This is a genomic window from Rhizobium sp. CNPSo 3670 (assembly GCF_057784555.1).
Genome location: NZ_JBXSOL010000003.1, coordinates 171486 through 285681, shown reverse-complemented (window position 1 = coordinate 285681; position 114196 = coordinate 171486). Strand labels below are relative to the sequence as shown.

The window sequence follows — 114196 nt, the reverse complement described above, 5'->3', positions numbered from 1 at the left end:
GTCGAGTTCAAGGAAACCAAGATCAAGTAATCACTTGGCCTGACGGATTTCAAAAAGCGCGCGCCTTCGGGTTGCGCGTTTTTTATTGTCCTGGGGCCGCCTTGGAAAATGATAGCGCAAACAGACAAACGCCGCCCTTCCATCTTCGGGAAGTGCGGCGCTTTCTTGAAAGGGGGTCGGCCAGCATGCAAAACGGCACGAGGAACCGTTATGACTTGCCTACTAGCCGACCGACCCCACGACCCAGGAGATGCGGCGGACCTGAGCATCATGGGGTATCGACAGCTCCTCTGCGGAGCGCTTCTTTTATGAGCCGATAATTTGCGCAGAAATGAAAGAAAATCAACAAATTCTTAATGATGAATTTTCTGAGCTTGATTCTATGGTTAAAAGTCCAGTTTTGGAACATACAAAGATTTGACGGCTCTGCTTGACGGCTAAGCCTAATGACGTAGGGCTCGAAGAAGTTCGACAATATAACTTAATAACTTAAGCAGCCCCTCCCCCTACGTGAGGTGATGCCGCCCCACTTTATTTGACCCTGTTGGAGGCGGGCGTTTTTTATAGTCTTCATTTCATTTTTGGCTGGGCCGCGGCATTCAGGAGACTGTCGCGCCGCACCATATCCACAGCAACGCCGGGAGTCCATTTTTGGGCTACCGGGCTGCTAGATTTGGGCCTGCGTCGCACAGGCGAAAGTTAAAAATCGGTAACAAATCGCTTACCGCTGTGGAAAACCGCAAATGGCGCGTATGGCGTCCGAAGTGATTCGTCAGGCAGCCGCTGCGACCACGCGATTGCGGCCGGTATTCTTGGCCTGGTAAAGAGCCAGATCGGCCTGCTTCATCAGTTGGTCCGGCGTCAGCACCGCGCCGAAGCGCGAGGCGATGCCGAAGGACGCAGTGACGGCCAGGGCTTCACTTGAGCGCTTCAGCATGAAGGGAGCGCTTTCGACAGCCGCGCGCAGGCGCTCGGCGACGGCTGCGGCAATTTCAGGCGAGGTGTCCGGCATCACCACGACGAATTCCTCCCCGCCGTAACGGCAGGCGAGGTCGGCGCCGCGGATGGTTGAACGGACGCGGTTTGCGAATTCGCGCAGCACTTCGTCGCCGCCGTCATGGCCGTATGTGTCGTTCACCTGCTTGAAACGGTCGATATCGGTGATCAGCACCGAAAGCGGCCGGCCCCGCGCCATCGACCGGTTGAAGAGCACGTTCAGGTGATTGTCGAGATAACGTCTGTTGTAAAGACCAGTCAGTGGATCGGTCACGGCAAGCTCGATCGTCTGCTTGACGCTGGCGCGCAGACGATCGTTATAACGCTTGCGACGGATCTGAGTCAGGCTGCGGGCGACGAGTTCGTTGGGATCGACGGGGCGGATGATGTAGTCGTTGACGCCGAGATCAAGCGCGCGGACGACCATGTCGTCGGTGCCCTGCTCGGTGATGATCAGGATCGGGAGGAAGCGTGTGCGCTCCAACGAGCGCAGTTGCGAGCAGAGCCGAAGCGGATCATAATCGTCGAAATTGGCATTGACGATGACGAGATCGAACGCGTTCTCGGCCGCCTCGAAGAGGGCGGCCTGCGGATCGGAGAGCGCAAGCACATCGGCGATGGGCTTCAGCGCCCTGACGATGCGCTCTTGAGAATTGGCGCGGCCGTCGACCAATAGCACCTGGCCGGCCTCGTCGCCACGGCCTTCGGCTGCCCGCATGAGGTCGCCCATGCCCATCGTATGAGCGGTGTCGGCGCGGATGCGCAGTTCGTCGCTCAACGTCTTCAGCCGCAGCAGGCTCTTCACCCGCGAGATCAACTGCAGATCATTGACCGGCTTGGTGAGAAAATCGTCGGCGCCGGCCTTCAGACCGCGTACCCGATCGGCCGGCTGGTCGAGTGCGGTGACCATGACGACTGGAATATGGGCGGTTTTCTGACTGGCCTTCAGCCGCTCGCAGACCTCGAAGCCATCAATACCGGGCATCATGATGTCGAGCAGGATCAGGTCGACCTGATTGCGCTCGCAGATCGCCAGCGCTTCGTGACCGTCGGCCGCGGTCATCACGTCGAAATACTCCGCGAGCAGCCGCGCTTCAAGCAGCTTCACGTTGGCTGGAATATCGTCAACCACCAGTATTCGCGCGGTCATAACGGTCTTTCCGATGCGTCAGGCATCGCCCAGATAGGTCTTGATCGTCTCGATGAATTTCGGAACCGAGATCGGTTTGGAAACATAGGCCTCGCAGCCACCCTGGCGGATCCGCTCCTCGTCGCCCTTCATCGCGAAAGCCGTGACGGCGATCACGGGAATCACATGCAGCTCGTCGTCTTCCTTCAGCCATTTGGTGACTTCGAGGCCGGAGACCTCAGGAAGCTGGATATCCATGAGGATGAGGTCGGGGCGATGCTTGCGCGCCAGATCGAGCGCCTCCATGCCGTTTCTCGTCTGAATCGTGGTATAGCCGGACGCCTCGATCAGGTCGCGAAAGAGCTTCATGTTGAGCTCGTTATCTTCTACAATCATTACCTGTTTGGGCATGACAAGCTGTCCCTACGTCCGTTCGCGCAGTCGTTCGTCCCATGAGAAATGCACATGCGGATGAATAGCTCCGTGAAACCGATAGCGCACGCTAGCGGTATTTGGTTGAAGAAAAGGTAACTTACCCCTCGAAATGCAAAGCAACTTCAAGACTTCGAAACAACAGGCGGCCGACCCGCACGAGACGGCGATCGCCGTGCTCGGCTGGCTTGCCGCCGATCCCGACATCTTCGGCCGCTTCCTCGCACTCACCGGCGTGGCGCCCGAGCAGGTGCGCAACGCAGTCAACGATCCGGGCTTCCTCTCAGGCATGATGGACTTCCTGATGAACCACGAACCGACGGCGATGGCCTTCTGCACGGCGAGTGGCCTCAGCCCGGAGACGGTGACGGCCGCCTGGCGGCATTTCTCCTCGCCGGGGCTCGATTCGGGAGAATACTGAGCGTGACAGAGTTCGATGTTTCGCACATCCGGCTCGGCGAGCGGCCGCTGATCGTCTGCGACGTCGACGATGTCGTCCTGCGGTTCATCGACCCCTTCCAGCTTTTTCTTCAGAGCCAGGGTCACGCGTTTCTGCCGCGCTCGTTCAAGCTTCACGGCAACATCGTCTCGAAAGTGGACGGCACGGAGATCGGGGACCAGCAGGTCAGCCGGTTGATCGAGGAATTCTTCGAGGCGCAGGAGCTGTGGCAGACGCCGCTCGACCGCGTAGTCGAAACGCTCGACCGGCTTTCGCGCGAGGCCGATGTCCTGTTTCTGACGGCCATGCAGCCGCGGTTCCAGGAGCAGCGCCGTCGCCTGCTCGACAGGATGGGCCTGCTCTTTCCGCTGCTTGCCAGCGAAGAGCCCAAGGGGCCGATCGTCCACGCCTTGCATGCCAGCCGCTCCCTTCCCGTTGTCTTTATCGACGATATGGCGCGCAATCTGCATTCCGTCAGGGATCACGTCCCCAATTGCCTGCTCATTCACCTGATGCCGGATTCGCCCGTCCATCGTTTCGCTCCGGCGGCAGCCGACGACATCACCCGCGCCACCGATTGGGCGCATGCGGCCGAGCTGATCGAGGCCCACTTCCTTTCCGGCACAATCAACCGCGCAGTTCCAGCCGCATGAGCGGACGGCCGTCCTTGCGTCTGGCAATCGTCTCGAAACCGGCTGCCTCGAAGATTGCCGTCGAGCCGATGCAGAGCGTCACCGATTTCGACTGCTTCGCATGATCGATCGGGCAGGCTTCGAGCAGCCGCGCGCCCTGGCGCCGGGCATGGTCGATCGCGCCGGCGAGCAGGCGATGACTTAATCCCCTGCCGCGCAGTTTCGGCAGCAGGAAGAAGCAGCTGACAGCCCAGATAGAGGGATCACGCGCATCATCCTCCTCCAGCGGCCGCGAGACGGTGCGCGGTGAATTGAACTGCGGCACGTCGTGGCGCGGCCCGACCTGCACCCAGGCGACCGGTCCGCCGTCGGCATAACAGATGATCCCCGGCGGCGGCCCGGCCCCGATCCGTTCGCGCATATGCGCCTTGCGCTCGTCGGCCGTCATCGTCGTCCTCACCCCATGCGGCAAGCGCAGCGCGACACACCAGCAATTATAAAAAGCGCCCTGTGGGCCGAACAGAGTCTCGAAGTCGCCCCACCGGTCTGCCGTCACCGGCTCGACACGAAGATCTTTATCCAAAGGCAAAGCTCCCGTCCTCTCTTGTGACTCATAAGCTTAAGGCGTAGTGTCGCGCCGTTCAACCTTTGTTCTCACCATGACGCCCGCGCCTGACAAGACACCCGGCTTCTGTCGCGACTGCCTTGCCGAGCAGAAGGGTGAGGCGCGTCGTTGCCTATCCTGCGGCAGCCCGCGTCTGGTGCGCCATCGGGAGCTCTATCGACTGACACTTGCGCATATCGATTGCGACGCCTTCTACGCGGCGGTCGAGAAGCGTGACAATCCCGAACTTGCCGACAAGCCGGTCATCATCGGCGGCGGCAAACGCGGTGTCGTCTCCACTGCCTGCTATATCGCCCGTATCCACGGCGTGCGTTCGGCGATGCCGATGTTCAAAGCGCTGGAGGCATGCCCTCAGGCCATCGTCATACGCCCGGACATGGAAAAATATGTCCGGGTCGGGCGCCAGGTGCGCGCACTGATGCAGGAGCTGACACCGCTGGTGCAGCCGCTGTCGATCGACGAAGCCTTCCTGGAGCTGGGCGGCACGGAGAGACTGCATCACGATCCACCGGCGCGTACGCTCGCCAAATTCGCTCGCCGCATCGAAAAGGAAATCGGCATTACCGTATCGGTCGGGCTTTCCTATTGCAAATTCCTCGCCAAGGTCGCTTCCGACCTGCAGAAGCCGCGCGGCTTTTCCGTCGTCGGCCGTGAAGAAGCGGTGGAATTTCTGGCGCCGCGTCCCGTCACCACCATCTGGGGCGTCGGCAAGGCCTTTGCTGCGACGCTGGAGGCGGACGGCATCCGCACCATCGGCCAGCTACAGCAGATGGAGGAGAACGATCTGATGCGCCGCTACGGCAGTATCGGCCAGCGCCTTGCGCGGCTCTCGCGCGGCATCGACGACCGCGAGGTGCATCTCAACGACGCCGCCAAGAGCGTTTCGGCCGAAACGACCTTCTTCGACGACATCTCGCGCCACGACGATCTGGTGCCGATCCTGCGCAACCTTTCCGAGAAGGTTTCCTGGCGGCTTAAGAAAAACGATATTGCCGGCCGGACGGTGGTGCTGAAGATGAAGAGCGCCGACTTCAAGACGCGCACCCGCAACCGCAAGCTCGAGGACCCGACCCAGCTTGCCGACAGGATCTTCCGCATCGGGCTCGAACTTCTCGAAAAGGAAACGGACGGTACGAAATTCCGCCTGATCGGCATAGGCGTCACCGACCTCGGCGATGCCACCTGCGCCGATCCGCCCGATCTGATCGACCGGCAGTCAGGCCGGCGGGCGGCGGCCGAAGCGGCGATGGACAAGCTGCGCGACAAGTTCGGCAAGAATACGGTCGAAACCGGCTACACCTTCGGCAGCGGCAAGCGCGATCACTAGAACATCTCGCGGTGCGCGCTTGTTAGAGACGCAAAATAAAAACAATACCTTAAACCAAACAGATCAAACTTTGATTCATCCGGCATGCTTGCCTTTTATGTATGCGTGTCGTCAGCGCGGAACGCTGCACCGTTCCGGGCAAGCCGATGAGTCCGGGGTTTAAAATCTTCCTTAAACTTCGTCTCATAATGTGCAGGGCCAGTATTGCGTATGGTTGGGTATCATGTTCTCGCGTCTTGTCTTCGGCCTCGGCTTGCTGTCGGCCACCGCACTCGTGCACCCTGCTCTTGCCGCGGATGCACGCACGCTGCAGATCTTCGTCTCGAAGAACAAGCAGTCGCTTGTGGTTTATGACGGCACCGACGTCGTCGCGACCTCGAAGGTCTCGACCGGCAAGGACGGCCATACGACTCCGAGCGGCATTTTCTCGGTGCTCGAAAAGCAGAAATACCACGAATCCAACCTCTATTCGGCCGCCCCGATGCCGTTCATGCAACGCCTGACATGGTCCGGAATCGCGCTGCACGAATCCAATTCCGTGCCGCGTTATCCCGCCTCGCACGGCTGCGTCCGCATGCCCGGCGCCTTCGCAAAAATGCTCTACCGAATGACCGAGCCCGGCATTCCCGTCATCATCAGCGACGACGAATTGGTGCCGCAGCCGATCGACCATCCGAACCTTTTCCGCCCCGATGCGCCGGCAGCGATGCCGCTCCTTTCGGATGTCGAGCTGCGGCCCTCCATCCCCGTCAGTCCCGGGACACCGGTGCAGGTGGCGATGAACGACACCGCCGCAATGCCGATGCCGGCGGCATCGCCGGTTACCGCGCCGGAGGTCCGGCCGCCGTCCGAGCCGATCAGCATGCTCGTCACGCGGCGAACGCTGCGCGAAACGGTGATCGACATTCAAACGATACTCAATCAGCTCGGCTTTTCCGCCGGCAGTCCGGACGGGCTGCTCGGTCCGTCGACCGTGCAGGCGATCAACGCCTTCAAGATGCTGCGGCCGACGGAATTTGCCGGCGACAGGAGCCTGGTCTCCGACAGACTTCTCACATCGGTCTATTCCGCAGCCGGCAAGGGCGAGCCTCCGAACGGCGTCATCATGGTGCGGCAGGCCTTCAAGCCGATTTTCGAAGCGCCGGTAACGATCGCCGATCCGGGATTGGCGCTCGGCACGCATTTTTTCACGCTGCATGCGGTCGATGAACAGGCCGGAACGGCGGACTGGTTCGGCGTCACACTTAGCAACAACCTCTCCCGCGAGACGATGAAACGACTCGGCATCACCAGCCAGGAAAGCTCCATTGTCATGGGCAAGCCGATTGCCCTTTCGCTGAGCCGCATCACGATCCCCGACGAGGCCCGCCGCAGGATCGACGCACTGATCGCGCCCGGCTCGACGCTGACGATCTCCGACACCGGCCTTGGCCGGGAAACCGGCGAAGGCACGGATTTCATCACGATCACCCGTGGGTGACGAGATCAACGGGGTCGATCATCAACTGTGTTGATCAGACAAGCTCGACGTCAACGACGCCGGGGGCGGCGCGAAGAGCGGCAGCAATCTCGGGGGTGATGCGGTATTTCTCCGGCAGCGCCACTTCCACCTCGCGTTTGCCCTCCTCCTTGATGACAATGAAGGAAACCAGACCGTCACCCTTAGCATTCAGATGGCCGGCAACCATCTTCAGCGGCCCGGAATCGCGGACATAAACGCGCAGCGCCTTCTGCATCTGCAGCGACTTTTCCTCAAGCGACTGGATCGTCTGGATGCGAAGACCGATACCCTCCGGCCGCTCCTCACCGGTCGCTGTCAGCAGGAAGGATTTTCCGGTCTCGAGCACGTCGCGATATTGGTTCAGCATCTCCGAAAACAGCACCGCCTCGAACTGGCCTGAAGAATCGGAAAAGACGATGATGCCCATCTTGTTGCCGGTGCGGGTCTTGCGCTCCTGCTTGGAGATGACGGTTCCGGCAAGGCGTGCATTGGCGGCGCCCTGTTTGATGGCCGCTGAAAACTCGGCGAAAGTCTGCACACGCATCTTCTGCAGGATGTTGTTGTAGGAATCGAGCGGGTGGGCCGTCAGATAGAAGCCCAGCACCTGGAACTCCTTGAGCAGCCGCTCCGATGCCAGCCAGGGTGAATAGGGCGGCAAGGAGATCTTCTCCGGGCCCGAGTTTAGTGCGCTGCCGAAAATGTCCGCTTGGCCGCTCAGCTTATTTTCCTGGGCGCGCTGGGCATAACCGAGGATGCGGTCGAGGCCGGCGGAAAGCTGGGCGCGGTCGGTGCCGAAACAATCGAAGGCGCCGGCATAGATCAGGCTTTCGAGCACGCGGCGATTCACCTGGCGCGGATCGATGCGCAGACAGAAATCCTCGATGCTGGCAAAAGGTTTGTCGCCACGCACCTCGACGATGTGGTCGACGGCGGATTCGCCGACGCCCTTCAAAGCGGCGAGCGCATAATAGATGCGGTTATCGCCGGTCTCGAAATGTCGGAAGGATGTCTGCACCGAGGGCGCAATCACCTCAATGCCCAAGCGCTTGGCGTCCTGCCGGAAATCATTGACCTTTTCCGTATTGGACATGTCGAGCGTCATCGAGGCGGCGAGGAACTCGACCGGATAATGCGCCTTCATATAGGCCGTCTGGTAGGAGACGATGGCGTAGGCGGCGGCGTGCGACTTGTTGAAGCCGTAGTTCGCAAACTTCGCCAAGAGTTCGAAGATGTTGTCGGCCTGCGGCTTCGAGACGCCGTTCTTGACCGCGCCGACGACGAAGCGTTCGCGCTGCTGGTCCATCTCCGCCTTGATCTTCTTACCCATGGCGCGGCGCAGAAGGTCGGCCTCGCCAAGCGAATAGCCCGACAGGACCTGGGCGATCTGCATCACCTGTTCCTGATAGACAATAACGCCCTGCGTTTCCTTGAGCAGGTGGTCGATCATCGGATGGATCGATTCCAGCTCTTCGTCGCCATGCTTGCGAGCATTGTAGGTCGGGATGTTCTCCATCGGGCCCGGGCGGTAGAGCGCCACCAGCGCGATGATGTCCTCGATGCAATCCGGTTTCATGCCGATCAGCGCCTTGCGCATGCCGGCACTTTCCACTTGGAACACGCCGACCGTCTCGCCGCGCGACAGCATCTCGTAGGTCGGTTTGTCGTCGAGAGGAATGGCCGCAAGATCGACTTTGATGCCGCGCTTGGCGACGAAATCGACGGCGACCTTCAGCACCGTCAGAGTCTTCAGGCCGAGAAAGTCAAACTTGACGAGGCCGGCCTGCTCCACCCACTTCATGTTGAACTGGGTGACCGGCATGTCGGAGCGCGGATCGCGATACATCGGCACCAGCTTGGATAACGGCCGATCGCCGATGACAATACCGGCAGCATGCGTCGAGGCGTGGCGATAAAGCCCTTCGATCTTCTGGGCAATGTCGAGCAGGCGCGCCACCACCGGTTCCTTCGCCGCCTCCTCCTGCAGCTTCGGCTCCTCTTCGATCGCTTTAGAGAGCGGCGTCGGATTGGCCGGATTGTTCGGCACGAGTTTGCAGATCTTGTCTACCTGACCGTAGGGCATTTCCAGCACGCGGCCGACGTCGCGAAGTGCGGCGCGCGCCTGCAGCGAACCGAAGGTGATGATCTGCGCCACCTGCTCGCGCCCATATTTCGCCTGAACGTAACGGATCACCTCTTCGCGACGGTCCTGGCAGAAGTCGATGTCGAAGTCAGGCATTGAGACGCGTTCCGGATTGAGGAAGCGCTCGAAGAGCAGCGAGAAGCGCAGCGGGTCGACGTCGGTGATGGTCAATGCATAGGCGACCAGCGAACCGGCGCCCGAACCGCGACCGGGACCGACGGGAATATCATGCTGCTTGGCCCACTTGATGAAGTCGGAAACGATCAGGAAGTAACCCGGGAAGCGCATGCGCTCGATAACGCTTAGCTCGAACTCCAACCGCTCACGATAATCCTTTTCCTCGTAACCCGGCGACATGCCGAGCGTGGCAAGCCGCATGTCCAGCCCTTCCACCGCCTGGCGGCGCAATTCGCCCGCCTCGGCGCGTTCGGCCTCCTCGGCATCGTCGGTGGCGCCAGTGAAGCGCGGCAGGATCGGCTTTCTTGTCTTCAACACGAAGGAGCAGCGCCTGGCGATCTCGATCGTGTTCTCAAGCGCTTCCGGCAGGTCGGCAAAGAGCTTGGCCATTTCGGCCCGGCTTTTCAGATAGTGATCCGGCGTCAGGCGAAAGCGGCTGTCGTCCGAGACGATGGCGTTATGCGCAACCGCCATCAGCGCATCATGGGCGTCGTAATCGTCGCGGGTCGGAAAGAAGGCCTCGTTCGTGGCGACGAGCGGCAGGTCATGCGTGTAGGCAAGCCTGACGATCTTCTGCTCGTGCCGCTTGTCGTAGGTGCCGTGCCGCTGCAGTTCGACATAGAGTCTGTCGCCGAAGAGACGCTTCAGCGTGAGCAGCCGGGCTTCCGCCTGGCCGGGATGACCTTCCCTGACAGCCGCGTCGACCGGTCCGGTCAGGGCGCCGGTCAAGGCGATCAGACCTTCCGTGCCTGCCTCTTCCAGCCAGGAGGCTCTGACATGTATGGCCTGGTTGCTATCGCCGCCGAGATAGGCGCGGCTGACGAGATCGACCAGCCTTTCATAACCGGCCTCCGTCGCGGCAAGTAGAACGATCGATGGCAGCTTGATCAGGGCCTGCTGACCGCCGCGCTTCTCACTTTCCAATCCGTCTTCCATGTCGATGGAGACCTGACAGCCGATGATCGGCTGCAGGCCCTCGTCCATTGCCTTCTGGGAGAATTCAAGGGCGACGAAGAGATTGTTGGTGTCGGTAATGGCGATCGCAGGCTGACTGTCGCTGGTCGCCTTGTAGAGGATCTTCTTCAGAGGCAGCGCACCCTCAAGAAGCGAATAGGCGGAGTGGACCCTCAGGTGGATGAAGCCCGGCGTGCCGCCGGTCGCCTCACCCATTGAACCCTTTTCCGTGTCCGCCATGATATGCCTTCCCAATTAACCGAAATGAATCGGATGCATTATCGGCATTGAGGGCAATGATGTCCAGAAGAAGACCCGCGTGCGAACCGCATGACTGCCATGCGATCCCCTGAAAACTTTAGATCGCGATGACGATCAGCGAGAAGCTGGCAACGAACATTGCGATGGAGGTGAATGCTGCAATATCACGGATCATGTCAGTCATCTGGCTCTCCTTTACTTGTTATGTTTTCAATTTGTTCCATCTATGTTCCGATGTCAACAGGAATCTTTTCCTTTGCGCTTGCGTTTGAAAATGCCGGCTCCGGACTGCGAATCGAACCTCGCCGTCGGCGCTGGCTTTGAACATGCTCCGCGACCGGCTCGACATCGCCTGCCGAACGGATCCGTACAGCGCAGTCGATGTCTGATGCACCTGCGCCAAGTCGATCGGGCGATGCCCACTCTTTTGTTCTTCTTATGTTCTCATCGTTCTGCTATATCCGTATCAGATGAGGCAGGAGGAAGATGATAATGCTCGACACCGTGATACTGAACGACTTCATCGTAGAGGCGAAGGCCGCGACCTATGTCGGCGGTGGTGTGTCTCGTCCGCCCTGCCGGCCGGGTGCTCACGATATCGGCTACGAGCGCGGCGACTGGTCCTATCTCGACAGCTACTTCGGCGGCACCGACTTCGCCGGACAGGAAGTGATTTGGTTTGCCGGCGAACCCGTCTGGGCGATGAATTATTTCGGCCGCGTCGTCGCGTCCGATCTGATCGACGGCAGAGCCGCCGGAACGGTGATCAAGGCGGCGCTGTCGGCAATGTATCGGGAGGGCCGCTTTCTCGGCGGAATCGAATTCGATCATCCGTTCGGCCGCTATGTCGACCGCAGCGAAGGCGGCTGCGAGGGATTCAGCGGCCAGGAATGCATCATGGTCGAGGAGCGGAAGGCCTATGTGCTCGATTATCGCGGTGGGCTGGTTATTCCTGATGTCCGACCAGGAGGTCGGCGAGATCAGCCCCTCATCCGCATGCCGGCACCCTTTCCCCGCTTGCGGGGCGAAGGAGATGGCCGCGCCCCCTCCGTTCCCCACCTACCTCTCGCTGGGCAAGTCCCCTCGCCCCGTTTACGGGGAGAGGGTTAGGGTGAGGTGGTCAACAAAACAGCCATGGATAGCCGTCTCAAAAGTCGACGATCTTGCCGTCCGAAATCGTGACGCGCCGATCCATGCGGCCGGCAAGTTCATGGTTGTGGGTGGCGATGAGGGCGGCAAGGCCGGATTGGCGCACCAGCGCCTCCAGCGCATCGAAGACGTAGCTTGCCGTTTCCGGATCCAGATTGCCGGTCGGCTCGTCGGCAAGAAGCAGCGTCGGCGCATTGGCGACGGCGCGGGCGATCGCGACGCGCTGCTGTTCGCCGCCGGAAAGTTCAGCCGGGCGATGCGAACCGCGATGGCCGATGCGCATATAATCGAGAAGCTGGCCGGCTCGCTCCCGGGCCTCCTTCCAGGACAGGCCGGCAATCAGCTGCGGCATCATGATGTTCTCAAGCGCGGAAAATTCCGGCAGGAGGTGATGGAACTGATAGACGAAGCCGATCTCGCGTCGGCGGATCGCGGTGCGCTTCTCATCGGAAAGGCCATCGCAGGCAAGGCCGTTAATGGTAACCTCGCCGCCATCGGGATGCTCGAGCAGGCCTGCGACATGCAGCAGGGTCGACTTGCCTGTGCCGGAGGGGGCGACAAGGGCGACGATTTCCCCTTTAGACAGCGAGAAATCCGCACCCTTCAGGATCGTGAGCAGCGTATCGCCCTGCCCGTAATGGCGCTCGACGCCGGTAAGGTTGAGGACGAGGTTGCGGTTCATGAATGCGGCATTCCTTATTCGTAGCGCAGTGCCTGCACCGGATCGAGCCTGGAGGCGCGCCATGCCGGGAAGATGGTGGCGATGAAGGAGAGGCTGAGCGCCATGATGACCACCGAGATCGTTTCGCTGATATCCATCTCGGCCGGCAGCTGGCTGAGGAAATAGACCTGCGGATTGAAGATCACGGTGCCGGAGATCCAGGAGAAGAACTGGCGGATGGATTCGATATTGACGCAGACGAGAACGCCGAGCAGCACACCGGCAAGGGTACCGACGATGCCGATCGCCGCCCCGGTCATGAAGAAGATGCGCATGATGGCGCCGGCGCTGGCGCCCATGGTGCGCAGGATGGCGATATCGCTGCCCTTGTCCTTCACCAGCATGATGAGGCCGGAGATGATGTTGAGCGCCGCCACGAGCACGATCAGCGTCAGGATCATGAACATGACGTTGCGCTCGACCTGGAGTGCGGAGAAGAATGTCTGGTTGCGCTGACGCCAGTCGGTAAGGTTGATCTGGCGGCCGGCCGCCTCTTCCACCTTCGGCCTCAGGGCGTCGATATCATCGGGATGATCGACGAAGAGTTCGATCGACTGCACCAGCCCGGCGGCATTGAAGTAGAGCTGCGCTTCCTCGAGCGGCATGAAGATGATTGAGGAATCGTATTCGGACATGCCGATCTCGAACAGGCCGGAAATCTTATAGGATTTGACGCGCGGATTGACGCCCATCGGCGTGATGTCGCCTTCCGGCGAGGTCAGGGTAATGAGGTCGCCGACGCGCAGACCCAGCTGATCGGCCATGCGGGTGCCGATCAGCACGCCCTCGCCAGAGGCATAGCCCACCATGTCGCCGGATTTGATGTTGTCGGAGATTGTCTTGAGTTTCGTCAGGTCTTCGGCGCGGGCGCCGCGCACCAAAGCGCCGGTGCTGCCGCCAGCCTGAGCGGAGGCAAGCACCTGCCCTTCGACCAGGGGCAGCGCCATCTTGACGCCCGGCACCGCCGCGAGTTTGGCGGTCAGGTCGGGGTAATCGGTAAAGGGGCCATCGATCGGCTGCACGATCATATGACCGTTGATGCCGAGGATGCGCGAGACGAGCTCGGTGCGAAAGCCGTTCATGACGGCCATGACGATGATCAGCGTCGCAACGCCGAGCATGATGCCGACGAAGGAGAAGCCGGCGATCACCGAAATGAAGGCCTCCTTGCGGCGGGCGCGCAGATAACGCCACGCCACGAGGCGCTCAAAGGTGGAAAATGGCTTGCCAGCCGGACCCAAGCCGGATTTTGAACTCCGGTCCATTGCTGCCTCTGCCATTTCGCCTCCGTTTCCTTAAGCCACGAACCTGTTGATCGCCGCTTCGATGGTCATCGTTTCACGGGCGCCGGTCTTGCGGTCCTTCACTTCGACCTCGCCGTTCGCGACCGCACGCGGGCCGGCGATGATCTGGACAGGTACGCCGATCAGGTCGGCGGTCGCGAACTTCGTGCCGGCCCGGTCGTCGGTGTCGTCATAGAGCACATCCTTGCCGGCCTTTTTCAGCGCGGCGTAGATCAGCTCACAAGTATCGTCGCAGGCCTCATCGCCCGCCTTCATGTTGATGACGACGACATCGAAGGGTGCGACCGATGCCGGCCAGATGATTCCGTTGTCATCATGCGATGCTTCGATGATGGCGGGAACAAGGCGTGTCGGACCGATACCGTAGGAACCCATGTGAACGAAATGTTCCTTACCATCTGGCCCCTGCACTTTCGCACCCATCGGCTCGGAATATTTCGTGCCGAAGTAGAAGATATGGCCGACCTCGATGCCGCGGGCGGAAAGCCGCTCGGCTTGGGGAACGGCGTCAAAGGCTGCCTCGTCGTGCATTTCCGAGGTGGCCGCGTAGAGCGAGGTCCACTTGTCGAAGATCGCCTTGAGGCCTTCGACACTGTCGAAATCGGTGTTTTCGCCGGGAATATCGAAGCCGACGAAGTCCTTGTGGCAGAAGACCTCGGATTCGCCGGTATCGGCGAGGATGATGAATTCATGGCTGAGATTGCCGCCGATCGGGCCGGTATCCGCGCGCATAGGGATGGCGCGAAGGCCAAGCCGATCGAATGTTCTGAGATAGGCGGCGAACATCTTATTATAGGAATGCTCCGCCCCTTCGCGCGTCAGATCGAAGGAATAAGCGTCTTTCATCATAAATTCGCGCGAGCGCATGGTGCCGAAGCGAGGCCGGATCTCGTCACGGAACTTCAGCTGGATGTGATAGAGATTGAGCGGCAGGTCCTTGTAGGATTTGACGGAGGAGCGGAAAATATCCGTCACCATCTCCTCGTTGGTGGGGCCGTAGAGCATCGGCCGGTCCTGGCGGTCCTTGATGCGCAGCATCTCCTTGCCATAGGCATCATAACGGCCGCTTTCCTGCCAGAGCTCGGCCGATTGCAGGGTCGGCATCGAAAGCTCGATGGCACCGGCGCGGTTCTGCTCCTCGCGGATAATGGCGTTGACCTTGTCGAGCACACGCTTGCCGAGCGGCAACCAGGAATAGATGCCCTGAGACTGCTGGCGGATCATGCCGGCGCGCAGCATCAACCGGTGGGAGACGATTTCCGCCTCCTTGGGGTTTTCCTTAAGAATGGGCAAGAAGTAGCGAGACAGACGCATGGCGATTCCGGAGCAGTTGAGATCCCGCCGGCGAGCGGAATCGAAGATACTTGTGAATGTGGGAGCGTTCATAGCCGCTTCGCGGCGGGAAGGAAACCCGCAACTGCTGTCGGCCGCCTCCCGGATACGCATGTTCGCACCCGCAAAACGAAAGGGCGTGAAAAAGCGCGTATTTATAAGGACTTGAACGAAATTCTTGTCAACAGAAAAATTTTGCTAGAGTGTAGCAAAAATGCAAAAAAAGCTAATGACAAAGCCCAATCTTTGAGCTAGCTTTAGCTCACAAAACAGGCAGGAAGCTAAATTCTTGCTGTACTCGCGGTCAAGTCTTGGGAGGATCAGATCTTAGGCGCGCTCGTCGCAGCCCCGGCAACGGTTACAGATCACGCGATACTTAAAACAAGGCTTCTGGCCTTGTTTTTTTTTGGCTTTTCGCCCTCTCCTCCCATTCAAGCTCCAGACAGCTTCCGTAAGGGAAGCATCTCATTCCGTTAGGCGAGCTCTCTGACGCGCCAGCATGACGCCAATATGCGAGCTCGATTTCCATGATAAGATTTGCATATGCTCAAACTTTGAGCAAAAGCTATCTCAATAGAAGCTAGGCCCGAGTTGTGGAAGGGCATCGAAGCCCCAGCCGAAATAGGTGTCGCAGACATACCAAGTGCCATAGATCAGCGCCGAGATCAGCGTCGTCAGCGAAAAGACGAAGGCGGCGCGAAAGCGGGTGGGCGCGCTTGGCACGGTGCCGAGCACGATATCGTCGTCTTCCGCCTGGGTGCGCAGCCCGATCGGCAGAACGGCGAACAGCGTCATCCACCAGATGATGAAGTAGACGGCGAATCCCTGAAGGAAGGTCTGGAGCATTATCTTTCCCGGTGGTGTCTTGCCGACAGAACGCGTGAAGCGCAGTGCCGCTTGGAGCTGGCGCACTTATACGGCGGAATAGCGTGCAACTCAAAGCGAAGGAAACATTTCGCCTTCTTTGGGTCATTCTGCCGCAGCGAAACCGTGTCCAATTGTATTTGATTTAGGCCTGTTCGAGTTCGATCAGCGTGCCGAAGAAATCCTTGGGATGCAGAAAGAGCACCGGCTTGCCATGCGCGCCGGTCTTCGGCTGGCCGTTGCCAAGCAGCCGCGCGCCGGCGGCGACCAGCCGGTCACGGGCGAGGATGATATCGTCCACCTCGTAACAGATATGATGCATGCCGCCGGACGGGTTCTTTTCGAGGAAGGTTGCGATCGGCGAGTCCTGCCCGAGCGGCTGCAGCAATTCCACCTTGGTGTTCGGCAACTCGACGAAGACGACGGTGACCCCGTGTTCCGGCAGAGGCTGCGGCTCAGATACCGCGGTCCCCAGCATGTCGCGATAAGCGGCCGTCGCCGCTGCGAGGTCGGGAACGGCGATGGCGATATGATTCACTCGGCCGAGCATGGTCAGACCTTGGTGACGAAGGCGGTGACAACGGGCTTTTTGCCCCAGGCGTGATTTGCGGCTGCGCGGATGGCACGGCGCACGGCCTCCTGCAGCATGTCGATATCCTTGCGGCGGGCACGCGGAATGCTTTCGATGGCGCTGATCGCCGCATCGTAGAGCGTATCCTCCATCTCCTCGCCTTCGTCATCATAAACCGGCAGGCCGATCGAGACGAGGTCGGGATCGCCGAGGATGTCATAACGCCCGTCGAGCACGATGCTGACCGCGACATGGCCGACATAGGAGAGTTTCTTGCGCTCGCCGATACCCATTTCGTCGAAATCGCCGATCAGCAGGCCATCCTTGTAGATGCGGCCATGCGGCGCTTCCGCGATCACCTCGACTGGGCCTGGCGCCAGCCGCAGGATATCGCCATTGCGCACCCGCGGCACGATCGCGATGCCGGACTGCTCGGCCAGCTCCTTATGCGCCGTCAGATGCGTCGCCTCGCCATGCACCGGCACGACGATTTTCGGCCGGGTCCACTCATACATCCGCTGTAACTCGTTGCGGCGCGGATGGCCGGAGACGTGGACGAGCGCCTCGGTATCGGTGATGATATGCACGCCCTGCTCGACGAGGCCGTTCTTGATGTCCTGAATCGCCTTCTCGTTGCCGGGAATGGCACGCGAAGAAAAGACGACGATATCACCTGCCGCAAAGGCCACATTGCGCATCTCGTCACGGGAGAGCTTGGCAAGGGCCGCCCGCGCCTCGCCCTGGCTACCGGTCAAGATGACGACGACCTTGTCGCGCGGGATATAGCCGTACTCCTCCTCGGAAATGAAAGGTTTGACCCCTTCCATCAGGCCGATGTCACTAGCGACATCGACGACGCGCTTCAGCGAACTGCCGAGCAACAGCACTTCGCGGCCGGCCGCCTCGGCAGCCTCGGCTACGGTGCGAATACGCCCGACATTGGACGAGAAGGTCGTGATCGCCACCCGGCCCTCGGCATCCTCGATGATCTTGCGCAGGCTTTCCGACACATCCTTCTCGGAGGGTGAAACGCCGTCGCGCAGGGCGTTGGTGGAATCGCACATCAGCGCCAGCACACCCTCGTCGCCAAGCTGGCGGAAGCGTGTCTCATCGGTCAGAGGCCCGAGCGAAGGCTCGTGGTCGATCTTCCAGTCCCCCGTATGGATGATGTTGCCGGCCGGCGTGCGGATCATCAGCGACATCGGCTCCGGGATCGAATGGTTGACGGCCACACCTTCGATGCTGAACGGGCCGACATTGATCGTGTCGCCTGCCTTGAACGGCGTCACCGGCACTTCGCCGATCGTTGCCTTCTCGAAGTTGCGTTTGGCTTCAAGCAGACCCGATGTAAAGGCCGAGGCGAAAACCGGAGCATTGAGGCCCGGCCAGAGATCGGCGAGTGCCCCGTAATGGTCTTCATGGGCATGGGTGATGATGATTGCCTTGAGATTCTTTCGTTCGCTGGCAAGGAAGCGGATATCGGGCAGCACGAGGTCGACACCCGGCAAGTCAGGTCCGGGAAAAGTAACGCCGCAATCGACCATGATCCACTGGCGATGCTCGGGCGGGCCGTAGCCGTAAAGGGCAAGATTCATCCCGATCTCGCCGACGCCGCCCAGAGGCAGGAATACCAATTCGTCCTGTTTCGCCATAATTTTCGTTTTTTCCGCTATCTAAAAAACACATCACCGGCGGCAATAGACATGATCGTGCCAGCGCCGGTATCGAGCATCAACAAGCCATTATCATCAATCCCGGCGAATTGTCCGGAAATCGACCGGTCCGGTAAATTGACCGTGATCTTTTCCCCGATGCCACAGGCAATGGCGCGCCAGCGCGCGGTGATTTCGGCAATGCCGCGGCCCTGATCCCATATTTCGAGCACATCCGCCATCGCCACGAAAAGGTGGGCGAAAAGTTCCTCCGGCGAAGCCGCGCTCGCATGCTGGCGCAGGCAGGTGACGGGATAGAGCGGATTGTCCGGCATGACCGAGACATTGATGCCGATGCCAACGATCAGCGCATAACGGCCATCCGGCAGCCCCTCGCCTTCGACCAGGATGCCGCAGGTCTTCTTTCTGCCGATGAGAATATCGTTCGGCCATTTGACCTCAAGCGGTTCGCCGCCAGGCGGCAGTACCCTGCGGATGGCCTGGTGAACGGCAACGGCAACCGCCAGCGGCAGCGAGCCGAGGCGCTCCATTGGCGCCGGGTCGATCAGCAGAAGAGACGCGTAGAGATTGCCGCGTTCGGAAACCCAGAGCCTGCCGCGACGGCCCCGGCCGCCGGTCTGCCTCTCGGCCGTCACCCAGAGATTGCCGGGATCCCCCGCCCGGGCTCGGGCGAGGCATTCGCTGTTGGTGGACGATGTTTCCGACAGAGCCTCATGCCTGATATCGCCGAGCGATATCCGGCGTCGTCCGTCGGAGGCCATCAGAAGAGCGTCGCGGCGGCAAGCTCTGCCGCGCCACCGATCGGGCCGCCGATAAGCACATAGGCGGTGACGAAGAGACCGGAGAGACCGAAGACCAGACGCAGGGCGCTGGAGACACGGGCGAATTCGCCGGTCGCTTCATCGAACCACATCAGCTTGATGACACGCAGATAATAATAGGCGCCGACGACCGAGGCGAGAACGCCGATGATAGCAAGCGCATAAAGCTTGGCTTCGATCGCAGCAACGAAGACGAAGTATTTGGCGAAGAATCCGGCGAGCGGCGGAATGCCGGCGAGCGAGAACATCAGCGCCGTCAGCACCACAGCCATGAACGGGTTGGTTGTGGAGAGGCCGGCGAGATCGTTGACGTTTTCGACGACGGTGCCGTCCTTGCGGCGCATCGACATGATGATCGCGAAGGTGCCGAGCGTCATGATCATGTAAATGACCATGTAAAGCATGACGCCGGAAACGCCGGTCTGGTTGCCGGCGGCAAGGCCGACCAGAGCATAACCCATGTGGCCGATCGAGGAATAGGCCATCAGTCGCTTGATGTTCTTTTGACCGATCGCGGCAAAGGAGCCGAGCAGCATCGAGGCGATCGAGATGAAGACGACGACCTGCTGCCAGTCGGCCAGGACTGGCTGGAAGGCGGTTATGACCATGCGTGTCATCATCGCCATGGCGGCAACCTTGGGGGCTGCGGCGAGGAAGGCGGTAACCGGCGTCGGCGCGCCTTCATAAACGTCCGGCGTCCACATGTGGAAGGGAACGGCCGAGATCTTGAAGGCGATTCCGGCGAGGATGAAGACCAGGCCGAAGATGAGGCCGAGCGAACGCGCGCCTTCAACCGAAAGCGCTTGGGCGATCTCGGCGAAATGGGTATGGCCGGTGAAGCCGTAGACCAGCGACATGCCGTAGAGCAGCATGCCGGAGGACAGCGCGCCGAGCACGAAATATTTGAGGCCGGCTTCGGTCGACTTCAGGCTGTCGCGGTTGATCGCGGCGACGACATAAAGCGCCAGCGACTGCAGTTCCAGCGCAAGATAGAGCGAGATCAGGTCGTTGGCCGAGATCATCAGCAGGATGCCGAGGGTCGCAAGCACCAGCAGAACCGGGAACTCGAACTTGTCGAGCTGATTTTCGCGGGCATGCCCCATTGTCATGAACAGGGCGACCAGCGAACCGATGAGCGCCACCAGCTTCATGAACCGGGAGAAGCCGTCAGCCATATAGACGCCGCCGAAGGCGAGGCCTTCCGCCGGCACAAAGAGCAGCCACAGGCCGGATGCGAGCAGCAGGACGATGGCAAGGCCGGTGACGGCAAGGCCCGACCGCTCGCCTGAGAAGACGCCGACCATCAACAGGACCAGGGCGCCGACCGCGAGGATGAGCTCCGGCGCGGAAAGATGCAGACTGAGGAGAATTGTTTCAGCGGTCATGTCCGATAAGTCCCGTCATCATTTCATAGACAGCGCAACATTCTGCGCTGCGTGCACGGCGGCCGTGTAGTTGTTGACCAGCAGATCCACCGAGGCGGCCGTCGCATCGAAGACCGGAGCCGGATAAACGCCGAAGAAAATGGTCAGCGCGACCAGCGGATAAAGAATCAGCTGTTCGCGTCTCGAAAGATCGAGCAGCGCCTTCAGCTTTTCCTTCTCCAGGGCGCCGAAGATCACCCGGCGATAGAGCCAGAGCGCATAAGCGGCCGAGAGAATGACGCCAGTGGCGGCAAAGAGCGCGACCCAGGTGTTGACCCGGAAGACGCCGATCAGCGTCAGGAATTCGCCGATGAAGCCAGACGTGCCGGGAAGCCCGACATTGGCCATGGTGAAGACCATCATCGCCACGGCATATTTCGGCATGTTGTTGACGAGGCCGCCATAGGCGTTGATCTCGCGGGTGTGGGTACGGTCGTAGACGACGCCGACGCAGAGGAAGAGCGCGCCGGAGACGATGCCGTGCGAGAGCATCTGGAAGATCGACCCCTGAACACCCTGCATGTTGGCGGCGAAGATGCCCATGGTCACGTAGCCCATATGAGCCACCGAGGAATAGGCGATCAGCTTCTTGATATCATCCTGCATCATTGCCACCAGCGAGGTGTAGATGATGGCGATGACCGACATGGCGAAGACGAGCGGCGCGAAATAGTCGGAGGCGACCGGGAACATGCCGAGCGAGAAGCGGATGAGACCGTAGCCGCCGAGCTTCAAGAGCACGCCGGCCAGGATCACCGAACCTGCCGTTGGCGCCTGGACGTGCGCATCGGGAAGCCAGGTGTGGACCGGCCACATCGGCATCTTCACCGCAAAGGAGGCGAAGAAGGCAAGCCAGAGCCAGGTCTGCAGCGCCGGCGGGAACTTGTAGGCGAGCAGCGCGGTGATGTCGGTCGTGCCGGCCTGCCAGTACATCGCCATGATGGCGAGCAGCATCAGCACCGAGCCGAGCAGCGTGTAGAGAAAGAACTTGTAGCTCGCATAGACACGGTCCTTGCCGCCCCAGACCCCGATGATCAGGAACATCGGAATGAGGCCCGCCTCGAAGAAGACGTAGAAGAGCACGATATCGAGCGAGACGAAGACGCCGACCATCATCGTTTCGAGGATGAGGAAGGCGATCATGTATTCCTTCAGACGCTTCTCGATCGAGAGCCAGCTCGCCAGCACGCAGAAGGGCATGAGGAAGGTCGACAGGATGACGAACAGCATGGAGATGCCGTCGACGCCGACGTGATAGCCGATGCCGGTGCCGAGCCAATCATGCTTTTCGAGCATCTGGAAGCCGGGATTGGCATTGTCGAAGCCGACCCAGATGAAGAGAGAGAGGACGAAGGTGAAGACGGTGGTGATCAGCGAGATCCACAGCACGTTCCTTCGACCGCTTTCGCTGTCGCCATTCATCAAGAGCAGGAGCACCACGCCGACGAGCGGCAGGAAGGTGACCGTTGAAAGAATAGGCCAATCGGTCATCAGAAGGAACTCCCGAGCATCATCCAGGTAACGAGCGCCGCAATGCCGAGCAGCATGGCGAATGCATAGTGATAGAGGTAACCGGTCTGCAGGCGGACGACGCGGTCGGTGACGGCTACAACGCGGGCTGCCACGCCGTTCGGGCCATAGGCATCGATGACGCCGACGTCACCCTTCTTCCACAGGAAGCGGCCAAGCGCCCTTGCCGTGCGGACGAAGAGGAAGTCGTAGAGTTCGTCGAAATACCACTTGTTGAGCAGGAAGTGGTAGAGCACGCGGTGCTGCTTGGCGAGGACGCGCGGCGTCTGCGGCGAGCGGATATACATGTACCAGGCAATGACGAAGCCGAGCACCATGGCGATGAAGGGGCTCAGGCCCACCAGCGCCGGAACATGGTGGAACTGTTCGACGAGTTCGTTCTCGGCGCCGGTAAAGAGTGCGCCCTTCCAGAACTCGGCATATTCCTCACCGTAGAACCGGCCTTCGAAGATCACGCCCGCAAACATGGCGCCGAGCGCAAGGATATAGAGCGGCACCAGCATGACCTGCGGCGACTCGTGGACGTGGTGCATGACCTCATGCGAAGCGCGCGGCTTGCCGAAGAAGGTCATGAAGATCAGGCGCCAGGAGTAGAAGCTGGTGAAGAGAGCCGCAATGACCAGCAGCGAGAAGGCGAAGCCCGAGACCGGCGAATGCGATGCATAGGTCGCCTCGATGATCACGTCCTTGGAGAAGAAGCCGGCAAGGCCGATCGGCGTGAAGGGAATGCCGACGCCGGTGATCGCCAGCGTGCCGATGATCATCAGGATGCCGGTCACTTTAATATGCGGCCACAGGCCACCCATGTAGCGCATGTCCTGCTCGCCATCGACGGCATGGATGACCGAGCCGGCGCAGAGGAAGAGCAGCGCCTTGAAGAAGGCGTGCGTAAAGAGATGGAAGATCGCGGCACCATAGGCCCCTACCCCGAGCGCCACGAACATGTAGCCGAGCTGCGAGCAGGTGGAATAGGCGATGACGCGCTTGATGTCGTTCTGGACCAGGCCGACAGTTGCCGCGAAGAAGGCGGTGATCGCGCCGATGACGGTAACGACGGTCAGTGCGTCGGGCGACAATTCGAAGAGCGGCGACATGCGGGCGACGAGGAAGACGCCGGCGGTGACCATGGTGGCGGCATGGATGAGGGCCGAGACCGGGGTCGGGCCTTCCATCGCGTCCGGCAGCCAGGTGTGCAGCAGGAACTGCGCCGACTTGCCCATCGCGCCCATGAATAGCAGCAGGCAGATGCCGGTCAGCGCATGCGCCTTGTCGAGCTGCATGCCGAAGAGGTTGAGGATCACTTCGCTCGCCTCGCCGCCGCCTTCATGCGGGGCGAAATTCGATGCATTAGCGAAGATCGTATCGAGGTTGATCGAGCCGAACAGCACGAAGACGCCGGCAATGCCGAGCACGAAACCGAAGTCGCCGACGCGGTTGACGATGAAAGCCTTCATCGCCGCGGCCGTCGCCGAAGGCTTCTTGAACCAGAAGCCGATCAGTAGATAGGAGGCGAGACCGACGCCTTCCCAGCCGAAGAACATCTGGGCAAGATTGTCGGCTGTCACCAGCATCAGCATGGCGAAGGTGAAGAGCGACAGATAGGCAAAGAAGCGCGGGCGATGCGGATCGGTATGCATGTAGCCGATCGAATAGATATGCACCAGCGTCGAGACCGTGTTGACCACGATCAGCATGACGGAGGTGAGCGTATCCACGCGCAGCGACCAGGAGACGTCGATGCCGCCGGACTGGATCCAGCGCAGCACCTCGACCTTGATCGGCCCGCCTTCAAGATGGCCCATGCCGACGTTAAAGAAGACGATCCAGGACAGGATGCCGGCAATGATCATCAGGCCGCTGGTGACATATTCCGAAGCCTTGGCGCCGATGGCGCGGCCGAAAAGGCCGGCGACGATCGCGCCGATCAAGGGAAGAAAGACAATAGCCTTATAGAGGAACATGAGCCACTCAGCCCTTCATCATATTGACGTCTTCGACCGCGATCGAGCCGCGGTTGCGGTAGAAGACAACGAGAATTGCAAGACCGATCGCCGCTTCGGCAGCCGCGACCGTCAGAATGAACAGCGCGAAGACCTGACCGACAATGTCGTTCAGGAAGTGAGAGAAGGCGACCATGTTGATGTTGACAGCAAGCAGGATCAGTTCGACCGACATAAGGATGACGATGACGTTCTTCCGGTTGAGGAAGATGCCGAAGACGCCGAGCGTGAAGAGGATGGCGCTGACCGTCAGGTAATGGGAAAGTCCGATGACCATGTTCTTTGTTCCTTGACCTGCCTTTAGACGCCCTGCCCGGGCTTGACCGACACCACCTCGACGGCGGTGGCGGGCGTGCGGGCAACCTGCCTTGAGATATTCTGCCGCTTGATGTTGGTGCGATGCCTCAGCGTCAGCACGATCGCGCCGATCATGGCGACCAGCAGCACCAAGCCGGCAATCTGGAAGAAATAGACGTAGTTGGTGTAAAGCACGTCGCCGAGAGCGGCCGTATTCGTACGCTCGCTGAGCGCCGGGATCGGCATGGCGACTGACTTGGCGATATCAGGCGAGATGACGCTGCCGCCGATCACGACGATCAACTCGGCCGCCAGGATGATCCCAATCAACCCGCCGATCGGCGCATATTCGAGCACGCCTGCCCTCAATTCGGTGAAGTCAATGTCGAGCATCATCACCACAAAGAGGAAGAGGACGGCGACGGCGCCGACATAAACGACGAGCAGGATCATCGCCAGGAACTCGGCGCCGAGCAGCAGGAACAGGCCGGCCGCGTTGAAGAACACCAGGATCAGGAACAGAACCGAGTGAACCGGGTTCTTCGCCCAGATGACCATGAACGCCGACGCCACAGCGACAAAGGCGAAAAGATAGAAAAATAGAGCCTGCAGACCCATGTTGGTGCCTTTTTCATCTTCCCCCGGGCAGCCGGGAGTTTCCCTGCCCGATGAAGCTTCGCGGCACTCGCCGGCAAAGCTCCTGTACATATTGACCGCGAAAGGAGCGAGCCGCTCCATCACAGCATTTCAGATATCAATCAGCGATACGGCGAGTCGATCGCGATGTTGCGGGCGATTTCACGCTCCCACCGGTCTCCGTTATCGAGAAGGCGCGCCTTGTCGAAATAGAGCTCTTCGCGGGTTTCCGTCGCAAATTCGAAATTCGGACCTTCGACGATCGCATCGACCGGGCAGGCTTCCTGGCAGAAGCCGCAATAGATGCACTTCACCATGTCGATGTCATAGCGCACCGTGCGGCGTGTGCCGTCGTTGCGGCGCGGACCGGCCTCGATGGTGATGGCCTGGGCAGGACAGATCGCCTCGCAGAGCTTGCAGGCGATGCAGCGTTCCTCGCCGTTCGGATAACGGCGCAGCGCGTGCTCGCCGCGGAATCGTGGGGAGACCGGGCCCTTTTCGAAGGGGTAATTGATCGTCGCCTTCTGGCGGAAGAAATAGCGCATCGACAGAAAGAACGCGCCGAAGAATTCCTTGAGGAACAGCGAGTTGATGGAGCTGGACAAGCTTGCCATCTTCAACCTCCAATTTTGCCGGAAACGAGAGCAGGCATCATTACGCCCATCCCATCAGTTTCAGCACGAATGCAACGATAATCACCATAGTGAGCGACAGCGGCAGGAAGACTTTCCAGCCGAGACGCATGAGCTGGTCGTAGCGGTAGCGCGGGACGAAGGCTTTGACCATCGCGAACATGAAGAACACGAAGCATGCCTTCAGCATGAACCAGATGATGCCAGGGACCCAGTTGAGGATCCAGATATCGACCGGAGGCAGCCAGCCGCCGAGGAAGAGGATCGTCGTCAGCGAGCACATCAGGCAGACGGCGGCATATTCGCCTAGCATGAACATCATGTATGGCGAGGAGCCGTATTCGACCATGAAGCCGGCGACAAGTTCCGACTCCGCTTCCGGAAGGTCGAAAGGCGGGCGGTTCGTCTCGGCGAGCGCCGAGATAAAGAAGACGATGAACATCGGGAACAGCGACAGCCAGTGCCAGTCGAGGAACGAGGCCGGCAGGCCGAGCATGGTGCCGAGGCCATTGTGCTGCGCATTGACGATGTCGGTCAGGTTGAGCGAGCCGACGCAGAGCAGAACGGTGACGATGACGAAGCCGATCGAGACTTCATAGGACACCATCTGTGCGGCCGAGCGCAGCGCGCCGAGGAACGGGTATTTCGAGTTCGAAGCCCAGCCGCCCATGATGATGCCGTAGACTTCGAGAGAGGAGATCGCGAAAATATAGAGGATGCCGACATTGATGTTGGCGATCACCCAGCCGTCGGCGAGCGGCACCACCGCCCAGGTCGACAGCGCCAGAAGCACCGTAACCAGCGGGGCCAGCAGGAACACCGCCTTGTTGGCGCCGGCCGGAATGATCGGCTCCTTGAAGACGAACTTCAGAAGGTCGGCGAAGGACTGGAACAGGCCGAAGGGACCGACGACGTTCGGACCGCGGCGCAGCTGCACCGCCGCCCAGATCTTGCGGTCGGCAAGCAGCACGTAAGCGATGAAGACGAGCAGGCAGACGAGAAGCAGCAGCGACTGACCGATCATGATGATCCCCGGCCAGACATAGGTTGAGAAGAAAGAATCCATGAGTTCCTGCCCTTACTCTGCCGCGACTTTGAAATTGTTGCGGGCCAATGCCGAGCACTCGGCCATGACAGCCGAGGCGCGCGCTATCGGGTTCGTCAAATAGAAGTCTTTGACCGGCGACGCAAACCCTGACTTGTTCATCTTGCCGGCTTTTTTCGCGACTGCGGCAATTTGGGCGCTATCGGTTTCGGCGATCTCGTCGATGGCGGCGAAATGCGGGAAAGCGGCATAGAGCCGGCCGCGCAGTTCGCTCAGCGAATCGAAGGGAAGCTTCTTGCCGAGCACGTCCGACAGGGCGCGAATGATCGCCCAGTCCTCGCGGGCATCACCCGGCGCAAAGCCTGCGCGGTTGCCCATCTGGACACGGCCTTCGGTATTGACCCAGGTGCCGGACTTTTCGGTATAGGCTGCGGCCGGCAGGATCACGTCGGCATGGTGGGCGCCGTTATCGCCGTGCGAGCCGATATAGACGGTGAGCTTGGCCTTCTTGGCGGTGAAGTCGAGTTCGTCGGCGCCAAGCAGGAAGAGCACGTCCATTGCCGTCAGCATCTCGGCGGCGCTGACGCCCTTGGCACCGGGTACGAAGCCGAGGTCGAGGCCGCCGACGCGCGAAGCGGCAGTGTGGAGGACGGCAAAGCCGTTCCAGCCGTCGACGACCGCACCGACCGAACCGGCAAGCTTGGCGGCACTTGCGAGTACGCCGGCGCCATCGCTGCGCGACAGCGCGCCCTGGCCGATGATGATCATCGGCTTGGCGGCGTTCTTCAGGACGTCGGCGAAGGCATGACCGCCGTCGACCAGATCCTTCAGTGTGTCAGGTCCGCCGCCGAGATAGTCGTAGCTGTAACGCAGTTCACTGGGCTCGCCGATCACGCCGATCGGGAACTTGCCGCGGCGCCAGCGCTTGCGGATGCGGGCATTGAGGATAGCCGCCTCGAAGCGCGGATTGGCGCCGATGATCAGCAGCGCGTCGGCCTGGTCGATACCAGCAATTGTCGGGTTGAAAAGGTAGCTGGCGCGGCCGAGCGACGGATCGAGTGCCGTCCCATCCTGGCGACAGTCGAGATTGGCCGATCCCAGCGACTTCACCAGTTCGGAGAGCGCATACATTTCTTCGACGGAAGCGAGGTCGCCCGCGATCGCACCAATCTTGTCACCCGAGGTGGCGCTGACAGCAGCCTTGATGGCGCCGAAGGCTTCGGCCCAGCTCGCCGGCTGCAGGCGGCCGTCGCGGCGGACGTAAGGCCGGTCGAGGCGCTGCGTCTTCAAACCGTCCCAGATGAAGCGGCTCTTGTCGGAAATCCACTCTTCGTTGATCGCCTCGTTGACACGCGGCAGGATGCGCATCACTTCACGGCCACGGGTGTCGACGCGGATCGCCGAACCGACGGCATCCATGACGTCGATCGACTCGGTCTTGTTCAATTCCCAGGGGCGCGCGGTGAAAGCAAAGGGCTTGGAGGTGAGCGCGCCGACCGGGCAGAGGTCGACGACGTTGCCCTGCAGTTCGGAGGTCATCGCCTGTTCGAGATAAGTAGTGATCTCGGCATCCTCGCCGCGGCCGATCAGGCCCAGCTCGGAAATGCCGGCAACCTCAGTGGTGAAGCGGACACAGCGCGTGCAATGGATGCAGCGGTTCATCACCGTCTTGACGAGCGGGCCGATATACTTGTCCTCGACGGCGCGCTTGTCTTCCTGGTAGCGCGAGGTGTCGATGCCGAAGGCCATCGCCTGATCCTGCAGGTCGCATTCGCCGCCTTGGTCGCAGATCGGGCAATCGAGGGGATGATTGATCAGCAGGAACTCCATCACGCCTTCGCGGGCCTTCTTGACCATTGGCGTGTTGGTGAAGACCTCGGGCAGTTCGCCATTCGGGCCGCCCCGGATGTCGCGCACGCTCATGGCGCAGGAAGCCTGCGGCTTCGGCGGGCCGCCCTTCACCTCGACAAGGCACATGCGGCAGTTGCCGGCAACCGACAAGCGCTCGTGGAAGCAGAAGCGCGGAACTTCGGCGCCGGCATCCTCACACGCCTGCAATAGCGTGAAATGATCCGGAACTTCGATCTCGTTGCCGTCAATCTTCAGTTTTGCCATCGTCGCTCAGTCCTGTTTCCCGTTTGCCTGAAGACGGCAAACAAACCTGTTTTGCAACATTCTCTTTGCCGAGCCGGATCTTTCGTCCTGCCGGCAGCCGATGTCGCCCAAATTGTCTGTCGCGCGTTCCAGACGCGGAACCCGCACCGGCATCTGCGGCGTGAGGCCCCCGCCCCTTCGCCGATCCGCCCTATTTCCGGCCGGTTTGCACGGCCGGACTGTTCATTTCCTTCTGCGGCCCCGCCCGGCCAGAACCTTCGCCTGCCCAATCCAGTCATCACGCGCGATGCGGCCGCTAAGGCCGAGCTCGGCGTCGAGCCGGGCGATATCCTCGTCGGTCCAGGCGGCAATATCGGCGAAGCCGCGAATGCCTTTGGTGTTCAGCACCTGCTCCAGCTTCGGGCCGATGCCGGCGATCAGCTTGAGATCGTCGGCCTTTGCAGTCCGCTGAGCGGCTTTTGCTTTCACAGCCGGCTTTGGCCGGCTCGCCGGAACCGGTTCGGCAGCCGGCTTGACGACTGTCAGCCTCGGCCCAGCCTTCCGCTCGACCGCAGGATTGTCGGCCGCGGGCTTGCGGAAAGCCTTGACGGCCGGGCGGATATTTTCCGGTCGTATGTCGACCGCCGGCGCCGGTTCGTCGGGCGGCGTGTCATCAAGGGCTGCGGCGAGTTTGCCCGTCGTTTCCAGAGCGCCCTGGAAGGCTCCGAAAAAGGCGCTCGCCATCTGCGTCGAGAGGCCGAAACCGATTGCCGTTGCGGCGGCAAAGGCTGCGGCAGGGTGCGCCATCAGCGGATGCACAGGCATTGCCTGCGCGTTTTCCAGCATCTCGGCGGCAAGACGGCCGAAGCCGGCCGCGAAATCGGCGGTCTCTTCCTTCTTCCCACTCTTGGATGCCTTGTCCGTCATGATTATTCAGCCGCCTCCAAAACCGCCCCGTGGTCGAGCGCACTTGCCGTATACTGGTCGATTCGCTTTTCGATCTCAGGGCGGAAGTTACGGATCAGACCCTGCACCGGCCATGCTGCGGCGTCGCCGAGCGCACAGATGGTGTGGCCTTCGATTTGCTTCGTCACCTGGAATAGCATGTCGATTTCGCGCTTCTGGGCATTGCCCTTGGCCATGCGCTCCATCACGCGCCACATCCAGCCAGTGCCTTCGCGGCAGGGCGTGCACTGGCCACAGCTCTCATGCTTGAAGAACGCGGAGATGCGGGCGATCGCCTTGATGACGTCGGTGGACTTGTCCATGACGATCGAGGCGGCCGTGCCGAAGGAGGAGCCGACACCGCGCAGGCCGTCGAAATCCATCGGGCAATCGATGATGTCCTTGGCCGGAACGATCGGGCAGGATGCGCCGCCCGGAATGACGGCGAGCAGATTGTCCCAGCCGCCGCGGATGCCGCCGGCGTGGCGGTCGACCAGTTCGCGGAAGGTGATACCCATTTCCTCTTCGACGGTGCACGGCTTGTTGACGTGGCCGGAGAGCATGAACAGCTTGGTGCCGACATTGTTCGGACGGCCGATAGAAGAGAACCAGCCGGCGCCGCGGCGCAGGATCGTCGGCGCGACAGCGATCGATTCGACGTTGTTGACGGTCGTCGGGCAGCCGTAGAGACCCATATTGGCGGGGAACGGCGGCTTGAGCCGCGGCTGGCCCTTCTTGCCCTCGAGGCTCTCGAGCAGCGCGGTTTCCTCGCCGCAGATATAGGCGCCGGCGCCGTGATGGACGAAGATGTCCATGTCCCAGCCGAGCTTGTTGTTCTTGCCGAGCAGACCGTAATCATAACATTCATCGATCGCCGCCTGCAGCGCTTCGCGCTCGCGGATATATTCGCCGCGCACATAGATATAAGCGGTATTGGCGCCCATGGCGAAGCTCGCGACGACGCAGCCTTCGATCAGCGTGTGCGGATCGTGGCGCATGATGTCGCGGTCCTTGCAGGTGCCGGGCTCCGACTCGTCGGCATTGACGACGAGGTAATGCGGGCGGCCGTCGCTTTCCTTCGGCATGAAGGACCATTTGAGACCCGTGGGGAAGCCGGCGCCGCCGCGGCCGCGAAGGCCAGAGGCCTTCATCTCGTTGATGATCCAATCGCGGCCCTTTTCGAGGATCTGCTTGGTGCCATCCCAGTGGCCGCGGCTCATCGCGCCCTTCAGGGACTTGTCCTTGAGGCCGTAGATGTTGGTAAAGATGCGGTCTTTATCTTGTAACATGCTTCACCTCTTACCGCGGCTTCTTGCCGAAGACCTTGATATATTCCGCTTCGCCGCCCTTGGCGAGCGCCTTGGCCTGCTTGACCCAGTCGTCACGCTCGATGCGGCCGCGGAAATTCAGGTAGCCATCGACCCATTCGCGCTCGGCCTTCTTCCAGCCAGCGACCTGCGAGAAGGTGAAGATGCCGATTTCATTCAATATCGCCTCGATCTTCGGACCGACGCCGGAGATCATCTTCAGGTCATCCGGTGCGGCGGGCTTTTCGATGCCGGCTGGACGGTTCTTGTCGGTCAGGCTGGGCTTGGACGCCGGAGCGGTTTCGGCCTTGGCCGCAGCAAGCGCCGGCTCGGCAGGCGCCGTGCCGGAAACCGGCTGCTGCGCGGCTGCCTTGGCATTCTTCGCTGCTGCCTTCGGCGCCGTTGCCGGCGTCTTCAAGGCGGCATTGGTCTCGGCATCGGTGCTCTTTGGGCGGCCGGCCTCGGAGGGCGGGACCGGCGCGCCGTCGACCGGCGCCGCCACGGTTTCGGTATCGGCCTTCTTGGCGCGTGTCCTTGCCTTCGGCTCTTCCGTCGTCAGCGAGGTCGGGCCGCCTTCAGGTGCTGAGAATATCCGGTCGATCTGGGTGCCCGGCTTGATGCTCGCGCCATTGCCGGCGGCAAAGGTGTCGATGATCTCTTCGAGGCGCTCCGGCGTCAGGTCTTCGTAAGTGTCCTTCCCGATCATCACCATCGGGGCGTTGACGCAGGCGCCAAGACATTCGACCTCTTCCCAGGAGAGCGTGCCTTCGGCATTGCGCTCGAAGGGATGGGCATGGATCTTGCTCTTGCAGACCGACATCAGCGCTTCCGAGCCGCGCAGCATGCAGGGCGTCGTGCCGCAGACCTGGACATGGGCGCGCGTGCCGATAGGATGCAACTGGAACTGCGTATAGAAGGTCGCGACCTCGAGCACTCTGATATAGGCCATGTCGAGCATGTCGGCGATCTTTTCGATCGCCGCGCGCGTGACCCAGCCGTCCTGTTCCTGCGCCCTCATCAGCAGCGGAATGACCGCCGACTGCTGGCGGCCGGCGGGGTATTTCTGGATCGTCTTGTCCGCCCAGACCGCATTTTCATCGCTGAAGGCGAATGCGGCAGGCTGAAATTGATCTTCGGCTAATCGACGAACGGACATTCTTCCTCACGCCTTGTCAGTTTAGGGTTCCACACCGCGAAGCGGTCAAAGACTGCATTTCGCAGGCATAGGCCGACTGGTCTTTCTGCATAAATACGACGAATTTGCTGCCATTCGGAATGGCGGCCTTGATCTGATAGCCCTTGGACAAAAGCTCGCCCATGGACGATTGCTGCCCCGGCGGCGTCACTTCCTTATGACCCAGCGGCGTGCCGAGGGTGTCGGCCTCCTGGGCCGAAACCCCGGATGCCGCAAGAAGAATTGCGACGGCCAGCGGCAGAAGCTGCATCAGCGGTCCACCTCGCCAAAGACGATATCGAGCGAGCCAAGGACAGCAGCGACGTCGGCGAGCTGATGGCCGCGGCACATGAAGTCCATCGCCTGCAGATGGGCGTAACCCGGAGCGCGGATCTTGCAGCGATACGGCTTGTTCGAGCCGTCGGAGACGAGATAGACGCCGAACTCGCCCTTCGGCGCCTCGACGGCGGCATAAACCTCGCCGGCAGGCACGTGGTAGCCTTCGGTGTAGAGCTTGAAATGGTGGATCAGCGCTTCCATCGAGCGCTTCATCTCGCCACGCTTCGGCGGCACGACCTTGCCGTCGATCGACGAGAAAGGACCGGTCTTCGCATCCGAGAGCAGGCGATTGACGCACTGCTTCATGATGCGGACCGATTGGCGCATCTCGATCATGCGGATCAGGTAGCGGTCGTAATTGTCGCCGTTCTTGCCGATCGGGATGTCGAATTCAAGATCGGAATAACATTCGTAAGGCTGGGCGCGACGCAGGTCCCAGGCAGCGCCCGAACCGCGCACCATGACGCCGGAGAAGCCCCAGGCCCAGCAATCTTCCAGAGAGACGACGCCGATGTCGACGTTGCGCTGCTTGAAGATACGGTTGCCGGTCAAAAGGTCGTCAATGTCGTCGAGCGCCTTCAGGAACGGATCGCACCAGTCGCCGATGTCCTGCACGAGCTTTTCCGGCAAATCCTGGTGGACGCCGCCCGGACGGAAATACGCTGCATGCATGCGCGAGCCGCTGGCGCGTTCATAGAACACCATCAGCTTTTCACGCTCTTCGAAGCCCCAGAGCGGGGGTGTCAGCGCACCGACGTCCATTGCCTGCGTCGTGACGTTCAAGAGATGCGAGAGGATGCGGCCGATCTCCGAATAGAGCACGCGGATCAGCTGGCCGCGGATCGGGATCTGGATGCCGAGCAGCTTTTCGACGGCCATCGCATAGGCATGCTCCTGGTTCATCGGCGCGACATAATCGAGCCGATCGAAATAGGGTACCGCCTGAAGATAGGTCTTGGTCTCGATAAGCTTCTCGGTGCCGCGATGAAGCAAGCCGATATGCGGATCGACCCGCTCCACAATTTCGCCGTCAAGCTCCAGGACAAGACGAAGAACGCCGTGCGCCGCCGGATGCTGCGGTCCGAAATTGATGTTGAAGTTGCGGACGTTATGTTCTGTCATGGCGATCGGGCTCGCGTTCTCAGATATTCGGTGAAAGGCGGGCGCAATCCCACCAGCCGCCTTGAATTATTGCTTCGCTTTTTCATCACCCGGCAGCACGTATTCGGTGCCTTCCCAGGGTGACATAAAGTCAAAGTTTCGGAATTCCTGCTTCAGCTCGACAGGTTCGTAGACCACACGCTTTGCGGCGTCGTCGTAGCGCACCTCGACGAAACCGGTCGTGGGGAAGTCCTTACGCAGCGGATGGCCTTCGAAACCGTAGTCAGTCAGGATGCGGCGTAGATCCGGGTGGCCGGTGAACAGGACACCGTACATGTCCCAGGTCTCACGCTCGAACCAGTCGGCGCCGGGATGGACGGCGCAGGCCGACGGCACCGGCGTATCCTCGTCGGTCGCCACCTTGACGCGGATGCGCAGGTTCTTCTTCGGCGACAGCAGATGATAGACGACGTCGAAACGCAGTTCGCGCTGCGGCCAGTCGACGCCGCAAATGTCGATCAGGTTGACGAAACCGCACTTGGCGTCGTCACGCAGGAAGGTCAGGAGCGGGATCAGGTTTTCACCCGTCGCCGTCAGCGTCAGCTCGCCGTACTTCATCTGCGAGGCGAGGATCAGGTTGCCGCGCGCTTCGCCAAGATAGGAGGCAAGCTCAGTCAGGGCTTCACTCATATGCCTTGTCCTTAACCCTTAGCGTTCGATCGTGCCGGTGCGCCGGATCTTCTTCTGCAGCAGAAGCACGCCGTAAAGCAGTGCCTCCGCCGTGGGGGGACAGCCCGGCACGTAAATATCGATCGGCACGACACGGTCGCAGCCGCGAACAACCGAATAGGAATAGTGATAGTAGCCGCCGCCATTAGCACAGGAGCCCATCGAGATGACATAGCGCGGCTCAGGCATCTGGTCGTAAACCTTGCGCAGAGCCGGCGCCATCTTGTTAGTCAGCGTGCCGGCGACGATCATGACGTCGGACTGGCGCGGCGAAGCGCGCGGCGCAAAACCAAAGCGCTCGACGTCATAACGCGGCATGGAGAGCTGCATCATTTCGACAGCGCAACAGGCAAGACCAAAGGTCATCCACATCAGCGAGCCGGTACGAGCCCAGTTGATCAACTCGTCCGTCGAGGTGACGAGGAAACCCTTGTCGGCGAGTTCGTTGTTGATCTCGCCGAAAAATGCGTCGTTGCTGCCGATCAGCTTGCCGGTCGACGGATCGATGATCCCCTTCGGCTGCGGCGCGACGAGCGGCTGATTGCTCACAGGGGTCACTCCCATTCCAGGGCTCCCTTCTTCCATTCATAGATAAAGCCGATGGTCAGCACGAGGAGGAAGACCATCATGGACCAGAAGCCGAACCAGCCGATGGCGCCGAAGGAAACGGCCCAGGGGAAGAGGAAGGCGACCTCGAGGTCGAAGATGATGAAGAGGATCGACACGAGGTAGAAGCGGATGTCGAACTTCATGCGGGCGTCGTCGAAAGCGTTGAAACCGCATTCGTAAGCCGAGAGCTTTTCCGAATCGGGCGCTTTGAAAGCCACGGCGAACGGCGCAATGAGCAGCGCCAGGCCGATAACGAGCGCAATGGCGATGAAGATAGCGATCGGAATATAGGAACTGAGCAGTTCAGTCATCATGTTCATCCTTGCTTGCCGGAGGCGCCAGGCGGCGCATTTGGGCAATTGCCCGACAAGCGAACGTGCGTTGCAACAAGCCGTGGTTAGCGCAGCCGACGCCGCGGCGCAAGACTTTTACAGAGGCAATTCGACGCGTCGCGGGCGGACATTATCAAGCAGATGCAACGATGTCGCGACAAATCCGCAGAAGTCGATTCAAGCTGCATGCCTGACCCCTGGAAACTGCATGGCTTTCGGAAGAGAATGGCGCGAGTGACGGGGCTCGAACCCGCGACCTCCGGCGTGACAGGCCGGCACTCTAACCGACTGAGCTACACCCGCGCATGACGGACGGAAGAGCCGGACGGCGGCGACTGAACGCCTGCTTTGAAATGGCGCGAGTGACGGGGCTCGAACCCGCGACCTCCGGCGTGACAGGCCGGCACTCTAACCGACTGAGCTACACCCGCACTTCATTTCAAGCAATCCGGATGCCTTCGCACCCTCACCAAAACGGCTGGCCGTTTCGATGAGCGGCTAACTACGGGGTTCGCCTTTTAGTGTCAAGCAGGTTTGGAGACAAAACCATGACAGTCGTTGAATTGTTTCGGCAAAGCCGCTGCAGGAAGAACGAAAGCCGGCAATTCCAACCTCCGCAGCCGTAGCGAGGCACGATCGGAGCCGACAGCGCAGGCAAAATGCATAAGCCCGCGGCTCCCCCTCCCCTTTATCCACAGGCCGACCGAGCCCGTTCGGCAGCGCAGACGAGCAGACCACCGCCAAAAAAATCAAAAATTCTTCACAAACACTCTTGCGGTTTTGCCGCGATCCGCATAGATCACGGCCACCAACGCAGCAGGCCGATCGGCTTCGCCAGCGATGGGCGATTAGCTCAGTTGGTAGAGCGCCTCGTTTACACCGAGGATGTCGGGAGTTCGAGTCTCTCATCGCCCACCATTTTTCCTCTTGAGTTTCGAAGAGTAATGTAGCCGCAGTGATCTGCCCCTGATTGGCTCAATGCAGCTATCTGCCTATGCAGAAGCCATCTCACATGAACGCGACCCGACATTCGGCAAGACATTCCGGCGCAGCATAGCTGTCCGGCAGGTCAAATGCGGCGCCGTCTGGGAAGCCAGGTTCCACCAAAACGGACTACTCCAGCCTCCGCGCACCTCCTATTAGGCGAATGGATGAGGGCGGGCAAAAATGAGACTATTCGTCGCCCGGAAGTCTCCGCGCTTGAAGGCTTACGGCGCCGGGGGGTACCATGAGAACTCTATGCTCCGCATTGACGCTGTGCATTGCGATTGCCCTTTGCACGCCAAGCTCCATCTATGTCAGCCTGCCCGGATACGCCTTCAAGACGAATCCGAAATGCCAGCGCCACGTACCGAAGACGAAGTTTGACAGAAGGTGCGACCAGCCGATACTGGGCTTCAAGGACTTTACGCCTCCGCTTGTGACCGTCCTCGGGATCTGAAGATCCTGCTCGGCTGCCGGCAAATCATCCCTTCGCCAACTCCTGATCCACCGCCGAAACCAGCCGCGAATCATCTGCCGTCACATCGGGCGCGAAGCGGGCGGCGACTTTGCCGTCGCGGCCGATCAGGAATTTTTCGAAATTCCAGAGAATGTCATCCTCGTCGCCGCCTGATATGCCGTGGGCATTCAGGCGTTCGCGCATCGGACCCTCGCCCGTCGTCTTCACGCCCGATTTGGTCAGCTGCCGGTAGAGCGGGTGCTGGGCCTCGCCCTTGACCGAGATCTTAGAAAAGATCGGGAAGGTGACGTCGTAGGTGGTGGTGCAGAAATCGAGGATCTCGGCGTCCGTGCCGGGTTCCTGGCCCTTGAAGTCGTTGGCGGGGAAAGCGGCGATGACGAAGCCGCGCTCGCGCTTTTCGCCATAGAGTCTTTCAAGCCCCTCATATTGCGGCGTCAGCCCGCATTTCGACGCGACGTTGACGATCAGAAGTACCCTGCCCTTGTATTCGTTCAGCGTAGTCTGTCGACCATCCACCGTCTTGACCGGAATATCCAGCACATTGCCCGTCATGGGAACCTCCAATTGGCACGGATCGTTCCGGGAGCTTAGCGATATCGCCGCTATTGTCATCAGGGTGAAGATCAACTCGACGTCAGCATCCCCGGCGTCGCCGTTTGGCGACACCGGGGGAGCCCGTCAGGCGGGCGAGGTTTCCCGTACGTCATCGAGTAGGAAATGGACGACGAGATAATCCGTCTTGTAGTGGCGGCCGCTGTCCGAGACGGATTCGACGCTGCCACCATCCTTTGGATGCCAGGGATGATAATGAGGGTTGGTGGTGATGAGCGTGATGGCCTTGCCGGCGAACGGTCCTTCGCCCAAGCGGAAGCGCATCTCGGCGAGCGGCCAGATTCGCTCGTAATCTTCCATGGCGATGCGTGCCTTCAGCGCTTTCCGGTGCAGCGGCTCGCCGGCGCCTGCTTCTGCGGATGATTCCAGCATCACTTCTTCGGCATGGGCAATGATGGCATTGAACTCTTCGGGCCACATCCGTCTCATGAAGTCGCTCCTCCCAGGGCTCTTTCGTCATTCACAGGCGAAACTTAACCTTTTGTCCGCAAGAAGCAAATTCTTGTCATGCCGTTGTCATCCGCCTCGGCTGCTCCTACGTTCCCCTCGAACCGCACAAGGGCCGTCAGCCGGCCCCAATCCCGAGATCAAAGATGAAGACACGTGAAGAAAGGCAGGCGCTGCGGGCGAGCATGCCGCGCACCCCGCTCAGCGCCCATCATATAGAAAACGCCCGGCTGCTGCCGGATCGGGGCGAACTGCTCTACCGGATCCCGAATGGCGGCATCGGCGTCGAGGTGGGAGCGGCCTTCGGCGAGTATACGGCGGAGATCCTGGAAAAGAATCGCCCGGCCCAGCTTTATCTCATCGATCCCTGGTCGATGGATCGCTACAGCTCCGGGCTCGACGCGATTCACACGAATTTCGCGGCCGAGATCGAGGCTGGCCGGCTGCACCTGATGCAAGGCACATCGCTCGACAAGCTCGCCGAATTCGAGGATGACTTCCTCGACTGGGCCTATATCGACACCGATCATTCTTTCGAGCTCACCTGGCAGGAGCTCCTGCTCTGCGAGAGGAAGGTGAAGCGCACAGGACGCATTGCCGGCCATGATTTCTGCACCGGCAACACCGTCAAACCGATCGTCTACGGTGTCGTCGAGGCGGTTACGAAATTCTGCAAGGATTATGGCTGGCAATTCGAATTCCTGACGGTCGAATCACACGCGCATTTTTCCTATTGCCTGAAGCGCCTTTGATCAGTTCACGCCTTGCCGGAATATTGTTCGTCGCTGACCTTTTCCATCCAGTCGACATGGCTGCCGTCCAATGCCTCGTGAATGGCAATATGCGTCATGGCCGTCTCCGGGCCGGCGCCGTGCCAGTGTTTTTCGCCCGGCGCAAACCAGACGGTGTCGCCGGCGCGAATCTCGCGAATCTCCCCGCCCCAGCTCTGGGCAAGGCCCTTGCCTGAGGTGACGATCAGCGTCTGGCCGAGCGGATGCGTGTGCCAGGCGGTGCGGGCTCCGGGTTCGAAAGTGACGGAGGTTGCCTTCACCCTTGCCGGCGTCGGCGGCTCGATCAGCGGATCCTGCCGAACGGCGCCGGTAAAATAGTCGGCCGGCGGCTTCATCGAGGGGCTGGAGCCAGCGGGCTTGATCTCCATGATCGTTCCTTTCCATCCATGCTGTTGAAGCTTTACGGTGCGACGATATTTGATCGAGGCGACCGATCAAGACCAGATCGGCAATTGCCGCGCAGTTGCCCGCCTGATAGGCCAAAGCGTTCATAACCTAGGGAGATGTTCATGAAACACCATGCGTTTGGCCGCATGCCGTTCACCGTTACCAATGTCGGCTTCGGCGCCTGGCAGATCGGCGGCTCCTGGGGCGATATCAGCGAGGCGGATGGGCGGGCGGCGCTGAACGCCGCGCTCGATGCCGGTATGACGTTCGTCGACACGGCGGATGTTTACGGCGACGGCCGCTCGGAAAAGATCATTGCCGATGTCCTGAGGACGCGCGGCGGCGAGCGCCCGATGGTCGCAACCAAGGCAGGCCGCCGCCTCAACCCACATGTCGCGGAAGGCTATACCAAGGCCAATCTCCAAGGCTTCATCGACCGCAGCCTCAAAAACCTCGCGGTCGACAGCCTCGATCTCGTGCAGTTGCACTGCCCGCCGCGCGAGGTGCTTTACCTGCCTGAGGTCTTCGAGGGCCTCGACGCGCTGCAGAAGGCTGGAAAGATCAAGGGTTATGGCGTTAGCGTCGAAAAAGTCGAGGACGGGCTGAAAGCGATCGAATATCCCGGCGTCGTCAGCGTCCAGATCATCTACAACCTTTTCCGTCAGCGCCCCGACCATCTGTTCTTCGAGGAAGCATGTCGCAGGAATGTGGCGATCATCGCGCGCGTGCCGCTGGCAAGTGGTCTTCTCTCCGGCAAGATCAGCCGCGAGACGCAGTTTGCCAGCGACGACCATCGCAATTTCAACCGCCACGGCGAAGCTTTCGATGTCGGCGAGACCTTTGCCGGCGTACCTTTCGAGGTCGGGCTGCAGGCGGTTGAGGAAGTGCGCAAGCTGGTGCCGGCCGGCGTCACTATGGCCGCCTTCGCGCTGCGTTGGATCCTGATGGCTGAAGCCGTTACTGTCGTCATCCCCGGCGCCCGCAATGCCGAACAGGCGAGAGCCAATGCGGCCGCAGCCGATCTCGCGCCGCTCTCGCCCGATGTGATAGTGGCGACGCGCGAGATATACAATCGGCTGATCGCGCCGCATGTGCATCAGCGCTGGTAAGGCTGGAGCGAGTCGCTTTTATTGAAGGCTGCAGCGAGCCGAGAGCGGCCCCTCACCGGCTGCCGCCATCGACCGGGGTCGCGGCACCGGTTTCGACCCGTCCTCCGGACCCCCGCGAGCGGGGCGAAGGGATATGCCGCACGTGCTTCCTTCACCTCGACGTTGCGCTTGGCACGTCCCCTCGCCCCGTTTTAACGGGGAGAGGGTTAGGATGAGGGGCAGCTTTCAGTTCGTGGCACTCAGTTCGACCGGAAAGAACAAGGTCTCGCCGGAAGAGTCGCTCACACGGTCATTATCGGTGACAGCGTAAGGCTTGCCGGAGGCGTCGAAGGTGAAGCCTTCGAGCTTGTCGAGCACATAGCCGTTCGTCACGGCCTTGAGTTCGTCGAGGAAGTCGTGTGCTTCGGTCTTCTTCACGACCGGCAGTTCGGTGCCGAGCTTGGCGGGCTTCAGTTCCGAGATCGCCACCTTGTAGAGCTTCTTCAGCCTGGCGGCGTCGCCGACGAGGTTGTCGCGCTCGATGATGTAAACGTTGTCGCCGTGGGCGGAGATCTCAGACAGGCCGACCCAGCCGCTTTCCGTCTTGTCGAGGGGATAGCGCACGGCGCCCCATTCCTTTTTCTTCGGATTGTAGGAGACGAGCTTGACGAAGCCCTTCTCGTCGTCACCCCACTCGCGCTGGACGGCCATCCAGAGCGTGGCATCGTCGCCGGTGCCGACAATGGTGACACCCTCGAAGCCGTAGCGAATTTCGTTGGCGGCGAGTTCCCTAGGCAGAGCAATCTCGGCCTTGATGTCGCCCTTGGCATTGACGTTGTAGAGCGCATGCGGGACGAGGCGCTCGCTGTTTCCCTCCGAGGCGAGCCAGAAGGAGCCGTCGGCTGCGACCGCAATGCCTTCGATATCGAGCTTCTGGGCCGGACCACCGTCGCGCTTGACGACGAGGGCGTCGGTGATCACGGCCGGTTTCTTGCTGGCGTCGATCGTGTAGATCGTCGGCTGCGAGCCCAGAACGCTGTCGCTGACGGCGTAGAGCATGCCCGGTTTTCCGGGAACGGCGGCGAGACCCGAAAGCGCTGCGAAACCGATCGGATTGCCGTCCTTCTCGGCGGAGACGATCTGTGGATAAGCTTTTTCGCCTTCCGAGCGCTCGTAGATCATCACGTGCGAGCGCACTCCGCCGTCCTTGCCGAGATCGAGTTCATTTGCGGTCGCAAAGAGATTACGCTGGGGGATAGCGACCCCGCCTTCCGGCGAAATGCCCGACGGCAGAAGCTGCACGAGTTCGGGGTCGGCGCCGGTATCCTTATAGACGCCGACGACCGAGGCGCGCTCGGCAAGCAGGAAGAAATACTGGTCATCGCCGAACTTGGCGGCTTCGAGACCTTCCGGCTCGACGCCCTTCGATCCCGAACGGCTTTCCGGATAATGGCCGATATGGGCGACGGCGCGTTCGAAGGATGCGCCCGATTCGTAGAGGACCTTGCCCGTCTTGTCGAAGATGGTGAAGCCGCGCGAGCCGCCCTGATAGTCGCCTTCATTGGCGACGACGAGGCGGTTGTCGTCCAGCCACTTCACGGCGTCCGGCTCGCGCAGCACGCCCTTCGATTCGCTCGAGAATTTCAGGGCGCGGTCGCGCTTCGTGTCGATGCCGGAGAGATCGACGCTGCCGGCGGTAAAGTGGGTCTTCACCTGAGCCGTGTTGGCGTCGATGATGACGATCTCGTTATTTTCCTGCAGCGTGAGCGCAATCTCGTTCTGCCCGTTGAAGGCCACGAATTCCGGCTCCGGATCTTCAGGGGCAACACCGGCGAGACCGTTCAGCGCCACATGCTTGATGGCGCCGCAGTCGACGGTGCCGTTGTTGACCTGGAAAACGGCGAGCTCGCCGGCCGGCATCTGCGGGATCTTGCCGTCATTGACCTCTTCGTCGCGTTCGTTTTCGATCGCGATGGCGCCGAGCGTCTTGTCCTTGTTGAGGGCAATCGAATCCGGCTGGCCACCGAGATCGCAGATGTTCTCGATCTTCTTCGTCGCCACGTCGACGATTGCGAGGCGGCCTGAGGGCTTGGCCTTGCTTTCGGAGGTGTTGACGGCAACCAGCGCCTTGCCGGCGCTCGAGGTAACCGATGTCGGCTCGCCATCCATCATCAGCGCGCCGGCGGCTTTCGGGGCCTTGGCGTCGGTAATGTCGATGAAGCCGATCGCGCCGAGCGGACTGTCGCTATAGATCAGTGTGTTGCCGTCGTCGGTCGCGGTGATGATTTCCGCGGATGTCGGCGACAGCTTGTCCTTGTCAGCAGGCAGGTTCTGGGCGACCGGGAAGGAGGCGATGCGGTTGAAAACCGGCTCGGCCGCGGCCGGGACGGCAACGGATGCGAGAAGCACGGCAGCGAGCGCTGCCTTGCGCGATAAAATTGTCATGAAATCCCCCAATGTCGAAAGATCGAACAGAGGGGTTTTGCGGGACTGCCATGACAGAGACATGACAGTCCGCGAGTTTTCAGAGGTCGGCGTCAGGCCGGCTGCCTTTCCCGGCGCATCTCGTTTTGCATGATGAAGAGCGACGCTGAAAGAATGAGCGCGGCGCCCAGCCAGAGATAACCGGCCGGCGCATAACCGAAAAACAGCCAGCCGGCGAGCACGTTCAGCGGCAGCTTCAGATCATCGAATGGCTGGACATAGGCGGCGTCAGCACTGGCATAGGCTAGGGTCAGCAGATATTGCGCCACGACCGTCAGGAGGCCCGCCACAAGGAAGAGCGCGAGTGTCGTGCCTGTCGGTACGGCGAAGCCCGCCGCAAGTGCCAGACCGCCGTTGATCGGCGTCAGCAGCACCAACAGCCAGACGGTGATGGTCTCTGGCCTCTCGATACCGGTCAGGCCCTTGGTGATGAGCGAGGAGGCACCCCAGAGCAGTGCCGAGAGCACCGGCAGGAGCGCTGCGCAGGTGAAACTATCAGACCATGGCTGGAGGATGATCATCACGCCGGCAAAGCCGACACCGGTCGCTGCCCAGCGGGCCGGGCCGACGCGCTCACCGAGGAACAGGCGGGCACCGAGAATGATGAAGAAGGGTGAGGTCATGACCAGCGCGATCGCCTGCCAGATCGGCACTGAGGCAAGACCGGAAACCCAGGCCTCGACACCAGGCGCGGCAAAGAGGACGCGCACGACGTGCCGCCGGGGATAGTCGGTACGCATCGCCGCAAGGCTTGCGCAGGAAGGGCAAGGAGAAGAGGAAGGCAAAGGCATATTGCCAGAAGGCTGCGGAGGCTGGCGGAAAGGCGAGTTTCATGGTTAGCCACTGGGTGAAGACGTTGAGCAGCGAGAAGGCCACGCCTCCAAGCACCATGAAAGCAGCGCCGGCAAAAGGCGCGAGAACGCGGCATTGTAAGGGAAATCTGATTCATGTCTTCCATCCAGAACTACAGCGCCGCGCGTCTTTCCAGACGCGCAAAGGACGCTGTAGCGCTTTTAATTGCTGCATAATTCATCCTTAAATCGATTCCGATTTAAGGAATTATGCAGGCGACCAACATAAATCAGGACGCATGAGGCGACGGCGCGCAGGGGCCGGCAGTCCCCTGCCCGCTCACGGCCATGCTCATTCTCTTTCTTCCGGACTATACCGTCGGCTCCGGAATCGCACCGGATCTGCTGACCCTTCCCCGGCCGAAGCTTGAGAAGGCGCTCGCGGGCTCGGGCCACAGCCCTTACCGCCGGTGGGGACTTTCACCCCGCCCTGAGAACAGCATTGTTGGTAAGACAAAGCGCTGCATACGGCAAGCGGCAAAACAAAAGGGGTCCGGCAGCGCCGAACCCCTCGAAAACCTGCTCAGCCGTTCTCGTTTACGGCCGGCGGATGATGAATCAGCCGTTGACGGCGTCCTTCAGGCCCTTGCCGGGCGTGAACTTCGGCACGTTGCGGGCTGGAATATCGACTTCAGCGCCGGTCGACGGGTTGCGGCCCTTCGTTGCAGCGCGATGAGAAACGGTGAAGCTGCCGAAACCAGCGAGGCGGATATCGCCCTTGTTCTTGAGTTCGGCCTGGACAACGTCGAAAACCGCGTCAACAGCGGAAGCCGCGTCAGACTTCGTCAGTCCTGCCTTTTCGGCCACTGCGGACACGAGTTCATTCTTGTTCATGTTTCCACCCCTTTCTAAATGGTATGAAACGACTCAAATGTAAGCTAGGCGCAGAATAGGTTTCATCAGGCCCGCCGGGAACCCAAAAGCCCTGCAAATCAAGGAAAAGCAAGCGTCTCCATGACGTTTTCACAAAAAAGGCTGGCGTTTCCGCCAGCCTTTTTGCGTCTTTTGCTTCAATCGGGCATAAATGTGGCAAACGCCACTCAATGCGCGATCGTTGCGCCCGTATCGTCGAGGCCTTCGACCGACGTGATGACGGGCGTTTCCACCGTGCCATCCCACTCGATCGGCTCCGGCCGACGGATCAGCGCATGCTTGATCACCTCGCCCATCCGCGAGACCGGGATGATCTCCATGCTGTTCTTCACGTTATCCGGAATCTCCGCCAGGTCCTTGGCGTTTTCTTCCGGAATCAGCACTTTCTTGATGCCGCCGCGAAGCGCCGCAAGCAGCTTTTCCTTGAGACCGCCGATCGGCAGCACCCGGCCGCGAAGGGTGATTTCACCGGTCATCGCCACATGCTTGTTGACCGGGATGCCGGTCATGATCGAAACGATGGCGGTTGCCATGGCGACACCGGCCGACGGGCCATCCTTCGGCGTCGCACCTTCCGGCACGTGCACGTGGATGTCGTTCTTTTCGAACATCGGCGGTTCGATGCCGAAATCGACAGCGCGCGAGCGGACGTAGGAAGCCGCCGCCGAGATCGATTCCTTCATGACGTCCTTCAGATTGCCGGTAACCGTCATGCGGCCCTTGCCCGGCATCATCACGCCTTCGATGGTCAGCAGCTCGCCGCCGACTTCCGTCCAGGCAAGGCCGGTCACGACGCCGACCTGATCCTCGCCCTCAGCTTCGCCATGGCGGAAGCGCGGGACGCCGAGATAGTCGGCGATGTTGGCGGCCGTCACGTGAACGGACTTCGTCTTGCCCTTGATGATCTCGGTGACCGCCTTGCGGGCGAGCTTCATCAATTCGCGTTCGAAACTGCGGACACCGGCTTCGCGGGTGTACTGCTGGCTGATCGCCATCAGGGCATCGTCGCTGACCGAGAATTCTTCCGGCTGCAACGCATGTTCCTTGATAGCCTTCGGCAGCAGGTGCCGCTTGGCGATCTCGCGCTTTTCATCTTCGGTGTAGCCGGCGATACGGATGATCTCCATGCGGTCCATAAGCGGTGCAGGGATGTTCAGCGTATTCGCGGTCGTGATGAACATCACATCCGACAGGTCGTATTCGACTTCCAGATAGTGGTCCATGAAGGTCGAGTTCTGCGCCGGATCGAGCACTTCGAGCAGGGCCGAAGACGGATCGCCACGGAAATCCATGCCCATCTTGTCGATTTCGTCGAGCAGGAAGAGCGGGTTGGACTTCTTCGCCTTCTTCATCGACTGGATGACCTTGCCGGGCATCGAGCCGATATAGGTGCGGCGGTGACCGCGGATTTCGGCTTCGTCGCGAACGCCGCCGAGCGCCATGCGGACATACTCACGGCCGGTCGCCTTGGCGATCGACTGGGCGAGCGAGGTCTTGCCGACGCCCGGAGGGCCGACGAGGCAGAGGATCGGGCCCTTGATCTTGGTGGCGCGAGCCTGCACGGCGAGATATTCGACAATGCGTTCCTTGACCTTGTCCAGACCGAAGTGATCGGCCTCGAGGATCTTCTCGGCATTGTTGAGGTCGGCCTTGATCTTCGACTTCTTGCCCCACGGAATGCCGAGCAGCCAATCCAGATAATTGCGCACGACCGTGGCCTCCGCCGACATCGGGCTCATCTGGCGCAGCTTCTTCAGCTCCGCCTCGGCCTTTTCACGGGCCTCCTTGGACAGCTTGGTCTTGGAGATGCGCTCTTCCAGTTCGCTCATCTCGTCACGGCCTTCCTCGCCGTCACCGAGCTCCTTCTGGATCGCCTTCATCTGCTCGTTGAGATAATATTCGCGCTGGGTCTTCTCCATCTGGCGCTTGACGCGCGAGCGGATGCGCTTTTCGACCTGCAGCACCGAGATCTCGCCTTCCATGAAGCCGAGAGCCTTTTCGAGACGCTGCTTGACGCTCGTCGTCTCCAGCATCTCCTGCTTCTCGGTGATCTTGATCGACAGATGCGAGGCGACCGTATCGGCGAGCTTGGAATAGTCGTCGATCTGGCTGGCGGCACCGACCACTTCCGGCGAAATCTTTTTGTTCAGCTTCACATAGCTTTCGAATTCGGAAACGACCGAGCGCGACAAGGCTTCCAGTTCGACCGGATCGTCATGGGGCTCCTCGAGCACATGGCCGAGCGCCTCATAGAAATCCTCACGGCTCGTATAAGTGTCGATCTCGGCGCGGGCGCGGCCTTCGACCAGAACCTTGACGGTGCCATCAGGCAGCTTCAGCAGCTGCAGCACGTTTGCCACGGTGCCGACATTGTGGATCGCCGAAGGGTCCGGATCATCGTCGCTGGCGTTGATCTGCGTCACCAACATGATCTGCTTGTCCGAGCCCATGACCTCCTCGAGCGCACGGATCGACTTTTCCCGTCCGACAAACAGCGGCACGATCATATGCGGGAAAACCACGATGTCACGCAAAGGCAGAACAGGGTAGGCAGTGCTGCTCGCTACAGACGTTTTCTTCGTCATTTTTTATCCTTTCCATCGTCCCGTTGCCGGGCTCTTTGCACGGCCGCTTGGGATCAGCCGGCACTCTCACTTGGCCTACAAGTGGAGGTTCTTACTATGCTTTTCAAGCCACGCTAACGCCCGCGTTCCCCGGATATGACAGCTTCGTTACAACGGAACACCAGCACTATGAAACGCGTGGCTGGACCGGCGCTTACCACTTCCGACCCGGCTATATACAACGCCAGCAATACACTCACGGAATCACTGCATCATTGCCAAGCATCGCCCCTTGCGCAACATCGGCAAAGGCAAGCTCCAGTTCCCACCGGCAAAATACTAACAGCGCCTCGCATGGTTTTTCAAATAGAAAGGGGCTCGCCTATGGCAAGCCCCTTAAAATAACGGTGCGAACCATAAGATTACGCGGAAGCGTTGGCTTTTTCTTCCTGACGATCGGCATAGATGTAGAGCGGACGAGCCGAGCCGCGCACCACCTCCTCCGAGATGACCACCTCGCGCACGCCTTCCAGCGTCGGCAGTTCGAACATCGTGTCGAGCAGGATCTTCTCCATGATCGAACGAAGGCCGCGGGCGCCGGTCTTGCGCACGATCGCCTTGCGGGCGATTTCGCGCAATGCATCCTCGTGGAAGGTGAGTTCCACATCTTCCATCTCGAACAGCCGCTGATACTGCTTGATCAGCGCGTTCTTCGGCTCGGATAGGATCTGGATCAGCGCGTCCTCGTCGAGATCCTCGAGCGTCGCCAAAACCGGCAGACGGCCGATGAACTCGGGAATGAGGCCGAACTTGACCAGATCTTCCGGCTCCAGTTCGCGCAGGACTTCGCCGACGCGGCGGTCGTCCTGAGCTTTCACAGTCGCGCCGAAGCCGATCGAAGTCTTCTCGCCGCGGGCGGAGATGATCTTGTCGAGGCCGGCGAAGGCGCCGCCGCAGATGAACAGGATGTTCGTCGTGTCGACCTGCAGGAATTCCTGCTGCGGGTGCTTGCGGCCGCCCTGCGGCGGAACGGAAGCGACCGTGCCTTCCATGATCTTCAAGAGCGCCTGCTGCACGCCCTCGCCCGAGACGTCGCGGGTGATCGACGGATTGTCGGACTTGCGCGAAATCTTGTCGACTTCGTCGATGTAGACGATGCCGCGCTGCGCGCGTTCGACATTGTAGTCGGCCGCCTGCAGGAGCTTCAGAATGATGTTTTCGACATCCTCGCCGACATAGCCCGCTTCCGTCAGCGTCGTCGCATCCGCCATGGTGAAGGGAACGTCGATGATGCGGGCGAGCGTCTGGGCCAGATAGGTCTTGCCGCAGCCTGTGGGTCCGACGAGCATGATGTTGGACTTCGCCAGCTCGACTTCGCCGTTCTTGGAGGCGTGCGCCAGGCGCTTGTAATGGTTGTGAACGGCGACCGACAGGATCTTCTTCGCCTGCCGCTGGCCGATGACGTATTCGTCGAGGACCTTGATGATGTCCTGAGGCGTCGGGACGCCGTCGCGGGACTTGACCATCGAGGACTTGTTCTCCTCGCGGATAATGTCCATGCACAATTCGACGCATTCATCGCAGATGAAGACGGTCGGTCCGGCAATCAGTTTCCGGACTTCGTGCTGGCTCTTTCCGCAGAACGAACAATAGAGGGTGTTCTTGGAGTCGCCGCCGTTGCTGCCGCTGACCTTGCTCATATCACTTTCCTTCCAGCACGCCGCATTTCAAGGCGAAATCGCGGTCCACTCTATCAGCTCCTGGCGGCACTCCGTTTCCGGAGCCTTTGCCGAGAAGGGCTTCAGGGGCTACAAACCGGTCCCAATCAACCATGTCAGGGTCCCGGCGGCAACGAATTCCCCTTCGAATGCCGAATGCTATGTCATAAAAATTCAACATAGCATTAATAGTTACTATTAGCGTCTTCGTCGCCAGTTGAAAGCCTTGTTCGATCACAAATGAGATAGAACTGTGGCGAGGAAAACACCATCCCAATTAATTACTAGGCCTGCTCGCCTTCCATCTCGAGGCGTGATGTCAGAACCTTGTCGATGACGCCCCAGCCCTGGGCCTCGTCCGCATCCATGAAATGGTCACGATCGAGCGTCTTTTCAACTTCCTCGTAGCTGCGGCCGGTGTGCTTGACATAGACCTCGTTCAGCCGGCGCTTCATCTTTAGGATGTCGCGGGCGTGGCGCTCGATGTCCGAGGCCTGGCCCTGGAAGCCGCCCGAGGGCTGGTGAACCATGATGCGGGAATTCGGCGTGGCGAAGCGCATGTCTTTATGGCCGGCCGCCAGCAGCAGCGAACCCATGGACGCGGCCTGGCCGATGCAGAGCGTCGAAACTGCCGGTTTGATAAACTGCATCGTGTCGTAGATCGCCATGCCCGCGGTGACGACGCCACCGGGAGAATTGATGTAGAGAGCGATTTCCTTCTTCGGGTTTTCCGCCTCGAGGAAGAGAAGCTGGGCGCAGACGAGCGTCGCCATGTGATCCTCGACGGCGCCGGTCAGGAAGATGATGCGTTCCTTCAACAGACGGGAATAGATGTCGTAGGAGCGTTCACCGCGGTTGGTCTGTTCGACGACCATGGGCACGAGGGCCATTGCGGTATCAACTGGGTTTCTCATGTGCGTCCTTTGTCAACGTCATGCCGGCACGCCGGGAATCAAAGAAAATGTCTTATCCCTACATAGAGTGTCCCTGCCCTCCTCTTCAAGACACGCATTGGGATAACGTTAAGAAGACGGGGCAAGGCCCCAGGGCTTGGGCGCCGAAAGCCTCTTTCTCGCAAACGCCTGTCGGCGGCGAGCCCTCGATGTCGTCTCCCCTCGCTTTTCTCCATGACAGAATGAAGAAAAGGTTACTCCATTCGACAGCGCTCAAGCACGTTTACCCAACGGAAAGCCTATCGCCAGATACCGGCCGAAAATCGTGCCGCAGTGCAACGACATTAAGGAAGTGGCGAGCTTCCTCCGCAAGGATGCGGGCCAACAGACAAGGTCGACGGGCAAGGGGTTGCTGCCGTGTTCAATATCGCTACAGGTCTCGCCATCTGGTGTTCGGAGGCCATGACGCTCGCTCTGGTGCTCTTCGTCGCTTGGCGCCACAATGTCAGAAATGAAGCCTATCTCTATTGGGGCCTGGGCTTCTTTCTGACCGCCATAGGCTTTGCGATGATCTCGCTGCGCAGCGAAATCCCCAGCCTGTTTTGCATTGAGGTGGGCAATGCCATCGCGCTGCTCGGCCAGAGCGCCTGGGTGGCGGGTTTTCTCGCACTCGACCGCAAGAAGATCGAATGGTGGGCTCTGCTGCCGCCGGCAATCTGGCTGGCCGGGGTCTTTCTGCCCTGGGTCAACACTGATTATTCCAACCGCGTCGTGCTCTATAACCTCGCTTCGGCGACGGGCGCCACGGCATTGGCCATGGCGGTCGCCGCCGGCGACATCCGCCGTGAGCGCACCCGCACTAAGCTTATGGGAGTGTTCGTCATCCAGGGCTGCCTGTGTTTCGGCTCGGCGCTGACGATGGCGGTTACGCTGCCGAGCGATATCGAGGCAACTAATCTCGGCGGCGTCTCGGCCATGGCAAGCGCCTTCCTGCTCACCATCGCCTTCGCGCTTACCTGTCGACTGGTGATGGAGCGCTCCGAACGGCATCTGCGCGCCATGACGCTGACCGATTCCCTGACCGGCGTGCTCAACCGCCGTGGCCTGCTCGGTTATTTCGAGTCAATTCAGGAGAGAGCCCATAGCGAGCAGCGGCAGGTCGCGGTGATCCTTTTCGACCTCGATCATTTCAAGCGCGTCAACGACCGTTTCGGCCATCAATCCGGCGACGCGGTGCTCACCGCCTTCGCGCGCATGGCCCGGCAATATATTCCAAACAACATCTTCGGCCGCATGGGCGGGGAAGAATTCGCCGCCTTCGCAGCTGTCGCGGATCAGACGGAAGCCGAGGCGATCGCCGAAGCGATCCGTACCGAATTCTGCCGCCTTCCCGTCAGCACTGGCGAAGCAATCGTTCCGGTCACGGTGAGCATCGGCATCGCGCTCGCCTCCTCGATCGAAGCCAATATCGACAAACTGATCTCAGCCGCCGACCGGGCTCTCTATGCGGCCAAGGCCGCCGGCCGCAATTGCACGGTCACCTTCGGCGAAGAGGAAGCGGCGGCTCCAGCGCCAGCCACGCCGAGCACCACCGCCGGCGAACTCGTGCCCACGGTCGACGACCAGGTCGAGGCGCTGCGACGCATGGGCACGCTGTCACGGGCCGGTTAGCCGCAAGTCTGAAAACAGATTCAATCCCCAGGCTTAGACAAAAATTCTCGATATGGTCAGCGCGTCTGATCGGGCGTGCCCGGCTTCCGCCGGCCTTTCTCTCCCGCATCTTTTACAGGCCGGACAAATCCGTTAAGCCTCAACGCATGACCATACCGCCCTTTCTCTCGATCGATCGCGCCAGCCGCCATGTCTCGCTGGATGCTCGCAACCCGGCCTTCTATGGCAATCCGAACGCCGTCTATGCGGCTCTTCACGCCCACTGCCCGACCTTTTATTGGGAGGAGCAGAAACAGTGGTTCTTCACCGGCTACGACCATGTGAACGGACTGTTGCGCGACCGCCGCTTCGGCCGGCAGATCCTCCATATCGCCAGCCGGGAGGAGCTGGGCCTCGCCGAGCCGATGCCGCATCTTGAAAGTTTCGATCTCTCGGAACGTTACTCCCTGCTCGAGCTGGAACCGCCGGAGCACACGCGTCTGCGCACGCTCGTCAACCGCGCCTTCGTCTCACGCCATGTCGAGAAGATGAAGCCGGAGCTTGTCGCGCTTGCCAATCGGCTGATCGACGGCTTTGCGGAGAAGCGCGAAGTCGAGCTGCTCTCGGCTTTTGCCGACATCATCCCGGTGACTATGATTGCCCGCATGATCGGCATCCCCGAGGAGATGGGGCCGCAGTTGCTCGCCTGGTCGCATGCCTATGTGCGCATGTACATGTTCGGCCGCACACGCCAGCAAGAAGAAGAGGCCGAACGGGCGGCCAGAGAATTTTCCGACTATGTCAGAGGGGTAATCGCCGAACGCCGGGCAGAGCCTCGCGATGACCTGCTGACCCACATGATCCGCACGGAGCACAAGGGCCAGTATCTCACTGAAGAAGAACTCATTTCAACGACGATCGTGTTGCTCAATGCCGGCCATGAAGCGACCGTGCACCAGATCGGCAACTCCGTGCACACCATCCTCAACAGCGGTCGAGATCCGGCAGAACTCTTCCGGGACGATGCGGCGACGGAGCGCACCATCGAGGAGACCCTGCGCATCTGCGCGCCCGTCCACATCTTCCAGCGCTGGGCGCTCGAGCCCGCGGAGATCGACGGCGTTTCGTTCAAGCGCGGCGAAAAGGTAAGCCTCATCCTCGCCGCCGCCAATCTTGACCCGGCGAAATTCACCGATCCCCTCGCCTTCCGGCCTGATCGCAACGAGGCTCCAAACCTCTCCTTCGGCGCCGGCATCCATTTCTGCATCGGCGCGCCATTGGCGCGGCTGGAACTCAACGTCGTGGTACCGATCCTGTTCGAACGGCTTCCCGGCCTCAGGCTGGCAAAGACGCCCGTCGTCAAGGACGTCTATCATTTCCACGGGCTCGACCGCCTGGATCTCCGGTGGTGATCGGCACAGTATCCCAGATCGGCCGAAGTTCCGCCCAGCCTGCTGCCGCGATCTCGCGGCATTACGCTGCCTGTTCTTGAAGCTTGCTGGATATGTCGAGCGCCGACATCGGTTTTCCGATCAAATAGCCTTGCAGTTGGTCACAGCCGGCCTCCCGCAAGATCGCCGCCTGACGGCTATTCTCGATGCCCTCCGCCGTAACGGGAATCTGCAGAGCGGTCGCCAAAGAGATGGTCGCCTTGAGAACATCGGCGCCATTCGAGGCCTGGTCAAGAGCGGAGACTAACGAGCGGTCGATCTTCATCCGATCAAAGCCGAACTGCCGCAATGCGCCGATGCTTGCATAGCCGCAGCCGAAGTCGTCTAGCGCGAATTTGATACCGACTTGCTTGAGGTGATCTATCGACCGACGCGCCTGATCCGGATTGGTCATGAGGACGCCTTCGGTGATTTCCAACGTCAGCCGCCTCGGATCGAAATCGAGTTCCTGTAGGAGGGAGATCACGTCGGCGGCAAATTCCGGATTGCAGAGCTGAACCGGCGAGACGTTGACGGACAGGGCCATACCTGGCCAATTTCTGGCGTGCTCGATCGATGTTTTCAGCATATGACTGCCGAGCGCATCGATGAGGCCGCATCTTTCGGCAAGCGGAATGAAAATTTCCGGACTGATATTTCCTGTCGCAGTGCGCCAGCGGGCCAGCGCTTCAAGACCGGTCACCGCGCCCGTCGTCGCAGAAACGAGAGGTTGGAATACGGCTTCGATCGCGCCATTGCTGAGCGCATTCTTCAACAGAGCTTCCAGTTCAGCGATCCTTTCGCGCTCCCGATCCAGCTCGGGGTCATATTCGATCGCCCGGCCTTTGCCATTTTCCTTGGCGCGGTAGAGGGCCATATCAGCCCTGCGCAAAAGCTCCAGCGGCTCAATGCCTGCATCACGCGCAGCAGCTCCGATACTCGCACCAACTTCGATCGTTCGTCCGTCGATTTTGAAGGGTTCGACAAACAGCGCCAGAATGGTTTCTTCTATCTCCTGACGCGGAGCAGTGCCGGCCTGGACCAGAGCGAATTCGTCGCCTCCCAACCGGGCCGCAGCAACGACTTCGGGATGACAGGCGATCAGCGCGTTCGAAACGATCCGGATAAGGTCGTCCCCCACCGCATGACCCCAGGCATCATTGACGGCCTTGAACCCATCAAGGTCGACCAGATAGAGGCGGGGCGGCGCACTATCCGAACCCTCCAGGTCTTCCAGCAGGGCGAGAAGCCCATGCCTGTTCAGCAGGCCGCTCAGACTATCGTGATTTGCTTCGAAAATCGCTGCCTGCGCCAGTTGACGCAGACGCCGCGCTTCGGCTGCGCCCACCAGCAGAACGCCCGCCAGGAATAGCACGAGGATGATGATGGCGGCTGCAACGAAAGGGTAGACCTGTCGGAACACGGCGCTTCCCGGCGCTTTGCTCGGCCAGACGAGATGGCCGATGACGCCACCCTTCATATCCGTAATCGGTGTGTTCAGCAGACCCGGCTCGGGCGCGGCGGCAAGGCGCAAGCCCTCGAGTTCGTGTTCGTTTGACAGCGTACTGAGGACGTCCGAGTTGAACTCTTTGTAAAAGCTCAGCACGCTGAGCTTCGGAAGCTCGCCTTCTTTCTCGAAAGGCTGGATTGGCTGTGATGCGATGACAGCGATTCCGGTTTCCGTCTTAATGAAATTGACTACCGGCGCCTGTGGGAAATCGATGGCCGTATTGATCTGCCGGTAGAAAGCTTCGCCGAAAAAGGCGCTTGGCTGGAAGGGCTCGCCTTTGGCATAGGCGGAGACGATCGACGAGCGATCGGGACCGGTCACGATGGCACCGTCATAGAGCGGGTAATCCTCGCTGGTCTTTCCCCAGTTCTCATAAGCCCAATCCGCGGCTCCGGGAGTTGCGATCGCCTTATAGGCATCATCCCATACGGCGTTGTCGGTTGTCGTCGCGCTCAGGCGGCTGACAAAGGCTGCGATCGCTGCGCGTGAGGCGCGACTGGCCCTGGCATCGTCGATTTCGTTCGCCGATCGGGTCATCGAGGCCACGACGTGGGCCATGAGGCCGGTCAGAACGAGCGCGACGACAAGGAAGAAAACGGTGGTCGCAATGATGGAAGACGTTTGGGTCCGAACGTGCCTACCCGCAAGATTCGACGACATGCCAATCCCGAAAAGATGAATTTCAAGGCCATGTCTATAGTGACGGCAGGAGACATCATGTCCGCAATGCGCTGCAGATAAGGTCTAGCACTTGACGATTTAGGTTCGATTAATAGGCAACATCAAATGCCTTTTATCGGCGGAGGGGAAGCGGTTATTGCAGGAGAAACGGGTCATAATCGCAGCAAAGCGGGACAGGCCCGCCAACGTGAGAGTCGGCTCTGAGCCGCTGTTCAGACCTTGATTACATAGTCCTTGCGAGTCGTTTCAACCACTTCCCAGGTTCCCTTGAAGCCCGGCCTCAAGATCATCCGGTCGCCCGGCTTCAGATGCACCGGCTCACCGCCGTCCTCCGTCACGATCGAATGGCCTGACAGCAGGCTGAAATATTCCCACTCTTCGTAGACGATCCGCCATTTGCCGGGTGTTGCCTCCCAGATTCCGGAATAAAGACCGCCGTCGGTCTCCTCCAGATTCCAGGTGCGAAATAGCGGATCGCCGGAGACGATCCGAGCGGCCTCCGGGGCGCCGAACTCGGGTTCGACGCCATTGATGTTGAAGGTGATGAAATTCGCCGCAACCATCATAAACCCTCCGCCGCCAGTGTCTTTCGCGGCAAACGTCTGCGCGCGAATGTTCGAAATCTTTGCAATTTGTCTCTCGTCGCACAGGGCATTTACCGCCTTGGGAACTGAGCCCTTTTCCCATCACCTTGAGCGACATTTGTGAAGATGGCGGTTAGGATTGACGGCAGTGCTTTCAGTTGTGAGAATTTTGCCAGCCTTGGCAGCGGTCGTATTTGACACAATGCTACCTGGTAGGAGCCGCTTGAAAGAGGGGCTATCTTGGCGCGGCCGAGCGCAGGTCCGGTCGCCGCTCTGTCACTCCGACGGGGACAATTGTCAGAGCAACGATACCCGCCTCATCGGCTGCAAGCAGAAGCGACTCGCGGAATCGTTCCGGGCTGATTTTGCCGGTAATTGCATCGACACAGGCTTTTACGGCAGCGACGTATTCCTCGCCGTCATCAGAGGGCCAATCGTTGATCAGGAGATGTGCCGCATCGCCGAGCGTCCGGACAATCTTGCGTGTTGCCGGACCGCGCAAAGCAAGCGCGACCGGCGTGAATGCCCCTGATGTATTCCAGCACATCGTCCCCGACCCTCAAGGCATGGTTACCGCAATCCTAACCGCGCAACATACGCTTGTTTTCTGAAATTTGGAATTGAAAACTGAGCAATAAAACCGCTTCACCGTGAAGTAGCGGGAACTAAAGAAAAGGGCTCAAGGACCTCCTATCCGAGCGCCCTGAGGCTCGGCAGCATTGTTCCGACCGATTTGCAATTGGTCGCCACCGAAGCGCAGCGCTCAGCGTTTGGCACGAAGCCCATAGCCGTCATGATGATCCAGTCAGTTCCTTTGGGTGCTGGTCACTCTGACATAATAGCCGTCGGGGTCGACAAGGCGAAAATCGCGCAGTCCCCAAGGCTGCATGGCGAGGGCGGAAAGCGGCCAGCCGCTCTCTTCCGCCTTGCGATAGGCATCCTCGACATCAGTGACCTTCAAGACGATCTCGACGCCGAGGCCGACCCTGTCGCCAATTTCGCCGCGTAGCGGATGATCGCTCGAAAGGACGCTTCGCGAATTAATCGCGATAACGGCGTCGCCGTTTCTCAGCGTTGTATATTCCGTGCTCGCCGAGCCCTCGACTTCAAAGCCCAGGACTCGCTGGTAGAAATCAATCGATGTCTGAGGCGTTTGGACAAACAACTCCAAAGTCAGGTGCAACTGGGCCTCCCTCTCTATGCTTTTAGCAGAACAAGCAGATGAACGCCGCACTGGAACGGTCAAACTTCAACTGCCTGGTCCGGATCAAACAGGCTGCCGCCGCAATTCGCAAAGGACTCGTTTCACTCCCTGTTCCAGCGACAGGTTCGATGTGTCGAGAATTTCGCAGCCGTATGCCGCTGCTTCATGCCGTAGGAAGGCGGCCCAGTTTATCATATCCGGATTTGCCAACTCAGGCTGGCCTCGATCAATCGAAAGGCGCCTGGCTCGGGTCTCGTCGTCGCAATCGATCAAGATACAGGAATGCGAACCGATCCCGGCACGTGCGGCCGCTTCGGCCAGAAAGGAAAAACGCGACTGGCCCTCGAATAGGAAGGTGCGCCCTTCTGCCAGGAGCGGCGACAGTCGCGCCATCCAGGCGAAAGTGGCCGCTCTCTGCCATCCTTCGACGGAGCCGAATTGACCAACCATCTCCTCGACGGGCGGAACCCCGATGCGGTCCTGGTAAAAGACGTCGATCTCTTGCCCATGAAGTCGCTCAATAGCTTCGGCGATTGTCGTTTTTCCGGCCCCCGATGCGCCAGTGAGAATGACGAGAGGCATGATTGCTCCATCCACCGCAGTCAGCAAAAGCTATCAGCAAGGCAGCGTCGGTCGTATTCCAAAGGTCGTCGGGCCGACATTGCGACGTCCGCCGCGAAGGCGAGCGAGGGCCGCCTCTTCAACGGGCACGGCACTTCAAAGGCGAAACGCCTTAGATCGCTCATCGAGCGCGCCGGCGTCTTCGGTCGCGAGGCTATTGCGCGAACTCTGGGGCTACCGCAGCACCATCGTCACGTGAGCAGGCGCTGGAGGCCCTCGGTCAAGAAGTGAGGCGACCCGCCGAAATACGAACAAGTCGCGTGACCTAACTCCGCCAATCAGAGAGGCACCATCTATCGCCTATTAGACTTTGTTACTGGCCTCGTATCGGATTTCGAGTGCGCTGAGATTCGCGATGTTCCCATGCCTCGGAGCGATTAATGGAGGGCTGCGGGCGCAGGCGCGATCAGGGGGAACCGCGCGATTAATATACTGGTGAGTTCCTCCTGGGTGCGATGGCCGCGATTGAAAAGGTCGATTGCCGCGCTGCAGATCATTTCCGATGTCTTGTCGTCCGGTTTGGCCTTGTAGTGCCTAAACCAAGATTGAACGGACAGCGAGAGCACGGCCCATTCTGTTTCTTGGACGCTCGTGATCAACATTCCTCATCTCCTCACAAGTTGAAACGCGGCAGCTTTGCAGGGCTTTACAAGTGAGCCTGCAATCCCATTTGTGCCGTGACGTTGAAGAATATCTCCTGCCATTCAGTGCGAGATGATCGCACGACCGCTGGAGGCCAGATGCTGTGTAATGGCGCGCCGGATTTCAGTAACCGTGTCGAAGAGCCTGTTGTCCAAGTCGATGACATTGAAGCGGACAGCGATGAATTTGAGGCGGTTTTCCACGGGGACCGCGATCCCGACTTCCTGACCATTGAATACGACAGCTTGCTTCAAACCTCGGGCGCGCCACACGGGAGCACCATCTTAGAAAAGTGGAACAAAGGGTTTACGACGCGTCAGACTGCCGTCGTAGGTCAGTATCGGATCGAGACGAGATCACGCATTCGCTGCACCACCGCGAAGAAACGAAGACGGACAAACAAAGTCATGATCCTCCCTCAAGCGAGGTCAAACGATCGCTGAGCAGCGCCGACAAGCGCCGATATTTCGGAACTTCTCGCTAAAAAACGTAGTCGAGAACTTTCAAGTAAGCAACTGATTTTTGTATTTATTTAGCGCTTTAAATCGTATGACAATTACCGCAGGTGCGAAGTTATAGATGATGTACGTTCATCCAACCTGTCGTCGAGGCCGGCTGGTGGGACCGACGTAAGCGACAGGGCCGTTATTGGGCAGGTCGAAGACCCAGTACGAACCATGGCTAGCGCCAATGTTTGCGGGGCTAACCGGCAAAAAGAGGCGATGTTCCGCTCCTGCGCTGCCTTCCAGAAGCTGTCGGGACCTACCTTCATGATGGCGGTACGCCTTCCGGCATGGCTTCTCGGACCTAAGTCCCTATCGCGAACCAAATTACCAGTTCGCTGTTTCCTTCGTATCACGAAGGAGGACTGCCATGAGCTTTGAGCCTGAAAGCCTAGCCAACGATCAGCTTGCGAGCGTGCAGGCCGCGGTGTCAGCGGAACCAGAGCTGGAAAGCTCGTCCATCTCTGTAAGCATGGTCGGCAGAAACGTCCTGTTGGAGGGCTATGTGGCCGGCTACGGTGATCGGGAGAAGGCGACGGCGATCGCCGCTTTGATCGCGGGCCCGGAGAACGTGCGTGATAGGATGCAGGACCGGGAGGAGATAAACGGGTAACGCGTCACCAAGCGGGAACTTTGGCGTAATCTCAACGCTTCCGCCCTTGTCGTTCGGCAAGGCATACTTGAATGCGTTTGTGACCACAATCAGACCGATTGACCAGGCCTTGTTGGAGGAAACGAGTAGTTGCGGGCTGCTGCCCTGAGGGCGATTGGTCTCACATCGCGCAGCAGATCGGCCACCCCCCTGCGCCAGCTATTCCAGGTTGTCGGCGATGTCGACTGACGCGCAAAAGCGAGGCCACGGCAGCCAGGACAATCAGATCTTCGAGAGCGCCTGCTCTAGATCGGCGATGATGTCGTTGACGTCTTCAATGCCGATGGAAAGCCGCACCACGTCGGGTCCGGCACCGGCGGCGATCTTCTGCTCGTCGCTCAGTTGCCGGTGCGTCGTCGAGGCCGGATGAATGACGAGCGAGCGGGTGTCGCCGATATTCGCAAGATGGGAGAAGAGCTCAACTCCTTCGACCAGCGTCTTACCAGCCTCATAACCGCCCCGGACGCCGAAGGTGAAGACAGAGCCTGCGCCCTTCGGCGAATAACGCTGCTGCATGGCATGGTTCGGATCGTCTTCGAGGCCGGCATAATTCACCCAGGCGATCTTGCTGTGCGCCTTCAGCCACCGGGCGACGGCGATGGCATTGTCGCTGTGGCGCTGCATCCTGAGCGGCAGTGTTTCGATGCCGGTGAGGATCAGGAAGGCATTGAAGGGCGAAATCGCTGGGCCGAGGTCGCGCAGGCCGAGCACGCGGGCAGCGATCGCGAAGGCGAAATTGCCGAAAGTCGCGTGTAGAACCATGCCGTTATATTCCGGCCGCGGGCTCGACAGCATCGGGTAATTGCCTGACTTCGACCAGTCGAAGGTACCGCCGTCGACGATAAGGCCGCCCATGGAATTGCCGTGGCCGCCGAGAAATTTGGTCAGCGAGTGCACGACGATATCGGCGCCGTGCTCGATCGGACGGATGAGATAGGGTGTTGCCATCGTGTTGTCGACGATCAGCGGCAGGCCGTGGCGATGCGCGACGTCGGCAATGGCGGCGATATCGACGAAGGTGCCGCCCGGATTGGCAAGGCTTTCGATAAAGATGCCGCGGGTCTTGTCGTCGATCTGGCTTTCGAAGCTCGCCGGATCGGCGGAATCGGCCCATCGCACCTGCCAGCCGAAATTCTCGAAAGCATGGCCGAACTGATTGATCGAGCCGCCATAGAGCTTGCGGGCGGCGATGAAATTTTCGCCCGGGCGCATGATGGTGTGGAAGACGATCATCTGCGCCGCGTGGCCGGAGGCGACGGCAAGGGCCGCCGTACCGCCCTCGAGCGCGGCGACGCGTTCCTCGAGCACGGCCTGCGTCGGGTTCATGATGCGGGTGTAGATATTGCCGAAGGCCTGTAGGCCGAAGAGGGCGGCGGCATGATCGGAATCGTTGAAGACGAAAGCGGTCGTCTGGTAGATCGGCGTCACCCGTGCGCCGGTAGCCGGATCGGGCTGTGCGCCTGCGTGGACCGCCAAGGTGTTGAATCCAGGATCGTTCTTGGCCATGTCGCCCTCCGAATTGTTGCTCACGGGGCAGGATCATAGCTTGTCGCCGACGAAAGTTAACCGCGATCCGTTTCAACCCTTGGGCGTTCGGTGGAAAATCCGTCTCAGGGCAGCCCCCATCAGGCAATGAGACGAGGATATTCGATCGCCGGGCAGCGGTTCATCACCACTTTAATGCCGGCAGCCTCCGCCTTTGCCGCCGCGGCATCGTTGCGGACGCCAAGCTGAGCCCAGATCACCTTCGGCAACGGCCTCAGCGCCAACGCCTCCTCAACGACCCCATCGAGATATTCGGCGGCGCGAAAGACATCAATCATATCGATCGGCACCGGAACGTCGGCAAGACGGGCGTAGACGGTGCGGCCCTGTATCTGTTTGCCCGCCTGCCCCGGATTGACCGGTATGACCTCATAGCCGCGCGACAGCAGATAGCCCATGACGCCGTTGCTCGGCCGGGCCGGATTGGGCGAGGCACCGGTCAGCGCGATGGTCTTTACCGACTGCAGGATTCCGGCGAGATAATCATCCGTGTAGGCGTCGTGATCCATTTCCGTTTCTCCATTCCGGCAGCGCCTGTGAGCCTGCCGACATTTTTTTGCATTTCGGCAGAACCGGCTGCACGTGTTTGCGTATATAAGAGTTGAATGGCTCTGAGGATGATTCAATGAGAAAAATTGCTCTTGCCCTCATGCTTGTGCTCGCCGCATCACCGGCAGCAGCGATCTCGCGCTACAATCCGCTCACCATGAGCTGCGCCGGCGTGCGGGCTGCCATCCACAATCAGGGCGCCGTGATCTTCCGCTACCAATCTCCCCGCGGGCTGCCGCTTTATGATCGCTACGTGCGCAACAGCAATTATTGTGACGCGACCGATTATGCGGAATGGACCCATATCCCGACAAAGGACGATCCACGCTGCCCGGTTCTGAACTGCCAAAGCCTAGACAACCTTGACGGGATGCTCTTCGTTCCGCATCATCAGCTCTGACCTCCCCGCCGCCGCAACCCCTGCAGGTGCCGATCGCCTTCCGCGCTTGCAAACAGGCTTCCAGTTCAATCGCGCGATGCGATTTCTCTGAGAACATACAATCTGAAGCTTCTTTTTTCGCGTATATCAAAGTTATAGAAGAATATCTGTATTTCAGCAGCATAGAAAGATCCGACATGTAATTCCCTCAGCTGCTTTCCCCTTCCATTCCCCATAAGGTCACCATATGTTCTCTCGTCCATTAGAAACATCTCATAGTTGAGAAGATCGCGTGGATTGAACGCATATCGCGCGCACGTAAAACTTGTCGTCATACCCCGCCATTGTTTGCATATTGAAAGGATGATATTGGAGCCGAGAACGCATCCGCGACCGCGGCAATGCATTTTCGTGCAAATATCAGTTGTCTTTCCAGAATTCTGCCCCGTCGGGGCGAGGCGCTTCGCCTTCTTCCGCAGCACCGGACCTATCCCTTGCCTCTCGACGTCATCCTGCTCGTTCTGTTCAGTGCGTTGCTGCATGCGACATGGAACGCGATTGTCAAAGCGGGCAGCGATAAATCCCTGGATGCGGCGTTGATTTCGGCCGGCGGCGCAGTGTCCGCGTTGCCGTTTCTGGCATTTCTGCCGTTGCCACAAAGCGCGGCCTGGCCGTTCATCGGCGCCTCGGCCATCCTGCAGTTCGCCTATTTCCAGCTGGTTGCCGCCGCTTACCGAGCCGGTGATATCGGCCTCGTCTATCCGCTGATGCGTGGTTGCGCACCGTTGCTGGTCGCCGCGACAAGCGGCATCGTCCTGCGCGAACATCTTTCCGGCGCCGCTCTTGCCGGCATCATGACGATTTCAGCCGGCGTCCTGACGCTCGCCCTGGAGACTCGGCGCAGCAGCGGCCATGCGGTCGCCTTCTCGATTGCCAATGCGTTCGTCATCGCCAGCTATACTTTTGTCGACGGCATCGGCGCACGCCTTTCAGGCAATGCGGTTTCCTATACGTTGTGGATGTCGCTGCTGCCGCCGATACTGCTGTTTGCCTGGGCGGCATCCCAGCGCGGCAGCTTGACGGTGTTGCATCACGTTCGCCGCAACTGGTGGCGCGGGATGATCGGCGGCGCGGGATCGATTGCATCCTATGGGCTGGCACTTTGGGCGATGACGAAGGCGCCGGTAGCGACCGTTGCCGCACTGCGGGAAACTTCGATCCTCTTTGCGCTGGTGCTCTCCGTTGCCGTCTTCAAGGAAAAAGCCGGCATCTGGCGTTACGTCGCCGGCGTCGTCATCGCGGTCGGCGTGCTGGTTCTGAAACTCGCCTAATCATTCGCCCTTCCATTCCGGCTTGCGCTTGCCGAGAAAGGCGCCGATCCCTTCCTGCGCGTCCTGCGTCAGCATGTTGTCCACCATCACCATAGCGGCATAATCATAGGCCGCCTCCACCGGCAGTTCGAGCTGCCGATAAAACGCTTGCTTGCCGATTTTCAGGACCAGTGGCGATTTGCCGGCAATCACGGCGGCATATTTGGAAACGACCTGCCCAAGATACTGCTTCGGCACGATGCGGTTGACGAGGCCGAAATCCTTGGCGGTCGAGGCGTCGATCGTCTCACCGGTCAAGAGCATCTCCATAGCCTGCTTACGATGCGCGGCACGGGAAACGGCCACCATCGGCGTCGAACAGAACAGGCCGATATTGACGCCCGGCGTGCAGAACGTCGAAGTGTCGGTGCAGATCGCCAGATCGCAGGATGCGACGAGCTGACAGCCCGCAGCCGTTGCAAGCCCATCGACCTCGGCGATGACAGGTTTTGGCAGATGCGCAATCTTCAGCATCAAATCGGCGCAGAGCCTGAAGCTTTTCTCGAAGAAAGCAGCGCCCTGATCTTCGTCGACGCGATGAGCCGTGAGTTCCTTAAGGTCGTGGCCGGCGGAAAAAACGGCGCCGGTCGAGGCGATGACGACGACGCGCACATCCAAATCCGCCTCCGCCTTTTCGAGCTCGGCCATCAGCGCTTGGAGAAGCGCGATCGACAGCGCATTAGTTGGCGGGTCGTTAAGCATGAGCCGCAGCACGCCGCCGCGCAACGAGCGGAGCAACAATCCGTCGGTCCTGTCCGCTTCCTTTCGGAAGGATACGATTTCAGCCATGATGCTGCTCCCTGCGCTCGATTTCCACACAGCCGTTCTGCCACACGGCGCCGCCCATTTCGAGCAGGATACGCCGTCGCAGTCAAAACCAGAACCATGATTTCGATCGCTCTGCCTTCGCCTGCGCAGGGGTCAGACCGATATCGCGAAGCTCGTCATCGGTGAGTTCTGACAGCTTGCGGCGGCTGCGACGCTTTTCGAGCCGACACTCTATGGCCGCCAGCAGCCGCCTGCCCCAGCGCGCCCTCTCGCGGCGTTTCAGCCGAAGGGCGCTGAGAGGTATCTCCAAGCTTTCGTCGAATTCCACGGTCATCCTTCATCCTTTCCTGACGGACGAAAGATGCGCTGGAAGACGCAGCGAAAGAAGCTTATGGATATTATCATACGCATAAGGATTTCTTTGGCATGCTCCTCAATCTCGATCAGCTTGCGACCTTCATCAATGTCGCCGACCTCGGCAGCTTTACGGCTGCGGCCGACAAGGAAGGCGTGACGCAGCCGGCCGTCAGCCTGCAGATCAAGGGGCTCGAACAGCGGCTCGGCGTCAGGCTGATCGAGCGCGTCGGGCGGCGGGCGCAACCGACGGCGGCGGGCATCGACCTGCTTTCACATGCAAGGCGTCTGCTTCAGCAGGCAGCCGCGGCGGAAGAAGCGATGATGCCCCACAGGGATGGCGCCAGCGGCCGGGTGCGCATCGGCAGCGGCGGCACGGCATCGATCCATCTGCTTCCCCGCGCCATCGCCGCCGCCCGGCAGTCCATGCCTGGCCTCGAAATCACCGTCTCGATCGGGAATGCCGACGATATCCTGCGCGATCTGGAAGCCAACAGCCTCGACATCGCCGTTGTGGCCCTGCCGGCATCGGGACGGAACTTCGAGATCGAACCCTTCTACGAAGAGGAATTGCTGGCTGTCGCCCCCGCGGGCAGCCCCGTGCCTAAGGGTGGACCGGACCCGGCCTTCATGCGCGACAGGACGCTGCTGCTTTACGAGGGCGGCAATACGAGGCGGGCAATCGACGCGTGGCTGGCCGCCCCGGATATCAGGATCCGACCGGCGATGGAGTTCGGCAGTATCGAAGCGATCAAGGAACTGGTGGCCGCCGGACTCGGCTGGTCGATCCTGCCGGGGTTAGCGGTAAAGCGCGACCGCGCCGGTCTCCTTACGACATCGTCGCTGCAGCCGAAGCTGACACGCCGCCTCGGCATGGTTCTTCGCCGGGACAAACATCTGACACGCGGCCTCCGGGAAATCATAAAAAGCCTGCGTTCCTTTGAGGATTAGCGATGGTTTTCGACCGACGGCGGGGCAACGCTGAAAACGTTAAACGGGCAAATATTCAGCCCGATTGTGGGGTATCACAACACCACACTGATAAGCTTTTGTTTTCACTTGTTCTTTTTTCCGACCATCGCGAAAGCCGATATTGACCCCGTGTCACATTGCCTCTATACACCGCGACAGAACGCAGCCTGTCCGGGCTGCTTTCTTTTTGGCAGGTTCGCGCTTGCCAATCCAAGCAACAAGAAACGCCCTTAAAGCCCTCGGGCCAAGGGTCCTAAAAGAGAGTATTGACATGGCAACCTTCTCACAGAAGCCTGCAGAGGTGGAGAAGAAGTGGGTGATCATCGACGCCGAAGGGCTGGTCGTTGGCCGTCTCGCTTCCATCATCGCTATGCGCCTGCGCGGCAAGCACAAGGCAACCTTCACGCCCCATGTTGACGACGGCGACAACGTCATCGTCATCAATGCCGACAAGGTGGTTTTCACCGGCAAGAAGTATTCCGACAAGGTCTACTACTGGCACACCGGTTATGCCGGCGGCATCAAGGAGCGCACCGCACGTCAGATCATTGAAGGCCGCTTCCCCGAGCGCGTCCTCGAAAAGGCCGTCGAACGCATGGTTCCGCGCGGCCCGCTCGGCCGTCGCCAGATGAAGAACCTTCGCGTTTACGCCGGTCCCAACCATCCCCATGAAGCCCAGCAGCCGGTCGCCCTCGACGTTGCCGCGCTCAACAAAAAGAACGTAAGGAGCGCCTGATCATGGCTGACCTCTCCTCCCTGAAGGATCTCGGCACGTCTTCCGAAGCTGCCGCTCCGGCCCACGTCCGCAAAGTCGATTCGCTCGGCCGCTCCTACGCGACCGGCAAGCGCAAGGACGCCGTCGCCCGCGTTTGGGTCAAGGCCGGCTCCGGCAAGATCATCGTCAACGGCAAGGACTTCACGGCTTACTTCGCCCGTCCGGTGCTGCAGATGATCCTGCGCCAGCCGATTGTCGCAGCTGCCCGTGACGGCCAGTTCGACATCATCGCAACCGTTGCCGGCGGCGGTCTTTCCGGCCAGGCCGGCGCTGTTCGCCACGGCCTGTCCAAGGCGCTGACCTACTTCGAACCGGGCCTGCGCTCGGTACTGAAGAAGGGCGGCTTCCTGACCCGTGACAGCCGCGTCGTCGAGCGCAAGAAGTACGGCAAGGCAAAGGCCCGCCGCTCCTTCCAGTTCTCCAAGCGTTAATCGTTTCGGACAGACGGAATTACGAAGGCCGGGGAAACCCGGCCTTTTTGTTTGGGCGTTTGAGGAATTCCGGCATCGCCTCGCCGGTCGCCATTGCCGCACTCCGGTTCTGCTGGTAGAAATCCGACAGAACGCTTCGCAAACGAGCGGAGCCGCAATCAAGGTCTCATCATGGGAACAACCAAGTCCGCAGACAACTAAGCCGCAACAACTTTGCGCTGTTGTTGCGGCATCTGTCCCAAAAAATCCGATACTGATGAAAGACAGATCGCCGCCGAATGAAATCATTTGAGCGGATCTTACCCATGTCTTATCCGAAAATTCCGTCGTGGAATTATTCCGTGCCGGCAAGCTTGTTGCTGATGGCTCCTTTCGACATCCTGGCGTCGCTTGCCATGGACATATATCTACCGGTTGTGCCGACGATGCCCCAGGCGCTCGGCACCTCGCCTGAAGTCGTCCAGTTGACCCTCAGCCTCTATATGCTTGTGCTCGGCGTCGGCCAGATTGTCTTTGGTCCGATCTCCGATATCGTCGGGCGGCGGCCCGTGCTGATCGGCGGGGCGGCACTATTTGCCCTTGCGTCCTGTCTGCTTGCCGGGGCCTCATCCGCACTTCTCTTCGTGGCCTTGCGATTGTTGCAGGCGATCGGCGCCTCGGCGGCTCTTGTCGCCACCTTCGCAACAGTGCGCGACGTCTACGCCGAGCGGCCGGAAAGCAGCGTGATCTATAGCCTGCTCGGTTCGCTGCTATCGCTTGTGCCTGCGTTCGGGCCGGTCGTCGGCGCGGTGATTGCCGACCACTATGGGTGGCGAGCCATCTTTCTCGTCATCGGCCTGCTGTCGATCATTGCAACTCTCAATGCCATCAGGCGCTGGCATGAAACCCGCCCTGTTACGTCGGCGACAACCATCGCAATAGGTCCGATCCTCGCGAGCTTTCCCTTCTGGATCTACACGACCGGCTTCAGCGCAGCGATGGGAGCCTTCTTCGTCTTCTTCTCGACCGCGCCCCGCATCCTGATCGATCGGGCCGGTTTTTCCGGCATCAGCTTCAGCTTCATCTTTGCTTCAGTGGCATTGGTGATGATTGTGACGGCGCGCCTTGCCAAACGCTTCATCACACGCTGGGGCATCGCAGGCAGCCTCGCAAGAGGCATGGCGCTGCTGCTTGTCGGCGCGGTGATGCTTGCCATGGGAGAGATGTTTTTGCAGGAACCGCTTGTCCGCCTCATTCTGCCGATGTGGATCATCGCCATCGGCATTGTCTTTGCGACAGCCGTTACGGCCAATGGTGCGCTTGCCGCATTCGGCAATAGCGCGGGAACGGCCGTGGCGCTCTACTTCTGCGTCGAAAGCCTGCTGGTCGGTGCTGCAGGCACATTGTTCGTGATTCTGCTCGACGGCGACACGGCCTGGCCGCTGGCGGCCTATACCGGGGCGGCAGCGCTGATAACCCTGGCTGGATTGCGCCAGCTTGCCCGGAAGGCCGTCTGAGGCCGCAGAATTGCGGCAGCGCCAACCGCAGAGCGACCGTCAAGCGGGGATCGCTTGAAATCTCGGCGCACCTCGCCTACCCCTTACCTGCCCCGAAAGGAAACATCCATTCCTTTCGGGATCGGTCAGTCGTGACCGGTGGCCAGGCGATATAAGGTCGACATCGAATGCGATTATGCTAGCGCGGCCAGAGAAGGAGCCCCCTTTGGCGAACAAGACCATCGATCATGCCTTCACAGCGACCAACCTCACTTCGGCCGCCAGCGATCCCACCTTTGCCGGCGCTCTGTCCTTCATGCGCCGCCGCTTCACCAAAGAACTTGCCGGCGTCGATGTCGCCGTCTGGGGCATCCCCTTCGACGCCGCCACATCGAATAGACCGGGCACGCGCTTCGGCCCGCAGGCGATTCGGCGCGCCTCGGCGATATTCGACAACGATGCGCAATATCCCTTCAACCGCGAACTGTTTGCCGACATGGCGGTGATCGACCATGGCGATTGCCTGCTCGACTACGGCAACCATCAGGACACGCCCGGCGCCATCGAACGCCAGGCCAATGCGATCCTCGACAGCGGCGCCTTTCTGCTGACGCTGGGCGGCGATCATTACGTCACTTGGCCGCTGCTGAAAGCCCATGCCGCAAAACACGGGCCTCTCGCGCTGGTGCAGTTCGACGCTCACCAGGACACCTGGTTCGACGAAGAGCGGCGCATCGACCATGGCTCCTTCGTGGCGCGGGCCGTGCGTGAAGGCATCATCGATCCCGACCGCTCGATTCAGATCGGCATCCGTACCCATGCGCCGGAGGATTGCGGCATCAATATTCTCTATGGTCATCAGGTCGAGGAGATGAGCGGCGGCGACATTGCCTCGGCGATCATCTCTCATACGCGCGGCGCCCCCGCCTATCTCACCTTCGATATCGATTGCCTGGATCCTGCCTTTGCCCCAGGGACCGGCACGCCGGTTGCCGGCGGTCCGTCGAGCGCCAAGATCCTCTCGGTGCTGCAGCGTCTGCACCAACTCGATATCCGCGGCGCCGACGTGGTCGAAGTGTCGCCGCCTTACGACCATGCCGATATCACCGCCATTGCGGGGGCAACGGTGGCAATGTATATGCTTGGCCTTCACGCCGAGCGACGCGCCATTGCGGCGTCACAAGGCTGATTTATCATCGTTCAAATTGAAGCCGGAAATCCTCAGAACCCATTGAAAGCGCAGGTCTAACATGGCACCGAAAATCTTCATCGATGGCGAACACGGTACAACGGGTCTGCAGATCCGTACGCGCATGGCCGGCCGCCGCGATGTCGAGCTTCTGTCCATTCCCGAGGACGAGCGGCGCAACGCCGCCATGCGCGAGGACATGCTGAACAGCGCCGATATCGCCATTCTGTGCCTGCCCGACGACGCGTCGAAGGAAGCGGTTCAGATGGTTTCGGGCAACAATAACGTCCGCGTTATCGACACCTCGACGGCCTTCCGCGTCAATTCCGGCTGGGCCTATGGCTTTGCCGAAATGGACGGTGCACAGGCCGACAAAATCAAGGCCGCCCGTTTCGTCTCCAATCCCGGCTGCTATCCGACAGGCGCGATCGGCCTCATTCGGCCGCTGCGCGCCGCCGGCATTCTGCCGGATGGCTATCCGGTGACGGTCAACGCGGTTTCCGGTTATACCGGCGGCGGCAAGCAGATGATCGCGCAGATGGAAAACCCGGATCATCCGGATGCGATCACCGCGCCGCATTTCCTCTATGGCCTGGCGCTCACTCACAAACATGTGCCGGAGATGACCGTGCACGGCCTACTCGACCGCGCACCGATTTTCTCGCCGTCGGTCGGCAAATTCGCACAGGGCATGATCGTGCAGGTGCCGCTGCATCTCGACGATCTCGCCGAGGGCGCGACGATGGAAAGCATCCACGCGGCACTGGTTGCCCATTATGCCGGACAGGGCATCGTCACCGTCGTGCCGCTCGCCGAAAGCAAGGCGCTCCCCCGCGTCAACGCCGTCGAGCTCGAGGGCAAGGACACGATGAAACTCTTCGTCTTCGGTACGCCGGGTGGTTCCCAGGTCAATCTGGTGGCGCTGCTCGACAACCTCGGCAAGGGTGCCTCGGGTGCTGCCGTGCAGAACATGGACCTGATGCTCGCCAGCTAAGGCCATGATGCTGGATAGGCTTGTCGCCGACATGCAGACGTGGTTTGCCGCCGCCCTGCCAGGTCACGGCATTTATGCGCTGATGGCGTTTGCCTTGATCGCGGGGCTAGCCCGCGGCTTTTCCGGTTTCGGCGCAGCGTTGATCTTAGTCCCGCTCGGCGGCGCCATCGTTGGCCCGAAGCTGGTCTCGCCGATCCTGCTCGTCATCGACGGCATCGCCACACTTGGGATGATCCCACCCGCCTGGCGCGACGCCAACCGGTCCGAAGTTTTCGTCATGGCGGCTGGTGCGGCACTCGGCGTCCCGGCCGGCACGGCGCTGCTGGCGCTGCTCGACCCGGCGCTGCTGCGCTGGAGCATCACGATCATCGCCATCAGCCTGCTCGCGCTTCTCGTATCGGGATGGCGCTACCAAGGCGCGCCGTCAACGCCGCTCAGCAGCGGCGTCGGCCTGATCGCCGGACTTTTCAGCGGCGCCGCGCAGCTCGGCGGACCGCCTGTCGTTGCCTACTGGCTCGGCGGCAAGAGCGACTTCGCGCGCGTCAGAGCGAATGTCGTGCTGTATTTTTCGATCTCGTCCGTCTTCAGCACCATCAGCTATTATATCGGCGGTCTGTTCGTGCCCGCTGTCTTCGCCCTCACCGTCGTTATCCTGCCGAGTTATGCGCTGGGTCTCTATGGCGGCTCGAAACTGTTCGGGCTTGCCGAGGAGCGGACCTTCCGCATCGCCTGCTACATGCTGATCGCAGCGGCAGCCATCATCGGCATGCCGCTGCTCGACGGCGTGCTGCGTTAGAACGAATGACAGCCTCCCGCTTTCAATCGCGTTCGGTGATCGTCGTCTCGTGCGGGTATTCGCCGTAAAAGCCACGCCAGTTGGCGACGGCGAAACCGAATACAACAAGCGCGCCAGCCTGATGCAGCAGGCCCCAGTGAAGCGGCACCTGCATCAGCAGCGTGGCAATGCCGATCGCCGCCTGAACGGTCACCAGCGCGAAAAGCACGACGGCGCGGCGGGCATGGGTGGTCCAGGGTGCGGCGCGAAGGGCGATTACCATGTTGATCAGCACCAGTGCGAAGAGCGTATAGGCGCCGATGCGGTGGATGAACTGCACTGTCTTCGGGTTCTCGAAGGCATTGATCCAGAAGGGCTGCTGAATGAGCAGATCGGAGGGAATGACGGCGCCATCCATCAATGGCCAGGTATTGTAGGAAAAACCGGCATCGAGTCCCGCCACCAGGGCACCGAGATAGATCTGGAACAGCGCGAAAATGGCGATCACGGCAGCGAAGCCGCGCGAGCTGCGTACCGGCGCCGGATCGTTGGAGTGCGGCGACAGCCCGCGCATGATCCACATGCAGCCGGCAAAGATTAGGCAGGCCATGACGAGATGCGTCGCCAGCCGGTACTGACTGACATCAGTGCGAACGGAAAGGCCTGAGGACACCATCCACCAGCCGATGAAACCCTGCAGGCCGCCGAGCGCCAGGATGCCGACGAGCGGCCAGCGCAGGCGTTTCTCGATCCGCCCCGTCAGCCAGAAAAAAAGAAGCGGCAGCGCGAAGATCACGCCGATGCCGCGGGCGATCAGCCGGTGCGCCCATTCCCACCAGAAGATGCTCTTGAACTCGTCGACGGTCATGGAACTGTTCAATTGCTGAAATTCGGGAATGCGCTGGTAGAGGCGGAACTCCTCTTCCCATTCCGCGGCCGACAGCGGCGGAACGACGCCATGGATCGGCTTCCACTCGGTGATCGAGAGGCCGGAATTGGTGAGCCGCGTTGCCCCTCCGACGAGCACGAGACAAAAGAGCGCCAAAAGCACAAAGCCGAGCCACAGCCGCAAGGCGCGGCGGTCGCGGTTCTGCTTGCGTACTTCGCTCAGGATCGCCTGTTCCGTGGTGAGGTTCGCGACGGCCATGATGTCTCCTTCTATCCGGCAGTTGATTTGCCCCACCGGCTCATGCAAAACAAGCCCCGAAGCTTTGCGGCATGCCGTCGCGCCGCTCCGCGCTACCCATACAAGAGATAAACAATGCCCGTCCGCCTTCGCAAATTCATCGGCACGATCCTTATCATCGTGCTTGTGCTCGTCTATGCGCTGGTGGCGAACACGATCGCGGTGGCGACGCTCGGCAACGCCCCCTGGTGGGGGCACCTGCTCTATTTCCTGCTGACCGGCCTGCTTTGGGTCTTGCCGGCAATGGTGATCATCAAGTGGATGGCCGGGCCGCGGCAACAGTAGGCCATTAACGGCCGAATAACCGTGATCGGCGGAAAACCCCGCGGATGGGCGGCGGTTAAACCAAATATATGTCCTGCACACCTACCTTCCCGGTCAGCATTTTGACCGGAGAGTCCCCGTGCAGACGCAAAAGTTCGATATTGATGAACAGTCGTCAGATGATGGCGCGCTCGCCGATATGGCGATCTCACGCCTACGCCAGGTGAGTATGAAACTTGCCATGGCAAAAATCGACATCTCGGTTTTCGACGCGATGCAGCCATTGGAGGATGATTGGCGGGCTCTGGAGGTCGATGATCTCCATTCGCTTCATCAAAGCTACGATTGGTGCGCCGCCTGGGTGAATGCCTTTCAGCGGCCGCTGGCAATTCTCAAGGGCACCTATGCCGGCGAGACAGCCTTCATTCTGCCGATCGAGATTGTCAAATCCCGTGGATTGACCGTCGCAAAGTTCATCGCTGCCGATCACAGCAATATCAATACCGGTCTGTTCTCCGGCAATTTTGCCGAAAGTGGCGGCAGCATCGACGCGCAGAAGTTCGCGGCGCAGCTTCGGCAGGCCTTGAAGGGCCATGCAGATCTGCTGCTGCTGCAAAACGTCCCGCTGGAATGGCGCGGGCGGCAGACCCCGCTCACCGGACTGCCGATGGTGCAGAACCAGAACCACGCCTATCAATTGCCGTTGCTCTCCCATTTCGAGGAGACGCTGAAGCAGCTCAACGCCAAGAGCCGACGTAAGAAATTCCGCGTTCAGTCGAGGCGTCTGGAAGCAGCCGGGGGCGTCGACTACGTCATTCCACAAACATCGCAAGAGCAACACCACCTGCTCGACATCTTCTTCCGCTTGAAGAGTGCCCGCTTCGCGAGCCTTGGCCTGCCCGACGTCTTCGCCGATCGCGAAACACAGGCCTTCCTGCACGGCCTCATCGGCAAGCAAGATGATGCGAGACAATATTTCGCCCTGCAGATGCATGCGCTGCGGCTGAAGGGTGAAAATAAAGACGGGATCGCCGCGATATCAGGGATTTCGCGCAAGGGCGACCATGTCATATGCCAGTTCGGGGCGATCGACGAAGACCTTGTACCGGATACAAGCCCCGGCGAGTTCCTATATTGGCAGGCGATCGCAGGGCTGCATGGCAGAGGTGTCGCGCTGTTCGATTTCGGCCTCGGCGACCAGACCTACAAGCGTTCCTGGGCACCAGTGGAGACCGAGCATTATGATGTGGTCCTGCCGGTCTCGCCGTTCGGAGTCGCCGCAGGCGCCGCGCACCGGATCGTCACCCGTAGCAAGGCGCATATCAAGGCGCGTCCCAAACTCTATAAATTGGCCCAAGGCATCCGCGCACGGATCGGCTGAAATCGCTGAACACTTTCGCGCGACATGCTCTAGGCAGCCTGCCCGAGCTCCTGCTCGTCCGCTTGGCCGCCCGACATCAGCACGACGCGCTGATAGCCCGCCGCCTGGAACTCCGTCATCAGGGTAACGAAGATCGTCTCCTCTAGCTGCGGCAGGGAGAGGATAATTTCAACATCCCGGCTGCGCGTCAGCCGCGAGACGCCGGCGACATCGGCCGCACCGCATTCGACCACCACGACGTCGTAGGCGGCGGCGAGCGCATCGAGCAGCAGCGACAGCCGGTCGACACCGCGCATGGCGCGGCGCACGTCGCTCTGGCCCTGCGGGATCAGATGGGCATCGGAAAGCCGATCGCCATGGATCGTGTCGCCGAAGGCGGCCTCGCCGCACAGCAGATCGGTGACACCAAGAGCTGTCTGGTCCTCGGCCATCAGTTCTGTGGGATAGCCGGAGCCGGTCATATCAATCAGAACGACGCGGCGGCCGGCATCGGCGAGCATGCGCGTCAACGCAACAGTCGCCGCCGAACCGTTGTCACCAGTTGGAGATATGGCGATTGCCAGCGGCGCGCGGCTGCCCGTGAGGTAGTCCGCAACGGAGGCAATGGAAAATTCGTTGTCGTCCTCCGGCGCCTCTTCGGCGGCCGCCGTTTCTTCGATCCCGTCCTTTCCGTCATCCTCCGTGACAACGGCGAGCATGCTCGGCTGGACGAGCCTTCTGGCGGCCGGGGCGGCCTGCGCCACTTCCCTGTCTTCCGCGGCCATTTCCGCCTTGACTGCGTTACGGGACATATCGACGGCACGAAGCGCCCGACCGCTGAAGAGTTCGGCGAGCATGGTGACGATGGCGCTCAGGATCAGCGTCGCGACGGCGGCGACGACAACGATCGGCACCACCTTCGGGAAATAGGGATCGACCGGCTCGATTGCCCGGGACACGATACGGGCGTCGGCCGGGCTGGAATTGCGGTCGGCGCGCGAGGCGGCCTCGCGGTAACGAACCAGATAGGTTTCGAGCAGCTGGCGCTGGGCGTTTGCCTCGCGCTCCAGCGCGTTGAGGCCAACCTCGTCTTCGCCGGCACGGGCGCTGTTGGCCTGAACCGCGTCCTTCTGGCGCTCGAGCTCGCTTGCGCGGAGGTCGGCAACCTTCGCCTCATTTTCGATGCTGGCCAGAATCTTCTGCGTCTCCTGGCGGATTTGGCCGCGAATATCGGAGAGCTGGGCACGCAGGCTCTTCAGCCGGGGGTGACTGTTGAGAAGGCTGGTTTGCAGATCCGATATTTGCGACTGCAGGCCCGATTCCGTCGCCTTCAGCCGCTGGATCGCCTGGGAAGACATGATGTCAGGCAGCGTATCGGAGGCTTCGCCCGATGACAGCGCATTGCGCACTGCCTGCGCCCTCGCCTCGGCATTGGCCTTGTCGCCCCGCACGCGGGTGAGTTCTGCGGAGATGTCATTAAGCTGCTGGGTGGGGAATGTGGTCGTGCCGTTCGTTTGCAGCAGACCGTGGTTGGTGCGATATTCGGCAACCTTCTTCTCGGCCTCGCTGACCTTCTGCCGCAGGTTTTCGATCTCCGGCTCGAGCCAGCGCGTCGCTTCCGAATTGGAGGCGAGCTTGGCGCCGCTCTGGGTGGAAAGGTAGACATTCGCCATGGCGTTCGGGATGGCGGCCGCGAGCTTCGGATCCTTCGACGTGAAATTGATGCCGATGACGCGCGAACCCGGCACTTGGTAGACCTGCAGCCGCTCGACGAAAGCGTCGATTACCCGTTCTTCCGGCGGGTTCTCGATCGGATTCTTCTTCAAATGCAGCTTCACCAGGATGCTGCTCATCGCCGAGCCGTTGGCGGCATCTTCGAATTCCGGCAGATTGTAGAGTTTCAGGTCGTTGATCACCTTCTTGAGGAGATCGGCCGATTGCAGGAGCTGCACCTGGCTGGCGATATTCAGCTCGTCCATCAGCGGCCCGCCGCCGGCGTCGCTCGCTTGCTGGGTACTCGCGAAGGCCGGTGCGCGGGGTTCGATAAGGATGCGTGTTTCGCTGCGATATTGCGGCGAGATGATCTTGGCGCCGGCAAAGGCGACGCCGGCCGCCGCGAGCGTTATCGTAAAAATCCTGAGCCGGCGCGCCCAAACGGCGCGAACCAGCTGGCCGAGGTCGATGTCCACATCCTGATCACGCACTACGCCGGACATGCTCTTACTCCACAACAAAATCGCCGCAAGCGTAAACGACCATGGTAACGCAACGGTTAATGGAGATCCTGCCAAGAATAGCGGCGATCGGCAAAGAACTGGCGAATTGTCATACGCCTTTTACCGGGCATTAACCCTAACGGATCGATAACGGCTGCACCGAGTTCATTTTCTGTGAGCACAAGCGGATGTCTGTCGCCCCGCCCAAGATCCTTTTGGCCCTGAGCCTTGCAGCCATCACGGCAGCATTGGGCGGATGCACTACGTATAAGCCGGCTCCGAAAGCCTTCAACGAGGCGACCATCCAGCCCTATACGCTTGATAGCGGCGACCGGCTGCGCATCACCGTCTTCGACCAGCAGAGCCTGACCAATACCTACACTGTGGATCAGGCCGGTTATATCGCCTTCCCCCTCATCGGCCAGGTCCCTGCCCGCGGCCGAACCCTGCAGCAACTTTCAGGACAGATCGCCCAGAAACTGCAGCAGGGCTATCTTCGCGATCCCGATGTCACCATCGACGTCGACCGCTACCGCTCGATCTTCATCATGGGCGAAGTCGGGCAGCCCGGCCAATATGCCTATGTTCCGGGCATGACCGTACAGAATGCCATCGCCGTTGCCGGCGGCTTCTCCAGCCGCGCCAACCAAAGCATGGTCGATGTCACCCGCAAGATAAACGGACAGGTCCTGACCGGCCGCATCAACATATCCGGCCCGATCATCGCCGGCGACACGATCTACGTTCGCGAACGGCTCTTCTGAGCAATGACAAGAGAGAGGCCGCTCCGCATTCTCCACTGCTTCAGGTCGCCGGTCGGCGGAATTTTCCGCCATGTCCGCGATCTGGTCGAGGAGCACAGCAAGGCGGGCCATCACATCGGCATCCTTTGCGACAGCTCGACCGGCGGCGAGCACGAGGACAGACTGTTCGACGATATCCGCCCATATCTCTCGCTCGGCCTGACGCGCGTGCCGATCCGCCGCTCGGTCAGCCCGTCCGATATCGCGACGATGTGGGATACGTACAAGAAGATTAAAAGTTTGCGGCCGGATGTGCTGCACGGGCACGGCGCCAAGGGCGGCGTGCTCGCGCGACTTGCCGGCTCAGCCCTGCGGGTGAACAGGTATCGCGTAGCCCGCCTCTATACCGCGCATGGCGGAAGCCTGCATTATTCGCGCTCCTCATTCACAGGACAGTTCGTCCTCAGGATGGAGCGCCTGCAGGAATATTTCACCGATGCGCTGGTCTTCATCTGCGAATACGAGCGCGACACCTATACCCGCAAGGTGGGCAAGCCGCGGACGAAGACGAAACTGATCTATAACGGCATCGGAGAGCGTGAATTCGAGCCGATCCACACCCGGTCGGATGCCGTGCATTTCATTTATGTCGGAATGCTTCGGGACCTCAAGGGTCCCGATCTGTTTGTCGATGCCTTCGCCAAGACCGAGCGGCTGCTCGGCAGGCCCCTTTCGGCGCTGATGATCGGCGACGGACCTGACCGGGACCGCTACCGCGAGATGATGATCGAGCGCGGCCTCGGCAAACGGATCGGCATGCTGCCGGCAATGCGTATCCACGAAGCCTTTGCCATGGCGCAAAATCTCGTCGTCCCCTCTCGCGCCGAAGCCATGCCCTATATCGTGCTCGAAGGGCTGGGAGCCGGCAAGACGATCATCGCCAGCCGCGTCGGCGGCATTCCCGAAGTGCTCGGCAAGGACAGTCCGGCTCTTGTCGAGCCAGGCAATTCCGACGATCTCGCCCGCGTCATGGCGGAAGCGCTCAGCACGCCCGGCTGGCACGCCAGAACAATGCCGTCGCATGAGGCGGTAAAGGCCGTGTTTTCCTCCACGGTGATGGCTCAGGATGTGCTGAAGCTGTACCATGAACTCGTCAATCCCGCCGGACAGGCAGTGTCCGTCGCCCTGTAAATATTTCTTAGGGGCTTTCTGGTATTCGCTTGCTGACAACGAGCGATAAAACCCCATGAACAAATTGGAAAAAAGCGATCAATTCGACGTGGAAGCGCTGCGCAAGCAAATTTCCGACATCGAGGCGCGCCGCAACGCAGGTCAGGCGCACTCCGCCGAACCGGTCGAAATCAATCATTATGCCCGGCAGATCGCCGAACAGTTCCGCGACGGTACCCGTTCGCCTGTCATTATTATCGGCCAATTGCGGCTGCTGGAATTCCTGGCGCTCTTTTTGATTGCCTTGATCGTCCACTACTTCTGGCCCGGCGACGGCAGCGATCCCCTGCTGGTGCGGGCAGGCATGGCCGCGATCGCTTCGGCCTCGACCGTCATCGCCCTGCAGCTTGCCGATACCTATACCATTCCCGCACTCCGGGCGAAGCTGCGGCTGATGCCACGCATTCTTGCTTCATGGACGATCGCGCTTGTGCTGACCATCGGCCTGTTTGCGCTCATTCGTGGCACGACATGGGCGATGGCCGATGCCTATGTTCCCTGGTTTGCCGCCGGGGTGCTGTTTCTCTCTGCCGAGCGTTTCCTTGTCGCCTACGGCATCCGCAATTGGGCGCGCAACGGCATCATGGAGCGGCGCGCCGTCATCGTCGGCGGCGGCGAACCGGCCAAGGAGCTGATCCGGATCCTCGAACAACAAGCCGACAACGACATCCGCATCTGCGGCATCTTCGACGACCGCGGCGAGAAGCGTTCGCCGATCATGGTCGCGGGTTACCCGAAGCTCGGCACAGTGGCGGAACTCGTCGAATTCGTGCGGCTGACGCGCATCGACATGCTGATCATCGCCCTGCCACTTTCGGCTGAGGCGCGTATCTTCGATCTCCTGAAGAAGCTCTGGGTCCTGCCGGTCGATATCCGGCTTGCGGCGCACGCCAACCGCCTGCGCTTCCGGCCACGCGCCTATTCGCATGTCGGCGCTGTTCCGATGCTCGACATTTTCAAGATGCCGATCCGCGACTGGGATTCCGTCGCCAAACGCGGCTTCGACATCTTTTTCACTCTGGTCGCGCTTGCGCTGCTCTGGCCGCTGATGGCCGCAACCGCGATCGCCATCAAGGCGACCTCGGAAGGCCCCGTCTTCTTCATGCAGAAGCGTCACGGCTTCAACAACGAAGTCATCAACGTCTTCAAGTTTCGCTCGATGTACACAAACATGGCCGATCCTACGGGCAAGGCCGCGGTGACCAAGGGCGACCCGCGTGTCACTCGCGTCGGAAGGTTCATCCGCAAAACCTCGATCGACGAGCTGCCGCAGCTTTTCAACGTGCTGCGGGGAGATCTCTCACTGATCGGTCCGCGTCCGCATGCGGTTCTTGCCCAGGCGCGCGACCGCGCCTTCGCCGATGTCGTCGAAGGCTATTTCGCCCGCCACCGCGTCAAGCCGGGCGTTACCGGTTGGGCGCAGATCAACGGCTGGCGCGGCGAGGTCGACAATGACGAGAAGATCAAGTTCCGCACGGCCTACGACCTCTATTACATCGAGAACTGGTCGCTCTGGTTCGATCTCAAAATCCTATTCCTGACGCCGATCCGGCTGCTCAACACGGAAAACGCCTATTGAGCGCGGTCGAGGCGACATATTCGCGTGTCGCCCAGCCGCAACGGGCGGCGCTGCGGCTCATCGGCTCGGCCTTCGTTGCCTTTGGCGTTTTCCTCTCCGGGTTTGTCATCGATGAGCCGGCGCCTTATGAACTGTGGATGGCGGGGCTGATTGGCCTCTGGTTCATCCTGGGCCTCAGAATTTCGCGCAGCGTTGCGCCGTTACTTGCCCTGCTGCTCACTTTCAATATCGGCGGCATGCTGTCGCTGACCCAGATGAAGGACCTCGCAACGGCACCGATGTATATTGCCGTCTCGACCTTCCTGGCGCTGACCGCGGTTTTCTACGCGGCGATCATCGAGGACAGCCATAAGCGGCTGCCGCTGATCTTCAACGCCTGGACCATGGCTGCCGTCGTCACGTCGGCGCTCGGCGTGCTCGGCTATTTCCACGCCTTTCCGGGCTCGGAAGTATTTACTCTTTATGATCGCGCCAAAGGCGCGTTCCAGGACCCGAACGTCTTCGGCCCGTTCCTGGTGCCCCCGTCGCTCCATCTCGTCCACGGCATTCTGGTCGGCGATCTGAAGAAATCGCCGTTGAAGGCGGCCGCCCTTCTCGTGATTGCCCTCGGCATATTTCTCTCCTTTTCCCGCGCCGCCTGGGGTCTCTTTGCGCTCGGCGTCATGCTGTTGATTTTCATCATGCTGCTGAAGGAGCGCAGCGGCGCCTTCCGCTTGCGAGTGCTGATCCTGTCGCTGGCCGCGATCATCTTGTTGGTCGCATCGCTGCTCGTGGCGCTGCAGATCCCAAAGGTCGCGGAGTTGTTTTCGACACGCGCCCAGCTTGTGCAGCAGTATGATGGTGAATATCTCGGCCGTTTCGAGCGCCACAGGATCGGTTTCACCATGATGATGGAGCGCCCGCTCGGCATCGGCCCGCTCGTGTTCGGCACGATGTTTCCCGAGGACGAGCATAACATCTGGCTGAAGTCGCTCACCTCCTATGGCTGGCTCGGCTTCGTCAGCTATGTCGGAATGCTCCTCTGGACGCTCATCCTGGGTTTCCGGAACCTGCTTCACGACCGACCCTGGCAACCCTTCCTGATGATTGCCTGGATATCCGTTCTCGGCCACGCGGCGATTGGCAACGTCATCGACATCGACCACTGGCGCCATGTCTATCTGCTCTTCGGCACGGTCTGGGGCTGCGCGGCGCTGGAAGTGCGCCACAGGCGAGGCCGAACTCCCAAAGGAACGGCTTAGTCTGCCGCCTGATCACGGGGCTATTTCGTCGCGCCTGCCGTCAAGCCGGCAATAAACCGCCGCTGGAAAACGAGATAGGTCAGTATTAGCGGGGCGATGACAATGACGGCACCAGCGGTCAGAACCGGCGTGTTGACGGTATAGCGCCCCTGGAAAAACAGCATGCCGAGGGGCAGCGTCCGATAGGCATCGTCATTCACCAGAATGAACGGAATCAGAAACTCATTCCAGGTCCAGATGAACAGGAACAGCGCCAGTGTCGACATCGCCGGCACCATCAGCGGAACGACGATCTTGCGTAAAATATAGAATCGCCCCGCGCCATCGAGGACGGCCGCTTCCAGAATTTCTTCCGGCAATTGCTGCATCGCGCTGGCAAGAAAGATCGTCGAGAATGGTATCGACATCGCGATCTGCGGCACGATGACGGCCGTATAGGTGTTGATCAACCCAAGATACCGCATTTCATAATAAAGCGGGATGATGAAGGCCTCCGCCGGCACCATCATGCCGAGTGTCAGGATAGCGAACAGGGTGCGCCTTAGCGGAAAGGACAGATAAGCGAAGGCAAAACCAGTCAGCAGGCCCAGAAGGACGCTTGCCGCAACGACAGGAATGACAACGATGATCGAATTCCAGAAGTAGATGTTGAAATGCCCGGCGTTCCAGGCATCAAGGTAATTTTCGAAATGCGGATAGGCCGGCAGCGCGAATGCGCCCTGCAGAACGTCGGCCTTGCTCTTGATCGAGGTCAGCAGCAGAAGCAGGAACGGCGTGATCGTTACAGCTGCAAGAAGCCAGAGGACAAGGCGAAGAAAGAGCGGGGCGGCGGGAATGTTGGACTTACGGCTCATCAAGCCATTCCTTTACTTTTTGAGCCCACCAGCCGGTGAATTACAAAATTGATTGCGAATGTCAGCAGCGCGCCGACAATGGCGATGGCCGCAGCCGCGCCGAACCGATTGAGCTCGAAACCGAGCTGATACATGTAGATGTTCGGTACGAGCGTGGCGTTGGCGGGTCCGCCGCGGGTCATTGTAAAAATCAGGTCGAAGCTTTTGATCGAGGCGATGACCGTCAGCAGCAAAACCACCCTGATCTCCGGCATGAGAAGCGGCAGGGTTATCCAGAAAAACGTCTTTCGCGCCGAAGCGCCATCGACTTTCGCAGCATCAAAGAGTGATGGATCGATGCGCTGAATTCCCGTGAGGAAAATGACCATGCAGAAACCGAAGAAATACCAGGTGGCAACGATCCCGACCGCGGGAAGCACGAAGTTGAAATCTCCCAGCCAAGGGAGTGCGAACATGCCTAAGCCCACTGCTCTCAGAAACTGGTTGAACGGGCCGAATGCAGGATTGTAGAGCCATGCCCAGATGATACCCAACACGGCAGTCGGCATGATATATGGGAGGAACAGGAATGTCCGCAGAGCGAGCTGTTCTTGTTGCTTCAGATTCCAGACGCAGGCGGCAAGACCTATGCCGAGCCCGAGCGGCAGGACGCAGTAGAATATCATCAGCTCGGCATTGTTGCGCAAGGCGATGTAAAAACGATCATCGGAAAAGAGATCGATGTAATTGCCGAGGCCAACCCATTTGGGCACGGTCAAGCCATCCCAACTGGTTAGGCTCAACCCCAGAGCCGCGACAATCGGACCGAAGACAAAGGCCGCGTAAAGCAGCAATCCGGGGAAGAGATAGATCCAATTGGTATGTTCGGAGCCATCAAGTGGGGAGCGCTTCATTCCGGTACTCCATGAAGCCAAAGCTATGGTCGTCGTGCAGCAAGTCTGAGATCGCGGCGCTGATTTCTTGAAATGATGTCGACGGGACGCAGGCCGCGGACGGTCGCGGCCTGCGTCCGCGCCATTTATTTCTGACCCTTCAGGTAAGCCTGATAATCCTTGTCCATGGCATCGACAAAGGCTTCAGGCGTGAGCTTGCCGGACAGGAGAAGCGGCGTGTTATCGTCGATTGTCTTCAACATCGTCGGGCTCGACCAATCGGGATAGTGGCCGAGAGCGTCATTGGCGTTGAGCGTCTTCCACATCTCGATGCCGGCGCTCAGCAGCGGCGTGAGCTTGGGCTTCGCATCCGCCGCAAGCGACGTTGCCGGAAGATAGCTGGCATTGGCCCAGGTTTCGGCAGCCTTTTCCGAAACCATGTAGTCGATATATTCACCGGCCAGGTCCTGCGTTTTCTGATCTTTGGCAAGGCTCGTTATCGCCCACGCAAGATCCACGCCGCCGACGCTCAGCGGCTTAGTAATGCCTTTCGGGGCAGGAATGGCCATGAAGCCGATATCCTGGTTGTGCTGCATATCGCCGAAATACCAGGTTCCCGAGATCAGGAAGGCGCCCTGCCCAGATATGAAGAGCTGGACGGCGTCGTCACCCGAAATGCCCTCGAAACCGGGATAGAAATAGCCGCCCTGCGCCCACTTCTGCACCAGTTTTGCGGATTCGATGTTGCCCTTGGTGTTCCAGGAGCCGCCTCTGCCATAGATCAGATCATCAAGCTCGGCTCGATTGCTTGCGTCGATATGGGCTTGATCGATGGCGCCAATCATGTGCAGGGCCAGATGCTGCTTTGCGCTGCCCATCATGAATGGCGCAACGCCCTTTTCCTTCAGCTTGTCGAGATCGGCCAGGAGTTCCTCGAAAGTCTTCGGCAGCGCTATGCCGGCATCGTCGAGGATCTTCTTGTTGTAGTAGAGGCCGACGATCTCGGCGAGGCCTGATATGCCGTAGGTCTTACCGACGCCAAACTTTGGCCCATCCCAGCGATCTCGCGCCAGCACGGAATCGGACTGCCGCTTATCCCAGCTGTATTTCTTGATGTAGTCGTCAACCGGCAGGAGCAGTCCTTCCTTGACCATCGCGCCCATATCGCCGGCGCCCTGGTTGACTTTCGTGACGACCGGGCCGTTGCCTGCCGAAACCGCAAGCTTCAGCGTCAACTTCATGTCATCGAATGTGCGGGCGGTACGCTTGATCGTAACGCCGGGATGCGCAACCTCGAAGTCCTTGTTCAGTTGCTCGATGACCGCACTCTGACCTTCATAGGTCTGGTCGTCCCATACAGCCAGATCGTCAGCGCGCGCCGCCGCCGAAAGGCTGAAGCTTACAAGCGCAGCGCCGGTCAGCGCGACAGCTGCCTTCCATTGGCTTGCCGACAGAATGTTGATCGATTTCACGCTACTTCTCCTCTGTTCCACCTTTATTCGGTTTATTCTCCACTCCCCGTTCAGGCCGGGCGCCACGCACCGGCCGAACGTTTTCTTCCCTCAGAGCTTTGCCGGGCTGGCGAATCTGAGGTAATCATCAATGCATCAGCCTTCTCGCGGCCTGAAATGACAAAGCCCCGCAGGAGGTGGCAATGTGATGGACACCAATTGCTTCATCCGTCCGGCGATTGATGCGGATATCGACGCCCTTTTCGACATCTGCCTGAAAACCGCGAATGGCGGAGACGATGCGAGCGCGCTTTACAGCGACCCGCATCTGCCCGGCTACATCTGGTCGGTACCCTATCTCAAATTCGCCAAAGACTTCGCCTTTGTTCTCGTCCAGAACGACCGCCCGGTCGGCTATGTCGTCGGCACGCCGGATACCAGCGCGTTCGACAGAGACTTGCAGGCGAACTGGTGGCCGTTCGTGCGCCGGGAGATCGCGGGACTGACGCCCGCCCGTCCGCGCGACGCCGACGTGATCGAGCGAATTCACAATCCCCGCAGCGGAACGGCGTGGCTTCAAGACATGTACCCCGCGCATCTCCACATCAATATTCTTCCCGGGCGTCAGGCAGCCGGCTGGGGACGCAGGATGATCAGCACCGAGCTTCAGGCGCTCAGGGATCATGGGGTCGGAGCCGTACATCTCGGCGTCGATCCGAACAACGAACGCGCCAGGGGCTTCTACCGCCACCTCGGCTTTTCGGAATTCGAACGGGATGGCGGCGTCGCCTTCGCAATGCGGATCGACTAGGGATTTGACTAGAGCCGACGACGCCGTAGAGTTCATGACATCGGCTCCGCATTCGCGGCGTCCAGCCCATATTTGAGAACCACCGCCGCCGGCATGGCGCTCCAGCCCTGAAGCAGCGAGCCGCGCCCGTAAGGCGGCGAGAAATACTCCACCGCGCCGATCCAGCCGTTGTCGAGGCAGGTTTCCCACCAGCGCGTCAATGCGTAGCGAGCGCCTCCAAGTCCGTGGCGAAGGCGTTCTTCGGCGTAGGCGCCGTCCCAATAAGGCCAGTCCGAGCCGTTATGGTAGCGGTAGGGAAAGGCGGTCTTGGATCGCAAATCGCTTTGCCGCTTGAATGGTGGATAGGCGCACATCACACCCCAACTGCCATAGGGCTGTTCCTGATTGTTGCGCGTTTCCAGTCTGGTTTCAAACGCTCTCAGGAGACCGACAGCCTTCTCCTCTGAAATAGCACTAAATCGCGACAAGGTCAGGCTGTCGAGAGCCAGATGATCCTCGACAAAAGAGCCAGGCGTTCCGTAGTCGATATATCCTCCCGTTGCCGGCACGAAGAGCCTGGCTTCGATTTCCCGGCGAGCAAGCATTGCGGTTTTGCGCGCATGTTCGGCAAGGCTCGGATCGTGCCCCTCGCCCAGTCTCGCCACCGCATCCATCGCGCCGACGAAGAGGCCGAGATCGTAGGAGACAAGGCCGTCACGGAAGACATTGTCGGCCCAATCTCGGTCGTTGCGCGGCTTCAGCGGCAGAACGCTGTCGGGACCGGCCAGACTGACATAGCGATCCATGATCGCCCTCACTGTCGGCCAATGAAACTGCACCTCGGCCACGTCTTTCGTAACGCCGAAATAATCATCCAGAAAAAGAATGAAGAAAAGCGGACTGTCGAAGTGGTCGCTCCACCAATCCTGCGGACGATTATGATACTCCGGAACTGCTCTTTTGTGGTTTCTGGGATTGGCCTTGCAGTCAGCGACGAAGCTCTGCCAGGCATCCGATTGCGCCGGTCCCGTCAGAATAACGCCGCTCGGGGCCTCTCCGTCGGGCTGGATTCCCTTGGCGAGCAGCCGGATCTCGTCGCGCACCGCCTCCGGAGCAAGCGTCAGAAGAGGCTGCATCGTCCAATAGCCATCGCGGTAATAGGTCCGCGCCGGAGCGCTATAGGCCTGCCCGGCGGCAAGGCCGGCGAAGGCGCCGTTTTCGTCGCGCCTTATGCTGGAAAGGGCCGCATGTATGCCCTGGCTGACCATGCTGCGCATCAGCGGGTCGGCCTCAGGCATCATGTCGCAACGCGCCACATATTCCGCGGCTTCGGTGATAATGGCTTCACTGGTGAGATCGAGCGCTCTCTCGGCTTCATTTCTCGAGGCACCGCCGGCAATCCGCAGATCGGACTCTTGAGCTTCCACGATAAGGGCGCCCCAGCCCATTTCGAAAATCTGCCGATGGCCGCTGCGGGACACCTTCGCTTTCGCGTCTCGCCCATCAGGCTCGTGCCACCAGGCGCAACGGCGCGCTGGATAGACGCCCTCCAGGCTCACTCCTTTGATCAGCATCACCGGCAGCGACTGCGCGACGAAAACACCGCCCTGTTTCGAGACGAGCCGGTTCGGAGCGTAACTATAGGGGCCGGCGATCGGAGAAAACCGCACGCGCCCCAAGCTGCCGGCACCCCAAAGGGCAAGATCGGCATATCCGTCCGGATGAACATCCGCCTGAAGGCGTGGCGCCATTATAGGCAGCAATACGCCGGCGTTCGCTGAAAGCTGTCCATCCGTCGAGGGCTTTATCATACACAGGTCCCCGACAGCCGTGTTGAGGAACCCGTAGAACGCGAAACGGAGAAACAGCCGAACCAGCCTGAGCCGATTCCCCTTCGGGCGATCTTGGCGCGTGCGCGCTGACCCAGACAATATGTATGGTGCATACTTGTCCACGACCCTCTTCAATCGCGCATGTGATTACGCGTTGATCCCCAGCCTACAGGCGGCTCCTCTTTTGTCAAGGACGTAGACAAATTGTCGACTTCCGTGTACTGAACTCGGCCAACGAGACGAGGGTTGAGGACTAAACCCGCCATTTCGCGATGGTTGAGAACCGGACCAACCTTACATTAGGGATACACCTCGAACTAATTGGAACGAGCAGCCGGATGGCAACGACCTCTTCTATCGTACAGACTCCCATCGCACGAAAAATCTCGACCAACGCGGTGATCCGGACCGTGTTAGCCAAGGGGAAGATCTCTCGCGCCGATATTGCCAAGCTGACCGGCTTATCGAAACAGACCATTTCCGATGTCGTGCGCGATCTTGAGGATGAGGGGTGGCTGAAAGCTGTCGGGCAGACCGATGGTCGTCCCGGCCGGAATGCGATCATCTATGAAATCAACGCAAGCGCGGGCCTGGCTGTCTCCATGGATCTCGGAGGCACCAAGATCGCTGCGGCTATCTGCGATCTGTTGGGTAACGTCGTTGCGGAAACCAAAATGCCCACCGATCCACGCGGTGGACCGCATCTCGTCAACCAGTTCAGCGACCTGATCACTCAACTCGCGCTTGCGGCAGGGACGACTGCCGACAAGCTGCGTCTCGTCGTTCTCGGCAGTCCCGGCGTTCTCGATCCGGCTACCGGACATATCAATGTGGCGCCGAATATTCCCGGCGTGGACGCGATGGATCTGCGGCAAGCGTTCAGCGACAAGATGGGCATACCGGTGATCATCGAAAATGACGTCAACCTCGCCGCGCAAGGGGAGAGATGGCGGGGACACGGCGTCGAGGTCGGCAATTTTGCTTTCGTGGCGCTTGGCACCGGCGTCGGCATGGGCATTATCGCCAATGGCGCGCTGTTGCGTGGTGCCCGTGGCGCGGCCGGCGAAATCGCCTATCTTCCACTCGGCGGCGATGCATTTGATCCCGGCGGTTTTACACTGGGAACCTTCGAGAGCGCGGTCGGCAGCGTTGCGATGCTGCGGCGCTATACCGGTTTCGGCGGCCGCAACGCTTCTACCGTGGCCGACCTCTTCGCGGCGTTCAATGCAGGCGAAACGAGCGCTATCGCCGCAATCGAAGAAACGGCGAGGCTGGTGGCCATCGCTATTGCCGCCATCGGAGCAACTCTCGACCCCGAGCTGGTGATCACCGGCGGCAGCATTGGTGCAAGGCCGGAACTCGTAAACGCCATCCGCGGTTTTCTGCCGCGTTGCACCCCCTACCCGCCGCGCATCGAGATCAGCCGCTTCGGCAACCGCGCCGCCCTCATGGGAGGCATGGGGATCGCCGTCGAGCGCATGCATGACGATCTGTTCGGTGTAAAATTGCGGGACGCTTGAAAATTACGACAGGTCGCAATCAGCCGCTGCGCCACTTGCGAAGCGCGGCAAATGCGCTAGATTTTGCGCCATGATCACTGCAACGCAGATACGCGGCGCGCGCGCCATGATCGGAATGAGCATCGAAGAGCTCGCCGCCGCAAGCGGCTTGCCGGTCGAGATCGTGACGGCGTTGGAAAAGGGCCAGTTTGAGGGTGAGCCGCATGCGCTGTTCGACGTGCGCAGTACCCTCGAGGCGCACGGCATCATCTTCCTGTCGAGCGGCAATCAAGATGAAGGCGGTCCCGGCATCCGGTTGCGGGCACGCACATCAACCGATGACGGCATCCGGCCGGAAAATCTCAATGCCGCCAATGATGACTGACCAGATCTATCCGTCAGGTTTCGCGGTCCCATCCTTTATTGCGGGAACCGGGTATCAGAGATAGGTCTTGGCAAGGTCGGCGAGTTTGCCGCCGTCTCTCACGCCCTGCCTGTAAAGCTGAATGATAACCGCACCGATCCTCTCGGCTTCCGGCGTCGTTCTGACCAGGCCGCGTTCGTCGCAGACCTTGTCGAGCACTTGCGAAAGCAGGTCGAGATCTTCCGAAAAGAGCGGTAAATCATGCGGATGAATTGATGACCTTAACATCACGCCGCACTTCCCTCCGAGGGCAAACGCCTACACGCTTGCATCGCCTGCCGCCCTCCGCAACCGGCAATGAGGTTATTATGCGTGAGGGTCCTAACTTTAGCAACTGCGCAAATTCCTGCGGAAGAAATTTTCCTCCCCGCGCGTGCAGCGTGTTTTGCAGGAGGGATCTGCGAATGCAACGTTGAGTAAAAAACACTTTCCCTCCCCGTCCAAGTCTTATCTCCAGCCACCGGCCTGATCGTTTCCACCGCCCGTGACGCCGTCGAATATCTGAACCGACGGCCGGGCAAGCGGGGGCGCGATTATCGCGCTGCGCTCCAATATTGTCCTGATGCGCTCGATCGGCTGCGCAGCCCGCACGCCACAGGAGTTTCCTTTGTCACAGCGGCGAAGGCCACAGGATTACCGGTGTGAGAGCGGCTCAGGCGTGTTGCGTTTTTTCAGATTCGCGGCTTGATCCTGATCCCGGCGTTGCCGTAACGTGCTTCAGGCCTTGCAGCGGCCGCCAGCGGCGATGAACGGCGGATCGATGAAGCCTTCGGTGATCACCTTAGCGGTCAGCTCGATCACTCGTTCCTCCGCAAGTTCGGCAAGCGCGAGGGCGACGTCGCCCTCCGACCAACCGGCCTTGACCGCCTCGTCCGACAGAGCTTGGAAAGCACCGGCAAGGGCCTGCCTGCAAGTTAGAGTCTGGTTCATATCCACCATGCGCTCGCACCAGGCAATCTCTGAGAGGAACAGTCCTAATCTACACATATTCGCAAAAGTGCGAAACGCCAAAAGGTTCTCTGAAATTCAAAACCAAGCCTGTCGGCCTAAAACTCTGTACAGTCTTAACAAAATAGACAGCTGTTCGTCCGTCTATTGATGGGTTTCAAAAATAACCAGAAAAGCTATTTTTTGACCACTCCCGTCAAGGGAGCATTTCATCACATGATTTACTTCACGTGGTCAAAATCAAACCAGATAGACTGACGATTTTCTCCACCTGATGACACGGATCCGAAGTCCGGCCGTTTTCAGCATCTTCGCGTTCAACTGTCAATCAGCTCCGGGATATTCCCGCCGCGAGCATGACTATCACTCGCATCGTGGTGAAGAGGAGCTTAAAGCGGTTCGGCCGATGGGCATCGGAGGATGCGGCGAATGCCGACCGGCGTTGATCACCTTATTACCATAACGGCACCACACTGCCGTCAAAGTCCGCCGTACCATTGCCTCGGCTCGTTCAATTTTTTCAGGAGGTAAAATGTCTATCGAACTGGACGCTACTACCTATGTTCACGCCAAGCCGACGACTGCTCATTCCTATATCCTGCCGACCGTTGTCGATGTTCTTGAAAACACTTTCCACGAGGCTAGCGAAACGGCGGTCTTTGATCTCGGCTGCGGCACCGGCGGCGCTGCCTCGGTGCTTGTGGAGAAAGGCTACGACGTCGTGGGCGTCGATCCGTCGGAGGACGGTATTGCGAAAGCGAAAGCGGTCCATCCCGATCTTCCGCTGGAAATCGGTTCCGGCTACGACGATCTTTCCAGCCGCTACGGGACCTTCGATGCGGTGATCAGCATAGAGGTGGTGGAGCATGTTTACGACCCGAAGGCTTTCTCGGCAACCATGTACGATCTGGTGAAACCGGGCGGCATTGCGGTCGTATCGACGCCTTTTCACGGTTACTGGAAAAATCTGGCTTTGGCGGTAAGCGGAAAGATGGATGACCATTTCATGCCGCTCAAAGAGCACGGCCACATCAAATTCTGGTCCCCGGGGACGCTCAGCACGCTGCTGCTCGACACAGGTTTCGAAGACGTCGACTTCGAATATGTCGGAAGAATTCCGCTTCTGGCAAAATCGATGATTGCAATCGCGCAGAAACCGCACTGACGGCCCGTTCTCTACCGCAGCCACGCACGCGCTGCACTCACATTTATCGTGATGTTCTGACTGGGATTTCAAGGGGATAAATGGTCGGGGCGACTGGACTCGAACCAGCGACCCCTTGACCCCCAGTCAAGTGCGCTACCGGGCTGCGCTACGCCCCGACCTGCCGAAACGGCTTGATTGCTTTATGAAATCGGCCTTCATAGCGCAAGGGGAAAATGAGGGTCGTGGAATAAAAATAGAACGGAAGCCGTCGAAAAGCACAGATCGGCGCAAACAGTCCCACGAAAGTCCCACGCGATGTTTCCGATGGCGAATTCGTTGACCATCCTTTCCATTTGAAACGCAAGGCGTGCTCAGCCTTCAATGACGGAGTCTCGTCGTCTGCGGTAGAAGCGAGCTCATTTGCAATCTGCGCCCGGCCTTTGGCGATTGCAGCTTTCTTTTCATCAGCGATGGCTTTGACTACCGCCAACCGGTGCTCGCGCTTGTGTCGTGCGACTGATGCGCCTACGGGAGTTACATTCACAAATCCAACGCGAGGTGTCGAGGTGGAAACCGGCGGTGCGGAGCATGATGTGCACGTGTTTCTCGCCGGTTCGCAAAACTTCGAATGCGAGTGGTATGCCAGGAAGAAGCTGTTTGCAGATAATGGCTCGGCTAAAGGCTATTGATCGCCAACAGACACTTGATGTTGGAAAACAATCGCGAGACCGAGACTGAAGTCCGATGTCACCACAAGCGGACATGGTGGGGTTGTTTGATTCACCGCAGTCAGACCACCATTTGCTTTTGGTCTCACCGCCCTACCTCAACCGACAGAGACAGTGGAGGAAGTCGCAGTGCGTAAGCCGATCATATTGTTTGCCTTTGCCGCGTTCGCCCTACCCGCTGATGCGATGGCGCAGTCGCCTGAGCTCGAGGATACCTGCAAATCCGTGGCAAAGAGCTTCTTCATGACCGATCAGCTCGCTATCGGCACCGTGCAATCCTTTCCCGAGTTGAAGCCGCCGGGTGTTCGCATGTCTTATTCGACGCGGCAGGGAACCGCGCCGGCCGAAATGACCGACATATTCGAATGCGAGTTCGACAAGGCGGACAAGCCGCACAACCTGGCGCGCTTCTGCGTGTCGAGCACGTGCTATTCACCGAACGCCGATGACGGTGACCGCAAGCGCCGCTTCGACGAAATGCGCATTCTCCTTAACCGCGCTGAGAAATAGGACGTCGGCGTGCTCGGCATGATTGGCAATCCCGCCGGCCGGATACTGCCCTTCGCTTCGAAGCGACGCCGGCAGCTGGGGTGCTGAGCGACTTTAACATGGAGCACAGCGCCGAGGGCCGAGCACGACCACCCTGGTCGGGCTTGCGACCGACTTTTTAAACCGAACTCAACGCACCGTTGCAAATCAATCAGCCGGAAGTCTCTTATGTCATTATGATTCCACTGACATCAGTTCGCCCGGTAACGTTCAGATTGCGACGACCTTCAGCCGGCCTTCGGCGGTCTGGCGAGGCTGCCACGCCCGATAATTGGCAACCGAAAAATGCGGAGTTTCGAAAGGGGTGGCGTGGGTTTCGGTGACGACGGTGACATCGGCGCCGGCGGCCTCGCCAGCGAGAATGCCGGCAACGGCATCTTCGAAGACCAGGCAGTTCGCCGGGTCGACCCCGAGTCGATGTGCACCGAGCAGATAACCCTCGGGGCTCGGCTTGCCCGATTTGACCATTTCGCCACTGACGATCACCCTCGGCATCGGAATGCCGGCTGCAGCCATGCGGCGCCTGGCGAGTTCGATCGGCGCCGAGGTGACGATCGCCCATCTGCCGTCGGGGATAGCGTTGAGGAAGCGGACGGCGTCGGGGATTTCGACGATGCCGTCGACGTCCTCCATCTCCTCGGCCAGCAGCAGATCCGCCTCGTGCGCCGGATCGACACCCGGCAAGCCGAGGCCGCGGATCACGTCGGAGGCACGGATGCCGTGAATCGTTTTCAGGAAAACCTCCGGCTCGAAACCATGGCGTCTTGCCCATTCACTCCAGACGCGCTCGACGACGGCAATGGAATTCAGCAGCGTTCCGTCCATATCGAAGAGGAAGGCGTCATAGGATCTATCGAGGACGTCGTGGTGACCGGGCACGGGTGTTTCCTTGCGAGCACGAGGCAGCCGGGGCCTCTCCGGCAGGCGAGTAGCCGAGAGCGGCGACGGCGTCAACGTCAGTCGTTGACATCGGGATGCGTGACGTTGCGAACATCGGCCAGACCACGTGCGGCGTCGCGATTGCCGGTCGCGGCGGCGGCTTCGAAGATCCGCATCGCGTCATCATACATTTTCAGATTGAGATAGCAGTAACCGCGCAGAACCATCAGATCGATGCGCTCCTGCTGCAACTGGGCGCGCTGATCGAGATAGATGAGGGTTTCACGGTAACGTCCCGCGTCGAAGGCTGACAAGGCGCGATCGGCGAGGATCGCCACCTGCAGTTCGGCAGCGCGCTGGTGGCTCTGCGGCGCCCTGGTTGCCGCAACGGCGGCATTGCTGGAAAGACCGGCGCGCAGATAGGCGAGACTCTGACCATAGGCTGCGTCTTCGCGGATCTTGCGGACCGGGCTCTGCAACGCCGTCTCGAAGGCCGAGACCGCCTCCATCGGCCGATTGATATCCATCAGGCACCAGCCGCGCGACAGCGCCTCGCCCGGCCCCAGTCGTCCCGCGTCGATAGTCGTCGAGCAGTCCCGCGCCTGGCGCGGACCGCGCTCGACAGTCACCGTCTGCATCGCCGGCCTTGCGGCGCGGATGGCGACCTCCGGTTGCGGCTGCCGCACAGTCGGCGCCGTGGAAGCGACCGGACGCTGCGGCTCTACCGGCTGGCCCGGCTGCTGCGCCGCGAGCGGCGCTTTTGCGGACAGCGTATCGGAGCTCGGCGCCAGCAAGGAAGTGTCCTGAAGACTGGCGATTCGCGCCGACCGGCCGGCCCAGCCGCGCTGGAGGTCGAGGACACCCTTGCGGTCGTTCAGCTGCTCACGCGTGACGGCAAGGCCATAGGCGGACGGTTCGTCGTCGGGTTTCCAGGCCAGCGCGGTCTCGAACCAGCGCGCGGCGGTCTGGAACTGGTTGAGAGAACGGGCATACCAGCCGAACTGCTGCGCCGTCGGCACATATTTCCGGGCGATGACTTCGGCTGCGATCCGATGAAGCACGTCCTCGGTCAGATCGGCCGGCGGTTGCAGCGCCATCAGGTTGGCAGTGGCGGCAAGATAGGTTGCGGTCGCGTCATCGGAATCGGCGCGCCAGCGGAACATCACGTCCTCGGCTTCCCGCGGCGCCTTGCGGGCGATCAGCGCCAGCGCCAACCCCTGCGAGGCGGCCGCCGTATCCTCCCTGTCGCGGGCGGCACGAAACCACTTTTCGGCATCGGCAGGGTTGTTGCGGCGAAGCTGGTGCCAGCCGAGCAGCAGCGCATCGGAGGCCAGCCCCTGGCTTTCGGCGAGCTTTTCGAGGTGAGCGATATAATTCGGCGCAATGGCGAGCTTCGGATCGTCGTTGCTTTCAGCGACGAAACGTCGGGCAAGGTTGTCGCGGATTGCATCGAATTCCCTGCTGCCGTCGACAGCGGGTTTTTCCAGCGCCAGCAGCGCCTGCATCGGCTGGTAGTCGAGCAGGGTCGAGGCTTTTTCGACCGTCGCCTGCCGTTCGGCAGCGTCGGTGCAGTTCTTCAGGATATAGGCATAAGCATCCTCCCCGCGCTGCGTCCTCTCCGTCCGGATGAAGGCTTCGGCGACACGCCAGAGCACGTCGACCTCGCTGCAGGTGAGCAGGCTCGGCGTCGCCGCGGCGATATCGACCACGGTCGCATATTGCCTGAGATCCGAAGCGTTGATGAGGCGGGAGCGGGCCTCGGCGACACCAAGCCGCTCGAGCAGATCGGCCGGCGGCTGCCATCCGGCGTCGGCGGCCTGACGGTCAGCGAGCGCTTTGCGCAACTCGGCATAGCGGCCATCGGAATAAAGCTTCCACATGGCCTCGAGCTGCTTGTCGCCGTTTTGCGGCACGGCGAGCGGATCGGCCGGCGGAACCCAGTTGGGATAAAGCGCCTGAAGCCGAGAGATTTCGGCCTGCAGGCGCACTTTGTCGCCCCGGCTGGCAAAATAGCGAAGCGCGCTTTCATCGACGGCAGGCGGCGCGGACGCCGCGGCCTTTTGAGGCGCCGGCGGTTCGGAAACGATCGGCGGCGCGACCGGGGCCGGCTCCGCAGCTGTCTGAGGCGCATCGGGTTGCGGTGCTGCCGGCTGCTCTGCAGCGACATTCGACTCACCGCTGCCCGGTGCCGGTGACGAAGTGATCGCTTCGATCCTGTCGGCGACGGTTTCGGCATTGAATTCGGAATTGCCCGCGGGAGCGTCGTCCGGCTTGATGCGGCCCATCATCAACAGCTCCGGCTCCGGCCTGTCTGCGGAGCCAAGGCCGAGCTTTTGCTGCAGGGCGCCACGATCCTTCAGTCCGGTGACGAGGGTCGCCACCACGACTGCCGCTGACATCGCCACGAGAGAAGCTTTCACAGACACTCCGGATGCTTCTCCCCGATAAAGGCCAGCCCCAGCAATTGAAGCGTGGACGGATAATAGAGCGTGGGTGCGAATTGCAGAGCCGAGACCGGCAGCCTGGTCCCGTCGACCACACAGGCCACAACATCGTTAACAATTCTATAACCCGGATCCAGCAACACGGTCTTCGGCCGGCCTGTGGTCAGATCGATCGTGGCCGGAATGCCATTCTGCGACATCCCCATTCGCAGGTGGTTCAACAGCGCCTTGTCTGTGATACCGCCGCGCGCGAGATAGAGCGGGATGCGAAGGGCATTATAGGCAAATTCGGCGTCGAAACCCTCTGCCGGTCGCGGTGGGCCACTGAGGCTGACCCATTCGGCAGGAAGCTTGCGCGGACCGAATTGCATCGTCTTCAACAGCGCCACGCCGTCGTCCGACAGCTCTTTCCAGGCATCGGAGGGAGCAAGCGCTGCCATGACAGGCATTGCCTCGTAAATCCAGTAGGAAGGATTGACGACGGGGCCGTCGTCACGATCGGCGGCGCCAAAACCTTCGCTGCCCGGCATCAGCAGCGTCCGGCCCGCCGAGTGGACGACGGCCTTCGCAAGCAGCGCCTGCGCCATGCGGGAGGCGGCGAGGATATAGTCGTTGCGCTTCCATGCGGTGCCGGCAAGCGCCAGGGCATAGGCGATCAGCATGTCGCCATCCGTGGCATTATTGGTGTCGGTCACGTGCGGCTTGACGTTGGGATCCCATTTCCATACGGCCAAGCCATCGTCGCGCAACAGCAGCTCGGTACGGGTAAAATACCAGATCTGCTCGAAATCCGCGGGGCTCGCCGAGAGATAAGCGAGCAGCATGCCATAGCCCTGTCCTTCGCTATGGCTGATATTGCCATTGCCGTTATCGATGATCCGGCCACTCGCATCGAGAAATTTCGCCTTATAGGCAGACCACGCATCGGCATTGATCATCGCCTGCTGTGCAGCGGCGGACGGGCTTACGGGGGCGAATGTAAGCGTCGCCGCAAGCAGAAGCACGCGCCACCACCTCATTTGGACCGGCCCAGCGTTTTGAGCATGCGCGAGGTAGCGACGCCGATCAGCAGCACGAAGACGACGAGCAGCGAAGCATAGGAGAGGATATTCGTCGACAACCAATTGGCGGCGATCAAGCGGTAATTGACGATCGACCAAGGCGTGGATGGGACGAAATCGAAGCGGGTGACGGGCACCGCATCGATCTTGCCCGTCTTGCTCGAATAGGTGGTGATATGGCCTGATATCTGCGGCCAGTTCAACTGACCGGTCAGCACTTCGAGCCCTTCGCGCAGATCCTTTGCCGAGGGTGCCGCCACCACGGTCCACGAACCCTCTCCCAGGGGGCTGGAGCCTTGCGCAACCACGAGCGTGTCGGCGTTGGAGGGGGTGAAGACCGTCTCGGCCCCGGGGATGAACTGCAGCGAACTGCGGGTGATGTCGAAATTGCGCCCCAGCCATTCACGGAAGGCAGTGATGCGGCTGCGCAAGATACCGCCGCTCACCTTGGAATTCCACTCCTCGAAGGCCGTGCCGGTATCGACGACGCCTGGCTGCGTGTCGGCCACCGGACGCCACGAGGCTTGGCTCGCCGTCGAGATGTTGGCCTGCGTCAACGCGGTTGCCGGCATCTGCGAAATCGAGCCGATGAAGATGGCGTCCCGATCGCCGATGGTATTCGGCGACGCCACGGTTTCGACGGCGATCGGATGACCGGCCATCACCGCCATCTGACCGAGCAGCGTAGCGGCGGCCGAAAGCGTATCTGCATCGACGCGATCCATGAAGAGCGGCGTCGGTTCCGTCGCCCGGCCATAGGGATAAGCTGTGCCGGACATTGCGGCCAGGTTCGGACGCTGCCCGACGCGGGCAAAATCCGGAATGTGCACTTCGGAGGTATCGAACAGCGCAAAACGGGGATTGGCACCGGCGGTAGCACCCGGAGCACAAGCGGCATCGTCCTTCGTCATCAGGATCGTCTCGATCGCAATCGTATTGAGGCCGGGTTTGAAGTGGCGCATCGTCACGCGGATCGGCAGATGACGGAGAATGCCGCCGGTGGTCGAAGTAAGCGGCACGGTGGAGGCGATGTTGTCGTTGACGTAGATATCGATATGGCTGCCGGGAAGCACATTGTCGGTATAGGCGGCGTCGAGCAGCACCTTGGCCTCGCCATAGGCATTGGCATAGAAGTCGGCCGGCACGGCGACATTGAAGCTGGTGCGGAACCGCCGGCCGGAAAATTCCGTGGTCTTCACGCCGAGTTGTGAGAGGGCGATGCTGGTGTCGGAAAAGACCAGCGGCGCATTCGGCGCGCTCCAGCGCTCGGTGGTCAGTGCATCGCGGCGGACGTCCGCGGACCTGTCAGTCGGCGAAACGATGGCATCCATCGCGGAGGAGACTGCTTGCCATGAGGGGCCGCTGATCAGAAGCACCGGCGAGCCGCTGCGCGGATCGGTCACGAAAGCGGCGAGCGGCGCGCTTTCGGCCCCGGGCGGTAGGCCGGGAAAGAACGGCCGCAGCTCCGCGGCGGTCCCGACGAGCACACCGAGCTTGCCAGGACCGGCGGCCGGAAGAGAGGCGGCGCTGAAGGCAAATATCTGGTTCGGCATGCTGCTCAGCACCGACAGGCCCTGTGCCAGCCGCAACAACGGCTTGGTCGTCCCCGGCTGCTCCAGCGCCGGGACGACGATATCGAACTCCGTCCTGCCCGCGCCATCGATGCCGATAGCGCGGATCGCGTCGGCGCTCGAAAGCTCCGCAGCATTCCCGCCGGCAAAGCTCAGATAGGTTCCGGCCGGATCGATATTCGACCATAATTCATAGGTGGACTGAATGCTGCAGTCGGTGCGGTGGCGCTGCTCTGCCTGGAAGGTCACGAGATTGGCGCCCGGCTGCAACAGGCCGGGGGGAACTTCGAAAGTGACGGCGGAAGAGCCGTCCGCCGAGCTGACCCGCTGCTGACCGATCGGACGATTGTTGAGATAGACGGTCAGCGCGGATGCTTCCGGCGCGACGACGATCGAATTCTGATAGGCGAAGGTGAAACTTGCCTTGGCGGCCGCCTGCTCGGGCGTCAGATAGACAGACCATGACCGGCGGTCATATTCGCCATTGAGGCTGAATTTCGAAAAGGGCACTAAGTAACGCCTGATATCGCGGTGGCGCGGCTGCGAAGCGGCATTCGCCGCGCCGGGCTGAAGCGCCGGCGCTGCCGGCTGCGGCACGACAGTGATCGGCGCAGGAGCGGGTGCGGGCGCAACGGAAATGGGTGGCGTGACAGGTACTGGCGCCGTCGCTGCGGGCGGAGCAGGCGGCGTCAATCTCGGGGCAGTAGACGCGCCGGGCGGACGCTCGCCGGACATGTCGAAGGGCGCCGTCTGCGCCTGGGTGACAGCGGGGGCATGCAACAGGAGGAGCGCGGCGGCGACGATCTTTCTCATCCGGCATTGACCTTTGCCGCCCGCTGCTGCGCCTCCCGCTCCGGCCGCATGCTGCGGAAGAGGTAAACCAGGCCGCGGCTGGTCTGATAGAGGGACAGGCCGAGAAACCAGATGGTGCCGCGAATGAGACCCGGATTGCGGCGCCGAGATTCCTGGAACTGGGTCCACTGATCGGAATTGGCAAACATCAGATCGGCGATCAGGCGATGATCAAGCGCGCTTTTCGGCACGTATTGGCAGCCGACATTGCTGATATCGCCTGATGGCTCGATGTTGCGGACGATCAGCGGCAGGGTTTCGAGATCTGCACCGCTATAGGGCCGGAAGCGCATCTCGCCGGGGGCGCCGACGAGCAGTTCATCGAGATGCTTGTTAAAGATATGCAGCCTTGCGCCATGGACGGAGACGTCCTCGATCGAGGCCGCATACCACTTGCCATTGGCATAGAACTCGCAGCGCCGGTTGACGCGGACGCGCCGGGACAACGCGCGCTCGCCACGTTCCGATACGACGCCGAGTGCGCAGCCGGCCATGATCAGATTGATCATGTTCCACCCGCCGACGACAAGTGTGACGTCGGCCTTATAGGGCTCGGCATAGATCCTGTAGAAGGTTATGACGAGCGCGATGATCTGCACCGCAAAGATCACGAAGAAGGGGCGGCTGATCTCCGACAGGCGGCTGACGGCGATCGATTCATCCTTGGCGGTAACCTTGAAGGTCGGCTTCCGCGGATTGAGCATGACCGAGACGACAGCTGGCAGCAGATGCACCGTCTGGACATATTCGTAAAGCTCGGAAATCCAGGGCCAGCGGAAGGATCCGTAGAGGTAATTCTGCATCATCAGATTCACGAGCATATAGGCAAGCGTATAGGCAAGGAATTCGCCGCCGGAGGCCGTGAAAATTTCCAGGTCGAAGAACAGGTAGAAGAGCGGCGCAAACAGGAAGATCGTGCGCGGGAACGGGAAGAGCCAGAACAGCGTGGATGACATGTAGCACAGGCGCTGCGGGATCGACAGGCCGCGCTTCAGAAGCGGGAAGCGGAAGCGCAGGATCTGCATCATACCCTGCGCCCAGCGGCTGCGCTGGCCGATGAAGCTCGCGAAGGTGGCCGGTTGCAGCCCGGCGATCAGCGGCTTGTCGACATAGATGCTGTTCCAGCCGCTGCCATGGAGAGCCAGCGCCGTCTCGCAATCCTCGGTAATGCTGATGCCCGAAAACCCGTTCTGGGATTCGAGCGCCTTGCGGCTCAAGACTGCAGCCGAGCCGCAGAAAAAGGCGGCATTCCATTTGTCGAGGCCGCGCTGGATGATGCCGTAGAACATCTCATTCTCGCTCGGCATTTTTTCGAAAGTGCGCAGATTGCGTTCGAGCGGGTCAGGATTGATGAAGAAATGCGGGGTTTGGACGAGAAAGAGCTTCGGGTCGTCTTCGAAGTAGCCGACCGTCTCGAGCAGGAAATCGCGAGCCGGCGCGTGGTCCGCGTCGAAAACGGCGATGAGTTCGCCGGTCGAATGTTTCATGCCGTTGTTGAGATTGCCGGCCTTGGCATGCTCGTTGCGGTCGCGCGTGAGATAGGTGACGTCAAGATCCTGGCAGAGCTGCTTCAGCTCGACATGGCGGGCCGCCGCCGCCTGGGCCTCGAGCAACTTGCCGGAATTGCGCTTCTGCATGGTGCCGCCGTCGTCGAGCAGCCAGACATGCAGCTTGTCGGCCGGATAGTCCATCGCCTTGGCGGCAGCCAGCGTGTTTCCGAGAAGGCCGGCATCCTCGTTATAAGAAGGCACGAACACATCGACATGGGGCAAGCGCCCGGGATTGGCGGCTCGCGATGGGCGCGACGGAAGCGGTGTGGCGACGATGAAAAGGCTGAGCGCCAGCATCGCGACGCTGTACATTTCGGCAAGGTAGAGCAGCAAGCCGGGAATGAAATTCTCAGGCTGGTTCAGCGGCGGCAGGGTGTTGGTGGTGCGCCAATAGACGTAGCGCAGCACGATCGACGTTCCGAAGGCAAGCGCCACCAAGCGCCATGTCCCCTCGCCCTTCAGAATCTTAATGAGCGCCATCACCGAGACGACCGTAATGCTGGTGATGAGCTGGGTCTGCAGATTAACCGGCAGAGTGATCAGCACGATCATGCAGAGCGAAACAACGGCCCATATGAAGACACTGCGGGCTTTGCGCATCGACGTTCCTTCGAAATTGCTCAACTGGGGCGCCACCCGGCGCTCCGGGCACTCATTATCTCCGGCAGGCGGTCGTCATGGCCGCGTCGCCTATGCAATCCGGCGAGGGCACCGTGACGCCGATCGCTCTTGCCGATTGTTCCAGTGGCGCGGCGGCCGGATCCGGCGCGGCACTCGTCTGTGGCGCCTCGCTCGGCAGCGGCACGCGCGGACCGATCGGCGTCGGCAAGGGCGCGGCGTCCTGCACCGGTTGCTGGCTTGGGGCGCTGCGAACCGGAGCTGTCCGCGGCAGGCGGACTACGGCAGGGGCCGGCTCATAGCCGAGCGGCATCGGGCTGGCGCGATATCCGCCCTCATCGGGATAGATCGGTTCACCGGTAAGACCGAGCGCCGCGCTGGCGGGGGGCGGGTTACCATACGGATTCCAGGTCGGGCCGTCGAAGGTGCCGGTGATGGTATAGCCGTAGACGATGCCGAGCAGTTGGCGCTCGGTTGCGCGAGCATCGCACAGGCGCAGGCGCAGCTGGATCATGCCGAAATTGCGCGCTTGGGTATTGGCGGCCGCGCTCGAGCGGATCTGCTGCCATGCATAGATGCAGGTATCGCCGGCGCGGCTGCGGCCGGAAGCATAGCCGAAGGGGCCATAGGCGTTCTGCAGGAAGGTCGCCGATGTCGCCATCGGCACGCCGGGAGCCGAACGGGCCACCTCGCGGGCAATGCCGCTCTCGTTGATCATCCTGAAGCTGGCATTGCCCATCCCGGGATTGGCCCCGGAAGCGCCGAAGAACTCGGCTTTCAGAAAATTCTGGCCGGGTACGGAAGACGAGGTGAACAGCGAGATCGTCTGCTCGACGCCATTGCCGCGCTTGCGCTCGACGACATTGACAATCGACGGCCCGCCCGGCGGCGGCAGGACCAGCGCCTTTTCAGGCGCCACCGTCTCCGGTCCGGAAGGCTGTCGCACACCGCCTGTCGACGTGCAGCCGGCCATCAGACCCACCACGGCCAACAGCGATATCGTCTTCCCCAAGCGCATGTCTCGAGCCGCCGTAATCGTCTTTCCAGATATCCATTCGCAGACCGAAACGCGACGGACCGTCGAATCAGCGGCCACCCGGCCGTTCACCTGACATAAATCGCCGACATGGTTAACAAAGGGTAAAAGCCCGACCCTGATGCCACCAGACGACTCGCATTGAACGTGATTCGGACAGCTCAACCCTATGGTGCATAAACCGGTTTCGCAACAAACAATCGGCGCGCCGGCCTTCCCACGACGCCAAGGCGGTAGCGGAACTATGCGGTTTGGCCGGCGTTGCCTTGATGTCCAGAGTTCAAAAAGGAGATTATCCCATGCGCAAGATCATGCTGGCTACGGCCGCCATGCTGACCATCTGCTCGGCCGCCTTCGCACAGAGCACGGTGGTCGTCACCGATCCCGCACCAACCGGTTCCGTCGTCCTGCCCGGCGAGGTGCGCACCTATGTCATGGAGCAAAACACGCCATCCGTCGTCTATGACGGCGAAATCACGGTTGGCGCGACGCTGCCGGATACTATTGAAGTCCATACCGTGCCCAATGTCGACGGCTATGCCTACACCGTTGTCAACGAGCGGCGCGTGATCGTCGAGCCGAAGACACACCGCGTGATCCAGGTTCTCGAATAAGGGATTGAGGCTGGAGACGCATAGTCCTGCACGGCTTCACGTGCCCTCATCTCCCGTGCTCACCGGCACGTTCAAGAGTTCACGTATCTTATGAGCGAGTTGCTCCAGGCTGAATGGCTTGGCGAGCAGCGAGACGCCGTGGTCGAGCACGCCGTTGTGGACGATGGCATTGCGCGTGTAACCCGTGGTGTAAAGAATCCGGATCGCCGGCCATTTTTCTTGAACGGCATCAGCAAGCTGGCGTCCACTCATCTGCGGCATAACGATATCGGTGAAGATCAGATCGACGTCGGGGTTCTCCTCCAAAAGGAGAAGCGCCTCGACGCCGCTTGCCGCCTGCAACACGCTGTAACCGAGTTCATGGAGGCTTTCGGCGGTCATGGTGCGGACATGTTCATCGTCCTCCACCACCAGGATAGTATCGTTAACGCTCCCCTGAGGAATCGGCTGGGCGCCGGCGGCGGCCAGGCGGGCATCCGCCTTGCCGACATGACGCGGCAGATAGATCTTCACCGTCGTCCCCCGATCAATCTCCGAATAGATCTTGATGTGGCCGCCGCTCTGTTTGATGTAGCCGTAGACTTGGCTCAGCCCGAGACCGGTTCCCTTGCCGGGTCCTTTGGTGGTGTAAAACGGTTCGAAGGCGCGGTCGATTACATCGGCCGACATGCCGATTCCGGTGTCGGTGATGCTGATCATTACATACTGGCCCGCCTCGACCTCCGAATGCATGCGCGAATATCGCTCGTCAAGTTCGGTGTTGGCGGTCTCGATCGTCAGATGACCGCCGCCGGGCATGGCGTCGCGCGCATTAACGGCAAGGTTCAGCATGGCGTTTTCGAGTTGGCTAAGATCGGCGAAAGTCGGCCAGAGGCCACCGGCAAGCACGGTCTCGATTCGGATATGTTCGCCGAGCGTGCGCCGCAGCAACTCCGACATGCCGCCGACCAGCTTGTTGACGTCGATCATCTCCGGGGCCAGCGGCTGCTGACGAGAGAAGGCCAGAAGACGTGCGGTCAATACCGCGGCTCGCTGGGCGCCGTCTCTGGCGTTCTGAAGGGAGTTCAGCAGACGCGGATCCTCGTGTCCGGTCATCCGCCGCTGAGCGAGATCGAGATTGCCGATGATGATCGCCAGCATATTGTTGAAATCATGGGCGACCCCGCCCGTGAGCTGACCGATCGTCTCCATCTTCTGCAACTGGCGCACCTGCGCCTGGGCGGCGGCATTCTCTTCCATCTCATGCCTGAGTTCGGCAGTGCGCTGCACCACCGTTTCCTCAAGGCGCGCATTGAAGCTGTTGAGCTCGCTGCGGAGGCGGCTCTGCCTGCCATAGGCGACAATAATCGTCTCCATCAGACCGATGATGATCACGGCATTGATGAGAAAGGTCGCAAGACCGACCCATTGGCCGGCGCTCACCGGCCAGAAGGCATCGTGAGGCTCGACGAAAAACTGCTGGACGAGGAAACCGGCGAGCATGGCCGCCACGAAGCCAGGCCCGGCGCCGCCTATGAAACTTGCGAGCAGGATCGCCGGAAGGAAGCTCAGGAAAGGAAATCCGGAGAGGTAATCACTGGCGGCAAGTCTTAGAAGAAAGGTCAGACCGACGAAGGCAACGGCCAGCGGATAGGTATAGCCCGGCCTGTGACGCAGCCAATCCGTGGCACTCAACAAATCCATTCCACACCCCTTCTCGGCCGTCGCGGAAACGGCATCCCAGCTTTTGCACATCGAATTTCGCCGGGCAATATGCTGTTTCCAAAGCGCGGCGCGATCTTTCAGATTCGCTTGCCGCACCTAGGATTTTTATGTTTACACATATCGGCGTCTCAAAACGGCTGCACTGTTTTGCGCGACAAGTTTTCCACCACTGCGCGTGGCGTCTTGACGCGCTTCGCGAGCGGTCCACATAAATCTTCGTGCCCCGGCAGGGGAATGGGGGGACGGGATCATGAAAGACATATTCATTGTCGAGGACGATGCGCTGATCGCCATGTTGCTCGAGGACATGCTGAGCGATCTCGGCTATCGGGTTCGTGCGAGCGCGCCGGATCTGGAACGGGCGCTCGCAGCCGCCAGGGACGCGGAGTTCGACGCTGCAATCCTCGACGTCTCCCTCGCCGGCCGTAGCTCGCTGCCGGTCGCAAAGCTGCTCGACGAACGCGGCAAGCCCTATCTCTACGCAACGGGATATGGCAGCGCCCCGGAAGGCAGCAGCCCCAGCGCGCTCCCGGTGCTGCGAAAGCCGTTCCAGCTCAGTGAGCTCGAACAGGCGATGAAGCAGCTTTGCGGAACCTAATCAGCGCACCTGATCGAGCAGACGCTTGCATTCCAGGAGGTCGTAGAGAGCCTCCTGAAGCAGCGCCCTATCTTCCTTGCCGACGCTCGATTTGCCGATCGAGACTTCCGGCTGCTCGTCGTCTCCGGCGACGAAATTGAAGAACCGGCGGGTGATCGGCGGCTTGGCACGGCCGACAATCTGATCCTCCTCCGCCATGCCCACACGCGGTTCCCCGGCGCCCGCCTCCTGCGCACCCGAGGCAAGCGCCTCGACACTGGCGAGATCGCCGTGGCCAACGGAGATGACGAACTTGTTGCCGTTGGTCTTCAGAAGCTTCTGCACGCCCTTGATCGTATAGCCGTGATCATAGAGCAAATGCCGGATGCCCTTGAGGAGGTCGACGTCCTCCGGCCGGTAGTAGCGACGGCCGCCGCCGCGCTTCATCGGCTTTATCTGGGGAAACCGTGTCTCCCAAAAGCGCAGCACATGCTGCGGCAGATCAAGATCGTCTGCGACTTCGCTGATGGTGCGAAAGGCATCGGGGCTCTTGTCCAACGTCATGTGCTACGCAACCTCACAGGCTCAATCCAACTGCGACTCACCATATTTCAAAGGTTTGGCGTCGACAATTCAAGTCATGTCTCGACGTTGCGCACAGGGGATCGATCAGCGCGAGAAAAAACACTGCACCAGGAAGAGGAAGTCCGATCTCAGAGAGCCGGATTCTGCGGCTTCAGCTTGATCTTGCGGGCGACATGCGCTTTGAGGATGCGCGTCTTCAGCACGTTCGAAGCCTTGAAGGTCATCACCCGGCGCGGAGAGATCGGAACCTCCTCGCCGGTTTTCGGATTGCGGCCGATCCGCTCGTTCTTATCGCGAACCTGGAAGGTGGCGAAGGAGGAAAGCTTGACGGTTTCGCCCCGCACAATGGCGTTGCAGATTTCGTCGATGACGGTTTCCACAAGTTCAGCGGATTCGGTCCGGGAAAGACCGACCTTGCGGAAAACGGATTCCGCCAGGTCTGCTCGCGTCACTGTTTTTCCGGTCATGGTTTCCCCGCCCATTACAAAATATTTTTTGAAAGCGAACGAAGAGTATTTGTCTTGCGCCTCACGGTCAAGCTCTTGTTCGCCGCCAGTTTTTTAGGATTCCTGCTTACCAGCGGAGCAGAACAGCGCCCCAGGTGAAGCCGCCGCCCATCGCTTCGAGCATCACGAGGTCGCCCTTTTTGATGCGGCCGTCGCCGGCAGCGGTCGCAAGCGCGAGCGGGATCGAGGCGGCTGAGGTATTGCCGTGCAGATCGACGGTGACGACGACCTTGTCCGCATCGATGTTCAGCTTCTTCGCCGAACCGTCGATGATGCGTCGATTGGCCTGGTGCGGCACCAGCCAGTCGAGGTCTTCGGCAGTTGTCCCAGTCGAATCGAAAGCGGCCTGAATGACATCGGTGATCATGCCGACTGCATATTTGAAGACCTCGCGGCCTTCCATGCGCAGCTTGCCGACGCTGCCCGTCGTCGACGGTCCGCCATCGACATAAAGCTTGTCCTTGTGCGAACCGTCGGAGCGCAGATGCGCGGTCAGCACACCGCGATCGGCAGACGTGCCCTCGCCTTCTGCCGCCTCGAGCACTATCGCGCCGGCGCCATCGCCGAAAAGCACGCAGGTGGTGCGATCGTTCCAGTCTAGAATGCGCGAAAAAGTCTCTGCACCGATGACCAGAACGCGCTTTGCAAGGCCGCCGCGGATATAGGCGTCCGCGGTCGTGACCGCATAGACGAAGCCGGTGCAGACGGCCTGGACGTCGAAGGCAAAACCGTGGCTCATGCCGAGACGGTTCTGGATGTTGACCGAGGTTGCCGGAAAGGTGTTGTCCGGCGTCGAGGTGGCACAGATGATAAGATCGATATCGGCGGGCGTCAGGTCGCCATTGGCAAGGGCCGCACGCGCGGCGGCTTCGCCAAGCGAGGCCGTCGTCTCGTCGTCGCCGGCTACGTAACGCTGGCGGATGCCGGTGCGCTGGACGATCCATTCGTCCGACGTATCGACGATGGCCTCCATATCACGATTGGTCATCACGCGCTTCGGAAGTGCGGCTCCGAATCCGCGAACCACTGAACGGATCATATTCGATTGAACCCCATAGCTCATGCCGCTTCCGGGCCTATGGGAGGCAGCCGCTTGGCATGATATTTCTTAAGATCGTTTTCTATTTTCTGATTGAGGCCGTTCTTAGCCATGTCGTAACCGACCTCGATGGCAGCAGCGATGCCTTCGGCGTTGGCGCCGCCATGGCTCTTGATGACGATGCCGTTCAGCCCGAGAAACACTCCGCCATTGACCTTGCTCGGATCGAGCTTCTCGCGCAGCATATCGAAGGCGCTCTTGGCGAAGAGATAGCCGATACGGGCGAGCAACGTGCGGGACATGGCGGCACGCAGATATTCGGCGATCTGCTTGGCGGTACCTTCGGCGGTCTTGAGCGCGATGTTGCCGGAGAAGCCTTCGGTGACGACAACGTCGACCGTGCCCTTGCCGAGATCGTTGCCCTCGACGAAGCCGGAATATTCGAGCGAATCGATATTCGCCTCGCGCAACAGGCGGCCGGCCTCCTTGACCTCTTCCTGGCCTTTCACCTCCTCGACACCGACGTTCAGAAGGCCGATCGTCGGGCGTTCGATCTCGAAAAGCGCGCGCGCCATGGCGCCGCCCATCAGCGCAAAATCCATCAGTTGCTGCGCATCGGCGCCGATCGTCGCACCGACATCGAGCACGATGCTCTCCCCCTTCAGCGTCGGCCAGATCGCCGCGATCGCCGGGCGCTCGATATTGGCCATCGTGCGAAGACAGAATTTCGCCATCGCCATCAGTGCGCCGGTGTTGCCGGCAGAGACAGCGACATCGGCATCGCCCGTCTTCACCGCCTCGATCGAGCGCCACATGGTCGAGACATAGCGGCCGCGGCGCAGCGCCTGGCTCGGCTTCTCTTCCATGCTGACAGCAAGCTCACAGTCGTGAAAGACCGATTTTTCCTTGAGTTTCGGGAACTTGGCGAGAAAGGGATCGCACTGTTCTTTAAGACCGTAGAAAACGAAGGAAATATCCGGATGCCGGTCCAGTGCCTTTGCGGCGCCGGGGATGACAACCTGGGGACCAAAGTCGCCACCCATGAGGTCGAGAGATATTCTGATCACGCGTCCCTGATCCTTCTTTTCGCCGAGGCGCGAAATTTCGGCCAAAATACCGGTTTTGGCGTCGCATACAACTGAATTATGTCAAATGCCAGAGGTGCTTCAGTCCTTTTTCCAGTCCTTGAGGACCGCGAAAGCGGAGGGTTTTTTGTCGTTTTCGCCGCTATCCTCGATATGGCCCTTGAACTCGACACCCTGCTTGCGGGGATAGGGATCGATCGCGAGAGCGGCGAATTCGGCAACCACCTCGCCGGCATCGATGGTGTCGCCGACAAAGGTCTCGGGCAGATCGGGACCATCGGGATCGAGCAGCATCTCGCCGGCGTCGTTGCCGGGCTGGCGTGCAAGCTTGGAACCCTCAGGCACGAAAATCTGCTCGAAACTTTCGTCGATCACGGCTTCGACCGGTTCCAGCGTCACGACGCAGGACTGGACGATCTTCGCCTGGACGCGGCCCTTGATGCGGACGCCGTCGCGTTTCCAGCGGGCGATCTGCAGATCGGCGCTGAGATCGTCGACGGAGACGACGCTCCAGGCCCCGGCAAGCGCCTTCAACTCGCTGGCATCGGCCTCGATATGAACCTCGACGGGATTGGCCGAGATGTGGCCGACCTTGACGTGATAGGAGAAGGGAACATCGTCCCGATCGTTCTTCATCGTTTCCTCCTTCAGGCGACCCGCGGCAGCGTTGCCGAACCGCTGGCGATCAGCTCTTCCGGAACGGCAGACAGATGTGATTCTGCGGCGATCATCCAGTTGGCCAGGCCGGACATATTGGCCGGCGTCTCGGTTTCCGGATAGATATTGCGCGTTAATGCAAGCGCCAGCGCTTCGGCATCGCCGGCGTCCATCGCCTTCGAATAGGTTTCGAGCCTTCCGTAGAACATGCCGGCGAGCTTCTTCATGCGTTTCGGCACGCTGTTGTCGCCGATGCCGAGCTCGCGGATCGAATAGTCGATGTCCTGAAAGAAGGCATCGACGATCTCCTGGGCAATCTCCTGGCCACTGACGGCCGAGGCGCGCGTGCGGCGAAAAAACAGAATCATTACGATCGACAGCATTTCGAAGCGGCCCATGACGGTATCCGGTACATTGAGCCGCTCGTAGAGATCGGGCATGCGCGCGGCTGCGGTCAGCGCTGCATATTGCCTGTCGACGATCATCTGATTGTTGTTTTTCTTGCGGAAGAGCCCGAGGATCATTGTTTTTTCCGGAAATGCCTCATTCTTCACGCCGGCTGGCGTCCGGCCTTGTTGCATGATTTCGAAAGCTGGTTTACCGAAGCAGGCGCGAATTGCAATGCCGTTCGTGGCCAGCTCCAGGACGACGCCTTCGAGGCGCCAGCGAAGCGAATTCGGGAAACTCGACCCGGAATGGCCACAATGGTTTTGCAGGAGGAAAGCGTGCAAGGCCCAAAATGGCTGCTATCGACACCCAACGGAGTAGATGTCGTTGAAGAAACGGTATTTCAAGTCTGACATGAAACTCTTCAGCAGCGCGGCCATTGCCTTCATAATCGCCTCCACATCAGTTCTTTCAGGCTGCCAGACCGGCACAGTGCTCAACGGCGGCTATGTCGTCGATCAACAGTCGCTCAATCTCGTTCCGGAAGGTTCCAGCCGCGAACAGGTCCTGCTTTCGCTCGGCACGCCATCGACGACGGCGACCTTTGACGGTGAGGTCTTCTATTATATTTCGCAGCGGCGCACGCGCGCCGTCGCCTTCCAGAAGCTGAAGGTCGTCGACCAGACCGTTCTGGCCATTTATTTCGACAAGAACGGCGTCGTCACCCGCCGTGCCAATTACACACTGCAGGACGGCAAGGTCTTCGATACGATCTCGCGGGTCACGCCGACCGGCGGCAAAGAACTCACCTTCCTGCAGCAGATGCTCTCCGGCGGCAGCGCAGCAAGTGCTGCCCGCAGCCTGTTCGGCGGCGGCGCCGGTGGCACGCCACAAAATCCGAGCAGCCTGCGCTGATCGACACGCTTTCAATGAAAAACCCGCCGGAGCGATCCGGCGGGTTTTTCAATGATTGTATTTTCAGCGCCACGGCAGCCTGCAGCGCTTTTGCAATCTGCATCAGCCCGCGAGAACGGCAAGCAACAGCAGCGCAACAATGTTGGTGATCTTGATCGCCGGGTTGACGGCGGGGCCGGCGGTATCCTTGTAGGGATCACCGACGGTATCGCCGGTAACGGAGGCCTTGTGCGCATCCGAGCCCTTCATGTGACGCACGCCATCCTTGTCGACGAACCCGTCCTCGAAGCTCTTCTTGGCATTGTCCCAGGCGCCGCCGCCCGAGGTCATCGAGATGGCGACGAAGAGGCCGTTGATGATGACGCCGAGCAGCGATGCGCCGAGGGCGGCAAAGGCCGAGGCCTTGGAGCCGGAAATCAGAAGCACGCCGAAATAGACGACGACGGGAGCGAGCACCGGCAGCAGCGAAGGCACGATCATCTCGCGGATGGCGGCCTTGGTCAGCAGGTCGACGGCCTTGCCGTAATCCGGTTTTTCCGTGCCTTGCATGATACCGGGCTTCATCTTGAACTGCCGGCGAACCTCCTCGACGATCGAACCGGCGGCGCGGCCGACGGCTGTCATCGCGATGCCGCCGAACAGATAGGGAATCAAGCCGCCGAAAAGCAGGCCGGCGACGACGTAAGGGTTCGACAGTTCGAACGAGATCGTGCCGATATTGGCGAAGTAGGGATACTGGTCGCCGTGGGCCGCAAAATACTGCAGGTCGTTGGCGTAGGCGGCAAAGAGCACCAGCGCGCCGAGACCGGCAGAACCGATCGCGTAACCCTTGGTGACCGCTTTGGTGGTGTTGCCGACGGCGTCGAGCGCGTCGGTCGACTTGCGCACCTCCGGCGGCAGATGCGACATTTCGGCGATGCCGCCGGCATTGTCGGTAACTGGGCCGAAAGCATCCAGCGCAACGATCATGCCGGCAAGGCCGAGCATGGCGGTGACGGCGATGCCGGTGCCGAAGAGGCCGCCGAGCTGATAGGTTGCGAGAATACCGCCGACGATGACGATGGCCGGCAGGGCAGTCGATTCCAGCGAGACCGCAAGACCCTGGATGACGTTGGTGCCGTGACCGGTCACCGAAGACTGGGCGATCGAAACGACGGGGCGTTTGCCGGTGCCGGTATAATATTCGGTGATAACCACGATCAAGGCGGTGACGACGAGGCCGACGAGACCGCACACGAAGAGGTTCGTACCCGTGACGTCGGCGCCGGCGACCGTGCCGAGCGAGCCCCAGCCGACGGTCAGCGAGGTGGCGGCGCCGAGACCGACAATCGACAGCAGGCCGGTGACGATGAGACCCTTGTACAGCGCGCCCATGATCGAGCCGTTCGAGCCGAGCTTGACGAAGAAGGTGCCGATGATCGAGGTGATGATGCAGGCACCGCAGATCGCCAGCGGATAGATCATCGCAGACTGGAGAATCGGCGCGCCGGCAAAGAAGATCGCTGCGAGGACCATGGTGGCGACGACGGAGACCGCATAGGTCTCGAAAAGGTCGGCGGCCATGCCGGCGCAGTCGCCGACATTGTCGCCGACGTTATCGGCGATCGTTGCCGGATTGCGCGGATCGTCTTCGGGGATACCGGCCTCCACCTTGCCGACGAGGTCGCCGCCGACATCGGCGCCCTTGGTGAAAATGCCGCCCCCGAGACGGGCGAAAATCGAGATCAGCGAGGCGCCGAAACCGAGCGCCACCAGCGCGTCGATGACTTCGCGCGAGCCGCTCTCATGTCCGAGCCCGACGGTCAATATCGTATAATAGATGGAGACGCCGAGCAGCGCGAGGCCCGCCACCAGCATGCCAGTGATCGCGCCAGACTTGAAGGCGATGTCGAGGCCGGCGGAAAGGCTGGCGGACGCTGCCTGGGCGGTGCGCACGTTGGCGCGGACGGAGACGTGCATGCCGATGAAACCGGCAGCACCTGATAGTACGGCGCCGATCAGGAAACCGATGGCGGCGGTGGCGGAGAGAAGCAGCCAGGCTGCGATGAAAACAACGACGCCGACAAGCGCGATGGTTCTATACTGACGCGTTAGGTAGGCTTGGGCGCCCTCGCGGATGTAGCCCGCGATCTCCTGCATCCGGCTGTTGCCCTGATCGGCGGCAAGCACCGACCGGGTTGCCCAGGCGGCATAGACCACCGAGAGCAGACCGCATGCGATTACGCATAAAAGAATGGTCATTTCGCTCTTTCCTCCATAGGCCGGAACTCACTCCTTTTCCGGCAGATACGCCGCCGACTCGCCTTCCTCTCCACAGAAATGCACAGCTAAGCGGTGGGGAGATTGCGTGGTCGATTACGTGGCGTCAAGTCCGCAAAGGCCGAAAACCATTGCGGTACGAAGAAAGACGTAGGTGAGATTGTTCGGCGCTAAAGAGTTACTTCTTCGCTTCGCCGCGGACCTGCTTGGCGATGCGGTCCAGTACGGCGTTGACGAGCTTCGGCTCGTCGTCATCAAAAAAGGCTCGAGCGATCTCGACATATTCAGTGACGATGACCGCCACCGGGACGTCCTTGCGATCGAGGAGCTCGAAGACGCCGGCGCGCAGGATGGCGCGAACCGTGCTGTCGAGGCGCGACAGCGCCCAATCATCCTGCAGCGCTGCAGCAATTAGCGGATCTAGACGGACCTGATCACGCACGACGCCGGAGACGATCGAGCGGAACCAGGCGGCATCGGCCTTCAGATAGGTCGCGCCGTCGAGTTCCTGGCCGAGGCGGTGCGCCTCGTATTCAGCGACGATTTCCAGAACGCCGGTGCCACCGACATCCATCTGATAAAGCGCCTGAACGGCCGCCAGGCGGGCGGCGCCCCGCTGGTTCGCAGTCTTGACCGGCCGTTCCGTCTTGTCGTCGTTCATTCGTTATGCACCCAGTTTCTGCTTCAGCGCGATCATCGTCAGAGCCGCACGAGCGGCAAACCCTCCCTTGTCCTTGTCCGAACGGCGGGCGCGGGCCCAAGCCTGTTCGTCATTTTCCACGGTCAGAATGCCGTTGCCGATGGCAAGGGATTCACTAACCGCGAGGTCCATCAGAGCGCGCGAGGATTCGTTCGATACGATATCGAAATGGTAGGTCTCGCCGCGAATGACCATGCCGAGAGCGACATAGCCGTCATAATGCGTGCCGCCATTGTCGTCGCCATCGAGCGCCATGGCAATCGCCGCCGGAATTTCCAACGCGCCGGGAACGGTGACGACCTCATAGGTGGCGCCGGCCTGCTCGAGCGCAAAGGTCGCGCCTTCGAGCAGCGCATCGGCCATGTCGTCATAGAAGCGGGCCTCGACGATCAAAATATGGGGAGCGGTCTCTCTCGACATTGTTTACCTTCGGTTGGCGGCACTTTTTCCACTCGACAGCCCGCGGTCAAAACATGCCTTCATCGGAATGGCAAGCACTTTCGGCCGGTGCCGCAACTGCGAAAGAGGAAATATCGACAAGGGGATAGCCGCACCATCCCTGCCGAGCCGGCCAAGCCTCCGAAATCCGCTTTTCCGGAAGCGCGGAAAACGGCAATTCGAAGGCCGTTTTCATGAAGAATTTTTAATGCGTTTTCAGTGGCTTAACCTATTGAATGGCGAAAACGGCAACGCCAGCTCCTTATCGTGACGCAGACGATCCCCTGCACGACAGCCGACCGTCAAAGCAGATGAAAGGATTAAATCATGAACCGCGTTGTCACAATCACCATCGCCGCAGCCCTCTCCTCACTCGCATTTGCCGGCGTCAGCCGGGCCGAGAGCTTCGGAATGAACTCCGCCCAAGGCATCGAGCAGACGCTCAGGACCTTCCGGGGTAATAACTTCAATGTCGAGCAGATCCGCAACTGGCACAATCTCGACGACGAGACGACAGGTCCGCGCTCGGCACCGGAACGCTCCGGGCAGGCCATACGCGGCATCCAGGCCTCGATCGATGCCAACAGATCGCTTGCACACCGGCTGAACAACGAGGGGGTCGATGTCCGCAACATCGTCAATGCCGAACAGGCGGCGGACGGAAGCGTGACCTTCTACGTCCGCTGAGGTCACGACAGCAACAGAGCGTCCGGCGCATCCATCCGAAGTGCGGCGCTCGAAGCATGGGCGGCGTTCTCCTCTCCGCCCATGCCGAGGATTTTCCCGGGTCAGCGCGCGATTGCCATTGAATTTTCCGGCAAGATGATAGTTTCTCATCCTGCAACAGGAGAACATCATGGCGGCGGAATCGAAAGCGGTGATCAATATCGCTGATCTCAAGCTCGACCACTGGAAACAGGGCGAGCTCTACGAAGGCGCCGACGTCTCCTTCGGAGCGCTGCTCGGCCTGGCGGGCCTCGGCATCAGCTACAATGAGGTGCCATCCGGCAAATCGAGCTGCCCCTTCCACAATCACCATGTCGAAGACGAGCTGTTCTACGTGATCGCAGGCACCGGCGAATACCGTTTCGGCGACGAGCGCCATCCGATCAAGGCAGGCGACGTGCTCGGCGCACCGGCGGGCGGGCCGGAAACGGCGCATCAGCTTATCAATACCGGCACAACCACCCTCGTCTATCTCGGCATCTCGACGATGGCGAAGACCGAAATCGTCGAATATCCCGATTCCGGAAAGTTCCTTGCCAAGACCAACAGGGACGCGACAGAAACCGGGCGCTTCCGCCATATCGGAAGGACCGAAGGCGATCTCGACTATTGGGA

At 60.4% G+C, this 114196-nt stretch carries 108 protein-coding genes, 4 tRNA genes, 2 pseudogenes and 1 riboswitch (2 of these 115 only partly in view); of the genes and pseudogenes, 39 read left to right on the top strand and 75 right to left on the bottom strand.

The genetic code is table 11. The features are described from left to right. A protein-coding gene (rpmG, locus tag AC13QO_RS04560; RefSeq protein ID WP_003587245.1) for a 50S ribosomal protein L33 crosses the window boundary here: on the top strand, positions 1-30 show its 3' end. Its footprint begins 138 nt before the window's first position; the window shows 30 of its 168 coding nt (coding positions 139-168); its start codon lies off the left edge, out of view; its stop codon occupies positions 28-30. Positions 31-772: 742 nt separating this feature from the next. Here the strand turns inward: rpmG and AC13QO_RS04555 are convergent. After that, positions 773-2146: a PleD family two-component system response regulator gene (locus AC13QO_RS04555; protein WP_488539998.1), complete on the bottom strand. Its 1374-nt coding sequence runs from the start codon at positions 2144-2146 to the stop codon at positions 773-775. Between the two features lie 18 nt (positions 2147-2164). After that, positions 2165-2536: a response regulator gene (locus AC13QO_RS04550; protein WP_003547430.1), complete on the bottom strand. Its 372-nt coding sequence runs from the start codon at positions 2534-2536 to the stop codon at positions 2165-2167. Between the two features lie 133 nt (positions 2537-2669). Here AC13QO_RS04550 and AC13QO_RS04545 point away from each other — a divergent pair, with 133 nt between their 5' ends. Then, the gene (locus AC13QO_RS04545; protein ID WP_183699427.1) at positions 2670-2978 is read left to right on the top strand and encodes a DUF3572 domain-containing protein; all 309 of its coding nucleotides are present in this window, start codon (positions 2670-2672) and stop codon (positions 2976-2978) included. Next, positions 2975-3649, top strand: coding sequence for a hypothetical protein (locus AC13QO_RS04540; protein ID WP_488540011.1), 675 nt, complete (start codon positions 2975-2977; stop codon positions 3647-3649). The genes AC13QO_RS04545 and AC13QO_RS04540 overlap by 4 nt, the downstream gene beginning before the upstream one ends. Here the strand turns inward: AC13QO_RS04540 and AC13QO_RS04535 are convergent. After that, positions 3624-4211, bottom strand: a complete 588-nt coding sequence (locus AC13QO_RS04535; protein ID WP_488539997.1) for a GNAT family N-acetyltransferase — start codon at positions 4209-4211, stop codon at positions 3624-3626. The genes AC13QO_RS04540 and AC13QO_RS04535 overlap by 26 nt on opposite strands. A 76-nt stretch (positions 4212-4287) precedes the next feature. Here AC13QO_RS04535 and AC13QO_RS04530 point away from each other — a divergent pair, with 76 nt between their 5' ends. Both AC13QO_RS04530 and AC13QO_RS04525 read left to right on the top strand, forming a co-directional pair. Continuing rightward, positions 4288-5580 (top strand): DNA polymerase IV, encoded by a 1293-nt coding sequence (locus AC13QO_RS04530; protein WP_488540010.1) that lies wholly within the window; start codon positions 4288-4290, stop codon positions 5578-5580. 223 nt (positions 5581-5803) lie between these two features. Beyond that, entirely contained in the window at positions 5804-7060 is a 1257-nt protein-coding gene (locus AC13QO_RS04525) for a L,D-transpeptidase family protein (RefSeq protein WP_085777792.1), read from the top strand. 34 nt (positions 7061-7094) lie between these two features. On the opposite strand, the gene dnaE is transcribed toward AC13QO_RS04525, so the two are convergent. Further along, the gene (gene dnaE / locus AC13QO_RS04520) at positions 7095-10592 is read right to left on the bottom strand and encodes a DNA polymerase III subunit alpha (RefSeq protein ID WP_488539996.1); all 3498 of its coding nucleotides are present in this window, start codon (positions 10590-10592) and stop codon (positions 7095-7097) included. Positions 10593-11105: 513 nt separating this feature from the next. On the opposite strand from dnaE, the pseudogene AC13QO_RS04515 reads away from it, so the two are divergent. Continuing rightward, a pseudogene (locus AC13QO_RS04515) lies at positions 11106-11567 on the top strand (DUF5680 domain-containing protein); the annotation flags it as partial. A gap of 193 nt (positions 11568-11760) precedes the next feature. Here the strand turns inward: AC13QO_RS04515 and AC13QO_RS04510 are convergent. The 25 genes from AC13QO_RS04510 to AC13QO_RS04390 all read right to left on the bottom strand — a co-directional run bounded on the left by AC13QO_RS04510 (position 11761) and on the right by AC13QO_RS04390 (position 35673). Further along, a complete protein-coding gene (locus tag AC13QO_RS04510; protein WP_085777790.1) occupies positions 11761-12444 on the bottom strand; it encodes an ABC transporter ATP-binding protein in 684 nt (227 codons plus the stop codon). A 14-nt stretch (positions 12445-12458) separates the two neighbouring features. Further along, complete coding sequence (locus tag AC13QO_RS04505) at positions 12459-13763, bottom strand: lipoprotein-releasing ABC transporter permease subunit (protein WP_085777789.1); 1305 nt, start codon at positions 13761-13763, stop codon at positions 12459-12461. A 15-nt stretch (positions 13764-13778) separates the two neighbouring features. Then, on the bottom strand, positions 13779-15101 hold the full coding sequence (gene proS, locus AC13QO_RS04500) for a proline--tRNA ligase (RefSeq protein WP_085780039.1): 1323 nt from the start codon (positions 15099-15101) through the stop codon (positions 13779-13781). Positions 15102-15689: 588 nt separating this feature from the next. Beyond that, positions 15690-15965, bottom strand: a complete 276-nt coding sequence (locus tag AC13QO_RS04495; protein WP_488539995.1) for a DUF1467 family protein — start codon at positions 15963-15965, stop codon at positions 15690-15692. 163 nt (positions 15966-16128) lie between these two features. Next, positions 16129-16533, bottom strand: a complete 405-nt coding sequence (mce, locus tag AC13QO_RS04490; protein ID WP_085777787.1) for a methylmalonyl-CoA epimerase — start codon at positions 16531-16533, stop codon at positions 16129-16131. Between the two features lie 2 nt (positions 16534-16535). Continuing rightward, positions 16536-18206, bottom strand: a complete 1671-nt coding sequence (locus tag AC13QO_RS04485; RefSeq protein ID WP_085777786.1) for a ribonuclease J — start codon at positions 18204-18206, stop codon at positions 16536-16538. A 17-nt stretch (positions 18207-18223) separates the two neighbouring features. Further along, positions 18224-18988 carry a biotin--[acetyl-CoA-carboxylase] ligase gene (locus AC13QO_RS04480; RefSeq protein WP_085777785.1) on the bottom strand — a complete coding sequence of 255 codons (765 nt, stop codon included), beginning with the start codon at positions 18986-18988 and terminating at the stop codon, positions 18224-18226. After that, complete coding sequence (nuoN, locus tag AC13QO_RS04475) at positions 18988-20433, bottom strand: NADH-quinone oxidoreductase subunit NuoN (protein ID WP_097598365.1); 1446 nt, start codon at positions 20431-20433, stop codon at positions 18988-18990. The genes AC13QO_RS04480 and nuoN overlap by 1 nt, the downstream gene beginning before the upstream one ends. A gap of 18 nt (positions 20434-20451) precedes the next feature. Then, the gene (locus AC13QO_RS04470; protein WP_488539994.1) at positions 20452-21963 is read right to left on the bottom strand and encodes an NADH-quinone oxidoreductase subunit M; all 1512 of its coding nucleotides are present in this window, start codon (positions 21961-21963) and stop codon (positions 20452-20454) included. After that, entirely contained in the window at positions 21963-23963 is a 2001-nt protein-coding gene (gene nuoL, locus AC13QO_RS04465) for an NADH-quinone oxidoreductase subunit L (RefSeq protein WP_085777782.1), read from the bottom strand. The genes AC13QO_RS04470 and nuoL overlap by 1 nt, the downstream gene beginning before the upstream one ends. Positions 23964-23970: 7 nt before the next feature. Next, complete coding sequence (gene nuoK, locus AC13QO_RS04460) at positions 23971-24279, bottom strand: NADH-quinone oxidoreductase subunit NuoK (RefSeq protein WP_010066755.1); 309 nt, start codon at positions 24277-24279, stop codon at positions 23971-23973. Between the two features lie 23 nt (positions 24280-24302). Beyond that, a complete protein-coding gene (locus tag AC13QO_RS04455) occupies positions 24303-24917 on the bottom strand; it encodes an NADH-quinone oxidoreductase subunit J (protein WP_011424932.1) in 615 nt (204 codons plus the stop codon). A 140-nt stretch (positions 24918-25057) separates the two neighbouring features. Further along, a complete protein-coding gene (gene nuoI / locus AC13QO_RS04450) occupies positions 25058-25549 on the bottom strand; it encodes an NADH-quinone oxidoreductase subunit NuoI (protein ID WP_004680064.1) in 492 nt (163 codons plus the stop codon). Positions 25550-25589: 40 nt separating this feature from the next. Beyond that, a complete protein-coding gene (gene nuoH / locus AC13QO_RS04445; protein WP_085777781.1) occupies positions 25590-26633 on the bottom strand; it encodes an NADH-quinone oxidoreductase subunit NuoH in 1044 nt (347 codons plus the stop codon). Positions 26634-26645: 12 nt separating this feature from the next. Further along, the gene (gene nuoG, locus AC13QO_RS04440; protein ID WP_085777780.1) at positions 26646-28727 is read right to left on the bottom strand and encodes an NADH-quinone oxidoreductase subunit NuoG; all 2082 of its coding nucleotides are present in this window, start codon (positions 28725-28727) and stop codon (positions 26646-26648) included. A 222-nt stretch (positions 28728-28949) separates the two neighbouring features. Further along, positions 28950-29633, bottom strand: coding sequence for a 5' DNA nuclease (locus AC13QO_RS04435; RefSeq protein ID WP_488539993.1), 684 nt, complete (start codon positions 29631-29633; stop codon positions 28950-28952). A gap of 2 nt (positions 29634-29635) precedes the next feature. Further along, complete coding sequence (nuoF, locus tag AC13QO_RS04430; protein ID WP_085777778.1) at positions 29636-30940, bottom strand: NADH-quinone oxidoreductase subunit NuoF; 1305 nt, start codon at positions 30938-30940, stop codon at positions 29636-29638. Positions 30941-30950: 10 nt separating this feature from the next. Then, on the bottom strand, positions 30951-32114 hold the full coding sequence (locus AC13QO_RS04425; RefSeq protein ID WP_085777777.1) for an NADH-quinone oxidoreductase subunit E: 1164 nt from the start codon (positions 32112-32114) through the stop codon (positions 30951-30953). A gap of 16 nt (positions 32115-32130) precedes the next feature. Then, positions 32131-32403 carry a hypothetical protein gene (locus tag AC13QO_RS04420; protein ID WP_085777776.1) on the bottom strand — a complete coding sequence of 91 codons (273 nt, stop codon included), beginning with the start codon at positions 32401-32403 and terminating at the stop codon, positions 32131-32133. Beyond that, entirely contained in the window at positions 32403-33593 is a 1191-nt protein-coding gene (locus AC13QO_RS04415) for an NADH-quinone oxidoreductase subunit D (RefSeq protein WP_085777775.1), read from the bottom strand. Before AC13QO_RS04415 ends, AC13QO_RS04420 begins: the two co-directional genes overlap by 1 nt. Before the next feature lie 66 nt (positions 33594-33659). Then, on the bottom strand, positions 33660-34262 hold the full coding sequence (locus tag AC13QO_RS04410) for an NADH-quinone oxidoreductase subunit C (protein ID WP_085777774.1): 603 nt from the start codon (positions 34260-34262) through the stop codon (positions 33660-33662). Positions 34263-34280: 18 nt separating this feature from the next. Further along, entirely contained in the window at positions 34281-34865 is a 585-nt protein-coding gene (locus AC13QO_RS04405; protein ID WP_085777773.1) for a NuoB/complex I 20 kDa subunit family protein, read from the bottom strand. Further along, on the bottom strand, positions 34856-35221 hold the full coding sequence (locus tag AC13QO_RS04400) for an NADH-quinone oxidoreductase subunit A (RefSeq protein ID WP_010055493.1): 366 nt from the start codon (positions 35219-35221) through the stop codon (positions 34856-34858). Before AC13QO_RS04400 ends, AC13QO_RS04405 begins: the two co-directional genes overlap by 10 nt. 247 nt (positions 35222-35468) lie before the next feature. Further along, a tRNA-Asp gene (locus tag AC13QO_RS04395) sits at positions 35469-35545 on the bottom strand. Between the two features lie 51 nt (positions 35546-35596). After that, positions 35597-35673 (bottom strand) — tRNA-Asp (locus AC13QO_RS04390). Between the two features lie 411 nt (positions 35674-36084). Between AC13QO_RS04390 and AC13QO_RS04385 the strand changes: the two genes are divergently transcribed. Together AC13QO_RS04385 and AC13QO_RS04380 are read left to right on the top strand one after the other, a co-directional pair. Further along, positions 36085-36160, top strand: a tRNA-Val gene (locus AC13QO_RS04385). Between the two features lie 310 nt (positions 36161-36470). After that, complete coding sequence (locus tag AC13QO_RS04380; protein ID WP_085777772.1) at positions 36471-36683, top strand: hypothetical protein; 213 nt, start codon at positions 36471-36473, stop codon at positions 36681-36683. Between the two features lie 24 nt (positions 36684-36707). Here the strand turns inward: AC13QO_RS04380 and AC13QO_RS04375 are convergent, their stop codons facing one another. After that, entirely contained in the window at positions 36708-37256 is a 549-nt protein-coding gene (locus AC13QO_RS04375) for a glutathione peroxidase (protein ID WP_085777771.1), read from the bottom strand. A 126-nt stretch (positions 37257-37382) separates the two neighbouring features. Beyond that, positions 37383-37745: a hypothetical protein gene (locus tag AC13QO_RS04370; protein WP_085777770.1), complete on the bottom strand. Its 363-nt coding sequence runs from the start codon at positions 37743-37745 to the stop codon at positions 37383-37385. A gap of 164 nt (positions 37746-37909) precedes the next feature. On the opposite strand from AC13QO_RS04370, the gene AC13QO_RS04365 reads away from it, so the two are divergent. Next, a complete protein-coding gene (locus AC13QO_RS04365; protein ID WP_085777769.1) occupies positions 37910-38515 on the top strand; it encodes a class I SAM-dependent methyltransferase in 606 nt (201 codons plus the stop codon). Between the two features lie 5 nt (positions 38516-38520). Here the strand turns inward: AC13QO_RS04365 and AC13QO_RS04360 are convergent, their stop codons facing one another. Next, positions 38521-38922 (bottom strand): (R)-mandelonitrile lyase, encoded by a 402-nt coding sequence (locus AC13QO_RS04360; RefSeq protein WP_085777768.1) that lies wholly within the window; start codon positions 38920-38922, stop codon positions 38521-38523. 141 nt (positions 38923-39063) lie between these two features. On the opposite strand from AC13QO_RS04360, the gene AC13QO_RS04355 reads away from it, so the two are divergent. Continuing rightward, positions 39064-40050 (top strand): aldo/keto reductase, encoded by a 987-nt coding sequence (locus AC13QO_RS04355; protein WP_085777767.1) that lies wholly within the window; start codon positions 39064-39066, stop codon positions 40048-40050. 225 nt (positions 40051-40275) lie between these two features. On the opposite strand, the gene AC13QO_RS04350 is transcribed toward AC13QO_RS04355, so the two are convergent. From AC13QO_RS04350 to clpP, 6 genes and pseudogenes are all read right to left on the bottom strand, one after another. Next, positions 40276-42474 (bottom strand): esterase-like activity of phytase family protein, encoded by a 2199-nt coding sequence (locus AC13QO_RS04350; RefSeq protein ID WP_488539992.1) that lies wholly within the window; start codon positions 42472-42474, stop codon positions 40276-40278. Between the two features lie 92 nt (positions 42475-42566). Further along, positions 42567-43471 (bottom strand): annotated as a pseudogene (locus AC13QO_RS04345) (DMT family transporter). Positions 43472-43654: 183 nt separating this feature from the next. Beyond that, positions 43655-43806, bottom strand: a riboswitch (FMN riboswitch). A gap of 116 nt (positions 43807-43922) precedes the next feature. After that, on the bottom strand, positions 43923-44198 hold the full coding sequence (hupB, locus tag AC13QO_RS04340) for a DNA-binding protein HupB (RefSeq protein WP_003558438.1): 276 nt from the start codon (positions 44196-44198) through the stop codon (positions 43923-43925). A 206-nt stretch (positions 44199-44404) separates the two neighbouring features. Continuing rightward, entirely contained in the window at positions 44405-46822 is a 2418-nt protein-coding gene (lon, locus tag AC13QO_RS04335) for an endopeptidase La (protein ID WP_085777766.1), read from the bottom strand. 401 nt (positions 46823-47223) lie between these two features. After that, positions 47224-48501, bottom strand: coding sequence for an ATP-dependent Clp protease ATP-binding subunit ClpX (gene clpX / locus AC13QO_RS04330; protein ID WP_004680013.1), 1278 nt, complete (start codon positions 48499-48501; stop codon positions 47224-47226). A 302-nt stretch (positions 48502-48803) separates the two neighbouring features. Beyond that, positions 48804-49433, bottom strand: coding sequence for an ATP-dependent Clp endopeptidase proteolytic subunit ClpP (clpP, locus tag AC13QO_RS04325; protein WP_038688182.1), 630 nt, complete (start codon positions 49431-49433; stop codon positions 48804-48806). Between the two features lie 396 nt (positions 49434-49829). Between clpP and AC13QO_RS04320 the strand changes: the two genes are divergently transcribed. Together AC13QO_RS04320 and AC13QO_RS04315 are read left to right on the top strand one after the other, a co-directional pair. Next, entirely contained in the window at positions 49830-51083 is a 1254-nt protein-coding gene (locus AC13QO_RS04320) for a GGDEF domain-containing protein (RefSeq protein ID WP_085777765.1), read from the top strand. A gap of 146 nt (positions 51084-51229) precedes the next feature. After that, positions 51230-52474, top strand: a complete 1245-nt coding sequence (locus tag AC13QO_RS04315) for a cytochrome P450 (RefSeq protein ID WP_085777764.1) — start codon at positions 51230-51232, stop codon at positions 52472-52474. 61 nt (positions 52475-52535) lie between these two features. Here the strand turns inward: AC13QO_RS04315 and AC13QO_RS04310 are convergent, their stop codons facing one another. The 7 genes from AC13QO_RS04310 to AC13QO_RS04280 all read right to left on the bottom strand — a co-directional run bounded on the left by AC13QO_RS04310 (position 52536) and on the right by AC13QO_RS04280 (position 57988). Then, complete coding sequence (locus AC13QO_RS04310) at positions 52536-54662, bottom strand: bifunctional diguanylate cyclase/phosphodiesterase (RefSeq protein ID WP_085777763.1); 2127 nt, start codon at positions 54660-54662, stop codon at positions 52536-52538. A 233-nt stretch (positions 54663-54895) separates the two neighbouring features. Then, complete coding sequence (locus AC13QO_RS04305) at positions 54896-55249, bottom strand: cupin domain-containing protein (protein WP_488539991.1); 354 nt, start codon at positions 55247-55249, stop codon at positions 54896-54898. A 253-nt stretch (positions 55250-55502) separates the two neighbouring features. Beyond that, on the bottom strand, positions 55503-55814 hold the full coding sequence (locus AC13QO_RS04300; RefSeq protein ID WP_085777761.1) for a DUF982 domain-containing protein: 312 nt from the start codon (positions 55812-55814) through the stop codon (positions 55503-55505). 258 nt (positions 55815-56072) lie between these two features. After that, on the bottom strand, positions 56073-56450 hold the full coding sequence (locus AC13QO_RS04295; RefSeq protein ID WP_488539990.1) for a VOC family protein: 378 nt from the start codon (positions 56448-56450) through the stop codon (positions 56073-56075). 84 nt (positions 56451-56534) lie between these two features. Continuing rightward, positions 56535-57053, bottom strand: a complete 519-nt coding sequence (locus AC13QO_RS04290; protein ID WP_085777759.1) for an AAA family ATPase — start codon at positions 57051-57053, stop codon at positions 56535-56537. A 416-nt stretch (positions 57054-57469) separates the two neighbouring features. Further along, positions 57470-57694 carry a hypothetical protein gene (locus AC13QO_RS04285; protein ID WP_085777758.1) on the bottom strand — a complete coding sequence of 75 codons (225 nt, stop codon included), beginning with the start codon at positions 57692-57694 and terminating at the stop codon, positions 57470-57472. 102 nt (positions 57695-57796) lie between these two features. Further along, entirely contained in the window at positions 57797-57988 is a 192-nt protein-coding gene (locus AC13QO_RS04280) for a hypothetical protein (RefSeq protein WP_488539989.1), read from the bottom strand. Positions 57989-58607: 619 nt separating this feature from the next. Between AC13QO_RS04280 and AC13QO_RS04275 the strand changes: the two genes are divergently transcribed. After that, positions 58608-58850 carry a BON domain-containing protein gene (locus AC13QO_RS04275; RefSeq protein ID WP_085777756.1) on the top strand — a complete coding sequence of 81 codons (243 nt, stop codon included), beginning with the start codon at positions 58608-58610 and terminating at the stop codon, positions 58848-58850. A gap of 261 nt (positions 58851-59111) precedes the next feature. Here the strand turns inward: AC13QO_RS04275 and AC13QO_RS04270 are convergent, their stop codons facing one another. Both AC13QO_RS04270 and AC13QO_RS04265 read right to left on the bottom strand, forming a co-directional pair. Beyond that, the gene (locus AC13QO_RS04270) at positions 59112-60395 is read right to left on the bottom strand and encodes an O-acetylhomoserine aminocarboxypropyltransferase (RefSeq protein ID WP_085777755.1); all 1284 of its coding nucleotides are present in this window, start codon (positions 60393-60395) and stop codon (positions 59112-59114) included. A gap of 119 nt (positions 60396-60514) precedes the next feature. After that, on the bottom strand, positions 60515-60943 hold the full coding sequence (locus AC13QO_RS04265) for a CoA-binding protein (protein WP_085777754.1): 429 nt from the start codon (positions 60941-60943) through the stop codon (positions 60515-60517). Positions 60944-61059: 116 nt separating this feature from the next. Between AC13QO_RS04265 and AC13QO_RS04260 the strand changes: the two genes are divergently transcribed. Beyond that, complete coding sequence (locus AC13QO_RS04260; RefSeq protein WP_085777753.1) at positions 61060-61383, top strand: hypothetical protein; 324 nt, start codon at positions 61060-61062, stop codon at positions 61381-61383. A 473-nt stretch (positions 61384-61856) separates the two neighbouring features. Next, positions 61857-62693 carry an EamA family transporter gene (locus AC13QO_RS04255; protein WP_488539988.1) on the top strand — a complete coding sequence of 279 codons (837 nt, stop codon included), beginning with the start codon at positions 61857-61859 and terminating at the stop codon, positions 62691-62693. Here the strand turns inward: AC13QO_RS04255 and AC13QO_RS04250 are convergent, their stop codons facing one another. After that, positions 62694-63521, bottom strand: a complete 828-nt coding sequence (locus AC13QO_RS04250; protein WP_488539987.1) for an enoyl-CoA hydratase — start codon at positions 63519-63521, stop codon at positions 62694-62696. It abuts the gene before it with no gap. Positions 63522-63603: 82 nt separating this feature from the next. Then, the gene (locus AC13QO_RS04245) at positions 63604-63834 is read right to left on the bottom strand and encodes a DUF1127 domain-containing protein (protein WP_085777752.1); all 231 of its coding nucleotides are present in this window, start codon (positions 63832-63834) and stop codon (positions 63604-63606) included. A 92-nt stretch (positions 63835-63926) separates the two neighbouring features. On the opposite strand from AC13QO_RS04245, the gene AC13QO_RS04240 reads away from it, so the two are divergent. The 7 genes from AC13QO_RS04240 to AC13QO_RS04210 all read left to right on the top strand — a co-directional run bounded on the left by AC13QO_RS04240 (position 63927) and on the right by AC13QO_RS04210 (position 70486). Further along, positions 63927-64805: a LysR family transcriptional regulator gene (locus AC13QO_RS04240; protein ID WP_085777751.1), complete on the top strand. Its 879-nt coding sequence runs from the start codon at positions 63927-63929 to the stop codon at positions 64803-64805. Between the two features lie 292 nt (positions 64806-65097). Further along, entirely contained in the window at positions 65098-65562 is a 465-nt protein-coding gene (gene rplM / locus AC13QO_RS04235) for a 50S ribosomal protein L13 (RefSeq protein WP_011424898.1), read from the top strand. Positions 65563-65564: 2 nt separating this feature from the next. Beyond that, positions 65565-66032 (top strand): 30S ribosomal protein S9, encoded by a 468-nt coding sequence (gene rpsI, locus AC13QO_RS04230; RefSeq protein WP_011424897.1) that lies wholly within the window; start codon positions 65565-65567, stop codon positions 66030-66032. 305 nt (positions 66033-66337) lie between these two features. Then, positions 66338-67528 (top strand): CmlA/FloR family chloramphenicol efflux MFS transporter, encoded by a 1191-nt coding sequence (gene cml, locus AC13QO_RS04225; RefSeq protein WP_085777750.1) that lies wholly within the window; start codon positions 66338-66340, stop codon positions 67526-67528. Between the two features lie 205 nt (positions 67529-67733). Continuing rightward, the gene (gene speB, locus AC13QO_RS04220) at positions 67734-68696 is read left to right on the top strand and encodes an agmatinase (RefSeq protein ID WP_085777749.1); all 963 of its coding nucleotides are present in this window, start codon (positions 67734-67736) and stop codon (positions 68694-68696) included. A 61-nt stretch (positions 68697-68757) separates the two neighbouring features. Next, positions 68758-69690 (top strand): N-acetyl-gamma-glutamyl-phosphate reductase, encoded by a 933-nt coding sequence (argC, locus tag AC13QO_RS04215; protein ID WP_085777748.1) that lies wholly within the window; start codon positions 68758-68760, stop codon positions 69688-69690. 4 nt (positions 69691-69694) lie between these two features. Beyond that, entirely contained in the window at positions 69695-70486 is a 792-nt protein-coding gene (locus AC13QO_RS04210) for a sulfite exporter TauE/SafE family protein (RefSeq protein ID WP_085777747.1), read from the top strand. Positions 70487-70508: 22 nt separating this feature from the next. Here AC13QO_RS04210 and AC13QO_RS04205 read toward each other — a convergent pair whose 3' ends face one another. Beyond that, positions 70509-71612 carry a COX15/CtaA family protein gene (locus AC13QO_RS04205; RefSeq protein ID WP_085777746.1) on the bottom strand — a complete coding sequence of 368 codons (1104 nt, stop codon included), beginning with the start codon at positions 71610-71612 and terminating at the stop codon, positions 70509-70511. A 114-nt stretch (positions 71613-71726) separates the two neighbouring features. On the opposite strand from AC13QO_RS04205, the gene AC13QO_RS04200 reads away from it, so the two are divergent. Both AC13QO_RS04200 and AC13QO_RS04195 read left to right on the top strand, forming a co-directional pair. Further along, the gene (locus AC13QO_RS04200; RefSeq protein ID WP_003573983.1) at positions 71727-71936 is read left to right on the top strand and encodes a DUF2842 domain-containing protein; all 210 of its coding nucleotides are present in this window, start codon (positions 71727-71729) and stop codon (positions 71934-71936) included. 118 nt (positions 71937-72054) lie between these two features. Further along, positions 72055-73296 carry a GNAT family N-acetyltransferase gene (locus AC13QO_RS04195; protein ID WP_085777745.1) on the top strand — a complete coding sequence of 414 codons (1242 nt, stop codon included), beginning with the start codon at positions 72055-72057 and terminating at the stop codon, positions 73294-73296. Between the two features lie 29 nt (positions 73297-73325). On the opposite strand, the gene AC13QO_RS04190 is transcribed toward AC13QO_RS04195, so the two are convergent. Continuing rightward, positions 73326-75491, bottom strand: a complete 2166-nt coding sequence (locus AC13QO_RS04190) for a GumC family protein (protein ID WP_488539986.1) — start codon at positions 75489-75491, stop codon at positions 73326-73328. A gap of 188 nt (positions 75492-75679) precedes the next feature. On the opposite strand from AC13QO_RS04190, the gene AC13QO_RS04185 reads away from it, so the two are divergent. From AC13QO_RS04185 to AC13QO_RS04170, 4 genes are read left to right on the top strand one after another with little or no spacing between them, the layout of a single operon-like run. After that, positions 75680-76255 carry a polysaccharide biosynthesis/export family protein gene (locus AC13QO_RS04185; RefSeq protein WP_085777743.1) on the top strand — a complete coding sequence of 192 codons (576 nt, stop codon included), beginning with the start codon at positions 75680-75682 and terminating at the stop codon, positions 76253-76255. A 3-nt stretch (positions 76256-76258) separates the two neighbouring features. Then, on the top strand, positions 76259-77425 hold the full coding sequence (locus AC13QO_RS04180; protein WP_085777742.1) for a glycosyltransferase family 4 protein: 1167 nt from the start codon (positions 76259-76261) through the stop codon (positions 77423-77425). A 55-nt stretch (positions 77426-77480) separates the two neighbouring features. Next, complete coding sequence (locus AC13QO_RS04175) at positions 77481-79043, top strand: undecaprenyl-phosphate glucose phosphotransferase (RefSeq protein ID WP_085777741.1); 1563 nt, start codon at positions 77481-77483, stop codon at positions 79041-79043. Then, complete coding sequence (locus AC13QO_RS04170; protein ID WP_488539985.1) at positions 79040-80284, top strand: O-antigen ligase family protein; 1245 nt, start codon at positions 79040-79042, stop codon at positions 80282-80284. Before AC13QO_RS04175 ends, AC13QO_RS04170 begins: the two co-directional genes overlap by 4 nt. Before the next feature lie 20 nt (positions 80285-80304). Here the strand turns inward: AC13QO_RS04170 and AC13QO_RS04165 are convergent, their stop codons facing one another. The 3 genes from AC13QO_RS04165 to AC13QO_RS04155 all read right to left on the bottom strand — a co-directional run bounded on the left by AC13QO_RS04165 (position 80305) and on the right by AC13QO_RS04155 (position 83503). Continuing rightward, positions 80305-81138 (bottom strand): carbohydrate ABC transporter permease, encoded by an 834-nt coding sequence (locus tag AC13QO_RS04165; protein ID WP_488539984.1) that lies wholly within the window; start codon positions 81136-81138, stop codon positions 80305-80307. Further along, positions 81138-82031 carry a carbohydrate ABC transporter permease gene (locus AC13QO_RS04160; RefSeq protein ID WP_488539983.1) on the bottom strand — a complete coding sequence of 298 codons (894 nt, stop codon included), beginning with the start codon at positions 82029-82031 and terminating at the stop codon, positions 81138-81140. The genes AC13QO_RS04165 and AC13QO_RS04160 overlap by 1 nt, the downstream gene beginning before the upstream one ends. 125 nt (positions 82032-82156) lie before the next feature. Continuing rightward, complete coding sequence (locus AC13QO_RS04155; protein WP_488539982.1) at positions 82157-83503, bottom strand: extracellular solute-binding protein; 1347 nt, start codon at positions 83501-83503, stop codon at positions 82157-82159. 166 nt (positions 83504-83669) lie between these two features. Here AC13QO_RS04155 and AC13QO_RS04150 point away from each other — a divergent pair, with 166 nt between their 5' ends. Next, entirely contained in the window at positions 83670-84272 is a 603-nt protein-coding gene (locus AC13QO_RS04150; RefSeq protein ID WP_085777736.1) for a GNAT family N-acetyltransferase, read from the top strand. Positions 84273-84304: 32 nt separating this feature from the next. Here the strand turns inward: AC13QO_RS04150 and AC13QO_RS04145 are convergent, their stop codons facing one another. Continuing rightward, positions 84305-86062 carry a glucosidase family protein gene (locus AC13QO_RS04145; RefSeq protein WP_488539981.1) on the bottom strand — a complete coding sequence of 586 codons (1758 nt, stop codon included), beginning with the start codon at positions 86060-86062 and terminating at the stop codon, positions 84305-84307. Positions 86063-86421: 359 nt separating this feature from the next. Here AC13QO_RS04145 and AC13QO_RS04140 point away from each other — a divergent pair, with 359 nt between their 5' ends. Together AC13QO_RS04140 and AC13QO_RS04135 are read left to right on the top strand one after the other, a co-directional pair. Then, positions 86422-87603, top strand: a complete 1182-nt coding sequence (locus tag AC13QO_RS04140) for an ROK family transcriptional regulator (protein WP_085777734.1) — start codon at positions 86422-86424, stop codon at positions 87601-87603. Between the two features lie 70 nt (positions 87604-87673). Beyond that, positions 87674-87967, top strand: coding sequence for a helix-turn-helix domain-containing protein (locus AC13QO_RS04135; RefSeq protein ID WP_085777733.1), 294 nt, complete (start codon positions 87674-87676; stop codon positions 87965-87967). Positions 87968-88021: 54 nt separating this feature from the next. On the opposite strand, the gene AC13QO_RS04130 is transcribed toward AC13QO_RS04135, so the two are convergent. Beyond that, positions 88022-88234, bottom strand: coding sequence for a hypothetical protein (locus tag AC13QO_RS04130; RefSeq protein ID WP_064801730.1), 213 nt, complete (start codon positions 88232-88234; stop codon positions 88022-88024). Positions 88235-88471: 237 nt separating this feature from the next. Here AC13QO_RS04130 and AC13QO_RS04125 point away from each other — a divergent pair, with 237 nt between their 5' ends. After that, positions 88472-88651, top strand: a complete 180-nt coding sequence (locus AC13QO_RS04125; RefSeq protein WP_488540009.1) for a DUF982 domain-containing protein — start codon at positions 88472-88474, stop codon at positions 88649-88651. 72 nt (positions 88652-88723) lie between these two features. Here AC13QO_RS04125 and AC13QO_RS04120 read toward each other — a convergent pair whose 3' ends face one another. Next, entirely contained in the window at positions 88724-88945 is a 222-nt protein-coding gene (locus AC13QO_RS04120) for a hypothetical protein (RefSeq protein WP_085777732.1), read from the bottom strand. Positions 88946-89486: 541 nt separating this feature from the next. On the opposite strand from AC13QO_RS04120, the gene AC13QO_RS04115 reads away from it, so the two are divergent. Further along, complete coding sequence (locus tag AC13QO_RS04115) at positions 89487-90119, top strand: class I SAM-dependent methyltransferase (protein WP_085777731.1); 633 nt, start codon at positions 89487-89489, stop codon at positions 90117-90119. 81 nt (positions 90120-90200) lie between these two features. Here AC13QO_RS04115 and AC13QO_RS04110 read toward each other — a convergent pair. Continuing rightward, a tRNA-Pro gene (locus tag AC13QO_RS04110) sits at positions 90201-90277 on the bottom strand. Continuing rightward, a complete protein-coding gene (locus AC13QO_RS04105) occupies positions 90268-90591 on the bottom strand; it encodes a hypothetical protein (protein ID WP_198175512.1) in 324 nt (107 codons plus the stop codon). The genes AC13QO_RS04110 and AC13QO_RS04105 overlap by 10 nt, the downstream gene beginning before the upstream one ends. Before the next feature lie 367 nt (positions 90592-90958). On the opposite strand from AC13QO_RS04105, the gene AC13QO_RS04100 reads away from it, so the two are divergent. Next, positions 90959-91339 carry a hypothetical protein gene (locus AC13QO_RS04100; RefSeq protein ID WP_064801724.1) on the top strand — a complete coding sequence of 127 codons (381 nt, stop codon included), beginning with the start codon at positions 90959-90961 and terminating at the stop codon, positions 91337-91339. 249 nt (positions 91340-91588) lie between these two features. On the opposite strand, the gene AC13QO_RS04095 is transcribed toward AC13QO_RS04100, so the two are convergent. The 6 genes from AC13QO_RS04095 to bcsN all read right to left on the bottom strand — a co-directional run bounded on the left by AC13QO_RS04095 (position 91589) and on the right by bcsN (position 101371). Further along, positions 91589-92257, bottom strand: a complete 669-nt coding sequence (locus tag AC13QO_RS04095; protein ID WP_085777729.1) for an HAD family hydrolase — start codon at positions 92255-92257, stop codon at positions 91589-91591. 77 nt (positions 92258-92334) lie between these two features. Beyond that, positions 92335-94677 carry a cellulose synthase gene (locus AC13QO_RS04090; RefSeq protein ID WP_085777728.1) on the bottom strand — a complete coding sequence of 781 codons (2343 nt, stop codon included), beginning with the start codon at positions 94675-94677 and terminating at the stop codon, positions 92335-92337. Continuing rightward, complete coding sequence (locus AC13QO_RS04085) at positions 94674-95720, bottom strand: family 8 glycosyl hydrolase (RefSeq protein ID WP_085777727.1); 1047 nt, start codon at positions 95718-95720, stop codon at positions 94674-94676. Before AC13QO_RS04085 ends, AC13QO_RS04090 begins: the two co-directional genes overlap by 4 nt. Then, entirely contained in the window at positions 95717-98146 is a 2430-nt protein-coding gene (locus tag AC13QO_RS04080; protein ID WP_085777726.1) for a cellulose biosynthesis cyclic di-GMP-binding regulatory protein BcsB, read from the bottom strand. The genes AC13QO_RS04085 and AC13QO_RS04080 overlap by 4 nt, the downstream gene beginning before the upstream one ends. Further along, positions 98143-100335: a UDP-forming cellulose synthase catalytic subunit gene (gene bcsA / locus AC13QO_RS04075; protein WP_085780036.1), complete on the bottom strand. Its 2193-nt coding sequence runs from the start codon at positions 100333-100335 to the stop codon at positions 98143-98145. Before bcsA ends, AC13QO_RS04080 begins: the two co-directional genes overlap by 4 nt. A 55-nt stretch (positions 100336-100390) precedes the next feature. Beyond that, positions 100391-101371, bottom strand: coding sequence for a cellulose biosynthesis protein BcsN (gene bcsN / locus AC13QO_RS04070; RefSeq protein WP_488539980.1), 981 nt, complete (start codon positions 101369-101371; stop codon positions 100391-100393). A 317-nt stretch (positions 101372-101688) separates the two neighbouring features. Here bcsN and AC13QO_RS04065 point away from each other — a divergent pair, with 317 nt between their 5' ends. Next, complete coding sequence (locus AC13QO_RS04065) at positions 101689-102003, top strand: DUF1236 domain-containing protein (RefSeq protein WP_085777724.1); 315 nt, start codon at positions 101689-101691, stop codon at positions 102001-102003. A 36-nt stretch (positions 102004-102039) separates the two neighbouring features. Here AC13QO_RS04065 and AC13QO_RS04060 read toward each other — a convergent pair whose 3' ends face one another. Beyond that, positions 102040-103686: an ATP-binding protein gene (locus tag AC13QO_RS04060; protein WP_488539979.1), complete on the bottom strand. Its 1647-nt coding sequence runs from the start codon at positions 103684-103686 to the stop codon at positions 102040-102042. A gap of 271 nt (positions 103687-103957) precedes the next feature. Between AC13QO_RS04060 and AC13QO_RS04055 the strand changes: the two genes are divergently transcribed. Then, positions 103958-104305 (top strand): response regulator, encoded by a 348-nt coding sequence (locus AC13QO_RS04055; RefSeq protein WP_488539978.1) that lies wholly within the window; start codon positions 103958-103960, stop codon positions 104303-104305. Here the strand turns inward: AC13QO_RS04055 and AC13QO_RS04050 are convergent, their stop codons facing one another. From AC13QO_RS04050 to AC13QO_RS04025, 6 genes are all read right to left on the bottom strand, one after another. Continuing rightward, positions 104306-104848 (bottom strand): MerR family transcriptional regulator, encoded by a 543-nt coding sequence (locus tag AC13QO_RS04050; RefSeq protein WP_011424865.1) that lies wholly within the window; start codon positions 104846-104848, stop codon positions 104306-104308. It lies immediately after the preceding gene. A 149-nt stretch (positions 104849-104997) separates the two neighbouring features. Then, on the bottom strand, positions 104998-105336 hold the full coding sequence (locus tag AC13QO_RS04045; RefSeq protein ID WP_085780035.1) for an integration host factor subunit alpha: 339 nt from the start codon (positions 105334-105336) through the stop codon (positions 104998-105000). A 106-nt stretch (positions 105337-105442) separates the two neighbouring features. Then, a complete protein-coding gene (locus AC13QO_RS04040; RefSeq protein ID WP_085780034.1) occupies positions 105443-106414 on the bottom strand; it encodes a beta-ketoacyl-ACP synthase III in 972 nt (323 codons plus the stop codon). Between the two features lie 20 nt (positions 106415-106434). Beyond that, a complete protein-coding gene (plsX, locus tag AC13QO_RS04035; protein WP_020920961.1) occupies positions 106435-107481 on the bottom strand; it encodes a phosphate acyltransferase PlsX in 1047 nt (348 codons plus the stop codon). A 99-nt stretch (positions 107482-107580) separates the two neighbouring features. Continuing rightward, entirely contained in the window at positions 107581-108135 is a 555-nt protein-coding gene (locus AC13QO_RS04030; RefSeq protein WP_085777721.1) for a YceD family protein, read from the bottom strand. An 11-nt stretch (positions 108136-108146) separates the two neighbouring features. Next, positions 108147-108737, bottom strand: coding sequence for a ubiquinol-cytochrome C chaperone family protein (locus tag AC13QO_RS04025; RefSeq protein WP_085780033.1), 591 nt, complete (start codon positions 108735-108737; stop codon positions 108147-108149). Positions 108738-108924: 187 nt separating this feature from the next. On the opposite strand from AC13QO_RS04025, the gene AC13QO_RS04020 reads away from it, so the two are divergent. Next, positions 108925-109458 (top strand): outer membrane protein assembly factor BamE, encoded by a 534-nt coding sequence (locus AC13QO_RS04020; protein ID WP_085777720.1) that lies wholly within the window; start codon positions 108925-108927, stop codon positions 109456-109458. Between the two features lie 102 nt (positions 109459-109560). Here the strand turns inward: AC13QO_RS04020 and AC13QO_RS04015 are convergent, their stop codons facing one another. From AC13QO_RS04015 to AC13QO_RS04005, 3 genes are all read right to left on the bottom strand, one after another. After that, the gene (locus AC13QO_RS04015; protein ID WP_085777719.1) at positions 109561-111699 is read right to left on the bottom strand and encodes a sodium-translocating pyrophosphatase; all 2139 of its coding nucleotides are present in this window, start codon (positions 111697-111699) and stop codon (positions 109561-109563) included. Positions 111700-111895: 196 nt separating this feature from the next. Next, positions 111896-112378 carry a transcription antitermination factor NusB gene (gene nusB / locus AC13QO_RS04010; protein WP_064706868.1) on the bottom strand — a complete coding sequence of 161 codons (483 nt, stop codon included), beginning with the start codon at positions 112376-112378 and terminating at the stop codon, positions 111896-111898. A gap of 3 nt (positions 112379-112381) precedes the next feature. Continuing rightward, entirely contained in the window at positions 112382-112837 is a 456-nt protein-coding gene (locus AC13QO_RS04005) for a 6,7-dimethyl-8-ribityllumazine synthase (RefSeq protein WP_011424856.1), read from the bottom strand. 345 nt (positions 112838-113182) lie between these two features. Between AC13QO_RS04005 and AC13QO_RS04000 the strand changes: the two genes are divergently transcribed. Continuing rightward, complete coding sequence (locus AC13QO_RS04000) at positions 113183-113542, top strand: hypothetical protein (protein WP_085777718.1); 360 nt, start codon at positions 113183-113185, stop codon at positions 113540-113542. 169 nt (positions 113543-113711) lie between these two features. Further along, positions 113712-114196, top strand: partial view of a cupin domain-containing protein gene (locus tag AC13QO_RS03995; protein ID WP_085777717.1) — the 5' portion only. 19 nt of this gene lie beyond the right edge of the window; 485 of the gene's 504 nt are visible here — the first part of the coding sequence; the start codon lies at positions 113712-113714; its stop codon lies off the right edge, out of view.

Excerpts from the sequence above, each read along its gene's own strand:
- AC13QO_RS04205 (WP_085777746.1), bottom strand. The coding sequence starts at position 71,612 with ATGGCCGTCGCGAACCTCACCACGGAACAGGCGATCCTGAGCGAAGTA.
- nuoH (WP_085777781.1), bottom strand. The coding sequence starts at position 26,633 with ATGGATTCTTTCTTCTCAACCTATGTCTGGCCGGGGATCATCATGATC.
- AC13QO_RS04065 (WP_085777724.1), top strand. The coding sequence starts at position 101,689 with ATGCGCAAGATCATGCTGGCTACGGCCGCCATGCTGACCATCTGCTCG.
- AC13QO_RS04510 (WP_085777790.1), bottom strand. The coding sequence starts at position 12,444 with ATGAACCGCAACCTCGTCCTCAACCTTACCGGCGTCGAGCGCCATTAC.
- AC13QO_RS04310 (WP_085777763.1), bottom strand. The coding sequence starts at position 54,662 with ATGTCGTCGAATCTTGCGGGTAGGCACGTTCGGACCCAAACGTCTTCC.
- AC13QO_RS04415 (WP_085777775.1), bottom strand. The coding sequence starts at position 33,593 with ATGACAGAACATAACGTCCGCAACTTCAACATCAATTTCGGACCGCAG.
- AC13QO_RS04290 (WP_085777759.1), bottom strand. The coding sequence starts at position 57,053 with ATGCCTCTCGTCATTCTCACTGGCGCATCGGGGGCCGGAAAAACGACA.
- AC13QO_RS04150 (WP_085777736.1), top strand. The coding sequence starts at position 83,670 with ATGGACACCAATTGCTTCATCCGTCCGGCGATTGATGCGGATATCGAC.
- rplM (WP_011424898.1), top strand. The coding sequence starts at position 65,098 with ATGGCAACCTTCTCACAGAAGCCTGCAGAGGTGGAGAAGAAGTGGGTG.
- AC13QO_RS04270 (WP_085777755.1), bottom strand. The coding sequence starts at position 60,395 with ATGGCCAAGAACGATCCTGGATTCAACACCTTGGCGGTCCACGCAGGC.
- AC13QO_RS04040 (WP_085780034.1), bottom strand. The coding sequence starts at position 106,414 with ATGATCCGTTCAGTGGTTCGCGGATTCGGAGCCGCACTTCCGAAGCGC.
- AC13QO_RS04265 (WP_085777754.1), bottom strand. The coding sequence starts at position 60,943 with ATGGATCACGACGCCTACACGGATGATTATCTCGCCGGAATCCTGCAG.
- AC13QO_RS04200 (WP_003573983.1), top strand. The coding sequence starts at position 71,727 with ATGCCCGTCCGCCTTCGCAAATTCATCGGCACGATCCTTATCATCGTG.
- AC13QO_RS04410 (WP_085777774.1), bottom strand. The coding sequence starts at position 34,262 with ATGAGTGAAGCCCTGACTGAGCTTGCCTCCTATCTTGGCGAAGCGCGC.
- AC13QO_RS04370 (WP_085777770.1), bottom strand. The coding sequence starts at position 37,745 with ATGAGACGGATGTGGCCCGAAGAGTTCAATGCCATCATTGCCCATGCC.
- AC13QO_RS04000 (WP_085777718.1), top strand. The coding sequence starts at position 113,183 with ATGAACCGCGTTGTCACAATCACCATCGCCGCAGCCCTCTCCTCACTC.
- AC13QO_RS04180 (WP_085777742.1), top strand. The coding sequence starts at position 76,259 with ATGACAAGAGAGAGGCCGCTCCGCATTCTCCACTGCTTCAGGTCGCCG.
- AC13QO_RS04365 (WP_085777769.1), top strand. The coding sequence starts at position 37,910 with ATGAAGACACGTGAAGAAAGGCAGGCGCTGCGGGCGAGCATGCCGCGC.
- AC13QO_RS04045 (WP_085780035.1), bottom strand. The coding sequence starts at position 105,336 with ATGACCGGAAAAACAGTGACGCGAGCAGACCTGGCGGAATCCGTTTTC.
- AC13QO_RS04550 (WP_003547430.1), bottom strand. The coding sequence starts at position 2,536 with ATGCCCAAACAGGTAATGATTGTAGAAGATAACGAGCTCAACATGAAG.
- AC13QO_RS04555 (WP_488539998.1), bottom strand. The coding sequence starts at position 2,146 with ATGACCGCGCGAATACTGGTGGTTGACGATATTCCAGCCAACGTGAAG.
- AC13QO_RS04210 (WP_085777747.1), top strand. The coding sequence starts at position 69,695 with ATGATGCTGGATAGGCTTGTCGCCGACATGCAGACGTGGTTTGCCGCC.
- AC13QO_RS04015 (WP_085777719.1), bottom strand. The coding sequence starts at position 111,699 with ATGACCATTCTTTTATGCGTAATCGCATGCGGTCTGCTCTCGGTGGTC.
- AC13QO_RS04400 (WP_010055493.1), bottom strand. The coding sequence starts at position 35,221 with ATGACTGAACTGCTCAGTTCCTATATTCCGATCGCTATCTTCATCGCC.
- clpP (WP_038688182.1), bottom strand. The coding sequence starts at position 49,433 with ATGAGAAACCCAGTTGATACCGCAATGGCCCTCGTGCCCATGGTCGTC.
- lon (WP_085777766.1), bottom strand. The coding sequence starts at position 46,822 with ATGACGAAGAAAACGTCTGTAGCGAGCAGCACTGCCTACCCTGTTCTG.
- AC13QO_RS04285 (WP_085777758.1), bottom strand. The coding sequence starts at position 57,694 with ATGTTGATCACGAGCGTCCAAGAAACAGAATGGGCCGTGCTCTCGCTG.
- AC13QO_RS04240 (WP_085777751.1), top strand. The coding sequence starts at position 63,927 with ATGCTCCTCAATCTCGATCAGCTTGCGACCTTCATCAATGTCGCCGAC.
- bcsN (WP_488539980.1), bottom strand. The coding sequence starts at position 101,371 with ATGCGCTTGGGGAAGACGATATCGCTGTTGGCCGTGGTGGGTCTGATG.
- AC13QO_RS04025 (WP_085780033.1), bottom strand. The coding sequence starts at position 108,737 with ATGCAACAAGGCCGGACGCCAGCCGGCGTGAAGAATGAGGCATTTCCG.
- mce (WP_085777787.1), bottom strand. The coding sequence starts at position 16,533 with ATGCTCGGCCGAGTGAATCATATCGCCATCGCCGTTCCCGACCTCGCA.
- AC13QO_RS04120 (WP_085777732.1), bottom strand. The coding sequence starts at position 88,945 with ATGGTGGATATGAACCAGACTCTAACTTGCAGGCAGGCCCTTGCCGGT.
- AC13QO_RS04425 (WP_085777777.1), bottom strand. The coding sequence starts at position 32,114 with ATGTCCGTTCGTCGATTAGCCGAAGATCAATTTCAGCCTGCCGCATTC.
- nuoG (WP_085777780.1), bottom strand. The coding sequence starts at position 28,727 with ATGGCAAAACTGAAGATTGACGGCAACGAGATCGAAGTTCCGGATCAT.
- AC13QO_RS04360 (WP_085777768.1), bottom strand. The coding sequence starts at position 38,922 with ATGGAGATCAAGCCCGCTGGCTCCAGCCCCTCGATGAAGCCGCCGGCC.
- nuoL (WP_085777782.1), bottom strand. The coding sequence starts at position 23,963 with ATGTTCCTCTATAAGGCTATTGTCTTTCTTCCCTTGATCGGCGCGATC.
- AC13QO_RS04480 (WP_085777785.1), bottom strand. The coding sequence starts at position 18,988 with ATGGCCTCCGACGGACGACGCCGGATATCGCTCGGCGATATCAGGCAT.
- AC13QO_RS04300 (WP_085777761.1), bottom strand. The coding sequence starts at position 55,814 with ATGTGCTGGAATACATCAGGGGCATTCACGCCGGTCGCGCTTGCTTTG.
- AC13QO_RS04140 (WP_085777734.1), top strand. The coding sequence starts at position 86,422 with ATGGCAACGACCTCTTCTATCGTACAGACTCCCATCGCACGAAAAATC.
- AC13QO_RS04115 (WP_085777731.1), top strand. The coding sequence starts at position 89,487 with ATGTCTATCGAACTGGACGCTACTACCTATGTTCACGCCAAGCCGACG.
- dnaE (WP_488539996.1), bottom strand. The coding sequence starts at position 10,592 with ATGGCGGACACGGAAAAGGGTTCAATGGGTGAGGCGACCGGCGGCACG.
- nuoF (WP_085777778.1), bottom strand. The coding sequence starts at position 30,940 with ATGTTACAAGATAAAGACCGCATCTTTACCAACATCTACGGCCTCAAG.
- AC13QO_RS04165 (WP_488539984.1), bottom strand. The coding sequence starts at position 81,138 with ATGAGCCGTAAGTCCAACATTCCCGCCGCCCCGCTCTTTCTTCGCCTT.
- AC13QO_RS04085 (WP_085777727.1), bottom strand. The coding sequence starts at position 95,720 with ATGAGGTGGTGGCGCGTGCTTCTGCTTGCGGCGACGCTTACATTCGCC.
- nusB (WP_064706868.1), bottom strand. The coding sequence starts at position 112,378 with ATGAACGACGACAAGACGGAACGGCCGGTCAAGACTGCGAACCAGCGG.
- proS (WP_085780039.1), bottom strand. The coding sequence starts at position 15,101 with ATGCGTCTGTCTCGCTACTTCTTGCCCATTCTTAAGGAAAACCCCAAG.
- AC13QO_RS04355 (WP_085777767.1), top strand. The coding sequence starts at position 39,064 with ATGAAACACCATGCGTTTGGCCGCATGCCGTTCACCGTTACCAATGTC.
- AC13QO_RS04175 (WP_085777741.1), top strand. The coding sequence starts at position 77,481 with ATGAACAAATTGGAAAAAAGCGATCAATTCGACGTGGAAGCGCTGCGC.
- AC13QO_RS04055 (WP_488539978.1), top strand. The coding sequence starts at position 103,958 with ATGAAAGACATATTCATTGTCGAGGACGATGCGCTGATCGCCATGTTG.
- AC13QO_RS04530 (WP_488540010.1), top strand. The coding sequence starts at position 4,288 with ATGACGCCCGCGCCTGACAAGACACCCGGCTTCTGTCGCGACTGCCTT.
- AC13QO_RS04020 (WP_085777720.1), top strand. The coding sequence starts at position 108,925 with ATGTCGTTGAAGAAACGGTATTTCAAGTCTGACATGAAACTCTTCAGC.
- AC13QO_RS04455 (WP_011424932.1), bottom strand. The coding sequence starts at position 24,917 with ATGGGTCTGCAGGCTCTATTTTTCTATCTTTTCGCCTTTGTCGCTGTG.
- AC13QO_RS04505 (WP_085777789.1), bottom strand. The coding sequence starts at position 13,763 with ATGGCAGAGGCAGCAATGGACCGGAGTTCAAAATCCGGCTTGGGTCCG.
- AC13QO_RS04005 (WP_011424856.1), bottom strand. The coding sequence starts at position 112,837 with ATGTCGAGAGAGACCGCTCCCCATATTTTGATCGTCGAGGCCCGCTTC.
- AC13QO_RS04380 (WP_085777772.1), top strand. The coding sequence starts at position 36,471 with ATGAGAACTCTATGCTCCGCATTGACGCTGTGCATTGCGATTGCCCTT.
- AC13QO_RS04245 (WP_085777752.1), bottom strand. The coding sequence starts at position 63,834 with ATGACCGTGGAATTCGACGAAAGCTTGGAGATACCTCTCAGCGCCCTT.
- AC13QO_RS04130 (WP_064801730.1), bottom strand. The coding sequence starts at position 88,234 with ATGTTAAGGTCATCAATTCATCCGCATGATTTACCGCTCTTTTCGGAA.
- AC13QO_RS04160 (WP_488539983.1), bottom strand. The coding sequence starts at position 82,031 with ATGAAGCGCTCCCCACTTGATGGCTCCGAACATACCAATTGGATCTAT.
- AC13QO_RS04485 (WP_085777786.1), bottom strand. The coding sequence starts at position 18,206 with ATGGCGAAACAGGACGAATTGGTATTCCTGCCTCTGGGCGGCGTCGGC.
- AC13QO_RS04305 (WP_488539991.1), bottom strand. The coding sequence starts at position 55,249 with ATGATGGTTGCGGCGAATTTCATCACCTTCAACATCAATGGCGTCGAA.
- AC13QO_RS04470 (WP_488539994.1), bottom strand. The coding sequence starts at position 21,963 with ATGACCGATTGGCCTATTCTTTCAACGGTCACCTTCCTGCCGCTCGTC.
- AC13QO_RS04405 (WP_085777773.1), bottom strand. The coding sequence starts at position 34,865 with ATGGGAGTGACCCCTGTGAGCAATCAGCCGCTCGTCGCGCCGCAGCCG.
- AC13QO_RS04145 (WP_488539981.1), bottom strand. The coding sequence starts at position 86,062 with ATGATAAAGCCCTCGACGGATGGACAGCTTTCAGCGAACGCCGGCGTA.
- AC13QO_RS04420 (WP_085777776.1), bottom strand. The coding sequence starts at position 32,403 with ATGCAGCTTCTGCCGCTGGCCGTCGCAATTCTTCTTGCGGCATCCGGG.
- AC13QO_RS04050 (WP_011424865.1), bottom strand. The coding sequence starts at position 104,848 with ATGACGTTGGACAAGAGCCCCGATGCCTTTCGCACCATCAGCGAAGTC.
- AC13QO_RS04260 (WP_085777753.1), top strand. The coding sequence starts at position 61,060 with ATGAGAAAAATTGCTCTTGCCCTCATGCTTGTGCTCGCCGCATCACCG.
- AC13QO_RS04525 (WP_085777792.1), top strand. The coding sequence starts at position 5,804 with ATGTTCTCGCGTCTTGTCTTCGGCCTCGGCTTGCTGTCGGCCACCGCA.
- AC13QO_RS04275 (WP_085777756.1), top strand. The coding sequence starts at position 58,608 with ATGAGCTTTGAGCCTGAAAGCCTAGCCAACGATCAGCTTGCGAGCGTG.
- AC13QO_RS04495 (WP_488539995.1), bottom strand. The coding sequence starts at position 15,965 with ATGCTCCAGACCTTCCTTCAGGGATTCGCCGTCTACTTCATCATCTGG.
- nuoK (WP_010066755.1), bottom strand. The coding sequence starts at position 24,279 with ATGGTCATCGGACTTTCCCATTACCTGACGGTCAGCGCCATCCTCTTC.
- AC13QO_RS04375 (WP_085777771.1), bottom strand. The coding sequence starts at position 37,256 with ATGACGGGCAATGTGCTGGATATTCCGGTCAAGACGGTGGATGGTCGA.
- AC13QO_RS04190 (WP_488539986.1), bottom strand. The coding sequence starts at position 75,491 with ATGTCCGGCGTAGTGCGTGATCAGGATGTGGACATCGACCTCGGCCAG.
- AC13QO_RS04250 (WP_488539987.1), bottom strand. The coding sequence starts at position 63,521 with ATGGCTGAAATCGTATCCTTCCGAAAGGAAGCGGACAGGACCGACGGA.
- AC13QO_RS04185 (WP_085777743.1), top strand. The coding sequence starts at position 75,680 with ATGTCTGTCGCCCCGCCCAAGATCCTTTTGGCCCTGAGCCTTGCAGCC.
- AC13QO_RS04030 (WP_085777721.1), bottom strand. The coding sequence starts at position 108,135 with ATGAAGAACGATCGGGACGATGTTCCCTTCTCCTATCACGTCAAGGTC.
- clpX (WP_004680013.1), bottom strand. The coding sequence starts at position 48,501 with ATGAGCAAGGTCAGCGGCAGCAACGGCGGCGACTCCAAGAACACCCTC.
- AC13QO_RS04135 (WP_085777733.1), top strand. The coding sequence starts at position 87,674 with ATGATCACTGCAACGCAGATACGCGGCGCGCGCGCCATGATCGGAATG.
- bcsA (WP_085780036.1), bottom strand. The coding sequence starts at position 100,335 with ATGCGCAAAGCCCGCAGTGTCTTCATATGGGCCGTTGTTTCGCTCTGC.
- AC13QO_RS04350 (WP_488539992.1), bottom strand. The coding sequence starts at position 42,474 with ATGACAATTTTATCGCGCAAGGCAGCGCTCGCTGCCGTGCTTCTCGCA.
- AC13QO_RS04545 (WP_183699427.1), top strand. The coding sequence starts at position 2,670 with ATGCAAAGCAACTTCAAGACTTCGAAACAACAGGCGGCCGACCCGCAC.
- cml (WP_085777750.1), top strand. The coding sequence starts at position 66,338 with ATGTCTTATCCGAAAATTCCGTCGTGGAATTATTCCGTGCCGGCAAGC.
- AC13QO_RS04060 (WP_488539979.1), bottom strand. The coding sequence starts at position 103,686 with ATGGATTTGTTGAGTGCCACGGATTGGCTGCGTCACAGGCCGGGCTAT.
- hupB (WP_003558438.1), bottom strand. The coding sequence starts at position 44,198 with ATGAACAAGAATGAACTCGTGTCCGCAGTGGCCGAAAAGGCAGGACTG.
- argC (WP_085777748.1), top strand. The coding sequence starts at position 68,758 with ATGGCACCGAAAATCTTCATCGATGGCGAACACGGTACAACGGGTCTG.
- AC13QO_RS04435 (WP_488539993.1), bottom strand. The coding sequence starts at position 29,633 with ATGACGGACAAGGCATCCAAGAGTGGGAAGAAGGAAGAGACCGCCGAT.
- nuoN (WP_097598365.1), bottom strand. The coding sequence starts at position 20,433 with ATGACCGCTGAAACAATTCTCCTCAGTCTGCATCTTTCCGCGCCGGAG.
- AC13QO_RS04080 (WP_085777726.1), bottom strand. The coding sequence starts at position 98,146 with ATGAGAAAGATCGTCGCCGCCGCGCTCCTCCTGTTGCATGCCCCCGCT.
- AC13QO_RS04315 (WP_085777764.1), top strand. The coding sequence starts at position 51,230 with ATGACCATACCGCCCTTTCTCTCGATCGATCGCGCCAGCCGCCATGTC.
- rpsI (WP_011424897.1), top strand. The coding sequence starts at position 65,565 with ATGGCTGACCTCTCCTCCCTGAAGGATCTCGGCACGTCTTCCGAAGCT.
- nuoI (WP_004680064.1), bottom strand. The coding sequence starts at position 25,549 with ATGGCAAGCTTGTCCAGCTCCATCAACTCGCTGTTCCTCAAGGAATTC.